Raw genomic sequence first — 92,579 nt, 5'->3', positions numbered from 1 at the left:
TCCTATTCGCCATGCTCCGCGACCGCAGCCCCTACCAAACACGACCGAGCGACCACGCTCTCGCCGCTTGACGAAACCCATAGGGACACCCCCCCCGGGCACGGATGCCATGTTCGGTGGGCCGAAGGTCCGTCTTGAGCAGCATCGCCATGTCGATCACCTGGAGACCGCATCTCAGCCGGCCTCGTTACAGGTGCCACTTCACCCGGACGGCGCCGGCCAGGTGCCACCTCACGGTGGGTGCCATCTCAGCGCGGGACCGGGACAGTCGCTCCGGGGCCCACACGGGTTGGGAATGTCGTACCCGTCTATTAGAATGTGTGTACTAAAAGGGTGCCTGAGCTGCGGGGAGATCACTATGACCACAACCTTGGTGACCACGCCTGTTTTGTCCAATTCGGTGCCGACGATCCCGCCCTACGCGACCATGCTCGGCTTCACGCGCTACGTGGCGCGGACGGGGCCGGCGAAGGCGACGTTCGTAGGCGGTCTACGCCGCCAGCGCGAGCGGCGCACCGGCTTCAACCCGCACGGCCAGCTCGTCAAGGCCCTGAAGGCGGACATCGCCTTCCGCACCGGCGGCAGTTACCTGACCGGCGTCGCCGCGCTGGTGAAGCCGCGCTGGAAGCCGCTCTACGAGGCGGTCAGCGCGGGAGCCCTGACCTACCTGCACTCCCTCGGCGACCCGGCCGGCCTCAGCCTCGCCCAGACCCGCGAGGCCATCGCCTCGGTCGGCCCGCTGGCAGTCAAGATCAACCCCCACTTCGGACTCCGGTACGCGGACAACCGCCGCGAAGCCGTCCGCCTGCACTTCGACGACCAGCCCCCGACCCCGGAGGTCATCACCGCGACCTTGCACCTGATGGCCCGGCACATGGACCAGATCCTGCCGGGCGCAGCACCGGTCCTGGTCGACCTGCGTCGTGCGGTGACCCACCGCATCGACCCAGCGGCAAAGTCCGGCGACGTGGAACGGTGGCTGGCGGGCGAGGCCGCGGCGTTCACCTCCATGTGGAGCGCTACGGCGGCTTGATGCTCTTGGTCGCTCCGGCCGCCGCGGCGCTGACCAACCTCAGCGGCGGCGCCGCCGGTCCGAGACCTGACCGGGTCCCGGACCGGCGGGACGGGCACCGTGCAGGCACCGTGCAGGCGCGGACCGGAGCTCAGCACGCCGTCCGTGCCGTACGACAGGTTGAGCACCCGGATCGGGTACCTGGCGTCGTCGTTGCGGTGTTCGACCACCCAGTCGATGGCGGCGATGACCTGGGTGGCGAGACAGGCACCGCGCAGGCACGGACTTCGACGGGCCTGCCGCTCGACGCCGGTCGGCGACAGCACGGACCGGGCGGTCATTGGAGATGACGGCGGCGCGGCAGGCGGCCGGGCGGCCAGATGGAATGGCGGCCGCGCCGCAGCGGGCAGCATGCTCGTGCCGGGCATCCGCCAGGCGAGCAGGGTGAGGACAATCAAGGCAGGAAACGTCACGGCAGGAAATCACGGCGGAACGCCAGACCGCTGGGCGCCAGGGCGGAGGGCGCCAGGGGCGGAGGGCGCCAGGGCGCCAGGGCGGGGAGCAGGCTGACGACGTCCGCCGCGGTCAACGGGCCGGGGTGGTGCGGGTCGTCTGCTGGCGGGAGGCGGCGTTCGGGGCAGTTGAGTGCTTTTCGTCCGGGGCGTCGCCTCGGATGGGCGGCGCCTGCCGCAAACAGGGCGCGCCGGGCCGGGGTGGTTCGCCGGGATGCGCCTTGCCGGGGGTCCAGGTCGCTGGACCGGCCGGGCTGTGGGCGGGAGTTCGCAGGGCCGGCATCGTCAGCTCAGCAGGCCGGGACGCCGAGCGGGAGGGCGGAGTGAGACTCGCGGAGCGGGGCGGATCGTCCGAACGGTTGTGATTTGTTTTGGTTTCGGAGTGGGAACTTCTTAGGTGCAGCGCGGTTGCGACGATGTCTTCCGGTGTAAGCGGGGGCAACGTCGGGGGGCGTAGGGCATGTCGGTCATCGGGCGGGTTACGGGAAGTCTTCTCACGGCGGCGGCAGGGGTGGCCGGGGCGGCGATCGTCGCGCCGGCGCCGGCTTCGGCCGCTTCGGTGCCGACCACGGCGACGCTGGTGGCGTATGTGCGGGGTGGTGATGTCTACGCGAGCAAGGGGGTCGCGGAGACTCGGTTGACGACCGGTGGGGGCTGGTCGCGGCCGCAGTGGGCGCCGGACGGGAAGTCGATCGCGCTGCTCAAGGCTGGTCAGTTGTGGACCATGAAGGCGGACGGGAGCGCGAAGCGGCGGGTGTCGACGCGGGTGGCGGCGGGTGCGTCGTGGTCGCCGGACGGGAAGTTCCTGGCGTTCGCGTCGCTGTCCTGCTCGGGCGGGCCGGGGGTCTACAAGATCTCCGCGACGGCCACCAACGCGGTGCCGGAGATCCTCTTCCCGAGCTACTGCCGGGGTGAGGACCTGCCGACGGAAGCGGAAGCCGCCGCGGCTCGTACGGCTCCCACCGGATCGCTCAGTGACCGGCTGAAGGGTGACGACGCCGTGGCGTGGTCACCGGACGGAGCCAAGATCGCTTTCCGGGGCGGGGACTGCGAATCGATCTACGACGCCTGCCTGACCGTGGGCACCATCGCCACCGGCGGGGAGAAGACCGTCGCCGCGTACGGCGGGGGCAGCCAGCAGAACTCCGGCTTCGCGGTGGTGCCGGCCTGGCGGCGCGACGGGGCCAAGCTGGCCTGGACCGCGTACCAGAAGGGTGAGACTGCGGCCACCGACCAGCCGGTGCACGTGGTCGAGTACGACATGGCGACCGGGGCGAAGCGCAATGTCGGTGCCAGCCAGGACCGGGAGTTGGCATACATCGACTCGGCCCGGGCCGCGGCGACCGGCACCTACAAGAACGGTTCCTGGGTGATGGTGATCGGCCTGGCCAACGGCTCCCGCGCCGCCTTCCACCAGGGCTCCCAGCCGAGCGTGCAGCCCAAGCGCTGACAAACGTCCAAGCGCCGGCAAAGGCCCGCTGCCAAAGCCCCAAGCCCAGACGAACGACCGGGCGCCGACAAGAATGAAGGCCCGAGCGCCGATGTACGAAGCTCCAGCGCTGACGCCGAGCGATAACTGAAGATCAGGAGAAACCCGCCGGTCCGGAGCTCGGGCCGGCGGTTGCGTACTCTGGGCCGCCTGATGAGCGACACGACGGGCCGCCCGATGAGCGACACGACCGAGCCGGCGATGAGCGACACGACCCAGCCGGCGATGAGCGACACGACCCAGCCGGCGATGAGCGACACGACCCAGCGGGCGATCCGTACCTTCCATCCCCGCCGGGGCCGGATGGGCAACCGGCATGCCGATGCTTTTGCCGAGCTGTGGCCCACGCTGGGCGTAACCATCGTCGACGGGGAGCGGGCGCCGCTGGATCTCGACGAGTTGTTCGGGCGGGCCGCTCCGCGCGTACTCGAGATCGGGTTCGGGATGGGTGAGACGACCGCGGCGATGGCGGCGGCCAATCCCGGCCGGGACTATCTGGCGATCGAGGTGCACACCCCCGGCATCGGCAATCTGCTTGCTCTGGTCCGGGATCAATCCCTTTCTAACGTACGGGTGGCGCACGGCGACGCGATGGAGTTGGTGCGGCGGCTGGCACCGGGGAGCTTGGCGGCCGTACATGTGTATTTTCCGGATCCGTGGCCGAAGGCGCGGCACCACAAGCGGCGGCTGATCCAGCCTGCGCATGTGGCCCTGCTGCGGGAGCGGTTGCGGGTGGGCGGGACGCTGCATTGCGCGACCGACTGGGCTGAGTATGCCGCGGCGATGGCGGAGACGCTCGACGGCGACCTTGGGCTGATGAACGCCCACGCGGGGTACGCGCCTCGACCTGACCACCGGCCGTTGACGAAGTTCGAGCAGCGGGGAGTGCGGGCGGGGCGGGAGATTTTCGACCTGGTGTACCGGCGACGCTGATCCGGTTCGCCGTTTTTACGGCTTTGGCCCCCGTACTCTGGGTAACGGAGGTCGGAAGCATGCCACGAAGCGAGCTGGGCCTCGACCGTCGAGCGAGCCGGACCAGCCCGGGGCGCACGGACAGCCCGGACGGTCGCGCGCCCAGCAGCACGGAAAGCGAGCCCCGGCAGGCCTCCGAGGCCACCGGCAGCCGCGCGCAGAAACGGGCAGACACCCCACACGCCGTTCATGGCGCAGAGCCGACACGTTCTTCGCATTACGGGCCGGCGGCAGCCGGGGATGATGCGGAACGTCGACGGGATGCGATGGTCAGCGGGGCCGCCGATCAGGTTGCCGCGCTCGTCGCCCGGGCGGTGCAGGCTCGCTGCGGGGTCGTGTACTTCGTCGACGGGGACCGGCTGATGCTCGCCGGTGAGTACGGGCTGCCGCTCCCCCGGGCCGACCACACCGACGTTGCCATCGACGACACGTTGGGCGGGGTGGTGCTGCGGTCCGGCGCGGAGCTGGTGATCGACAATCTCGGCGATGACGAACGGGTGCCGCCGAACTCGCCGGTGCGCAAGCTGGGCTTGAAGGGCGCCTATCTGGGCCGGCCGATCCACGACGAGTTCGGCGTCATCATCGGGGCGTGCTGCGTGTTCGATGCCGAGCCGCGGCAGTGGAGTGCCGAGGACCGGGCTGCGATCGCCGAAGCCGCGCAGGTCGGGACATTGCTGATCACCGAGCGGCTGGCCCGGTACGAGATCGACCGGCAGCGGCGGTTCCTGGACGCGGTGCTGGACAGCCTGCACGACGGGGTGACCGCGTGCGACGCGGACGGCCGGATCATGCTGGTCAACGCGCGGATGCAGGAGCTGTGGGGATCGGCGCGGATGCCCGGTGACCTCGACGGCGACGCCGTGCACGCCGAACTCACCGACGCTGACGGCAACCCGGTCGCCCCCGGTGACGTGTCGCTGTACCGGGCGCTGCGCGGCGAGCGGCTCCGCGGCCACGAGTTGACTTTCTCGGGGCTGGGCCGCCGGACCCGGCACTACGTGGTCGACGCCCAGCCGATCATCGGGCCGGACGGGCATACGCTCGGCGCCGTCCAGGCCGTGCAGGACGTCACCCGCCGCAAACGGGGTGAGCGGTTCCGCACCTGCGAGCTGAACGTGATCACCGCGCTGGCCGATGCGCCGAGCGTGGCCGCTGCGGGCGAGCAGGTGATGGAGGCGATCGTCCGGACGCTGGGCTGGACCCATGCTGAGTTGTGGCTGGTGGACGACGCCGCCGGGGTGGTGCGGTCGGTGGCGCACTGGCATGTGCCGGGCTGGGCCGGTGCGATCGATGTTCCGGCGGAGCTCCCGCACGGCACCGGACTCCCCGGGCGAGCCTGGCAGGCGGGTAAGCCGCTGTGGATCCGCGATGTGGCCCGGCCACAGAGCTTGATCTCCACCGAGACGGCCACCGACTCGCAGTTGCATGCTGCGCTGGCAATCCCCGTACGCAATGGGCGGGAGTCTCTGGGGGTTTTGACGGTCTTCGCCGACACCCCGGAGGAGCCGGACGATGAGCTGGTGGCGCTGCTGTCCGGGATTGCTGCGCACATCGGGCAGTTCGTGGAGCGGCGCATGGTGGAGGATCTGCAGCGGCAGCTCACCCGCACCAAGAACGAGTATCTGGCGTTGGTCGGGCACGAGTTGCGGACGCCGCTGACGTCGATCGCCGCGTACACCGAGCTGTTGCGGGAGGCGGACTCCGCGATGCTCGTGCAGGAGGGGCCGCGGATGCTGGAGGTGATCGAGCGCAACACCACGCAGCTGCGGCACATCATCGGCGATCTGTTGGAGTTGTCCGCGTTGGATGCCGGGCATGCGGACGTGCACTTCGCGCCGGTCGATCTGGCGGAGGTGGTGCGCGAGTCGGTCACGCGTACCCGGAAGGCGATCGAGGGTGAACCGCTCACCGTCGACGAGAGCGTGCCGGAACAGCTGGTCCTGCCCGGCGATCGGCGCAGGTTGGGGCAGGTCGTGGACAATCTGCTCGGCAACGCGGTCCGGTTCAGCCCGGACGGCGGCCGGATCACCGTACGGCTGCAGGCCGCCGGTCGGGCCGCCGAGCTGGCCGTCTCGGACACCGGGGTGGACGTCCCGACGGTCGAGCGGGAGAAGATGCTCACCGGCGCCTACCGGACCAGCCGGACCCGCGACCAGGCGCTCCCCGGCTCGGGGCTGGGCCTGACGCTGAGCCGCGCCGTCGTGCAGCGTCACTACGGCAGTATCCACCTGACCGAGCACGACGGTCCGGGCACGACGGTCCTGGTGCGGCTGCCGCTCGACGAACGTTGACCACCTGTTGACAGATGTGACTCTGGTCACCAGCTCCTGACGGGGCGAGGATGGCCGTATGACCAGGTGGACACCCGATCCGACCTTCTACGCCTCGCCGCGGGACGCGCAAGCCGCGCCCGCCGAGCGCCTCGCCTACGTCGCGGCCTTCGACCGCTCCGCCACCAAGCCCGACGCCATCGCCGTGCTGGATACCGAACCCTCCTCCGACACGTACGGAAAGGTGGTCGGCTGGACCGATCTTCCGCACGTCGGCGACGAGCTGCACCACTTCGGCTGGAACGCGTGCAGCAGCGCCCTCTGCCCCACCGCCCCGCACCCACACGTCGAGCGCCGCTACCTGATCGTGCCGGGGCTGCGGTCGTCGCGGCTCTACGTGTTCGACACCAAGGACGACCCGCGCAACCCGGTGCTGGTCAAGGAGATCCCCGCCGAGGAGTTGGCCGACAAAGCGGGCTACTCGCGGCCGCACACGATCCACTGCGGACCGGACGGCATCTACGTCTCCGCGCTGGGCGGCAGCTCGACCGAAGGCCCCGGCGGCATCGCGGTCCTCGACCACACCACCTTCGAGGTGCGCGGTCCGTGGGAACGTGACCGCGGCGATCAATTCTTTGCGTACGATTTCTGGTGGCACCTCACCCGCGACGTGCTGGTGTCCTCCGAATGGGGAACCCCGTCGATGATCGAGGACGGCATCAACCCCGACCTGCTCGTCAACCGCAAGTACGGCCACCGCATCCACTTCTGGGACCTGGCCAAACGCAGCCTCGTCCAGACCGTCGACCTCGGCGACCAGTACCAGATGCCCCTCGAACTGCGCCCCGCCCACGACCCCCGCAAGGAGTACGGCTTCGTCGGCGTCGTCACTTCTGTCGAAGACCTTTCCGCCTCCGTCTGGGTGTGGCACCGCGACGGTGGCGACTTCAAGGTCACCAAGGTCCTCGACATCCCCGCTGAACCCGCGGACGTGGCCGACCTGCCGCCGGCACTGCAACCGTTCGGCGCGGTGCCCCCGCTGATCACCGACATCGACCTGTCCGTCGACGACCGCTTCCTCTATGTCTCCGCGTGGGGCACCGGGGAGCTGAAGCAATTCGATGTCTCCGACCCCTTCCACCCCGTCGAAACCGGCTCGATCCGGCTCGGCGGCATCGTCGGCCGAGTGCCCCACCCCGCCTCCCCCACCGAACGTCTGGCGGGCGGACCACAGATGGTGGAGATCTCCCGCGACGGCAAGCGCGTCTACGTCACCAATTCCCTGTACGGATCGTGGGACGACCAGTTCTATCCGGACGGCGTCGGCGCCTGGATGGCGAAGATCGACGTGGACACGGTCAACGGCGGCATGACGCTGGACGAGCGGTTCTTCCCGCACGGCGACGAGTTCCGCGGGCTGCGCGTGCACCAGACCCGGCTCCAGGGCGGCGACGCCTCGTCCGACTCGTACTGCTTCCCGTGACCGTTACCCAACTAGCCACCCTGGCCGCCCTCGGCGCCTTCCACGGCCTCAACCCCGCGATGGGCTGGCTCTTCGCGGTCGCGCGCGGCATGCAGGAAGGCAGCCGTACGGTGCTGCTCACCTCCCTGCCCCCCATCGCCGCCGGGCACCTCGCCTCGGTGGCGATCGTGGCAGCGGTGGTCTCGGCCACCGAATCAGTCGTCACCGGCAAGGTGGTGGCGATCGTCGGCGGGGTGGTGCTGGTCGGCTTCGGCCTGTGGCGGCTGCTCTCGGCCCGGCACTTCCGATGGGCGGGCATGCGGCTGTCCGCAGGGCAGCTCGCCGGCTGGTCGTTCCTGATGTCGTCCGCGCACGGGGCTGGACTGATGCTCCTGCCAGTCCTCGCCACGACGCCCGTGCTGACTGCCGGACACGGTTCGCACGCTGCCGCATTGGCAGCCGCGCCTGCCGGGGCACTGACCGGGTTGCTGGCTGCCGGGATGCACACGGTCGCAATGTTCGCGGTGCTGGGAGTCTGCGCGGTCGTGGTGTACGAGTTCGCGGGGCTGAAAGTGCTGCGGACGGCCTGGTTCAACGTGGACAAGCTGTGGGCCGCGGTAATGGTGGCGGCGGGGGCGTTGACGATCGCCTTGACGGCGTAGCGGGCTAGTGCGCGCCGCCGCCACCGAGGTTGACCAGGACCACGCCGAGAACGATGACCGCGATGCCCGCGTACGCAAGGGGGGTGATCTTGTCACTGAAGGCATAGATCCCGACGATCGTGATCAGCGCGGTTCCCGCCCCCGACCAGATCGCATACGCGGGACCCATGCTCAGGCCCTGCTTGAGCGCCAGCGACAGACACAGGAACGACACCCCGTAGCTGCCGGCGACGATCACACTCGGCCACAGCTTCGAGAAACCCTCGGACGCCCGCAGCGCACTGGTGCCGATGACCTCGAAGATGATCGCCGTTGCCAGCAGGATTAGCCCGTACACAGGTGGACCGCCCATCGTCTCGGCGGGGAACGCGTTCGGCTGCACCACCCGCAATAGCTCGTCGCCGGACAGCGACCCGTCCGAGCATGAGTGATCCACGCAAGCGGTAGATAAGGCGGGCCTACCTCACCGCCGACAGCGACGACCCGCCGGTCACCCCCGGGCCTGGGTATGCAGCATCCTGAGCTGCCCGCCGCCAACTAGTTCTTCGTCGACCTCGCTGCATACGCCCGCACCCAGCACTGCACCGACCTGCGGACCTGATGGTCACAGCGAACTTGCACCACCGTCCCCGACCCTCCCGGCCGACACGGCGAATACTCCGCAGCGAACGCCGGATCGGATTCTGGCTCCACTTCGACTCCCGGCACCCTGCGACCTCGCCGACCACATCCAGCAGTACCGCCGGAGCCGAGACAGCCCGTAAGAATGCGCGTGCCCTCAACGCGGAGTTGCTGCACCGACCGGCGTCGAGCAACGCCCTTAAAGCAGTTGCCGCCGCAGGCCAGCACGAGCGGGTCGCCGTGCCGTGCTACGAGGCGGACGAAGGTGGCTGCCACCGGCAAGTAGTGACCGAGGAAGCTCACCGACGCCTGGGCCGAGGCACTAAACATCTTGGCGGCCAATAGACATCCAGCCCGCTGAAGACGTGAACTCGCTTGGCTTGATGAGGCGGGGTGGGCAGACAGTCACGACGATGCCACCCACGACATGGTCCCACGCCACAGAGTACTCATCCTGGATGAGGCGATTCCTCTGACACCGCTACACCGGAAGATCGGCTTATGGTGCGCCTGAGACTCAGGCCGCCACGACGAATCGCGACGACTCGGCGAGGATCTGCTCGGCGCCGGTGAGGTTGGCAAGGCGGGCGGCGAGTGTTGCCATCGCGAGACGTTCCGGAAGGGCGGCACTGAACTTGAGCCCGTCGAGTGCCTTCCTGCTGACCTCGGGTAGACAGAGACGCGTTGACGCGTCGACGGTTAGTTCACGCCACGCTGCCGGGGTGAGGTCTTCGCGCAGGCGGATGTATCGGTCGTCGTATCGCTGGCTGGGATCGACGACCTCGCTCAAGGTCGCCGCGAGGGTTGCATTGGCGCGGAATCCAGCCCAGGTCCACCAGCGCAGGTCGTGGTTGTCGGCGCGCAGGATGACGGCGCCGCCTGGGTGGACCACCGACGAGTGCTTGTCACGCTGTGCGCCGATCTGGTCGATGGCCCGGCGGGTCATTCTCACGGGCGGGTCAGCGCCGAGGAGGACCTCCCGCTCGGCTCGGGTGAGTGCGAAACTGGTGCCGGCGATGCCGCCACCGGTGGTCCAGCGTGCTTTGCCGCCGCTGTCGGCCGGTTCGACGAAGCAGCGGCGGCGTTTCCAGTCGATGTAGGTGACCTGCCAGCTGCGGCCGCAGAGCAGGAGCCGACGTGGGCCGGGGTTCTCCTCGGTGAGCAGGCACGGGTCGATCTTGCCGAGTTCGTCGCGGCCGAGCAGGACGGTGAATTCCGGCGAGCCGAGAAAGACGGCGGTCATGTCCATGAAGTGCCGGCGACCGAACCGCTTTTCGGCTTCCGGGCCGATGAAGAACATGCCGCCGTCGTCGTCGAGGTAACCATGGCCGGCGAGGTGCCGGGCGATCGGTTCAGCGCTGCGGTCGAACGGCGGCAACCCGTTCCACCACTGCGACCACAATCGGTCTCCGACGCGATGTTCCTGCAAGCACAGCGCCATCAACTGCTGGGCGACAATGTGCCGAGGTTCGGGAGTCGGCGTGACCGGTTCGACCCAGCCGCGGCCCCAGAGCAACAGCAGGGCTGCCGCCCGCACCAGCGCGTCTCCGGAGGTGGCGAGGAAGAGGCAGTTCCGTGTGGAGCCGGCACGCCGGCCGGTACGGCCGAGCCGTTGCAGGAAGCTGGCGACAGATCCCGGGGCGTCGATCTGGATGACCCGGTCGAGGTCCCCGACGTCGATGCCGAGTTCAAGGGTGCTGGTGGAGACGATCACGCAGTCGCGCGCCTCGGCGAACGCGGTTTCGGATCGTCGGCGTTCGTCGGCGGACAGGGAGGCGTGGGACAAGAAGGTCGTGATGCCGTGCCCGCGCAAAAGTTGGCCCAGTTCCTCGACGGTCTGCCGCGCCTCGCAGAAGACCAGACGCTTCTCCCCGGCATATAGCGCGGCGATGACCTTTGCCGCGTTGGGGAGGGATCCGACGTAGTCGAGTTCGACTTCACCAGGTGGTACTTGCGGAGCGTCGGCTGTTGCGATGACGGGCAAGTGAGGGGCGACGATGACGGCGGGCTTAGTGTCGCCAGCGGCACCTTGCAACCAGGCAAGGAGTTGGGCGGGGTTGCCGACGGTGGCGGACAAGCCGATGCGTTGCAGGGGACGGCCGATCAGATGGGCGAGTCTTTCGAGTACGGCCAGCAGATGCCAGCCACGGTCGTCGCCGGCGAACGCGTGCACCTCGTCGACGATCACCGCTTGCAGACCGGCGAAAAACGACCGGTGGTCGACGTTCACACTGACGAGCATCGACTCCAACGATTCCGGCGTGGTGAGCAGAATGTCGGGTCGGCTGGCGAGAATCGCCCGGCGTTTTCCAGCGGTGACGTCGCCATGCCAGAGCGCGACCCGGCGACCGATCCAGTCGGCATAGCGTGTTAGCCGGGGTTCGAGGTTGTTGAGCAGGGCCTTGAGCGGGCACAGGTAGAGCACCGAGGTACCGGTCCACTGCTCGGCGGTCATTCGGGTGAGGATCGGGAAGGTCGCCGCCTCGGTCTTTCCTCCGGCGGTCGGGGCGAGCAGCAGGGCGTCGTGCCCCGCGGTCAGTGGAGCGACGGCGTCGCGTTGCAGGGGCCGCAGATCGGGCCAGCCGAGCGTGTTGACGATGTGGTGTAGCAGCACGGGATCCAGCGCGACAGTCACCGGCAGTCCTACAGCTGCAGGCTGATGTCGTCAGCCGAGGCGGCGTTGCGTTCCACTTCGGTCAGCTCGTCGGCGCGTACGGTCAGCGCATAGTGCTCGCGCGGATTCCAGTCCCCGACGCCGTGAATATCGCCATCTCACTCGATGACGTGCACCACGACAACGGCCCCCTGCTGGTGGTGCCGGGCTCACACGTCCAGGGCATCGTCGACCTACCGGAGGCCGAGCAGCACCGCGGGAAGGACTGGCGCGAACACGTATCGACGACTCTCACGTACACCGTCGGCGACGAACAGGTGTCCAAGCTGGTTGCCGACGCCGGTAAGACCCCTATGGTCGGCCCGGCGGGAACGATCACCGCGTTTCACCCCAGCATTGTTCACTCGTCGTCGAACAACCTGTCCGACGATCGTCGCGCACTGCTGCTCATCACGTACAACAGGGTCGACAACGCACCCGTGCAGCCGAACCGGCCGGAATTCCTCGTGTCGCGGGACAGCACACCGGTCGTTCCGGCACCGGACGGCCGACTCGCCCTTGCCGTACACGGAAGGTGAGCGGGACACCGATTCGGTGGCGGATCCTTCACCGCGGATGATGCCGCAGCCCTTCGATGACCCTCAGGAAGGCCGCTCCCTGCCCGAGAAAGACCAGCAAGTTGACAACGGCCAGCGCTGCCCAGAGACCGATGACGCCCGCGGCGGCGGCCAGCGGAACCGCCACCAGAGCGAGCAGGCCGTACAGAGCGGCGAAGACCATGAAACTCGGCACGGTGCGTTTGAGACCGGTCAGACCGAAACCGACGACCGCCTGGAGGCCGTCACCGAGGATGGAGAGGGCGACGACAGGCAGCAGCCCCATCATGATCGAGATCACCGCGGGATCGTCGGTGAACGACGGCAGATAGACCGGGGACAGGACCCACAACAGGGCGCAGAGAACACTGAGGGCGATGCCGGAGACCAGAAGACCGGATCGCACGGCACTACGCACTCCAGCCGTATCGCCGGTCGCCGCCCGGCCGCTGATGAGTGGAATTCCTGCCTGGCCCACGGCGATCGCCACGATGAAGGTGAGCCCGCCAAGGGACGTCGCGATGCTGTGCGCGGCGGCGGCCGGGGCACTGATCCGGGCCGCCGCGAAGGCGAGGACTCCGAGCACGCCGAACTTGACGAGGACGGTACCCGCCATGGGAACCCCTACCTTGGCGAGCTCCACCACTCGACCGAGGTCCAGCCGTCCGGCGAAAGACCGCAAGGAGGTGGACAGACTTCTGCTCAGCCCGACGAGGCTGGACAAGCAGGTAATCGCATTGGCAGCCACCACCGCCAGGCCGGATCCGGTCAGGCCCATCGCCGGCACTGGGCCCAGACCGTTGACCAGCACCAGCGCGACACCGGCGGTCGCCGCGGCGGAGACGATGCCGACTCGCATCACGACCGCGTTCCGACCGAGACCCACCAGGCTGGACGACGCCATCGAACCGATCGACGCCAGCAGCACGGCGCCGGCCATCATCCACGGGTAGTATCCGAGCCGGTCAATAGTCACCGCGGGTACGCCGGCGAACCGGGCAAGGCGGCCGACACCGGCAACCGACGTGGCCCCCAGAAGACCCACCAGGATCGCCAACCAGGTGCCGTCACGAACCACCTGCATCACACGGGAAGGGTTACCGGCCGAGGCGGACACGAACGGCATCACTCCGCGAACAGCGCCCGAAACGGCGGCGTTGGCAGGGATGTAGACGGCACCGACGAGGGCGAAGGCCGCCAGATCGGCCGTCCCGAACCGCCCGAGCACCGCCGTGTTCACGAGCGCGCCGATCGACAGGGCGATCATCGACAGGTACAGCGGGGTGGCTACCGCGATGGTCCTGCGTGCGTCGCCCCGGATGGTTCCCCCGTGGTCTTGTGCCGCCGACTGCTCTTCCATTCGTTGCCCTTCCACAATTCCCGGCACCCCGCCGGTCTGACACGAGGAGTGACATGCTCGCGCACCGCGTCGCCGCCGTTTTTCCGGGGCAGGGTTCACAGATCGGGGCGATGGCCGCGGCCCTGACGCAGGACTCAGTTCACGCCCACTATCTCCACACGGCGGATGAGATCCTCGACATGCCGCTTAGCCGACTGTGCCTGGACGGAACGCCCAGCGAGCTACGCGACACCGCCATAGCTCAGCCCGCCATTCTGCTCACCAGCTTGATAGCGCTCGCCCAGCTGAGGGAGCGCGGACTGGAGCCGGCCATCGTGGCGGGGCACAGTCTGGGCGAGTACACGGCACTGGTCGCGGCCGGCGTACTGGAGTGGACCGCAGCATTGCGATTGGTGCGTCGCCGAGGGCAGCTGATGGCAAGAGTCGGCGACACCGTGGCAGGTGGTATGGCGGCGATCCTCGGCATCGACGGCGCGCGAGTGCAGGAACTGTGCATCAACTCGGCGAGTACAACCGGCCACACCATCGAGATCGCCAACTACAACTCCGAGCAACAGACCGTGGTCTCGGGTACCGAGGCCGGCCTCGCCGCGGCGACGGCCGCCGCGCGCGAGCTCGGTGCCGACGTGGTCCCGCTGAAGGTCTCGGCGCCCTTCCACTGCTCCCTGATGCGTGACATCGAACAAGAATTCGCTGCGGTGCTGGACGATGTGGTGTTCGGCACGCCGAAGGTTCCGGTTCTGTCGTCGGTCACCGCGCGTCCGCTGCTGGACGCGGAGGCTGCTGCGCGCGCCCTGCGAGGTCAGCTGTGTTCGCCGGTACGCTGGCTCGAGACCATCCATGAGTTGATGCTCCAGGAGGTCAGCGCTTTCGTCGAAGTCGGGCCCGGCCGGGTCCTCACCAACCTCGGCCGGACCATCGCACCGGACATCCCCTCGATGGCCGCCCCAACCGCCGGGCAACTGCACGACGCGGTCGCTCGGTTGACCGCCCAGTCGCCGCGTTGAGCTTGGCAAGCAGAATCTGGTGCATCTGGTCGAACACGCCAGCCTCGCTCCGCCGCTGCAGCCGGCGCCAGCAGGTCATCCCGGAGCCGAAACCGAGTTCTTGCGGCAGGTCTTCCCAGCCGATTCCGGTATGCAGCACGAACAAGATGCCCTGCAAACACAGGCGGTCCGGCACCGGCCGTGGCCCTGGAACCTTGTCCGGCCAGGGTGGCAGTAGCGGCTCGATCAACTCCCACAGGCCGTCGTCAACGATCCACGCCTTGCTCATGCCCGTCGAACGAGATTGATCTTCACTCGTGGCGCTGATCAGCATCGATTCAGCAGATCGTGTTAGGTGGTCAGCGCGATGCTCAGCGGATGATCACGTCGGATTAGGAAACTGTTGCTCATCATCTCTGAGCGTGAGTACTGCTTCGCTCTCGACACAGCATTGCGTGGAGTCGATGCACGAGCTGCAGTCGATCGGCTTGACGCTGCCCGCCAAGCCGTGATCGAAGTCGTCCGGGTGGTCTTCGCACCCAAACGCGGAATCCCAGCGGGACGCCTCGGGACCCTAGCCGCGGCAGGACTCCCGGGTCGCGGCTCGACGGTCCCAGGGTTTCATTGACGAGATGCGGCTTAGAGGCAACGGGCCAATTGCCCTACGCGCGCTCCTTGATCGAGTCGGCAGACGCAGCACAGCAGACACTGTCGACAGGCTTCCCCAGGTCGTTGGCGTCGCCCTTCACGACGTAGACCTCCCAGGGTTCATTGCCGGGGCCACGCACCCAGACCTTGTCCTGCAGGGCGTAGCAACACTCGGTGTCGTCTTCCGACAGGGTGACCAAACCGGACTCCTGGAGCCGACGGGTGGCCGCGGCGACCTCATCGGTGCTGAAGACTTCGACGCCGAGATGATCCAGGGCGGTGGGCTGGTCGGTGTCGCCTTCGATGAGGACCAGCTTGAGGGGCGGCTGGTCGATGGCGAAGTTGGCGTAGCCGGGGCGGCGCTTGGCCGGTTCGGCGTCGAACAGCTTCGAGTAGAACGCGACCGATCCTTCGAGGTCGGCGACGCGTAGGGCGAGCTGGACACGGGACATGACAACTCCTTGCCTAGATGACTCTCTAGACAGAAGCTTGCCCTCTACCTAGAGAGCTGTCAACATAAATGCGTGTCTAGGCAAGAGCTTCCCCTGACGACCGCCGACCAGTCGTGCTGTGCGCCGATGGTCGCTGAGGCACTGACCCCGGACGGCGCGGCCGAGCTGGCCCGCACGTTCAAGCTGCTCAGTGATCCCGTACGGCTGCGGGTGCTGTCGCTGATCGCCGCGCGCAAGGGTGGCGAGGTCTGCGTCTGTGAAATCACCGAGGCGTTCGAGCTGACCGGGCCGACGATCTCCTACCATCTGCGCCAGTTGCGAGAGGCTGGCCTGGTCGACTGCGAACGGCGCGGAACCTGGGTCTACTACTGGATCGTTGCGGCCCGGCTCGCCGCACTGTCGCAATTCCTGGACCCCGCTGACGTACGGGCGAAGGCATGAGCCTGGCCCGCCGGGCCTCGGCCGAGTTCACCGGCACCGCACTGCTCGTGACAGCCGTCGTCGGCTCGGGGATCGCCGCATCCCGGCTCTCCCCGCACGACCCGGGCCTGCAACTGCTGGAGAACGCGATCGCCACCGGCCTCGCGCTCGGTGCCCTCATCCTCATGTTCGGCCCGGTGTCGGGGGCGCACTTCAACCCGGTCGTGACCGCCGTCGAGTGGTGGTTCGTACGTCCGGCGCTGCGCGGGCCGGTCACGTACCTGATCGCGCAGACTGCCGGGGCGATCAGCGGCGCCGTCCTGGCCGACCTGATGTTCGGCGCGCCGGCGGTCTCGTGGTCGACGACCGTCCGCAGCGGCGGCAACCTGCGGCTGGCGGAAGTCGTTGCGACGTTTGGGCTGGTTCTGCTGGTCACTGCGCTGGACCGGTCGGGGCGGGCGAGTGCCGCTCCCGCCGCGGTCGGTGCGTACATCGGTGCCGCTTACTGGTTCACCTCGTCCACCAGTTTCGCCAATCCGGCCGTCACGGTCGGTCGGGCGTTCACCGACACCTTCGCGGGGATCGCACCCGCATCCGTTCCCGGCTTCGTCGCTGCACAGATTGCTGGCGGGATGATCGCGGTCGCCGCGATCGCGTGGTGGTATCCCGGCCGGCTGGAGGCCGACGACGTGAACCGGCTCGAACGCCGCAGCCCTGTCGTCAACTGAGTCAACCCGGAGCCATCGTCATGCCGCACACCCCTAGCGTTCTGTTCGTTTGTGTCCACAACGCCGGTCGCTCGCAGATGGCCGCCGGTTGGCTACGCCACCTTGCCGGAGATCGGGTCGACGTGCGCTCTGCCGGGTCGGCGCCCGGCGCCGCGATCAACCCGACCGCGGTGGATGCCATGCGCGAGGTCGGCATCGACATCACCGGGCAGCAGCCCAGGTTGCTCGACCCCGCGGCCGTCGAGTCCTCCGACGTCGTGATCACCATGGGCTGCGGCGATGCCTGCCCCTACTTCCCGAGTACGCGTTACGAGAACTGGGAACTCACCGACCCTGCCGGGCAACCGATCGAGGTGGTGCGCGCGGTCCGCGACGACGTCCGCGCCCGCGTGGAGAAGCTGCTCGCCGGTCTCCTGCCCTGAAGCAGCGGACGTCAGGGCTGTGCCGGAACAAGGAAGCCTGGTTCAAGCCATCGCGGGAGCAGATCGCGGTGGTGGGTGGCCGATACCATCGGCTCGTGACGGCATCTTTCTCGCTCTGCCTGCGGGGATACGACAAATCCCAGGTGGAGTCGGTGCTTCAGCTAGCGGACGAAGCGCTGGCCTCCGACGATGCAGCACGGAGGACGGCAATGCGCGAGATGCTGCAGAACGTGCGGTTCGAGATAGTTCTGCGCGGCTACTACCGGGAAGAAGTGGATCAGGCGGTGCAGGATCGCCTCCAGCGGCTGGCTTGATCTACGCGGAAGGGCGGCCCGGCAATCCGGGGCCGCCCTTCCGCGTCTCGGTCAGTAGCGGGTCCGGACGAGGCGTCTAGGTCAGTTGCAGGCCGGACGAGGCGTTCAGGTTAGTAGCGGGGCCGGACCACGGCTGCCGCGCCGCCGCCGCGGCGGGACGGTTCGGCGGAGGCGATCATGCCGCCGTGGCGGGTGAATTCGATCGCGGTGGCCGCGCCGAGCTCGGCGACGTCGGCGGAGAAGGTGTGGCCGAGGGCGGTGAGTCCCGGGCCGTACTTCTCACGGAAGGCGGGCTCGGCCTGGATGCCGGCGGTGTTCCGCTGGGAGGCGCGCGGCGCCGCCATCGCTTCGGGCAGGGTCATGCCGAGGTCGATGCGGTTGATCAGCACCTGCAGCACGGTGGTGATGATGGTCGCGCCGCCGGGGGTGCCGAGGGCGAGGAAGGGTTTGCCGTCCTTGAGGACGATGGTCGGCGACATCGAGCTGCGGGGGCGCTTGTTCGGGCCGGGCAGGTTGGGGTCGGGGGCGGTGCCCTGGGTGGGGGCGAAGTTGAAGTCGGTGAGCTCGTTGTTGAGCAGGAAGCCACGGCCGGGGACGACCATGGCGTTGCCGCCGGTCTGCTCGATGGTCAGGGTGTATTCGACGACGTTGCCCCAGCGGTCGGCGACCGTCAGGTTGGTGGTGCTCTGACCCTGCTCGACCGGGCCGCCCGCCTTGGCCGGGGTGCAGCCGGTGGCGGTGAGGTCGCCGGGCGGGACCGGCTTGGTGAGTGCCTTGGCCGGGTCGATGTGGCAGGCGCGCTGGGTCGCCCAGTCGTCGCTGATCAGCTTGTCGAGGACCGACTGCGAGGTGTACGCCCCCACGTAGCGGTTGCGGTCGGCGAAGGACAGCGCGCTGGCTTCGGCGTACCGATGCATGGCTTGGATCGGTGTTTCTTTCGAGAGGTCGGTCTTCTCGAGGATGTTGAGGGCTTCGCCGACAGCCGTGCCGCCGCTGGAGGGCAGGGACATGCCGTGGACGGTGAGGCCGCGGTAGTGCGAGGTGGTCGGGGCCGGGTGGCGGACCTGGTAGTTGGCGAGGTCGGCGAGCTGCAGGTCGCCGGGGCGGATCGGGTACGCCCAACCGGTGGGGTCGTCGGCGACGGGCGGGTGCTGGACGGTGTCGACGATGTCCGCGGCGATCGGGCCGCGGTAGAAAACGCCGGTGCCGCGCTTGGCGATCAGTCGGTAGGTGTCCGCGAGGTCGGGGTTGCGCAAGGTGGTGCCGACCGCGGGCGGGGCGCCGCCGGGGAGGTAGAGCTCGCGGGTGGAGTCGAACTGGCCGAAAGCGGCGGCGTTGTCGGCGACCTGCTGGCGGAAGGTGGGGTCGACCGCGAAGCCCTGGTCGGCGACGTCGGCGGCCGGGCGCAGCAGGCTGCCCAGCGACCTGGTCCCCCACTTGGCGGCGGCGGCTTCCCAGGTAGCGAGGGTGCCGGGGGTGCCGACCGAGAGGCCGCTGACCCGGGCCTCGGCGAAGTCGTACGGCTTACCGTCCGCCGGGTCGATGAAGATGTCCTCGGTCATGGTGGCCGGGCCGGACTCGCGGCCGTCGATCGTGCTGACCTTGCCGCTCTTCGCGTCGTAGTGGACGAAGAAGCCGCCGCCGCCGATGCCCGCGGAGAACGGCTCGGTGACGCCGAGGGTGGCGGCTGCGGCGATGGCGGCGTCGACCGCGTTGCCGCCGCGACGCAGCACGTTCAGGCCGACCGCGGTGGCCGTGGGGTCGACGGTGGACACCGCGCCGCCGAAGCCGGTGGCGGTGTGGGGTGCCGGGTCGTGGCCGCGGGTGTGGGCGGCTGCCCCGGCGGGAACGAACGGAACGCTGGTCAGAGCGAGTGTGGCGGTGGTGGCGAGCGCGAGACTGAACCGCATCGTGCCTCCGGCAGCAATGGTGAGAGTGGACGAACCCTCTCTGCCTACCGGCACCGGCGGGCGGGCACAACCCGGGACACGCCGATTACCAGACGCTACGGGGGCGCTTACCCACTCCGGCCGGTTTGGGCTCGACGCCGGGACAGGAGCTGTTCGCGGCGGGCGGCTTGACCGTCAGCAGGTAGCGGTCGACCAGGTTCGTCGCGCAGGGCGTACGGCCGTAGACGGTGTGCCCCCAGCCCTCGTACGTCACCAGCGTCGCTTTCGGGCCGAGCTGGCGGGCGACCGTCTGCGCCCACGCGTACGGGGTGGCCGGGTCGTGTCGGGCGTTGATGAGCAGCACCGGTCCGGTCTGGGCCGGGGGCAGCGGGCGCTGGGCGTTGTCGACGGACAGCTGCCAGCCCAGGCAGCCGCCCACCGAGAGCATGGCGAGCGGCGACACCGGCATCTGCGGGTTGGTGCGGGCCAGGGTGGCGAGCCGGCCGCGCAGGTCGGTCCAGCCGCGAACGCGCATCGACCAGTCGTCGCAGAAGACGGCGGGGAAGCTGTGCTCCGCCTCGGTGACGGGCTCGATCGCGCGGCGGCCGACCGGACCGGATGCTTCCTTGAGGTAGTGGGCGAGCGCGTGCCACTGCGGATCGTAGAAGGAGCCGAACGCCACGCCGAGCAGGTCGTAGACGCTCATCCGGTAGGACGGGTCGTACGGGTCGTGCAGGGTGCCTTTGCGGGCGCGGTCCATCAGTTTGGCCCAGACGGTGCGGACGTTGCTGCCGTGCAGGGCGCAGGCTTTGCTGCGGCCGCACCAGGCGACGAACTCGTTGAACGAGTCCTGCGCGGCCCTGGTTTCGGAGTCGAGGAAGCCGCCCAGGTCGTTGCTGTGGTCCATGACGCTGTCCAGGACCAGGGCGCGGACCCGGGCGGGATAGCGTTCGGCGTACTGGGCGCCCAGCAGCGTGCCGTACGAAGCGCCGTAGAAGCTGATCGTCCGCTCGCCGAGCGCGATCCGGAGGGCCTCCATGTCGCCGACGACGCTCAGGGTGTCGGCCTTGCCGAAGACGGCGCCGGAGCGGCGGGCACAGTCGGCGGCGAGCTTGCGGTTGTAGGCGACGGTCTGGTTGTAGCGGACGGCGCTGTCCACCATCGCCGGCGGTCCGGCAGCCAGCAGCGTCGTCGAGCATTTCACCGGGCTGCTGCGGGCCACGCCGCGCGGGTCGAAGCCGACGATGTCGAAGCGTTCGCGGACCTCGTCGCTGAAGAACCAGGGGCTGTCGAGGGCGAAGTCGACGCCGGAGCCGCCGGGGCCGCCGGGGTTGACCATCAGCGTGCCGATCCGGCGCTTCGGGTCGGTGGCGAGGCGGCGGGCGACGGCCACGGTCAGCGACGGGCCGTACGGGTCGGCGCGGTCGGCCGGCACCCGCAGGGTCGTGCACTGGGCGGTCTTGTCCTCGATGCAGGGTTTCCAGGTCAGCGCGCGGGCCCGGGCGTCGGCGTGCGCGGGGTTCGCCACGGTCAGCGCCGCGGTGAGGACAGCCAGGAACGCGGCCAGGATCGGCCGGGGGGTTGCACGCACCGCGATGTCTCTCCGCCCTACACGGCAGCGCGCCGCGCGCCTCCTGTCTAGAGGATGCGCGCGGCGCGAGCGACCGAAAGGGGAGATTAACCCCGGAAGGGCTGAACCTTGAGGTGTTTCATCGCCCGCTTGACCAGGTCGTCACGGTCGGCGGACGACAGGGTTTCCAGGCCGAAGCCGAGGAACACGCTGTCGGTGGTGGTCACCGCGGCGCCGGAGTCGAAGGCGAGCTGGCTGCGTGTCCAGTCCGCGCTGTTGACGCCGGAGCCGGGTGGCGGGCCGGCCACCGTCCAGCCGCCAAGGTCGGCCTCGAAGGACGTGCGGTCGGTGCTGCCCCCGGTCTCGACCCGGACGTCGTCCAGGAAGACGCCGAGACCCTGGGTGCTCCAGTCGGACATGTAGCTGATGGAGAGCTCCACCTTCTTGCCCGCGTACGCGGACAGGTCGGCGTCGAACTCCTTCCAGCCGCCGCTGGAACCGGTGGCGGCGTTCCAGGTGCCGGTGGTGCCGGTCGGCGCGCACTCGGGGGCCGGCCCCTGGTAGTGAGCGAGGAACGGGTGCAGACGGCTGGCGACGTTGGACTGGCAGCTTTCGCCGGTCGCGGTGGTGGTCAGCCCGCCGGTGTCCGGCAGCGTCGTCCAGGTGTCGGTGCCCACCTCGTGTGCCTCGACGAACATGAAGTCCCACTCGTTCTCGATGTCGAACGAGGTGCGGAACTTCAGCCGGGCGGCGGTCGCGGCGGTCAGGTCGACGGTCTTGGTGAGCCGCTTGTACGAGCTGTCCGACTGCCCACTCCACAGGTACCAGTCACCGTCGTACGGCTCGTACGGGGCGGCGCCGGGCAGCTTCCAGTCGAGCGGGGCGGCTGAGGACGCGAACTGCGGGAACTTCTTCGGGTCCAGGAAGCTGGACGTGGACAGGAACGCCGCGGTGTGACCGGTGCCGGGCGTGGCCGTGTAGCCCTGGAAGGCGCCCGTGGTGCCGGTGACCGGCAGGTTGACGTCGTCCGCGCCGGTGCCGCCGCCGTCGACGTAGGAGTACGCCCCCAGCCAGTACTGCTGGAAGTCGTTGAAGATCTGCAGGCAGGCCGGGTTGGCGGTGTCGGTGCACTCCCCCGGTCCGTCTGGCAGGTAGCGGTACGAGCCGTCGGTGCCTTGCGCGTAACCCGCGTTCTGGCCCGAGAACAGCAGCTTGCCGCCCTCGTTCAGGTAGTCACGGACGGCCAGTTCGGTCTCCAGCGCCGACCGGGCCACCGTGCCGGCCGGCTGCCCCGCCGCGCGCGGAATAACGTCGTCGCCGGTCTCCCAGACGACGGCCTTGTAGTGCGACAGCACACCGAGCGGATGCGGCGCGGCCCGACCGTTGGTGTCCATGTCGTAGACGTCGGCCGTGAAGCCGGCCTTCTGCAGCGCGGCGACGTGCTCGTCCGCGTATCGGGCGCTGGTGGCGCCGTCGGTGTTCGCGGGCGAGATGCCGGTGACGTCCTCGGCGGCGAGCACCAGCACCTGGCCGCCGATCTTGTCGGCGACGGTGTAGGTGAAGTCCGTGGACTTGACCGTGGCGCCACCCTTGCGGGCGGTGAACCACACCTTGACCTTGTCACCGGAGCGGGCGCGCGGCACGGTGCCCCGGCGCTCCGCGAAGTAGTCGTCGAGGGCGTCGCCGTAACGCTCGCCGCCCTTCCACTCGGCGGTGCTGGCGGTGCGTTCGCGGCCGCCGTTCACCGAGTAGTGCAGCGTCACGGCACGCAGGCCGCGGCGGGCCGTGACGGCGACCTGCTGGGAGGTGCCGTACGAGGTGCCGAATGCGTCGACGGCCAGGTCGGTGGTGCTGCGGCCGACGACCGACACCGGGTTGGCCGGGTCCTTGGCGGACTGGGCGACCGACAGCGCGAACGGCAGGTTCTTCAGGAACTCGTCCTGGATCAGCTTCTCGTCGTCCGGGAAGTTGAAACCGCTCTGGCAGTCTTCGGCCTTCCACTGGTCGTCCGGGTAGAGGTCGGAGATGGTCGCGCAGGTGCTCATCTCCGGGGTGAAGCCGATCGCGCCGCTGCGTACCTGGGCGTGATAGTCGGTGTCGCCGTTGGTGGTGTAGAGCTCGGCGGAGATGTCCGGGTCGTAACCGGGCACGGCCGGGTGGGCGTCGTCACCGACCATCGCGATGGCGATCTGGTCGTCGGGGCTGGGCGTGCTGACCTGCCAGCCGATGCCGTAGAGCAGCAGCTCGGCGGCCGAGTGGTAGTTGATCAGGAACTCCGGGCCGATCCGGTTGACCAGGCCGTCGAGCGCCTTGGTCTCGGGCTCGGAACCGGCGCTCGGGCCGCGGTAGGTCTCGCTGGCCGGGTCGGGCGACGAACCCTCGTTGTCGTAGCCCCACTTCTCGGCGAAGTTGCGGTTGAGGTCGACACCGTCGCCCGGGGTGATCTTGCCGTCGCCGTTGTTGTCGCGCAGGTTCTTGCGCCACAGCCGGTTGCCCTCGGTGAAGGTGAAGTCGTAGCCGTCCGGGTTGGCGACCGGCACGAACCACAGCTCGGTGGTGTCGAGCACCTTCTTGATCGTCGCGTCCTTGGTGTACTGGTCCAGGACGTGGTTCAGCAACCGTCGGTTCATCTCCGGCGTGATCCACTCGCGAGCGTGCTGGGCGCCCAGATAGAGCACGGCCGGGCGGCGTCCGTCGCGCTCGGTCCGCGCGTCGCGGGTCACCTTGACGGCCTGGATGGGTACGCCCTTGGTGGTCTTGCCGATCGTCACGAGCTTGGCGAGCCGCGGGTAGCGCGCGGCCGTGGCGGTCAGCTCGTCGCGCAGACCGCCCGGCCCGGAGTACGGCCGGAAGACGGTGGCCGCCTTCGCCCGGGCCTGCATCTTCGCAGTGAGTCGTTTGGCAGCGAGCGGTACGCCGGCGGCGACGAGCCGTTCGGCCTGCTCCTTGCCGAGGATGGTTTCGACGGCCACTTTGCCGTTGGCGGCGGCGGTGACTGCACTCTCGTCATGGTCTATGCCCACGGCGCGCAGCTGTTCGAGCTGCGTGCCGTCGAGCGTGCCGACGTACACCTGCAAGGGTTCGTCGGCGGGAGCCGCGGCGGCCGGCGTGGTCCCGGGCAGAGCCGCGGCGGTCGCGGTCACCAGGGAGAGCGCGCAGGCGGTCGCCCAGCGGGCTGATGTCATCTGTTGGCCTCCAGGTTGGGAAGGTCGTGAGTGGACCTTCTCCGCAGGCCAGGGCACTGTCAAGCATTGGCAAGGGTGAATTCTCAGTTTTCTCTCAGGCCGCACGGGCACCGTAAAGGGATGACTTCCGCCGCACGCTGGGGAATTGCCGTTGCAACGGCCAGTGTCGTCTTGCTTACAGCCTGCTCCGGAGACGAAGGTGAATCTCCCGGCGCGTCGCCCACCACAGGGCCGTCCGCGACGGCTCCCACCACCGCTGGAGGCACGTCGCCCGCGCCCTCCGCGAGCCGCGGCACGCCGGACCTGTCCCGGCCCGAGACGATGGCAACCGGCCTCGACACGCCGTGGGGACTCGCCTTCCTGCCGGGCGGCGATGCGCTGGTCGCCGAGCGCGACACCGCCCGAATCATGCGCATCCCGGCAGGCGGGGGCGAACCACGCGAGGTGTACAAAGTCCCCGGCGTCGCGGCCGGCGGCGAGGGCGGCCTGCTCGGCCTCGCGGTCGCGGAGGACTACGCCAAGACCAAGCTGGTGTACGCGTACTTCACCGCGGCCACCGACAACCGGATCGTCCGGTTCACGCTCGGCAGCTCCGCCGCCCCGACGGCGGTCTTCGACGGCATCGACAAGGCGGGCATCCACAACGGCGGCCGGATCGCGTTCGGCCCGGACAAGATGCTCTACGTCGGCACCGGGGACGCCAGCGACCGACCCACCTCGCAGAACCCGGACGATGCGAACGGCAAGATCCTGCGGTTGACCCCGGAGGGCAAGCCAGCACCGGGCAACCCGAAGGCGGGCTCGCCGGTCTGGAGCCTGGGCCACCGCAACGTGCAGGGGCTGGCCTGGACCGCAGACAAGACGATGTACGCCGCCGAGTTCGGTCAGAACCGCTTCGACGAGCTCAACAAGATCGAGCCCGGCCGTAACTACGGCTGGCCCGAGGTCGAGGGCACCGCGAACGACGACAGGTTCGTCAACCCGGTAGCGACCTGGACGACCGAGGAGGCGTCGCCATCGGGAGTGGCGATCGCCGGAAACACCGCGTACGTCGCGGGGCTGCGGGGGGAACGGCTGTGGACCGTACCGCTGGGCGGGGGCAAGCCGAAGGCCGAGCTGACCGAGAAGTACGGGCGGCTGCGCACGGTGGCGGTGGCACCGGACGGCGCGTTGTGGGTCACCACGTCGAACACCGATGGACGGGGCGACGTGCGCGACGGCGACGACCGGGTGTTGCGATTCCCCGCCCGCTGATCATTCAGGGGCGGGGAACCGGGCGGACCTTCAGGTGTGGTTGTTGGGCGGGAGTAGGGGCAACTGACTGATTGCCATTGCATACTGGGCGATCTGCCGGCCGTTCGGCACGACGCCGACCGTCCGGAGCTGATCGTTGATGGCCTGGGCAACGGCATCCTCGGACAGACCGCGATGCGTCTGCATGACCTTGTTGACGACGTAGTCAACACGAAGCTGCATCTGCCAGCCAACGGGGCGTTGCGACGCGCCGCTGGCGAGGCTAACTGAGGCGACGGGTTCCATGCCCTGAGTATCGGAAGGCGTGTGCCGGTCTTGGAAGGTATGGCTGGGGCGCAACCCACCTGCACCCGACCCGCACCGGCTTCTCCATCAATCGGGCGGGCCCGGTTGCCGTTCAGTCTCCGCCGGGGCTTCGGTTGGTGTTTCGGCCGGGCGCCACCACTGCCAGAGCAGGAAGAGTGCGCCCAGCGCCAGCATCGCCAGCCCCATCCAGAGGTTGATCCGCACCCCGGCCGCCTTGTCGAGGTCGGCGCCGGACTCGAAGAGGCCGAGCAGGGCGACGATGAGGCCGTACACGACAAAGAGGCCGCCGATCACCCGGCGGACGTCGAACAAGCGGGCCGCGGCGGAGCGCTTCTTGAGGTCGTCGCTCATCAGGGGGTCCTCCTTCACCAGACCGGGATGTAGAGCACGAAGGCCAGGACGACGGCGATACCACCGAGCAGCGCCGGGTTGCGCCACCACACCCGGTCGGCGGCGAGCACCGCCGTGCCGGAGGTGGCGTCGCCCGCCAGGCCGTAGACCAGACCCCGCAGGTCGTTCTCCGCCTTGGGCGGAGTGACCAGGGTCACGGCGACGGCCACGACGACGGCGGTGACGAAGGCCAAGCCGGCGCCCCAGAAGCTCTCCTCGAGGTCGGAGTTGAACGCGACCAGGTCGGTCAGGTGCAGTAGGTAGAGCGTCAGTGAGGCGAGGGTGCCGAGCAGCAGGGACCAGAAGCCGGCCCAGGCGGACATCCGCTTCCAGAACATGCCGACGATGAACGTGGCGAAGAGCGGGGCGTTGATCAGCGAGAACAGCGCCTGGATGTAGTTCATGATGTTGTCGTAGCCGGCGGCGATGAACGCCGTACCGATGCTGATGATGATGCCCGCGATCGTCGCGATCCGGCCGACCCGCAGGTAGTAGTCATCCGACCGGTCCTTGCGGACGTAGGCCTGCCACAGGTCGTAGGTGAAGACCGTGTTGAAGCCGCTGACGTTGGCCGCCATGCCCGCCATGAACGAGGCGACCAGGCCGGTCACCGCGACGCCGAGCACGCCGTTGGGCAGCAGGTCGCGCATCAGCAGCGGGATCGAATTGTTGTAGGTCAGGTCACCCGACGACGCGCCTAGGCCCTTGACGGTCACGATGGCGATCAGGCCGGGAATCACGGTGATGATCGGGATGAACAGCTTCGGGAAGGCCCCGATGATCGGCGTACGCCGGGCCGCGCTCATGTCCTTCGCCGAGAGCGCCCGCTGCACCTCGGCGAAGTTCGTCGTCCAGTAGCCGAAGGAGAGCACGAAGCCGAGGCCGAAGACGATGCCGATCCAGCCGGCGCCCAGCGGATTGTCCGACCCGCCCGTGCCCTGCCAGGTGTGCAGGGCGGCATCGCCGAGCTTGCTGTCCCGGACGGCGGCGAACAGGCCGTCGATCCCGCCGACCTTGACCAGGCCGACGATGGTGAGCGGCAGCAGGCCCGCGATGATCACGAAGAACTGCAGCACCTCGTTGTAGATGGCCGACGACAGCCCGCCGATGGTGATGTAGGTCAGCACGATCGCCGCGCCGACGACGATCGACGCCCAGAGCGGCCAGCCGAGGAGCGCGTCGAGGATCAGCGCGAGGGCGTACAGGTTGACGCCCGCGATGAGGACCTGGGCGATGGCGAAGATGACCGCGTTGAGCAGGTGGGTCGGGCGGTTGAAGCGCAGCCGCAGGAATTCCGGGACGCTGCGGACCTTCGAGCCGTAGTAGAACGGCATCATCACGATGCCGAGGAAGACCATCGCCGGGACGGCGCCGATCCAGTAGTAGTGCAGGGTCATCAGGCCGTACTGGGCGCCGTTGGCGGCCATGCCGATGATCTCCAGCGCCCCGAGGTTGGCCGAGACGAACGCCAGGCCGGTGACCCAGGCCGGCATCGACCGTCCAGAGAGGAAGAAATCGGCACTGGTACGGATCGCCCGGCGGGCCGCGAACCCGACGCCGAGCACCGTGGCGAAGTAGATGACGAGGATGAGGTAGTCGAAGACGTCGAGATCGAGCCTGAGTCCGGGGCCGTCCGCCGCGAACACGCCCATGGGCACCTCCCGTGCGAGTCGGACGCGACGTACCCGAGCCGAATCTTTTTCACACCTTCCCCGCGGGCGTCGCCATGCGATCGAATGCTATCTATGTTGAAAGCTCTCCTCGCCGCCGCTCTCGTGCTGCTGGCGACCCCGATGCCGGCGCGCGCCGCGCCCAGCACCCCGCCCCCGACCGCGCCCGTCTACGACTACGCCGATGCCATCCGGGAAAGCGTCTGGGTGCAGACGCCGAACGACGCCGACGAAGACGGCACCCGGGACCGGGTAGCAGTCGACCTCGTCCGGCCCCGCACCGCGCCCGGCGTGCGAGTGCCGATCATCATGGACGGCTCGCCCTACTACGCGTGCTGCGGTCGCGGCAACGAGAGCGAGCTCAAGGAATACGACGCCAACGGCGTGATCGCCAAGGCGCCGCTCTTCTACGACAACTACTTCGTTCCCCGCGGGTACGCGTGGGCAGGCGTCGACCTGACCGGCACGAACCGTTCCACCGGCTGTGCGGACGTCGGCGGGCCGTACGAGGTGGCAGGCGCGAAGGCGGTGGTGGACTGGCTCAACGGGCGGGTGCCCGCCTTCACCGCGGACGGGACGCCGGTGTCGGCGACGGCATGGAGCACCGGCCGGGTCGGCATGATCGGCAAGTCCTGGGACGGGTCGGTCGCCAACGGCGTAGCCGCCACCGGTGTCGAGGGGCTGGAGACCATCGTGCCGATCTCCGCCATCTCCAGCTGGTACGACTACATGCGCGTCAACGGCTCCCTGCGCGGCCGCAACTACCCGTCGTACCTGCAGAACGTCGTGAGTGACCGGCTCGCCGCGTGCGAGGCGGTGACCAAGTCGCTGTCCACCGACAGCGCCGAGAGCACCGGCGACTACAACGCGTTCTGGCAGGCCCGCGACTACCGGCCCGCGGCGGGACGCGTGCATGCCAGCGTCTTCGTCGTGCACGGCGTCAACGACCTGAACGTCGCCACCGGCCAGTTCGCACGGTGGTGGGACGACCTGGCCGCCGCCGGCGTGACCCGCAAGATCTGGCTGCACCAGACCGGCCACGTCGACCCGTTCGACCTGCGCCGCGGGCCGTGGGTGGAAACCCTGCACCGGTGGTTCGACCACTTCCTCTACGGTCTGGACAACGGCATCGAGCGTGAGCCACGCGCCTCGGTCGAGACCGCTCCCGGGGTCTACACCGACGCCAAGGACTGGCCGCTGCCCGGCTCCCGCGCGATCAGGACACCCCTGGGCACCGGCCTGGTTTCCTACACCGACGAGTCGTTGTCCGAGGAAGCGGCCGTGGCGAATCCGGGGACGGTGGTCGCCGGGCGGGTGGCCGTGCGCTACGGACCGCTGACCACACCGCTGCGCATCTCGGGTACGCCGTCGGTGCAGCTCCGGGTCCGCGTCGACCGGCCCACCACCCAACTCACCGCCAAGCTGGTGGACTACGGCCCCGCGTCGCGGGTGCAGTACGACGTCGGCGAAGGCGTCCGAACCTTGACCACCGAATCCTGCTGGGGTGAGTCGACCGCGGCGGACGACGCCTGTTACTTCGACGTGGCGGAGCGGGTGGTGACCACCGACCACGCCGTGCTCACCCGCGGCTGGCAGGACGCCGCCCACCACGTGACGCTGCGCCGTACGACCCCGCTGGTGCCGGGCCGGTGGTACACGATCACCGTGCCGATCGCGGCGTACGACGCGACGCTGGCGGCTGGGCACACCCTCGGCCTGGTGCTGACCCAGAGCGATCCGGAATTCACCGAAGCGCCGGACACCGGGGCGACCGTGACCGTCGACCTGGCGAAAAGCTCTCTGGTGTTGCCGATGGTCGGGTCGACGGTGCTGCGTCCGTCGACGGCCGCGCCACGGACCACGAACGGCTTGACCGGACAGGCGCCCCGCGGACTTCGGCTGCCCTGACGGGTCGGCGCAGTGTGCTCTAGCGGGTCAGCGCAGTTTGCGCACCTTGCTCTAGCGGGTCAGCGCAGTTTGCGCACCGCGTCGACGGTCAGCTCGCCCAGGTCGTGCACGACCAGCGCGGCCAGGGCGAGCGCGTCGGCGGCGGGTGGGTAGACGCCGTGCGGCACCGCCACGACGGCGAGGCCGGCGGCACCCGCGGCGCGCAGTCCGTTGCTGGAGTCCTCGACCGCGGCGCAGGCGCGCGGGTCGAGGCCGAGACGTTCGGCGGCGGCCAGATAGACGTCCGGCGCCGGCTTGCCGCGGGCGACCTCTTCGGTGGAGAGCGTGACCCGGAAAGCGTCCGTCAACCCCGCGGTGTCCAACACCTGGTCGATGAGGATGCGGGCCGACGAACTGGCTAACGCGAGCGGGAAATGCGCCGCGAGCCGCCGGACGGTGTCCACCGAGCCGGGGATCAGCGGCAGCGCGTCGCGGTAACGCGCGGCCATCCGGCCCAGCACGTCGGCGGCCACCTGCTCGGCGCTGCGGGGCACACCGACGTCGTCGCTCAGGTGCCGTGACCACTCACCGGTGCTCATGCCCATCATCCGGGTCTGACTGTCCGGGAGGAACTGGCGCCCGTGCTCGGCGACGTAGCCGCGGCGTACGTCCTCCCAGACCTCTTCGGTGTCGATGATGACGCCGTCCAGGTCGAAGACCACCGCCTCGATCGATGTCACGAACGCTTCCCTCCGCCGGCCGACATTGAGCACCATACCGAGATCCGCGACCGGTTGACGCACCGTAGTCAGTTGGTAAGTTGTGATCCGTCCCAGAGACCCCTGCCCACCGCCGCCGAGGAGCCCCCATGCCTCCCTCGTCGCGACGCCCGACGCCGCCCACCGGCGCACCGTCACCGCGTGTGACCGTCGTGATCCCCGCCCTCAACGAAGAGGACAACCTGCCGCTCGTGCTCGAGAACCTGCCGCCCGTCGACGAGGTCGTCGTCGTGGACGGCCGGTCCGACGACGACACCGTTGCCGTGGCCCGTGAAGTGCGCCCCGACGTGATCGTCGTGCGGCAGACCCGCTCGGGCAAAGGCAACGCTCTGGCCTGCGGTTTTGCCGCTGCCACCGGCGACATTGTGGTGACCGTCAACGCCGACGGCTCGGCCGACCCGGGCGAGATCCTGCGGTTCGTCGATGCCCTGCTCTCCGGAGCCGAGGCCGCACACGGCTCCCGTTTCCGCCATGGCGGCGAGCACCGGGATGCCCGCGCGGCTGAGCGCCTCGGGCACGCGATGGTGAGCCGGCTCGCCAACCTGATGTTCGGCACCCGGTTCACCGACCTCACCTGCAGCTACAACGCGTACTGGCGAGAGTTACTGCCCGTGCTCGACCTGCCGGGGCCGGAAGTGCCCGGGCTCAAGCGCGGCCGCCGGGCCTGGGGCGACGGTCCCGAGATCGAAACCCTGATCACCGTACGGATGGCGACCCGCGGGTTGAAGGTGGTCGAAGTCGCCACGGTCGGCTACCCGCGTATCCACGGCGACCGGCAGCGGCGCCTGTTCCCCGGTGCCCTGCTGGTGCTGCGCACGGTGGCGATCGAGTATGCCCGCCGCCGCCGGACTCGCCCGGCTGCCCGGCCGCCCGCCGTGGCCGTGCCGGAACAGGGCCGGCGGGCGGCGCGGCATTCCGTGCCGCCGCCGCCCCGCACCCGCCGCGATTCCCGGGTGATCCGCGGCGAGCGGCGCGACGAGGTCTAGCGGTTGCGCAGGCGCGGAAGCACCTGCTCGCCGTAGATCTTGAGGAAGCGGTCCTGGTCCGGGCCGGGCGCGTGGAACACCAGATGCTGGAAACCCATATCCAGGTACTCGGCGACCTTCGCGGCGTGCTCGGCCGGATCGGAAGACACGATCCAGCGCGTCACCGTACGGTCCACCGACAGCGCATCCGCCCGACGTTGCATCTCGATCGGGTCCTCGACGCCGGTCTTCTCCTCAGGCGACAGGGCGAGCGCACCCCAGTAGTGCGTGTCGTTGCGGGCCTTCTCCAGGTCCGGGTCGAATGAGACTTTGACCTCGATCATCAGGTCGAGGTCGGTGAGCGGGCGACCCGCCTTCTCCGCACCCTCGCGTACGGCTGGCAGCAACGTGTCGGTGTAGAGCGCGTGGCCCTTGCCGCTCGTGGTGATGAAGCCGTCGGCGACGCGGCCGGCCAGCCGGGTGGCGGCCGGGCCGGAGGCACCGATGTAGATCGGCACCGGCTGCTCCGGCTTGTCGTAGATGGTGGCCAGCTCGGTGCGGTAGTACGTTCCCTCGAACGTCACCCGGTCCTCGGTCCAGAGCTTGCGGATGAGCGCGACCGCCTCCTTGAGCCGGGCGAATCGCTCCTTGCCCTCGGGCCAGGTCAGGCCGAGCGGCACCTCGTTGAGCGACTCGCCGGACCCCACGCCGAGGATGACCCGCCCGGGGGCGAGGCAGCCGAGCGTGGCGAACGCCTGAGCGATGACGGCCGGGTGATAGCGAAACGTCGGGGTCAGGACGCTCGTGCCGAGCAGGACCCGCTCGGTGCTGGTTGCCAACGCGCCGAGCCAGGGCAACGCGGCCGGAGCGTGCCCGCCGTCGTGCCGCCACGGCTGCAGGTGATCACTGACGAACACCGAGTCGAAGCCCTGCCGCTCCGCCTCGATGCCGTAGCCCAGCAGTTCCCGCGGGGCGAACTGTTCCGCCGATGCCTTGTAGCCGAACCGAATCATGCACCGACCCTATCGCCGTCGCACACCAGGTGTGGTTAGCCCGGCAGCTGACCGGGAACACAGGGAGTCGGACGCGATGCACGCGGGAGGAGAAGGATCGTATGCGTATTTCGGTGCACCTCAACCTGCCCCGCGAGGTCGGCAGTGTCCCGGCGGTCCGAAAGCTGCTGCGCTGTGCGCTGTCGGTGCTCCAGGTGGACTCCGAAGCCGGCCAGGACCTGGAGATCGCGCTGACCGAGGCCTGCGCCAACGTGGTCAACCATGCCGCGGGAGCGGACAGCATCGAAGTCACCCTCGACGTCGCCGAGGATCGCTGTGCGATCGACGTCGCCGACAACGGCACCGGATTCGTCGCGGGCGGGGTCGACGCGCCCGAGCCGGACAGCGACCGGGGCCGCGGCCTGTTCCTCATCCAAGCGCTGAGCGAGAACGTCCGGATGCAGTCCACCCCCCGCAGCGGCAGCCTCATCCACTTCGAGAAGTCGTTCGCCACCGCGCGCTGAGACAACCGCTCCCACCTGTTCCACCCCAGCCGCGCGGCCCCGCGCGGGACGGCTGCACGCGTTCCCTATTATTCTTGCTCTACAGCAAATATTGCCGTCGTCCCGTACGGAAGTGGGGTCCCTTGTCCGACCGTCCGACGCCCCTGGGTGCGTTGCTGCGAGCGGCACCACCGGACCGGCTGCCCGAGGTCGCGGCCGAGCATCTCCGGCGGCAGTACTCCGCCGGCCGGGTGGAGGTCCTCCTCGGCGACCTGAACCTCACCGCTCTGAAGCCCGTGCTCGACCTGGACGGCCCCACTGGAGGCGTCCTCGCCCAGCGGTGCTTCGGCAGCCAGCGGCCGGTGATCGACATCGCAGCCGACACCAACCGGGCCTACCTGCCGCTGAGCGCCTGGGGCGAACGGCTCGGCGTCCTCGTCGTCGAGACGCCCCTGCCCGCGGGAACCAGCCTCACCGAGGAACTCTCGGGGGTCGCCGACGAACTGGCCGTCGCCCTGCGAGCTGCCGACGTGGCGACCGACCGCTACCGGCGCGCGCAGCGCCGCGAGCGCCTCACCATGGCCGCCGAACTGCAATGGGAACTGCTGCCCGGCCGTTCGCTCGGCGACGACCGGTTCCTGGTCGCCGGCCAGCTCCAGCCGGCGTACGCGGTCTTCGGCGACCACTACGACTGGTCGCTGGCCGGCGACCGGCTCACCGTGACGGTGCTCAACGGGCACGGCGACGGTCTCGAAGCGGCGCTGCTCACCACGGTCGCGGTCAACGCGATGCGCAACGCCCGCCGGGCCGGCGCCAACATCGTCGAGCAGGCCGAACTCGCCTCCGACGCCGTCTACGCACGCTTCGGTGGTGCCGGGCACGCTGCCACCCTGCTGTTGCAGATCGACCTGGTCGGCGGTCGAGTCGAAGCGGTCGACGCCGGTTCGCCGCGGGCCGTGATCGCCCGGGACCGGGAAATCCAGCCCGTCACCCTCGAGCAGCAACTCCCCCTCGGCATGTTCGGCGAGACCCGCTACGAAATCCAGCGCTTCACCCTCGAACCGGCCGACCGACTGCTGGTCGTCAGCGACGGAGTGCACGCCGCGACGCCCGCCGGACGGTCCCCGTACGGTGAATCCGCCCTGCTGACCGCGTTGCGCCGGACGCGGTTGCAGCCGGCCACCGAGGCAGTGGGTACCGTGATGCGCAACCTCCGCGAATACCACGGAGGGGTGGAGCCCGAAGACGACGCGGTCACCGTCTGCCTCGACTGGCGGCGATGACCCCGTACGGTGGGGCTGCACACACCAGTACCTGCGCACAGGGGACCGGTATGGAACGCCTGACGGACGTGGCTGCGGCGGTGGAGTCGACGGTCGAGTCGTTGCTGGGCGTTTTCGAAAGCGCCCGGCTGGCTCAATCGCCGGCAGTCCCACCCGCGCAGCTGCGCGTCCTGACGATCATCTCGCGCAACGCGCACACCAACATGAACCGCCTGGCCGAGGCGCTGGATGTGGTGCCGTCGTCGGCCAGCCGGCTCTGCGACCGGCTCGAGGCGACCGGCCTGCTGCGCCGGGTGCCGGACCCCAGAGACCGTCGCGAGGTCCGGCTGCTGCCCACGCCGGCCGCCCACCGGCTGCTCGAAGAGCTGCGGGAACGTCGCCGGCTGGCGCTCGCCGAGGTCCTCGAACGGATGAGTCCGGCCCGCCGCGCCGAACTCGTGCGGGCACTCGCCGCCTTCGACGACGCCGCGACGACGACCGCCTCGGACGGCGACAGCGACGGCTTGCGGACGGCTTGATCACCCGCTGCGGTACGGTCCCCCGATGCGCATCGGCATCGTGATCCTCCCGGAACAGCGGTGGGCCTCGGCACGGCACCGCTGGCGGCAGGCCGAGGAATTCGGCTTCGACCACGCCTGGACGTACGACCACCTCGGCTGGCGGGATCTCGTGGACGGTCCGTGGTTCGACGCGATCGCGACCCTCACCGCCGCGGCCACCGTCACCGAGCGGATCAAGCTGGGCACGTTCGTCGCGTCGCCGAACTTCCGCCACCCGGTGCACCTGGCCCGTGAAGCGCTCGCCGTCGACGATGTCTCGGACGGCCGACTGCTGCTGGGTGTGGGTGCGGGCGGCACCGGCTTCGACGCCGAGGTGCTGGGCCAGGCGCCGCTGACGCCCCGCGAACGGGTGGACCGCTTCACCGAGTTCGTCGAGTTGATCGGCCGCCTCACCGCCGAGGACCACGTCTCGTACGCGGGCGAGCACTACCGTGCGGTGGACGCCCGTACCCTGCCGGGACCGGTCCAGCAGCCCCGGCCGCCGCTGATCGTCGCCGCGAACGGCCCACGCGCCCTGAAGGTGGCGGCGAAGTACGGCGACGGCTGGGTCACGACGGGCGCGCAGGCGCAGGACAGCGAACAAGCGTGGTGGCAGTCCGTTCGCGAGGCGAGTGACCGATTCGGCGCCGCTCTGGAGCGCAGCGGTCGGGCGCCCGTGGCCCGCTATCTCAATCTGGACTCGTCGCCGGTTTACTCGCTGAGCAGCGTCGGAGCGTTCGAGGATGCGGTGGGCCGCGCGGCCGAGCTGGGATTCACCGACGTGATGACGCACTGGCCGCGGGCGATGAGCTGGTATGCCGGCGACGAGAAGGTGCTGGAAAAAGTGGCGGAGCTGCTGCCGCGCCTGCGGGAATGTTGAGCACCGAACCGGCAGCGAATCGCGCGGAAGTCCTGGCCTTTCTGCGCAGGACCCCGGCCGATCCGGCCTTTCCGGTCGTCAACTGTGCGCCGGGCCCGCGCGGGCGGGAGTCGTCCGGCATTCGCAGATAACACGAAGCCGGGGCACGAGCCCCGGCATTCACCATCTGCGATGCCTTGACAGCGGACCGCTATTTCCGGCGGACGGCCCCGCCGGCGGTCAGCGACCGTGCGCCGCCCGATAGGCGCTGCTGACACTCTGCGGGATACGACCGCGTTCCGAGATCTGGTGCCCGTGCTCGGCCGCCCACTCGCGGATCAGCCGATTTTCGTCGCGACTGCCGGCAGTGCGCACCGGCGTTGTCCGTGCCACCGCGCGACCCGCTCCGGACCGACCGATTCGCGTGCCGGCCGTGATGAACGGATCCAGTGCCTTGCGAAGCTTGCCGGCATTGGTCTCGGACAGATCGATGGTGTAGGCCGTGCCGTCGAGGCTGAACTCCACTGTCCGATCGGCTGGCTTTCCGTCGATGTCGTCGATGAGGGTGGTGATTACCTGCCGCGCCATAACGACTCCTGAAGAGAATTCGCGAGAACCGCGCTCAGTGTGGCGCGCGATCGACTCCGCGCGCAACAGTTCTGCCGTAGTTCACAGAATATCGCCGACGGCGGGCAATTATCGAGCCATGCCCCCGACGAATTGCTGCCGCGCAATTTGCGCGCAATCGCCGGCCCGGCCCCGGACGGACGGACCGGACTTCGCCCGAGCCGGGCCAGTCGTTCGTTAGGGTCGATCGCATGGACCGGGCCCGTCGCCTCGCCGCGGCCGTCGCGGCAGCGCTCACCCTAGGCAGCGGCGCTTCTTTCGCCCCGCCAATCTTTCCCGCTGCGGCGTCGGCAGCCGCATCCGCTCCAGCGGTCGTGCCGTGCCCCCGTCCGAAGGTGCAGCCACCCGCAGGCCGCCCCGCGCGGCCCACCCCGCCGAAAAACGACCCGGTGTTACGCGCGGTCGGCGGCGATGCCATGGCGACCGACGGGCTGGTGGTCCCGGCCGGCACTCGACGGCCGCCAGCGCTGACCGCAACCAGCTGGCTGGTCGCCGACCTCGACACGGGCGAGGTGTTAGGTGGCTGCGGACCCCACGTGTACGGCACCCCAGCCAGCGTGCAGAAGCTGCTGCTCGCCGCCACGATGATCGGCAAACTCGAGCCGCGTCGGACGGCCACCATCACGCAGGGCGACCTCGACATAGAGCCGGGCAGCTCCGCCGTGGGCCTCGTCAAGGGCGGCAAGTACCCGGTCTCCGCCCTCTGGCTCGGGCTGCTGCTCAACTCCGGCAACGAGGCGGCGAACGCGCTGGCCCGCCTCGGCGGTGGGGCGGGCGGGCTGAAGGCCGGCATCGCGGCCATGAACGCCGAGGCGAAACGGCTCGGCGCCTTCCAGACGCACGCGGTCACCGCCTCGGGACTGGACGGCCCCGGCCAATTCACCAGCGCGTACGACCTGGCGCTGATTGCTCGGGTGTGCTTCGCCGACCCGGCGTTCCGCCGGTACGCGCTGACCCGGTCGGCTCGGATCCCCGCGCAGAAGAAGCCGAAGCGCAGTGGCTTCCAGATTCAGAACGAGAACGACCTGATCTACGCGTACCCGGGGGTGCTCGGCGGCAAGACCGGCTTCACCCAACTCGCCCGGCACAGCTACGTGGGCGCGGCGGAGCGCGGCGGTCGGCGGCTGGTCGCGACATTGCTCGGTGCCGAATCCCGCCCCCTGCGCGGCTGGCAGCAAGGCGCCGCCTTGTTGGACTGGGGGTTCTCCCTGCCGCGAGACGCCTCAGTGGGCAAGCTCGTGGACCCGGACGGCAGTGACGCCACCGGTACGGCCACCGCCGCCGCCTCGGCGCCACCGGCCCCGGCAACTCCCCCGCCGTCTCCGGCCGTCGCCCGATCCGCCCCCGAGCCCACGCTGCCCGCCGGGATCGCCGCGGCCCTGGCGGTCACCCTGGCCGCCGCGCCGGTGGCAGTGCTGCTGACCCGGCGCCACCGGCGGCGGATCCGCCGCACCCGGCTGCTGCCGTAAACGCAGCCGCCAGCGGCCGGCTCGCTGCCGGAGGGTCAGGTCGCTACGAGGCCGAAGACCCAGATCACGGCGATGCCGAGTGCCGCGGCGAGTTCGATCGCCATCGACAGGCCCACGGCGCCGAGCGCCTGTCGGGTCGACGGCCAGGCCTGGCCCGGTCCCAGCCGGGCCCGCTCGGCGAGGAACAGGCCGAGGACGAAGCCGAGGATCAGACCCACCACCGGCACGACGAAGAAGCCCACGACGCCGAGCACGCCACCGGCCAGGAGCGAGCTGTTCGGCACGCCGGTGTTCTTGAGGCGCTTGCCCGGCCAAAGGTACTTCACGGCCGTACCGCCGATCGCCACCACCGTGGCGAGGATCAGCACGATCCAGCGGCCGCCCGACGCGTCGCCCAGCAGCGCCCACAGGAGCACCGCGGCCCAGCACAACACCAAGCCGGGCAGCACCGGGAGCAGTACGCCGAGGACGCCGGCCAGCATGAGCACGCCGGCGATGAGAGTGACGGTCGTACCGGTGTCGCTGAGGTCCATGTGACCAGCCTGCCGTAGCCGCGCCACAACCCTCAACCGCGGGGTGCGCCCGCCGATGGACACTCAGCGCCGCCGACCCCGGCCCGGCGCGTTCCGCTCGGCTCGGCCGAGCACAGGGCGAGGCGAGGAGGCTCCCGTGGCACGCAGCGTCCTGGCTGTCGGCGCCCATCCGGGCGACCTCGAGCTCGGTTGCGGCGGCACGCTCGCCGCGCACCGGGCCGCCGGGGACGCCGTCACCATGCTGGTCCTGTCCTGTGCCGGACCTGAGCATCCGCGGACTGCCCGGGCCGAGGCTGCCGCCCGCGCCCTCGACTGTCTGCTGGTGTGGGGCCCGGACGCGGCCGAGCGCCGCCGCAAGCCGGACCGTCGGACCCGGGTCCGCGGGACCGACCGGCGTGTCAGGAACCTGCCGCCGGGCACCTGGGACGGCGCCGCAGTGGCGGCTATCGAGAACGTGCTGACCGGCGTCGACGCCGACGTCATCTACGTGCCCGCCGCGGACGACACGGATGCCGACCGGCGGGCTGCCGCGGCGGCCACCAGTTGTGCAGCCCGGCACAGCGGGCGAATTCTGCACTATCCCGGCGAGACCACCGGGAAGTTCGACCCCACCGTGTACGTCGACATCACCGCACACCTCGAGCGCAAGCTTGCCGTCGTAGGCGATCCCGAGTTGCCCACCGCCACCGCCCGGCACTACGGCGCCCAGGCGCGGGTGCGCTACGCCGAGGCTTTCGCGCCCACACGCTTCCTCTGGGACGTCTGAAAGTGGCCGCAAGCGCGGCTTGAGAGAAAGTGACGAAGCAACCGGTCGGCAACTGTACGCGACCAGTTCCTCCACCCTGGGTCACGCAAAGTTTCTCCCTGTCAGCCGGTGCCGCCCACCAGCCACGGGCCACCGACAACAACCGGGGGAAACGACATGACCAGCACCATGATGACGACCGTTGCCGACATTGCTGCCGACACCGCGACCACCGTGCCGGCCCTGTCCGCCCGCGAGCAGGAAGAGCTCATCCGCACGCACATGCCGCTGGTCGGTCACCTGGTGCGCGACATGCTCACCCGCATCCCCAACCACATCCACCGCGACGACCTCACCAGCGCCGGCCTGCACGCGCTGGTCACCGCGGCCCGCGGCTGGGACCCGACGCGGGGCATCCCGTTCCACCGCTTCGCCACCACCCGCATCCGCGGCGCGATCCTCGACGAGCTGCGCTCGCTCGACTGGGCGACCCGCTCGGTGCGCACCAAGGCCCGCGCGACCGACGCCACCCGGCAGAACCTGACCACCACGCTGGGCCGTACCCCCACCGCGGAGGAGCTGGCGCAGGCGCTCGGCACCACCACGACCGAGCTGAACCAGACCGACAACGACGTGCAGCGCGCCACCGTCCTGTCGCTGCAGGGCTTCACCACGAGCAGCGCCGACGACCTGGTCACCGAGCCCACCCCCGGCCCGGAGGACATGCTGATCCGCCGCGAGCAGATCGGTTACCTGCACCACGCGATCGACTCGCTGCCGGAGCGCCTGCACTACGTCATCTCCGAGTACTTCCTCAAGGAGCGCCCGATGGCGGAGATCGCCGCCGACCTGGGCGTCACCGAGAGCCGCATCTCGCAGCTGCGCGCCGAGGCACTGTCGCTGCTCAAGGACGGCCTGAACACCCACCTCGACCCGCACCTGGCCCCGGTGCCGGAGAACCCGGAGGGCATCACCGCCCGTCGGCGCGCCGGCTACTACGCCGCCATCGCCGGCAACACCACGATGCAGTCGCGGCTGTCCCTGACCAACACCTACGGCCACACCCCGTACGCCCGCGGCGCCGCCTGAGTCGGCTTGAAGTACGTACGAAAGGGGCCAGCGCACCTGCGCTGGCCCCTTTCGGCTGTCTCACGTCAGGGCACCCAGCACCTTGGGCAGGTCCGCCGTGTGCAGGACGCCGAGCCGGCGGGTCGCCCGGGTCACCGCGACGTAGAGATCACTGAGACCGCGCGGGCTCTCGGCGAGGATGTCGGCGGGCTCCACCACCAGCACGCTGTCGAATTCCAAACCCTTCGCCTGCCGTACGGTCATCAGCACGACGTGGTCTCGCAGATCCGGCTGCTCCCCCACGGCCGCGCCCGGAATCGCGGCGATGAGCGCGGCGCCCAACGCGTCTTCGAGAGCGGCTGGCACCAGCACCCCCACGCGCCCCTCGGGCACCGCGTCCACCTCCCGGCGTACCGTCGTGATCAGTCTTTCCGCGAGCTTGGCCGCCGGAACCCGGCTCGCCCACGGCGCACACCCGGACTCGCGGACCGAGCGGGGCGGCGACAGCGCCGGGTCGACCGCGGCCAGCACGTCCGCAGCGACCGCCATGACCTCGGCGGGCGTCCGGTAATTGACGGTCAGCTCGGCCAGCCGCCAGCGCTGCTCCACGTACGGCTCGAAGACCTGGTCCCAGGTGGTGGTGCCGGCCAGCTCCCCGGTTTGCGCCACGTCGCCGACCACCGTCATCGACCGGCTCGGGCAGCGGCGCATCAGCAGCCGCCAGGCCATCGGGGACAACTCCTGCGCCTCGTCGACGATCACATGGCCGAAGACCCAGGTCCGGTCGGCGGCAGCGCGCTCGGCCGCGGTCCGGGTGTCGATCACCTCGTGCCGCTCCACGAACGCGCTCGCATCCACGACGTCCAGCGCGGACAGGATCTCGTCCTTCTCCTCGGACTCGTCCTCGAAGTCGAGCGACCGGGAACCTTCGACGATCTCGAGGACGCCTTCGGCGTACTCGATGGCCTGCCGGCGTTCGCGCGCCACGGCCCGAGCCCGCAGGGTTTCGTCCACGCCGAGCAACTCGGCAAGCTCGTCCAGGAGCGGCACGTCGGCGGGAGTCCACCGAGCCGACCGGTCCCGCAGCAACAGCGCCCGCTCATCCGGGGTCAACGCTTCGGCGGCGGATTCCAGCCGGTCGGCGTCGCTGAGCAGCTCCCGCAGCACCTGCCGGGGGGTGAGGACCGGCCACAGGTCGAACAGTGCCCGCTGCACGTCCTCGTCTTCGCGCAGTTCCCGCCGGGTCTCTGCCAGGTCGGCCTCTTCCAGCAGGTTGTCACCGCCGAGCGGGTCAGCGCCGATTCGCTCGGCGATCTGCAAGGACAGCGCGTGGATGGCCTCGGTGACGAACATCTGCCGGGCGACGTTGTGCGGGCGGCCGGACAGGCGGGCGGCGGACCGGGCGTCCTCGCAGACCGCCCGCTCGATGCGCAGCGGATAGCCCTCGTGGTCCACCTCGACGAAATCGTCCGGCACGGTCTGCCAGTCGGCGACGGCCCGGGTCAGCACGTCGAGCATCGCGACCCGGCCCTTCAACTCCGCGGTCCGGGCGGGCTCGGCTGCCCGGGCCGTCACGCCCGGGAACATGTCGCCGAGCGTGGCGAGGAACACGCCGGTCTCCGCGAGCGACGGCAACACCTGCGAGATGTACCGCAGGAACGTCGCGTTGGGACCGAGGATCAGCACGCCCTGCTTGGTGAGCTGGGCGCGGTGCGTGTAGAGCAGGTAAGCGGCCCGATGCAGCGCGACGGCGGTCTTACCGGTGCCCGGCCCGCCCTGCACCACCAGGACACCGGGCAGCCCGGACCGGATGACCTCGTCCTGCTCGGCCTGGATGGTCTCGACGATGTCGCGCATCCGCCCGGTCCGCCCGGCAGTGAGCGCGGACAACAAGGCGGCCTCGCCGGTCACGTCCTCGCGTCCGCCCGTTCCCCGGGCCGCAAGGTCGAGCACTTCGTCGTCGATGCCCACGAGCAACCGGCCCTTGGTACGCAGTTGCCGGCGGCGGGTCACCCCCTCGGGGGACACCGCGGTGGCGAGGTAGAACGGCCGCGCGGCCGGAGCCCGCCAGTCGATCAACAGGGGATCGAGGTCGCGGTCCTCGGCGAACATTCCGAGTCGCCCGATGTAGCGCGGGCTGTCGGCGGCAAAGTCGAGCCGGCCGAAACACAATCCGTTCTCCACGGCATTCATCTGCGCCAGCTGCTCGGCCCAATGACTGCGGGTCGCCTCCCGCTGCGAACGGCCCTGCGGGGTGCCGCCCGCCTCCAGCAATACCGCGCGCAAACGCTCATCGGCCTGCTCGCGGAGCTCGTCGAGGCGGGCGTAGAGGGCGGTCAGATAGGCCTGTTCGGACTCGATGTCATCGTTCCGCAAGGTGTCCGTACCGTCGGCGGAGCTTGACAAAACCACTCCCTCTTGTGCTAACATTCGCCAGGTCAGCAGCCATTCGTGGCTGCTTTTTTGTTCCCCGGCGGAAACGCTCAGAATAGCCGATGGACGTTTCCGCCGGCGACTGAGCGCCCGAGGGGTTACGGCCTCCAGGCCCACTGTCAGGAATCCGTCAGCAGCGACACTTGCCGTTACGTGTCCCGCGGTCTCGGGTTGAACCGGGTCATGAACCACAACCACCCGTTCCGCCGCACCGCCGCCCTGGCGCTCGCCGCCACCGCCGCACTCGCCTTCTCCGCCGCCTGCTCCGACGATGCCGAAACCCCCGCGGGCAACGCCGCAGCGGCCGCGGAGGGCGGCCCCGAGGCCAAGAACCTCGACGGCGCCAAGAAAGCCGCGCAGAACGTCTTCGACCGCTTCAGCGGCGGCGACTTCGCCGGCGCCTGGGAGATGTACACGGCCGCCGGCAAGGCCGCCATCACCAAGGACGACTACGTCAAGCTCAACGAAGCCTGCTCCCGCAAGGGCCTGTCGATCACGCTCAGCAGCGCCCGTATGGAGGGCACGGACAAGGCCGTCGTCATCGCCAAGCAGCTGGTAGCCGCCCAGTCGTACACGATGGTCTACGAGGAGACCGCCTGGAAGCTGGAGCCCGCCAAGGAAGGCCTGGCCCTCTACGCCAAGGGCGCCGACAAGGCCATCGCCGCCCAGAAGAAGGCCGGCACCTGCGCCAACGCCTGACCCCCGGCAATGCCACGAGGCTCGGTCACCGGTCGGTGGCCGAGCCTCGACGTCGCACCGGCGATCAAGCCGCGACGGGCAGACCGTCCGGGCCGGTGATCGCGAGCCGGTCCCGCAGCGTGCCCCGGGTCGCGATCTGGTCGTAGTACGCCGCACGGCGACGCGCCACGCACCCGTCCTTGGCCGACGTCGCGATCCCCGGCTCCAAGTGCGTGTTCAGGCCGTCCTTCAACAGCGACAGCGCCTCGGCCCGCAACTGCGACACCCGGGACTCCGTGACACCGAGATCAGCGGCGATCTGCGCCATCGGCCGCTCGTCGAAGAAGTAGCCGGTGATGACCGCCTTCAACCGGTCCGGCAGCACCTCCACCGCGTGCCGCAAGTACCCCATCCGCTCCCGGCGCAGCAGCATGTCCTCGGGACCGAGGCTCGGCTCCGTCACCATGTCGTCCGCGCCCGCCGTCGCGAAGCCCTGCAGGCTGAACACGACCGCGCGCTGCACATCATCGTCGGCCGACTCGATGTCCTCGACCGAACAGCCCAGCCGCTCGGCCACCTCGGCCAGCGTCGGCGTACGGCCCAACTCGGCGGTCAACTCCTGGCGGGCCGAGTCGGTCCGGCGAGCACGCTGGCGCACCGAACGGCTCGCCCAGTCCAGCCCGCGCAACTCATCCAGCAGCGCGCCACGGACCCGGGCGGCGGCAAACCGCGCAAACGGCACACCGCGCGAATCGTCGAACCCGCGGGCGGCCGCTACCAGCGCTGCGTACCCGGCTGAGAGCAGGTCGTCACGGTTCACGTGGGAAGGCACCCGGGCCAGCATCTCGCGGACCAGGTGACCGACGAGCGGCATGTGCGCCCGTACGGTGTCCTCGCGACGGCGGTCGACCTCAACAACACCGCTCATTGGGGGTCTCCTCCCAGTACCTGGCCGGGTCGGGGGGAGACACCGGCGCTGGGAAGAACAGTCCGGTCCGGGAGGTGCAGGCGGGGTCACACTCGGGTGCAGCGGGGTTGCTAACGGCGCATGGGTACACTTGATCTCGCGGTCACGACCAGTTCTGCCTCGGGCCGCGTACGGATCGACCACCACGCGCCGCGACCCGTGAGGTCTGCGCCGGGCAGGACGACCCCCTCAACCGTTCGGAGTTCACACCTACATGTCCTCGTTCATCGACCTCGGCCTGCCCGCAAAACTGGCCGAGGTGCTCGCCGGTCTCGGCATCACCGCCCCGTTCCCGATCCAGAGCGCCACGCTGCCCGACTCCCTCGCGGGCCGGGACGTGCTCGGCCGGGGACGCACCGGCTCCGGCAAGACGTACGCCTTCGTGCTGCCCGTCGTGGCCCGCCTCGCCCAGTCCGGCACCCCGCGCAAGCCGGGCCGGCCCCGGGCGCTCATCCTCGCGCCGACCCGCGAGCTGGCCACCCAGATCGACGCCACCCTGGCGCCGCTCGCCACCGCGATGGGCCTGCGCACCCTCACCGTCTTCGGCGGTGTCGGGCCGAACCCGCAGATCAAGGGCCTGAAGGCCGGCGTCGACATCGTCGTGGCCTGCCCGGGCCGGCTCGCCGACCACCTGCAGAGCGGGCACGCCAGCCTCGACTCGGTGGAGATCACCGTCCTCGACGAGGCCGACCACATGGCCGACCTCGGCTTCCTCCCGGTGGTCCGGCGACTGATGGACGCCACCCCGCGGACCGGCCAGCGGATGCTGTTCTCGGCCACTCTCGACGGCGGCGTCGACGTGCTCGTCAAGCGATTCATGCCGAAGCCGGTCACCCACCACGTGGACTCGGCCGCCGAGGCGCCGATCGAAATGGCCCACCACGTGCTGCACGTCCAGCACGACGACCGGTTCCCGGTCCTCGTCGACCTGGTCGCCGCACCGGGCCGCACGGTCGTGTTCACCCGCACCAAGCGCCGGGCCAAGACGCTGACCCGGCAGCTCGTCGCGGCCGGAGTGCCGGCCGTCGAGCTGCACGGCAACCTCGCGCAGAACGCCCGCAACCGCAACCTGTCCGCGTTCTCCGACGGCAGCGCGCAGACCCTCGTCGCGACGGACATCGCAGCCCGCGGCATCCACGTGGACGACGTGGCGTTGGTCATCCACGCCGACCCGCCGGTGGAACACAAGGCCTACCTGCACCGCTCCGGCCGCACCGCCCGGGCCGGCGCGCAGGGCACGGTCATCACGCTGATGACCGACGACCAGCAGGGCGACGTGCGCGACCTGACCCGTAAGGCCGGCATCAAGCCGACCACCACCCGTACCCGACCGGGCGACGCTTTGCTCGCCAAGCTGGCGCCGGGCGAGCGCAGCTTCTCCGCGCCGGTCTCGCCGGTCGCCGCCGCCGAGCCCACTGCAGGAACGGGCGAGGCCCGTTCCGGACGACCGCGCCGAGCCCGCGGCCGGGGTGCGAGTCGGCCGGCCGCTGTCGGCCACGACCAGGGCACCCCGAAGAGCGGCGGCCGAGGTCAGGGCGACGGATCGGCGCACGGTGGCCGGTCGCAGGCTCCCCGCGGCGGGCAGAGCGGCACCCGCGGCGGCCAGTCGACGCGGTCCGGCAGCCAGAGCAGCGGCCAGCCGCGCTCGCGGCGCAGCGGCGGCGGCACCGGCTCGACGCCGGTGCACTCCACGCAGACCGGCGGCGCAGCTGCCTTCTCAGCGGGTACCCGGGTGGGCGGGCGACGCGGCCGCTAAGTTCTGCCCGCGCCAGCGGCGTAGTGCTGGCCGGAGCGCGCCCGGTTATCGGTCTTGCACCGACCGGAGCGCGCCCGGCCGCAGGCATTGCCCCGACCGAGGAGCGTTCCGAAGTGGACTGTGGGCGCCCTAGGGTGCCGGGTGCCCGTCGGGGATGCTGACGGCGATCTCGGCACCGAGTCGGTAGCCGTCGCACAGCTCCAGCTCGTCGCCGCTCCAGGACCGACCGGGGTCGTACCAGTTGGGTCGACGGTCCCGGGCGAGCAGACCCATGTCCTCGTAGGTCACCGCAACCACCTCGGCGCAATAGGCGAACTCGAGGTCGCCGGGCGACTGCGTGCTCTCCTGCCACGGCAGACGCAGCTGGGGCACCCGGCCGCGCGCCCAGCGCCAGGCGAGCCGGGCGGTGGACGGAAACGGGGTGCCGTCGAGGCGGGCCACCGTCTTCAGTGCCCGGTCCTCCATGTCTTTCGTCACCGGCTGCTCGAGTTGACGAAGCCAGCCGCGCTGGCCGTACCGGTGGGCCCAGACGGTGACGGCGTCCTTCAAATCGTGCAGCTGCACACCGCGCTGGAAGGTGCCGGACCACAGGTCGGGCAGGGATTTGCCCAGCTCGGCGTGCCACATCAGCGGCGGCATGTCCTCGATGACGATAGCCATGCCGACGTGGTTGACCGGGCTGTTGGTCATGGCCTGGATGGCACGGTCCGGGCCGGATCGGCCCCGGAACAGCCAGATGTCACCCGTACGCGTCAGGTCGATGGCCTCTTCGAGACTCAGGTCGGCAACCACGTGTCTATCCTCAGCGAATGCGTTGGTGGAAAGTAGCGGGATTGGCCGGGCTGGCAGGAGTCGCCGCGACCGGGGTGGTGCTGGCGCGCCAGGAGCGGCGCAGGCGGGCGTACACGCCGGACGAGATCCGTGATCGGCTGCATGCCAGGGTCGCCGAGGCCGACAGCGACGGCGGCCCGGCGGCGGTCGACGAGGACGACCGCCCGGTCGACTGACGCCTCGGCGTCCGCGGCTCAGACAACGTCGGTGTCCCGGAGCAGCGACCACAGGCCAGCGCCGTCCGGCGCCGAGAACCAGGTTTTGCCGCCCGAGCCCACCGCTTCCGCGTCGCCCGTCGGGCCGGGGATGGCGCCGGCGAGCACCGCCTGGGTCGGGGACAACCGGCGGATGGCGACCGCGGCGACGTTGTCCGGATGCGCATGCGCGAACTCGGAGTAGATCTCCTGGTCGTGCTGGCCGTCGTCGCCGATGAGCAGCCACCGGATGTCCGGGAACTCCGCGGACAACCGCGCCAGGGTGTTGCGCTTGTGTTCCTGCCCGCTGCGGAACCAGCGGTCCGGCGTCGGCCCCCAGTCGGTGAGCAGCAGCGGGCCGGCGGGGTAGAGATGCCGCGACAGGAAGCGGGTCAGCGTGGGCGCCACGTTCCAGGCGCCGGTCGACAGGTAGAAGACCGGGGCTCCCGGGTTGGCGGTGACCAGCCGTTCGTAGAGCACGGCCATGCCGGGCACGGCCGCGCGGGCATGCTCGTCGAGGACGAAAGTGTTCCAGGCGGCGAGCAGCGGGCGGGGCAGCGCAGTGACCATCACCGTGTCGTCGATGTCGCTGATCAAACCGAACTTCATCGCCGGGTCGACCACCCGGATCGGGGCCTCCACCGGCTCGGCGCCTTCGGTACGCAACCGTACGCAGCCCCAGCCCGGTGCGAGGTCGCCCCGGACCCGGGCATCGACGTAGCCGCTGCGGTCGGTGCGTGTCTCGTGCACCTGACCGCCGATGTCGATCTGCACGGCCGCGTTGTTCACGGGTGTGGTGGTGAAGCTGCGCCACCCGCGGACCTTCTCGCGTCGTTTCGGGGCCGCGGACGGCCGGGTGAGCACGACCCGCGCCATGACGCGCGCCCAACCCGGTGCGCCGTACCCGGTGTACGCGGTGATCACCGGCTGCCAGCCGCGCTGCCGCAGCCGACGCTCGACGACCTCGTGGACGGCGTCCTCGATCCGCGCGGCACGGTGCAGCTGCGGGGCAGCCAGCCGCGGGGTCGGCGGACGGCCCGCCGGGCTTACTGACACTCTTTCAGGCCTCCTGCCCGTTTCACCCGTCAACGCCCCTGTGACGGTACTCGGCCCACCTGAGCCACGTGCCGCAACACCGGCGACACAGCAGGTGATCCACACTGGATGATCAGTGCGCGGGTAGTGCTGTCGCGGGCCGGGCCACCTCGGTCGGGCCGCGTTGCCCGGCGCGTTCCCGAGCCTCGGCAGGGCGGATATCGCGGCCGACGCGCAGCCGCGCATCCAGCGCTTCGGCCCGTAGCCGGCGCAGGGCTGCCGCGGCCTTCTCCATCTCATCCCACGCCGTACGCTCCCGCTCAGTCGCCGTCTGGTACGCCGCGAAGCGGTGTTCCCGGACCGCCGCCCGCACCGCAGCCTCCTGAGCCACGGGGTGCTTCCGGGGATTCCACCCGTTGCGATGCGCGAGCGCCTCGTTGAGCTGATCGATCGACAGCTCCTTGCGCCGGCACGCCTCGACCGCGGTGCGGTGCAGGAAGCGCTCCCGGTCGGCGATTTCGGCGCGGGTCCGGCGTTGCTTGAGGATCGGGAAAGCGGCTGCCGCGGTGCACCGCCGCGCCGTCCGGTCCGCGTCGTCGTACGCGTTCCAGGCCCGGTCGACCTCCTGCTGGGCGCGCTCCCAGGTGGCCCGGCGGCGCTGGACGGTGGCGGCGGTGACCTCGACGGCCCGGGCCAGTTCGTCGGCGTAGCGGTCGACCTCGGGCTCAGCATCGACGGCCCGGCGTGCCGCTCGGCGCGACCCGGCCAAGGCGGGTCTGCGACGCGACCGGGCATGGGCGGGCCTGCGGCGGAGCAGGGCGAAGGCCGGCCCGCGGCGGTCTCGGCGCGGGAGGGCCAGGAGGGCCGCCGCGGCAGCGACGGCGAGCAGCAGGGTCATCCACAGGACAGCAGCGGTTTCCACGGTGGGCACCGGTTTCTCTCGTGGGCGGGAGAGTGCGCTTTCGGTGGGGGGGGAGGGCGTGCAGTGCCGGTCGGGGCCGCCCGCGGGCAGGCGGGGCAGCCCGTGAGTGGCACGGGTTGCAGGACCGGGAGGGTGTTACAGCAGCGGCGGGGCGCGACCGGCGGGCGGGCGCTGGGCCACGCCGCCAGGCTCGGTGCTGTGGTCGCCGAGCCGGCCAGCGCCGGCGTCGGGCACGTCGGCCGAGAACTCGGTCGGTGCGGTTTCCGCGCAGAGCGCAGGGACGGTGGCGGTCCGGACCTGTGGGAGGTCTGCGCAGGCCAGGGCGTCGCCGGTGACGACGGTGAGGGCCGGGGCTGGCGGTGCGGGCGGGCCGGCGAGGGCGGGAGTGGCGAACGCCAGGGCGATCAGCGACAGGCCGGCCAACAATTGCAGCACGCGGCGCCCGTGGAGGAGACGGGTGAGCAGGCGCGCGCCGATCGACACCCGATCAACGTACCGCCAACCGCAGGTCCGTGCACAGATCACATCGACTGAGTGCTTCGTCCCACTCCGGCGGGTGACGGTGGCGAGGGACTATGGCGGGGTGAGACGAGTAGAGGAGCTGGCCGGCTGGGTCGGCGACGGCGGTGTGGTGGCGCTGAGCGGCGCGGGCCTGTCCACCGAGTCGGGCATCCCGGATTACCGCGGCCCGTCCGGTCTGGCGCGGCGGGCTACCCCGATGACCTTTCAGACGTTCACCGGTGATCCGGCGGCGCGGCGGCGCTATTGGGCGCGGAGCCATCTCGGCCTGCGCACGATCAGCGAGGCCCGCCCGAATGCCGGCCATGGCGCGGTGGCTCGGCTGCAGGAGTTGTGCCGGCTCGACGGAATCGTCACTCAGAACGTGGACGGGCTGCATCAGGCCGCGGGCGCGCACGGCGTCGTGGAACTGCACGGCAATCTCGCCGGGATCGTCTGCCTGGACTGTGGCGAGCACAGCGGGCGTGCGGCGCTCACCGAACGACTGGACGCTGCCAACCCAGGTTTCTCGGCCGCCGTGTCCGCGGTCAATCCGGACGGTGACGTGGAGATCGACGAGAGCGGCCTCGCGGACTTCACGGTGGTGGACTGCACGGTGTGCGGTGGCATGCTCAAGCCGGATGTCGTCTTCTTCGGGGAGACGGTGCCGCCCGAGCGGGTCAGTCGGGCTTTCGCGCTCGTCGCCGGCGCTCGGACGCTGCTCGTTCTCGGCTCGTCGCTGACGGTGATGTCTGGTCGGCGGTTTGTGCTGCGGGCGGCGAAGGACGGCATCCGAGTAGCGATCGTCAACCAGGGCGTGACCCGCGGGGAGCCGTACGCGGATCTGGTGGTGGACGGCGCGTTGGGGCAGGTGCTGCCGGAGATCGTTCGGCGCGTCGAAGGAGTGACCGTCCAATAACGACTGAGTGTCGGCGCGGTTACGGTTCGAGACCTGAATAAAGGCGACCCCGCGTTGACGTGACGACGGTCACCAATGTTTACTTCCGGAACCGCTCCCGAAACCGGTTCCGTACCGACGCTGCGTCGTGCCCGGAGCCTGCCACCGAAAGAGGATCCGTGCCGATCACCATCGCCGACGTCGCCGCCCGCGCCCAGGTCAGCAAGACCACGGTGTCCCGGGTGCTCAACGGCAAGGGTGAGCTGGACGCATCCACCGCGGCCCGGGTCCGCGCGGTCATCGACGAGCTCGGTTACGTGCCGAGCTCCCGGGCGGTCGGGCTGGCCCGGGGCCGGACCCGGGTGGTCGGTGTGCTGGTGCCCTCGCTCACCTGGCCGTGGATCGGCGAAGTGCTGCAGGGGGCGGTCGACGTGCTCGAGACCGAGCGGTACGGCCTGCTGCTCTTCACCTGCAACCGCGGCGAGGAGTCGATGCGGCAGTTCGCCGCGCAGGTCTCGGCCAAGAGCTTCGACGGCCTGTTGGTGATCGAGCCGGAGGGCACCCTCGACTTCATCGCCGGCCTGCACGCCCGCGGCCTGCCGGTCGTGCTGATCGACGACCGCGACGTCCAGCCCGGACAGATCCCGAGCGTGGGCACGACCCACTTCACCGGCGCCGGGTCAGCCGCCCGGCACCTGCTGGACCTCGGCCGGACCCGGCCGCTGGTCATCGCGGGCCCGGCGCACTTCGGCTGCACGGTCCAGCGGCTCGCCGGTTTCGCCACCGAATACGCCGAAGCCGGCCACCCCATCCCACCGGAACACGTGCTCCCGGGGGACTTCACCATCGCGTGCGGTGCCGATGCCGTCACCGCAGCTCTCGCGGCCGGCCTCGACTTCGACGCGATCTTCGCCCACAACGACCTCTCCGCCACCGGCGCGCTGCGGGCCGTCCTGGACAGCGGCCGGCGCATCCCGCAGGACGTGGCGGTCGTCGGCTTCGACGACATTCCGCTGGCGGCACACACCCAACCGCCGCTCAGCACCGTGCACCAGCCGTTGCGCGAGATGGGCGAGGCCGCGGCCCGCACGCTGCTCGCCCACTTCGAGGGCACACCCTTGCCCAACCGGCCGACCGTCATTCCCGCCACCTTCATGGCCCGCGCCTCCACCGGCGCGGGTGTGGTCACCGCCACCGCGTGACGCGGACACCCCCTCCCACCCCTGAACCGCAGTACCCCGAGGAGATCCCAATGCAGAGACGGACCTTGTTCGCTGCCGCCGTGGCGGGCGTACTCGCCACAGGCGGGCTCACCGCATGCGGTGACTCCCCGAATGCGGGTAACCGCAACGCCGGTGGCGGCAGCTTCCTCACCGTCGGCATGCCGAACGGCCCGCAGACGGAGAACCACAACCCGTTCCTCACCACGTCGGCGGCCTGGTCGCTCGGCTACCGGTGGATGATCTACGAGCCGCTGCTGATGTGGAACCCGGTGAAGCCGGCGGAGCCGTCCAAGCCGTGGCTCGCCACCGGTGCCGAGTGGACGTCGGACTACAAGAAGGTGACGATCACCGTCCGCGACAACGCCACCTGGTCGGACGGGCAGAAGGTCACCGGCGCCGACGTCGCGTTCACCTTCCAGTTAGCCAAGGACAACGAGGCGATCAACACGGCCGCCACGCCGTACGAGGCGATCTCGGCGAACGGCAACACCGTGACCGTGACGTTCACCCGGTCGATGTTCGTCTACAAGGACAAGTGGCTGGGCCAGTCGCCGATCGTGCCCAAGCACATCTGGGAGAAGGTCGCCGACCCCAGCAAGGACGCGAACAAGAACCCGGTGGGCTCCGGGCCGTACACGCTGAAGTCCTTCACCCCGCAGACCACGACGGTCTCGGTGCGGACCGAGGGCTACTGGCAGGCACTGCCGCAGGTGAAGGAGCTGCGCTACACGTCGTACACGGACAACAACGCGCAGACGACGGCGCTGGCGGACGGGTCCAACGAGTGGAGTTTCGTCTTCATCCCCAACTACAAGACGGTCTTCATCGGCAAGAACCCGGAGCACTACAAGGTATGGGCGCCGCCGGTGCTCGGCGTGCACGGCCTCTTCTTCAACACCGCGAACAAACCGTTCGACGACCCCAGGCTGCGCCAGGCGGTGAACCTGGTCGTCAACCGCGAGGACATCTTCCAGCAGGCCGAGGGCGGCTACTTCCACCCGCTGATCGACAGCGTGACCGGCCTGCCGTCGCCCGCCGGTGACGCGTTCATCGCCCCGGAGTTCCAGGGCAAGAAGCACGCCGTCGATGTGGCCGCGGCGAAGAAACTGCTGGCCGAAGCGGGCTACAAACTCGAAGGCGGCACGCTGAAGGACCCGGGCGGCAACCCGGTCACGCTGGACCTGACCGACCCGAGCGGCTGGTCCGACTACCAGACCTCGCTGGAGATTGTGAAGAGCAACCTCGCCGAGATCGGCATCGCGGCCACCGTCGACAAGGCCAACCAGGACGCCTGGTTCCGCAACGTCGAAGAGGGCAAATTCGGTGCCACCGTACGGTGGACGAACGGCGGCTCGACGCCCTACGACATCTACCAGACGGTGATGGACGGCAAGCTGCTCAAGCCGATCGGCACCGCGGCACCGGGCGGCAACTTCGGCCGGTTTTCCAACGCCCCGGCGACCGCAGCGCTGGAGGCGTACGCCAACGCCACCACCGAAGCCGCTCGCAGCGACGCTCTGCGTACGGTGCAGAAGATCTTCGTCGAGCAGGTGCCGATGATCCCGTTGGGCGCGGACAACGTCGGCATGGCATACAGCACGAAGAACTGGGTCGGCTGGCCCGACGACAGCAACCCGTACGGCGCCGGGCAGCCCAACCAGCCCAACGCGATCGACGTCGTCCTGCACCTCAAGCCCGCCGGTTCCTGACCCGCGACCGCCGCCCCCGGCCCCACCCGGGGGCGGCCCGCGGAACTCCCCTCTGCGAAGGAATCCCCCATGACGTCGGACCCCGACGAGGTGGTGCTGGAGGCTGTCGGCCTCACCAAGCACTTTCCCGTCCGTCGCAAGCTGCGTGACCTGTGGCGGCGGGAACAGGAGGCAGTGCACGCCGCCGACGACGTGAGCCTGACGTTACGGCGCGGCCGGGTGGTCGCCCTGGTCGGCGAGTCCGGCTCGGGCAAGTCCACCGTCGCGCGGCTGCTGGCCCAGCTCTATCCGCGCACCGGTGGGGACATTCGGCTGCACGGGAAATCGACAAAGGTCAAGGGCGGCAGGCAGTTCCGGGCGTACGTGCGCCGAGTCCAGCTGATCTTCCAGGATCCGTTCGCCTCACTGAATCCGGTGCACACCGTGCGCTACCACCTGACCCGGTCGCTGCGGATCCACGGCAACGCCGGGAAGACGGCGGCGGATCTCGATGCGGCGCTCGCCGGGTTGCTCACCCGAGTCAGCCTTACGCCACCGGAGCAGTACCTCGACAAATTTCCGCATGAGCTGTCCGGCGGCCAGCGCCAGCGCGTCGCCATCGCCCGCGCACTCGGGGCGAATCCGGAAGCACTGCTCGCGGACGAACCGGTGTCCATGTTGGACGTCTCGATCCGGCTGGGCGTGCTCAACCTGCTGCGCGATCTGAAGGAACGGCTCGACCTCGCGATCCTCTACATCACCCACGACATTGCGTCGGCACGTTACTTCGCCGACGAAACCCTGGTCATGTACGCGGGCCGCATGGTCGAGGGCGGCACCAGCGAAGACGTCACCCAGGCGCCGGCGCACCCGTACACCAAGCTGTTGATCGACTCGGCGCCCGACCCGGACCGCATCCACAGCTTGCGCCCGGACACCGCCGACCGCGGCAACGGCGAGGCGCCCAGCCTGATCCGACCCCCGGCCGGGTGTCGCTTCCACCCGCGCTGCCCGAAGGCCATGCCGCGGTGTGCCACCGACCTGCCGACGCGGTTCGAGATCGGCGATTCGCCCGGCCATTGGGCGGCCTGCTGGCTCTACGATCCCGCGGGGGCCGGGCAATGAGATATCTGCTGCAGCGGCTGCTGTTCTACGTCTTCACCGCGTGGGCCGCGATCACCCTCAATTTCTTCATCCCGCGGATGATCCCGGGCGACCCGGTGCAGGCCCTGATGGCCCGCCACCAGGGGCAGATGAACAGCGATGCGGTCCACTCCATCTACGTGCTGTTCGGGCTCGACAAGGACGCGGGCCTCTGGGACCAGTACGTCGACTACTGGCAACAGCTCTTCCGCGGCGATCTGGGCCTGTCGTTTACCGCGTTCCCCGCCCAGGTGTCCGAGGTGATCTCCGATGCGCTGCCCTGGACCGTGGCGCTGGTCGGCATCACCACGATCATCAGCTTCCTGCTCGGCACCGGGCTGGGCGTGCTGGCCGGGTGGCGGCGCGGGTCCTGGGTTGACGGGTTGCTGCCCACCACGACGTTCCTGTCGTCCATCCCGTACTTCTGGCTCGGCCTGCTGGCGATCTACCTGCTCGCCGGGCCGGGAAGTTTCTTCCCGTCGTCCGGCGGCTTCGAGCCCGGCCTCGTGCCGGCCTGGGACCAGTACTTCATTCCGAGCGCGATCCAGCACAGCCTGTTGCCCGCGCTGACGATCCTCATCTCGTCGGTCAGCGGCTGGATTCTGAGCATGCGCAACATGATGGTGACGGTCGCGGCCGAGGACTACATCACCGTCGCGCACGCCAAAGGTCTGCCCGAGCGGCGGGTCGCGCTGGGCTACGCAGCCCGCAACGCGTTGCTGCCCAACGTTTCCGGCTTCGCGCTGGCGCTCGGCTTCATCGTCGGTGGCACGCTGCTGGTGGAAATCGTCTTCTCGTATCCGGGGCTGGGCTTCCTGCTGTTCCGCGCGGTCGGGGCCAAGGACTACCCGCTGATGCAGGGCATCTTCCTGGTCATCACGCTCTCGGTGCTGGTGGCGAACCTCGTCGCCGACCTCGCCTACCTGGCGCTCGATCCCCGCACTCGGAAGGAGGGCTGATCCGTGGCATCCTCGCAGCGGTTCCGGTTCGCCGCCAACGCCAAGGCGGCCACCGGCCTCGTCCTGCTCGGCGGTTACGTCCTGCTCGCCGTCATCGGACCGTGGATCGCACCGTACGACCCGGACGCGCGCGGCCCCGAGCTGGTGGCGCCACCCTCGGCCGAGCACTGGTTCGGCACGACGCACCTCGGGCAGGACGTGTTCAGCCAGGTGCTCGTCGGCACCCGCGGCGTCATGCTCGTCGGGCTGACCGCCGGGGCGCTCGCCACCGTGCTCGCCGTCCTGGTCGGGGTGACCGCGGGCTATCTCGGCGGCGGCTGGGATGACAGCCTGTCCGCCCTTTCCAACGTCTTCCTGGTCATCCCGGCGCTGCCCCTGATCATCATCGTGACAGCGGCCGCACCCGGCGGCGGCGACACCCTGGTCGCATTGATCATCGGGCTCACGTCGTGGGCCTGGGGTGCCCGGGTGCTGCGGGCACAAACCCTGTCGCTGCGCCGCCGCGACTACATCGAGGCGTCCCGGGCCACCGGCGAAAGTACCTGGCGGATCATCGGCTTCGAAATCCTGCCGAACCTCACCGCGATCATCGCCTCCGGCTTCGTCGGCACGGTCATCTTCGCGGTCACCTCCGAGATCACCCTTGCCTTCATCGGCATCGGCACGGTGTCCGAATGGAACTGGGGCACGATCCTGTTCTGGGCGCAGAGCCAGCAAGCCCTCGCCCAGGGCGCGTGGTGGTGGTTCGTCCCCGCCGGCCTCGCCATCGCGCTGCTCGGCACCGCCCTCGCACTGATCAACTTCGGCATCGACGAGTTCGTCAGCCCGCGCCTGCGCAGCGCCGGCAAGACCACCGTCAAGACCGCCTCCGGCCGCACCGTACGCATGCGCGTCGGCTTCACCCCGGTCCTCAGCAACTCCCCCGCCCCGCACACCCATGCCAAGCCGATCCCCGCGATCACCACCGCGACCGCCACCCCGGTGCACCGCAGCAAGGAGGCGACGCAGTGACCGGCGCACCCGTCCTGGAAATCACCAACCTCAACGTCGGATACGGACTCGGCGAGCACGCCGTCCGGGCCGTCCGCGACGTCAACCTCACCGTGCACCGCGGCGAAGTGCTCGGCCTGGCCGGCGAATCCGGCTCCGGCAAGTCCACCCTCGCGTACGGCCTCACCCGGCTCCTCGCCCCACCCGGCGTCATCACCGGCGGCACTGTCGTCTATCACCCCGCCGACGGCGAGCCGTACGACGTCCTCGAACTGGACGACGTGGGCTTGCGCAAGTTTCGGTGGGCGCAGACGGCGATCGTGTTCCAGGGGGCGATGAACTCGCTCAACCCCGTACACAGAATCTCCGCGCAGTTGACCGATGTCCTGGCCGCCCACGAGCCGACGACGTCCGCCGCGCAGCGCACCGCACGGGCGCGGGAAATGCTGAAACTGGTGGGCATCTCGTCGGACCGGATGGACGCCTATCCGCACCAACTCTCCGGCGGCATGCGACAACGGGTGATGATCGGCATGGCGCTGATCCTGCAACCCCAGGTGGTCATCATGGACGAGCCGACCACCGCGCTCGATGTGGTGATGCAGCGGCAGATCCTCGGCCAACTCATCGACCTGCGCGAACGGCTCGGCTTCTCGGTCATCTTCATCACCCACGACCTGTCGCTGCTCGTGGAGTTCTCCGACCGCATCGCCATCATGTACGGCGGCCGCATCGTCGAAGAGGCACCGGCCGCCGTGCTGTATCAGGACTCCCTGCACCCGTACAGTGCGGGGCTGCTCGGCTCGTTTCCGGCCCTGCGCGGCCCACGGCGCGAACTCACCGGCATCCCCGGCTCCCCACCCGACCTGCGGGGCATGCCGTCCGGCTGCTCGTTCCACCCGCGCTGCCCGAAAGCGTTCGACCCCTGCGCCGCGAACATTCCCGTGCTGGGCAATCCGGGCGGGGGCGGGCGAACAGTCGCGTGCTGGCTCCATCCCGTCCTCTCGTGGGGAGAAGTATGAAACCCGTCGCGTTCCCCGCCTCATTCCGTTGGGGCGTCGCCACCTCGGCCTACCAGATCGAGGGCGCTGTCGCCGAAGATGGCCGCACACCGTCCATTTGGGACACTTTCTGCCGGGTGCCCGGCGCAGTCCGCGACGGCGACCACGGTGACGTCGCCTGCGACCATTACCACCGCATGCCGCAGGACGTGGCACTGATCAAAAGCCTCGGCGTGGACACCTACCGGTTCTCGGTCGCGTGGCCGCGAGTGCAGCCGGGCGGGCGCGGACCCGTCAATCCGGCCGGCATCGCCTTCTACGACCGGCTCACCGACGAGCTGCTCGACGCGGGCGTGGAGCCGTGGGTGACGCTCTATCACTGGGACCTCCCCCAGGAACTCGAAGACGCCGGGGGCTGGCCGCACCGGGACACCGCGCACCGGTTCGCCGACTACGCGATGCTGGTCTTCGACCGGCTCAGCGACCGGGTCGGCACCTGGACCACTCTCAACGAGCCGTGGTGCTCGGCCTGGCTGGGCTATCAAGCCGGGGTGCACGCTCCCGGCCGCCGCGACCTCGGCGCCGCCGTCGCCGCCGTCCACCATCTGCTGCTCGGCCACGGGCTCGCCACCCAGCGCATGCGCGCGGCAGCCATCCGCGAACACACCTTCGGTATCACCCTCAACCTCGGCACCGCCGACCCGGCCACGGACGCCCCCGCGGACCACGCTGCCGCCCGCCGCGCTGACGGGATGGGGCTACGCGTCTTCCTGGACCCGCTCCGCAAAGGCACGTATCCGCAGGACGTGCTGGACGACCTCGCTGAGCAGGGCGCCGAGCTGCCCAGCCGGGACGGCGACCTCGACACCATCGCCACTCCACTCGACGTGCTGGGCGTCAACTTCTACTTCGGCCAAGACTTCAGCGGCACCGACGAGCAAGGCAGCAGCACCGGCGTCGACGGCCACCCCGTCGTCCGCCAGGTGCCGCTCGACCGGCCGCGCACCGCGATGGACTGGCCGATCACGCCGGAGCGGCTCACCCGGCTGCTGGTGCGACTCCACGAGGACTACCCCGGTCTGCCGATCGTCATCACCGAGAACGGTGCGGCGTTCGACGACGCCGCCGACGACGCCGGCTTCGTGTCCGACGAGAACCGGACGGCGTACCTGGCTGATCACATCGCGGCGGTCGCGGCGGCGCGCGAGCAGGGCGCCGACATCCGCGGCTACTTCGCGTGGTCCCTCATGGACAACTTCGAGTGGGCGGAGGGCTACGCGAAACGTTTCGGCATTGTGCACGTCAACTACGCCACCCAGCAGCGTACGCCGAAACGCTCCGCCCTCTGGTTCCGTGACCTGATCGCCCACCACCGCGGCAGCGCCTCGGGATGAGGATCTCCCCTATCGCGGCGCGGTGAGGATCTCGGCGCCGGATTCGGTGATGGCGATGGTGTGCTCGCTGTGGGCGGTGCGGCAGCCGGTGGCGCTGCGCAAGGTCCAGCCGTCCTTGTCGGTGATGAGCTTGTCGGTGTCCGCCATGATCCAGGGTTCGAGGGCGAGCAGGAGGCCGGGACGCAGGGTGAAGCCGCGACCGGGGCGGCCGATGTTGGCGATGTGCGGATCCTGGTGCATGGTCGTCCCGACGCCGTGTCCGCCGAACTCGGTGTTCACGGAGTAGCCCGCCTCGGTGAGGACCGTGCCGATGGCGTGCGAAAGGTCGCCGACCCGGGCTCCCGGGCACGCCGCGGCAATGCCGGCGCGGAGGGCGCGTTCGGTCACGTCGATCAGGGCGAGACTCTCCGCGGGCTGTGCTTCGCCCACGATGAAGCTGATGGCCGAGTCGGCGACGAGGCCCTGCTGGGAAACGGCGAGGTCGAGGCTCAGCAAGTCGCCGTCGACGAGCGCATAGTCATGCGGCAGCCCGTGCAGCACGGCGTCGTTGACCGAGGTGCAGATGTAGTGGCCGAACGGCCCGCGACCAAACGCGGGCGCGTAGTCGACGTAACTGGACTTCCCGCCCGCCTCGAGGATCATCGCCTTGGCCCACTGATCGATCTCCAGCAGGTTGGTGCCGACCGCGGTGCGGCTCTTCAGGGTCTGCAAGATGTGGGCGACCAGGGCGCCGGCCGCCCGCGCGCGGGGCAGGTCGGCGGCTTCCAGGATCTCGATCATGCGGTCGTCACTCCTGCTTCCTGCTCCCAATAAGTATCCCGGCCATATTATCCCGGTACTAGAATCGGCACATGGTCAGGTTGCCCCTCACTGCCGAAGAGGTCGAACGCGGACAGCGGCTCGGCGCGCTCCTCCGCCGTGCCCGGGGGCAGCGATCGATGCTCGGCACCGCTCTCGACGCCGGAGTCTCGCCGGAGACCCTGCGCAAGATCGAATCCGGCCGGGTCGCCACCCCGGCCTTTTCCACCATCGCCGCCATCGCCGACGTGCTCGACCTGTCCCTCGACGACGTGTGGGCACAAATCAACCAATCCAGCGAGCAACTGGCCTCATAAGGTATCGAATCAGCGGCTGCGGCCGCGACGGTACGCTGGGCCGGGTGGCAGACCGCCGTCCGCGAGCAGTCGGGCGATGGGCAGGGTGGCTGCACCCATGGCGACCGCATCCGGGCCGAGCTGGCACAGGTCAACACCGGTCCGCGAATACGGGTGTCGTAACGCGTGCCGGGCCACTGCCGCACGGATCTCGGCGAGGAACCGCTCCCCCAGCGCCAGACCCGCCGGCCCGCCCAACACGATCCGTTCCGGCGAGAACAGGTTGACCAGACCCGCGATCCCGGCACCGAGGTAGTCGACGGTTTGCCGGACGACGGCCGCCGCCGGCTCGGGGATCGGGTCCTCGGCCAACACCCGCGCCAACAACTGCGGTGCCGCGTCCTGGCCGGTCGCCTCGGCCAGCCGACCGGCGATCCGGTCTGCGCCGATGTACGCCTCCAGACAGCCCCGGGCACCACATCGACACAGCTCCCCGCCGTACATGAGGGGGGTGTGGCCCCATTCGCCGGCGTTGCTGTAGGCGCCGCGGTGGCCGCGACCGTCCAGGACGACCGCGGCCCCGGCGCCCGTGCCGACCAGGACGATGACGGCGTGCCGGGCCCCGCGTCCGGCGCCGAACCACATCTCGGCCCGGCCGACAGCCTGGGCGCCGTTTTCCACCTGGACCGGCACGTCGGTGCCGGCACGCAGCAACGCTCCCAGTGGCACGGCATCCCAGCCGGTGGGTTGCGAATGCACAACACCGTCCGGGTCCACCACCCCGGAGACACCCACGCCCATGCCGAGCACCTCGCTCAGCGCTACTCCGGACTCGGCGACGGCCGCTGTCAGCCCGGCGAGCACCTGCTGCACAGCGATCGTCGGGTCGGGCACGCCTCGGGCCGCGGAACCGGCGGGCAGCGGGTACCGCACGACGGCCAACCGGGACATCGCCAGGTCATAAAGCTCGACGATCACCTCGGAAGCGCTGACGTCGGCGCCCGCGACGTACCCGTAGTGGGGGGCGACGCGCAGCAACACTCGCGGCCGGCCGCCGTCCGAGCCGACCAGACCGGCTTCCTCCACCAGCCCCTCGTCGATCATCTCGCCGATGAGGTTGCTGACGCTCGCCTGGCTCAGCGCCGTGGTGGCCCCGAGCTCCTGCCGGCTCTGCCGCCCACCGTGGAAGAGGTCGGTGAGCAGGCTGGCCCGGTTGGCGCGGCGCACGTCCCGCACGGTTGTCCGCTTGGCTTCCACGGGCGATATTCTGCGCGTGACCGACGGGTACTGCTATACGGTCGGGCCTCGTGACCGATTACCGCGCTGTCAATCGCGCCAATTGGGATGAACGCGCTCCCGTCCACGCCGCTTCGCCCGATTACCGGGTTGCCGATTTCATCCGAGATCCGGCGCACCTGAGCGACGTGGTGACGTTCGACCTGCCACTGCTCGGCGACATTCGCGGCATGCGTGGCCTGCACCTGCAATGCCACATCGGCACCGACACCGTGTCGCTGGCCCGGCTGGGCGCGACCATGACCGGGCTCGATTTCTCGGCGGCCAGCATCGCCGAGGCACGCAAGCTGGCGGAACGGTCCGGCACGCCGGTCGACTTCGTCGAATCCGATGTGTACGGCGCTGCGGACGTACTCAAAGCAGGCTCCTTCGATCTGGTCTTCACAGGGATCGGCGCGATCGGCTGGCTCCCGGACATCCGCCAGTGGGCACGGGTGGTGGCGACGCTGCTGCGGCCGGGCGGACGGTTGTTCATCCGCGAGGGCCATCCGGTGCTGTGGGCGCTGCAGGACGATCGCGAGGACGGCCTGCTGGTGCTCGACTTCGACTATTTCGAGCACGAGGCACCGCTGGTGTGGGACGAGGACGGCACCTACGTCGAGACGGACCACTCGTTCGAGCACACGACCACCCACTCGTGGAACCACGGCATGGGCGAGATCGTCACGGCTCTCCTGGAAGCGGGCATGACGGTCACCGGCCTGGTCGAGCACGACTCCGTGCCCTGGGAGGCCCTGCCGGGTGCGATGACGAAGCTGCCCGGCGGCGAGTGGCAGCTCACCGACCGGCCGCGGCGGCTGCCGCACACCTACACCCTGCAGGCGGTCCGCACGGCCGTTTAGAGATCAACGGGTCTGGGGTATCTGCCGGGCATCCCCCACCTATGAGGAGCCCCCGATGCGCGCAGGATCGATCGGCGGAATCATCGTCGTCCTTTGGCTCGTGCTCGGCGCCGTCGCCGCGTTCGAGCGTGGTTACTTCAAGGACACCGGCGACACCAGCTGTGCCGAGGCGGGCACAGTCATGGTGACGGTGGTGGCCGGACCGCTGAACTGGCTCGGGGTCAACCCGAAGCTGACCTGCGACATCCCGGAGCCGTCGAAGTAACAGTTGTGCCGCGGCGGGCCGCCCGCGGGCGGCCCGCCCACGAGATCAGGCAGCCCAGGGCGGGCTGATCTCGGTGCCGTCGGCAAGGGTGGCCTTCAGCCCCGCGCTGGTGGTGACCCACGCCTTCGCCGTGGCACCGCCGGTGTTGTCGATGGCGAACTGCGCCCCGGCCGGCACGAACGCGGCCTCACCGGCGCGCACAGTCGCCCGCTCGCCGTTGATGGTCGTGGTGACCTCTCCCGCCAGGATGAACAGCACCTCTTCCTTGCTGACCTGGTGCGGCGCGCCGATGGTGCCATCGGCGATCTCCAGCCGCCAGGCGCTGAGCTCCTGACTCCCCCGCGACGGTGCCACGTAGGAGTGGAAGGTTGCGCCGTGCATGCGGTGCTCGACGGCGTCCTGCTCGCGAATAACAGCCATGATCTGTCTCCCCTTTGGTCAACTTGCTTGACCATATAGTCCAGCAGCTTGACCAATCTGTCAAACTGGGTCGGTGGACAGAAGCCTTCTCGACCTGCCGGTGCTGCTGCTGAGTGCCACCCGCGCCCTGGTAGACGGCATTGACGCCGGCGTACGCGCCCGCGGCTTCACCGACCTACGCCCCGCCCACGGCTTCGCCTTCGCGCGGATCGCCGGCGGCGGCGCCACGGTCATGCAGCTCGCCGAGCACCTCGGTGTCACCAAACAGGCAGCCAGCCAGATGGTCGACGAACTGACCCGCAAGGGCTACGTCGACCGCCATCCCCACCCGGACGACGCCCGCGCCAAGCTCATCGTCCTCACTGAGAAGGGGTGGGCCTGCACCCGCGCCGCCGACGAGGCGTCCGCGGACATTCTGCGCCCCTGGGCAGATGCGCTCGGCCCGGAACGAGTGGCCGCCCTTCGCCACGATCTGGCGCGGCTCGCCGTGCCGGGCCGAATGCGCCCGGTCTGGTAGGTCGGCACCTCGCCCGCCGGACCGTTGCCGCACACGGCGGCCAGCCAGACCGTTGCCGCGCCCGGCGGCCGGCCAGATCGTTGCCGCGCACGGCGGCCACCCCGCACGGCCCGCTCGACGCCGCCCACCGCTTTCCTAACCACCGCCCAACCGATGCTGACGGCCGACGTCGTTCGCCGCCGCTTCGACATAGCCGGCGTGGTCCACACCCGACCATCGAGGTAGCACAAAGTGAATGACGTCACGCTCACGGTGACCGAGATGCACCCTCGAGGGCCCGCGAGCAGGCATTCGTTTGGCAACTCCGCGCGGCCGGTTGCCCGATCGGGCAGCGGCGACTTGACCGGCCGTACACACATGTTCTTGGATCTTGCACGCACCGTCAGATGGGCACAACCCACAGCAAGCGTCCTCTGTGTACCAGCGGAGATCGCCGCCAACGGTGATTCGCACCAATCCCACTCCGCCCGATCGGCGGAGCCACGTATATGCAAAGGAACGCCATGAAGTCTCTCGTCGCCCGCACTTCGGTCATCGTCGCGATGACCGGCATCGCCCTCGGTGTCGCCGCCGGCCCCGCCGCCGCCGCCGACAACGAGTTCCAGCTCGACATCAAGAACGCCAAGGACCGCATCGTCGTCAGCGCGTACGGCACCTACGACCGGATGATGAGCATCCCGGAGCGCCCGGTGCCCCCGGTCCGCGTCAGCGGCACCCTGGCCGTCAACGCCGACAAGTGCGGCGTCGTCCAGATCGCCTACAACGCCCCGACGGACGCTCTCGCCTGGAACACCGTCGGCAAGCTCTGCGGCAAGGGCAAGACCAACTACACCGCCACCGCCAACCTGCTGCGCGGCGGCTTCCAGCCCGGCCTGCGCCTGTGCGCCGGCACCAGCGTGAAGAAGGCCGAGAAGGGCGCCAACTGCGAGTACTTCACCCCCGCCGCCGGCTGATCACCGGTTCCCTGATTCCGGGGAAAACCAGGCCGCCGAGCCCCGCCCGACCACCCCGCGGGCGGACTCGGCGGCCTGTTCGCGCTGCGATCCCTCGCCCGCCTGATCCTCGGCGTCCAGTTCGACACCCTCGACCTCGCTGTATACGCGGCAGGCATCCTGTCACCGGTAGCCGTCCAACCTCGTCGTCCGCCGCCTCACCGGCACGCCAACCCGAGCGGGGCAGCTCGGGACGGCCGCGTGCGGCACTCCCTCGGACGCCTCCCCGGAATCCCGGGCGCGGGCCGCCTCGTTCGACCCGCACCCGGATAGGTCGCCGCGGGCTCTCCAGAGCGGAGACGGGGTGGGTCGTGCTCAGCCTCGTTCGATCAGGTGGCCGATGATCTGGGGTCCCATCAGGACCGCCTCGCCCGAACCGTCGCGCCGCGAATCCGGTTCCGGGAGGTCGACGGGGTCGCCGGTGGCGCTGGCGCCGACCGGGCGGGGGCCGACCCAGGCAACCGCCAGACGGGACTCGCCCTTGAGGAAGCGCTGGACCCGGACGCCACCCGTGGCGCGGCCCTTGGCCGGGTAGGAAGCGAACGGGGACACCTTGACCTGGGTTCCTGTGGAGGTGACCACCATGGGTTCGCCGTGCTGCTCGTCGCGGGTGTCGACTGCGGTGAAGGAGAGCACTTCGGCGTCAGCGGTGAGGTTGATGCCGGCCATGCCGCCGCCCTTGAGACCTTGGGGGCGGACGAGTTTGGCCGGGAAGCGCAGCAAGGACGCGTCGGAGGTGACGAAGGCGAGGGATTCCCCGCCGTCGGCGAGCCAGGTGGCCTGGACGACCTCGTCGCCGTCCTTGAGGGTGATGACCTCGAACTCGTCGGAGCGGACCGGCCACTCGGGGGCGCAGACCTTGACCACGCCCTGGCGGGTGCCGAGTGCCAGGCCTGGGGACTTGCCGGGCAGCAGCGGGGCCAGCCCGACGACCCGCTCGCCCTTCTCCAGGGGGATCAGCTCCGAGGCGGACATGCCGCCGCGCAGGGAAACCGTGCCGGACTGCTCCGGCAGCACGGGCAGCGGCAGGACGTCTGTCTTGAAGGCGCGGCCCTGGCTTGTGATCAGCAGGACCCGGCCGCGGGCGGTGGAGTGGACGACTGCGCGGACGGCATCGTGCTTGACCCGGCCGCTGCGCCGCCGGGCCTCGGTGGCCTCCTCGCTCTCCGCCGCCGTACGGGCGATCAGGCCGGTGGCCGAGAGGATGACCTGGCAGGGGTCGTCGGCGACTTCCAACGGTCCGGCGGGGACGGACGCCGCCAGCACCTCCTTGAGGTCACCGTCGATGAGCGTGGTGCGCCGGGCCGAGCCGAACTCGGCGACGACGGCGGCGAGCTCGTCGGAGACGACCTGCTTGAGGACGTCCTCGTTGTCGAGAATCCGGGACAGCTCGGCGATCTCAGCGGTGAGCCGCTCCTGCTCGGTTTCCAGCTCGATCCGGTCGAAGCGGGTCAGTCGACGCAGCGGAGTGTCCAGGATGTAGTTGGCCTGGATCTCGGAGAGCCCGAACTCGCTCATCAAGCTCGTCTTGGCGGCCGCGGCGTCGTCACTGCCGCGGATGATCGCGACCACCCGGTCGATGTCGATGAGCGCGGTGAGCAGACCCTCGACCAGGTGCAGCCGGTCCTGCCGCTTGGTACGCCGGAAGGTGGTCCGCCGGGTGACCACCTCGTAGCGGTGGGCCAGGAACACCTCCAGCAGCTCCTTGAGCCCAAGGGTGCGGGGTTGGCCGTCGACCAGGACGAGGTTGTTGATGCCGAACGAGGTCTCCAGCGGGGTGAGCCGGTAGAGGTCGGCGAGTAGCGCCTGCGGGTTGACGCCGACCTTGCACTCGATGACGAGGCGGGTGCCGTGCTCGCGGTCGGTGAGGTCCTTGACGTCGGCGATGCCTTGGAGGCGGGCGGCCTGGCGCTGGCCCTTGCGCGGGCCGGACGTGATGAGTTTGCCCTTCACCTCGTCCGTGATCGCCTCGATGATCTTTTCGGTGCCCACGCCGTACGGCAGCTCGACGACGGTGATGGCCTGGCGCCCGCGACCGCCCTCGAGGGGTCCGGTGGTGACGCGGGCCCGCATGCGCACCACGCCGCGGCCGGTCTCGTAGGCCCGGCGCACCTCGTCCAGCCCGAGCAGCTGCCCGCCGGTGGGCAGGTCGGGGCCGGGGACGATGCGCATGAGCGCGTCCAGGTCGGCGTCGGGTCGGGTGATCAGGTGCCGGGCGGCCGCGACGACCTCGGCGAGGTTGTGCGGGATCATGTTGGTCGCCATGCCGACCGCGATCCCGGACGTGCCGTTGACCAGCAGATTCGGGAAGGCTGCGGGCAGGACGGTGGGCTCGAGCTCGGAGCCGTCGTAGTTGGGCTTGAAGTCGACGGTGCCCTCGCCCAACTCCCCGACGAGCAGCATGGCCTCGCGGGACATCCGGGACTCGGTGTACCGCTCGGCGGCCGGGCCGTCGTCCGGTGAGCCGAAGTTGCCGTGCCCGTCGATCAGCGGGACGTTCAGCGAGAAGTCCTGGGCGAGGCGGACCATCGCGTCGTAGATGGCAAGGTTGCCATGCGGGTGGTAGCGACCCATGACGTCACCGACGACGCGGGCCGACTTCACGTACGCCCGGTCGGGCCGGTAGCCCTGCTCCTGCATCGACCACAGGATGCGCCGGTGTACGGGCTTGAGGCCGTCGCGGGCGTCGGGGAGGGCTCGGGAATGGATGACCGAGTACGCGTATTCGAGGTAGGAGTCCTCGACCTCGGTGGTGAGCGGGTTGTCGATGACCCGGGCGCCGGCCTGGTCGAAGGCGGACAGGTCCACCCGGGTCTGCTCGTTCTTGCGGCGTGCCATGTCTGTGACCCGTTCCTCAGGCGTCGATCGTTTCGCGGTCGATCCGGCCGGCGGCCTCGATCAGCCAGTTCTTGCGGGGCTCGACCCGCTCACCCATCAGCAACTCCAGCGTGGCCTCGGCGTGCTCGACGTCCTCGAGGGTGATGCGCCGGACCGTGCGGGTCGCGGGGTTCATCGTGGTGTCCCACAGCTCGTCGGCGTCCATCTCCCCGAGGCCCTTGAACCGGGGCACCGGCTTGATGACGGCCTTGCCGGACTTCTCCAGCCGGGCGACGGTGGTTTCCATCTCCTGCTGGGTGTAGGTGTAGATGGTCTCCGCGTTGCGGCCTTTGGTCGCCACCTTGTGCAGCGGGGGCATGGCGGCGAAGAGCCGGCCGCTCTCGATGACCGGCCGCATGTACTTGGCGAACAGAGTGATGAGCAGGGTGCGGATGTGCGAGCCGTCGACGTCCGCGTCGGCCATGATCATGACGCGGCCGTAGCGCATGGTGCTCAGCTCGAAGGTGCGGCCCGAGCCGGCGCCGAGCACCTGGACGATGGCCGAGCACTCGGCGTTGTCGAGCACCTGCTGCATGCTGGCCTTCTGCACATTCAGGATCTTGCCGCGGATGGGCAGCAGCGCCTGGTATTCCGAGCTGCGGGCCATCCGGGCCGTGCCGAGCGCGCTGTCGCCCTCCACGATGTAGATCTCACTGCGGTCGATGCCAGTGGAGCGGCAGTCGACCAGCTTGGGCGGCATCGACGCGCCTTCGAGGGCGGTCTTGCGGCGGGCCGCGTCCTTCTGCTGCTTCTGGGTGAGCCGGACGCGGGCCGCGTCGACGACCTTCTGCAGGACCGTCCGAGCCTCGGTCTTGGTGCGCCGATCGTCGATCCACTGCTTGAGGTGCTGCTCGACCAGGCCCTGCAACACCCGGGTGATGCCGGCGGTGGACAGCTCGTCCTTGGTCTGCGAGGTGAACTGCGGCTCGGGCACCCGCACGTGGATGACCGCGGTCAGGCCCTCCAGGTAGTCGTCCAGGACCGGCGCGTCCTCCTTGGGCTTGAGCAGCCCACGGGTGTTGCGGACCGCCTCGGTCAACGCCCGGACCATGGCGCGGTCGAAGCCCTTGCGATGGGTGCCACCATGCATGTTGCGGATCGTGTTGGTGAAGCATTCCACCGTCCGGTCGTAGCCGGTGCCCCAGCGGAACGCGACCTCGACCTGGGCGACGCGTTCGACGTTGGACTGCATGACTCCGTTGGCGTCGGCGGCGTTTTCCTTGTAGGTGCCCTCACCGGTCACCAGCAGGATGCCGGAGACCGGCTTGTCGCCCGACGGCGTCAGGAACTCGACCATGTCGCCGAGCCCCTGCGGGAAGTGGAAGGTCTCCTCGGTGGGCTCCTCGCCGGTGAGGTCCCGCAGCACGTACGCCACGCCGGGCACCAGGAACGCGGTGTTGCGCAGCTTGGCCCGGACGATGTCGACGTCGAGCTTCGCGCCGGTCTCGAAGTAGCGGGCGTCGTACCAGTAGCGGATGGAGGTGCCGGAGCTTTCGCCGCGCTTCATCTTGCGGGCGACCCGCAGGCCCGGCTCCTTCTGGAACTTCGCCGTGGGGCCGTCGCCCGCGAAGACGCCGGGGACGCCGCGCTGGAACGAGATCTCGTGGACTTTGCCGTCGCGGCGAACCGTCACGTCGAAGCGCAGCGACAGAGCGTTGACCGCGGATGCGCCGACGCCGTGCAGACCGCCGGAGGTCTTGTAGCCGGAGCCGCCGAACTTGCCGCCCGCGTGGAGCCGGGTGAGCACCAGCTCGACGCCGCTGAGCCCGGACTTCGCGTTGATGTCGGTGGGGATGCCGCGGCCGTCGTCGTCGACCTGCACCGAGCCGTCGGCGTGCAGGATGACCTCGACCTGCCCGGCGTGGCCGGCCACGCCCTCGTCGGTCGAGTTGTCGATGATCTCGTTGGCGAGGTGGTTGACCCCCCGGCTGTCGGTCGAGCCGATGTACATGCCGGGACGCTTGCGCACCGCGTCGAGACCCTCGAGGTGGGTGAGGTCGTCGGCCCCGTAGAGGATCTCCTGTTGCGCAGTCACGAGGTGGTACCCCTCCAGCGGTGGCGGCCGTCAACGAACGCGGCGAGCCTACCGGGGACCTACGACGAGTTTCGTGAGGCCGACCGGGAACGCCCCGGCCGAGGGTGGGAGAAACGGACGAATGTCACTCGCCGTGAGCCATCACACGGTTTCGACCGGCCTGCTTCGCCTCGTAGAGACCGGCGTCGGCGCGGCCCAGGAGGGCGTCCGGGGTGGTGTCGGCGCGGCGCAACAGGGCGCAGCCGACACTGATCGTCACCGGGATCGGCCCGGACCGGGTGTCCAGCGGCGTGCCGTCGATCGCGGCACGCAGCTTCTCGGCCAGCACCGGACCGTCCTCGCGGACACCGGGGAGCAGGACGGCGAACTCCTCGCCGCCGTACCGGGCGACGATGCCGTCCGGGGGCAGGCAGGTCAGCAGCCGGGCGACGACCTCCTTGATGACGTCGTCGCCGATCTGGTGGCCGTACGTGTCGTTGATCCGTTTGAAGTGGTCGATGTCGATCATCAGGGCGGTGAGCGGGCTGTCGGTCTCCCGGGCGGTGCGCAGCGACTTCTCGGCGAGCTCGAAGAACCGCCGCCGGTTGGCGACCCCGGTCAGGCTGTCGGTGGTCGCCAGCTCGTTGATCCGGCTGAAGAGCCGCGCGTTGTCGTACGCGACCATGCCCTGGCTGACCAGCGCCGCGGCCACGCCCAGGTCGGCGGCGGCGTAGGCACCGGACCGCTCGGCGGCCAGTACGAGCACACCCACCGCACCCTCCCGGTCGTCGAGGGTGACGGTCAGCCAACTGGTCCCCGCGTAGTCGCCGAGCGCTGCGGCCCAGGGCGGCGTACCCGAGATCATGTCGGCCTGGCGGTTGTCGAGCAGCGCGAGCAGCGCGGGGTGTTCGGCCGGCCGCACGGTGAACGGGTTGCCCCGGTCGCCCAGCACGGTGATCTCGGCGGACGCCGAGGTGCCGAGCAGCAGCCAGCCGCGGTCGCCGCCGGGCGTCTGCCGGGCGGTCAGCAGCAGCCGGCGCAGCACCAGCTCGGGGTCGAGGGTGCCGCTGAGCCGGGCCATCGCCCGACGCAGGGTCTCGGCCAGGTCCCGCTGGCGGTTCGCGGCGGCGACGGCCACCTCAAGCTGGGCGGCCCGGGCGGTTTCCAGGCCGACGGCGATGTGGTGGGTGACGGCGGTGAGCACGTCGACGTCGTCGACGGTGAAGACGCCCTTGGCGACCCGGCTGTCCAGGTAGACCACGCCGAGCAGTCGGTCGTCGAGCTCCAGCGGCGCGACGAGGATGCTGCGCAGGCCGAACTGGACGACGCTCTCGGCGCCGAGCGCAGCGCCCTCCTCGGTGCCGGTGACCACGAGCGGGTCCCGGCTGTGCCGGACCCGATCCACGACGGTGGTGCTGTAACCGGCGAGTTCCGCCAGGTCCTGACCGCCGGCATCCCGGCCCACGTACGGCGCCAGCACACCCGTGTCGGCGTCCACGAGGAACAGCAGGGCACGTTCGGCGCCGAGCAGACGAACGGTCTCGTCGAGGGCGACCCGGGTCAACCGCTCCGGGTCGATGACTCGGGATGCGGCGTTGCTGAGCTGCTCGAGGGCGGCCCAGCGCTGACCGGCACGACCGCGGGCAGCGACGACGGGCACCCGGTTGCGCCGGCCGGCGTCGAGGCGGAACTCGGCGGCGATCCGGCGGGCGCGGTGCGGCCACCCGCGGTCCTCGGCGATCCCGGCGGCCATTCGGGCCTGACGCTCGGCCTCGCCGGTGACGCCGAGCATGGTGAGTGCCCGGGCACGGACCAGGGCCGCCTCGTACGACGGCAGCGGGGCGTCGACCGTACGCAGCAGCTTCTCCGCTTTGGACAGGATGTCCAGAGCCTGACCGGCGCGGCCGGGCTTGAGGGCCGTGAGGGCCGCCTTCGTGACCCGGTGGTGGGCGGCGACGACCGGCCGCTTGGTGACCTGACCGAGGGTCGCGACGGCCGCTTCCGCCACGGCGTATGCGCGCTCCTGTTCGGCGGGGGCGGCCCGGCGAGCCTGCTCGAGGCGGCCGTAGGCGCGGTAGACGTAGTAGGAGTGCTGCGCGGGCAGCAGGTCCAGCGGGCGCAGGCCCAGCCCGTCGAACTCGGCGACGGCGTCGTCGAAGGCACTGCCCAGGTCGTCGCGCTCGATGGCGGCCAGCATCCGGGCCACGATCATGTCGACGATCTCGTGGATCTCCCGGGTGTCACCCGCCCGGTTCAGCCGGGCCAGTGCCTCGCCGGCCCGGCCGCGCATCGCCAGCAGGCCCGTGTCGACGGCCACGACGGCGCTGCGGTCGCCGTGCCCGCCGGCGTCCAGCCAGCGCTGCCGCCCGACGCAGGCGGCTTCGGCCTCGGCGATGTCGCCGCGCAGCAGCCAGTCCCAGCCGAGCACGGCGTAGCAGTCCAGGATCAGTCCGGCGTCGAGGAACCGGTCGCGCTCGATGAGCACACGGCGGACCCGCTCGCCCGAGTCGGCGCCGCTGCCGTGCAGGGCGATGGCGGTGATCCAGTCGATCCGGGCTACGAGGGTGGGATCGCCGAGGTCGGCGGCGATCCGCTGCGACGACGCCGTGATCCGATCGGCGATCCAGTGCATTCCGGACATCCGGAACGGCAGCGAGAGGGCCACCAGGTCTCGGGCCCGCTCCGGGGAGCGACCGAGCCGGTTGATCGGGTACGCCATCCGCAGGCCGTACAGCAGCGAGTGCGCCGGGCGCAACGACCGGACGCTGCCCGAGCCCCCGTAGTGGTACAGGGTGGACTCCATCTGCAACCGGTCACGCTGCTCGCCCTTGGCCGTGCCATAGCCGAGCCGGGTAGCGCGGACGACCCACGCCACCAGGAACATCCACACCCCGGTCAGGATCCGCAGCACCGGGTTGACCGGCAGCGGCTGGCCCAGCTCGGCGAGTCCCTGCTCGACCGCCTGCAGCTGGGCGGCGCCGCCCCAGCTGCTCTCGTGCACGCGGGCCAGCAGCAGGTGGATGCGCGCCCGCTCGATCCGGCCGGGTGCCTCGCTCAACGCCTCGGTCAGCATCGCGACCGCCTCGTCGAACCGGCCGTTCTGGTGGTAGGCGCTGCCCAGCAGCTGTTTGAAGGAGCTGCCCAATGCATCGCCGGTCCGGGCGGCGTCGCGGGCGTGCTCCAGATAGGTCAGTGCGGCGTCCGGGGCGTGCTCGGCGAGGGCGCGGGCGCCCGCAGCGGTGCACGCGCGCAACATCCGGCTGGGCGCCTGGTCGGGCCGGCCCAGTGCGCAATGCCGGGCGAGGGCGTACTCGTCCGGGTTCGGCCGCCGGTCGAGGGCGTCGGCGATCCGCTGGTGCAGGTCCCGAACCCCGTCCTCGTCCAGGTCGGCGAGCAGCGCCAGGCGGATGCTGTCGTGCAGGAAGCGGTGGGTGCCGTCGCCGTACGCGACCAGGCCCTGCCGGCCGGCGTCGGTGAGCACGCCGAGGACGCGGCGCAGGTCCGTCCCGGCGGCCTCGGCGACCACCTCGGGGTCGAAGGTGGTGCCGAACACGGCGGCGATGCCGAGCAGGCCGCGGCTTTCCGCATCCAGCGCGCCCATTCGACGCAGCAGCAGCTGGGCCGAGTCGGCCGGCAGGGCGAGGTCCCGGACTCCCTGGGCGTCGACTTCCCAGCTGCCCCAGTTCGGGGCGAGCAGCCCGGCGTCCATCACGGCCCGGGCGTAGACCAGCGTCGCGAACGGGTTGCCGCCGGTCAGCAGAGCGATCGCGGCAGCACCGTCCTCGTGCAGCCGAACGCCGCAGGACAGCGCGGCGATCAGGTCAGCGACCTGCGCGAGCTCCAGCGGGGGTAGCGCAAGGTCGGTGACGCCGCCGGCCCGCAGCGGTTCCATGGTCTCTCCGGCGTCGCCCGGGCGGCCGCTGGTCACGATCAGCATCGGCACGTCCGACACGGCGGCCGCGAGCTGTTCCAGGACGCGGACGGTGCCGTCGTCAAACCACTGCGCGTCGTCCAGGTGCAGCAATACCGGCCCGGCCGTCGTAGCCAGGCCGGTGAGCAGGTCGGCAACCGCTGCGGCGTGCCGGCCCTGACCGATCTCGCCCGCTACCTGAGGCACACCGAGCACGTCGGCGAGGGCGGGCGACAGGCTGGTGACCAGGCCGGCGCTCTCCCCCGCGGCCGCCCGCAGCAGCGCGCCGGCCTCGGCCCGCCCGCCGGACCGCTTGAGCAGATCCTTCACGTACGCGTCGACGGCCGCCCGCAGTGGCGCCATCGGGCGCCGGTCGCTGGATGCGGCGTCGCCCCGCAAGACGATGCCCCCGGCACCCCGGACCAGGTTGCCGAGCTCGTCGGCCAGCCGGGTCTTGCCGGAGCCGCTGGGACCGTGCAGCGTCACGACGCCGCCCTTGCCAGCCGCGGCCTGCTGCCAGTGGTCGCGCAGTGCCGCGAGTTCGGCGCCACGGCCGGTCAGCGGCGGTTCGAACGGAACGATCGGCGCGTCGTACTCGCCGAGCGGGAAGACCGCGGCCGGATCGGCGGCGAGCCGGCGCAGGTCGGCGCGGAGCCCGGCGGCGCTCTGGTAGCGGTCGTCGGGGTCCTTGGCCAGCAACCGGACGATGACCGCCGCGAAGGTCGCGCCCAGGCCCGGGGCCAGGGCCCGCGGGTCGGGTACGGGCGCCGTGGCGTGCAGGTGCAGCAGCTCACCCACGTCGTCGGCGGCGAACGGCGGCGCGCCGGTGACGCATTCGAACAGCACCGCACCGAGGGCGTACAGGTCGGAGCGGTTGTCGACGGGCCGGTTGAGCATGCCGGTCTGCTCGGGCGCGCTGTAGGTGAGCGTCCCGGCGATGGCGTCATCCGGCCCGAGCCCCTCGACGGCTGCGGCCGCGGCCAGCCCGAAGTCGATCAGATGGGCCGCGCCGGCGGCGGTGACGACGACGTTCTCCGGCTTGACGTCACGGTGCACCAGGTTGTGCTCGTGGGCGGCCTGCAGCGCGGTCGAGACGTCGGCGCCGATGGTGATGGCGTGCCGCTCGGGCACCGGCCCGCGCAGCAGGCGCCGGGAGAGCTGCTCACCCTCCACCAGATCCATGATCATGTACGGCCGCCCGGCCACCTCGCCGACCTTGTGCACCCGGGGCAGATTCGGGCAGTCGATCGTGGCGAGCACGGCGGCCTGGCGGCGGAACTCCCGGGACTCGACGGTCGGCTGGGTCGACTCGTCCTGGGTCCGGCCGTGCTGGTGGGTGGTCAGCCGGGCCGCCCCGGTCTCCCGGAGCAGCACCTTCAGGGCGTACTCGGTGCCTTCGTGTCGGACCCGGTAGGCAACGGCCTGCGCCCCGCGGCCGAGCTCGCCCAGCACCTGGAGCCCGGCGGCGTCGCCGAGCTCCGTCTGCACCGCTGCCGGTTCGACCGGCACGGATGGCGAGGCACCCACGATGCCTTTATCGGCGCCGCCCCGGCGGGCTGAAGGATTGTCAAGCGCAGGGCTGCAGGGTGCGGGTCTCCTGCAGTTCGAGCGCGCGCCACAGCTCGACCGGTGCCGGCTTGCCGGCCAGCGACACCGGCGGCAGCTCCTGGTAGGCGACCGCGGCACCGGACGCGCTCTGGGTCGCCGCGCAGACGACGACCGTGTCGTGTGGGGCACAGGACTGCAACCGGGACGCCGTGGCGACGACGCTGCCGCTCACCATGCCGTACCCGCCGTCGTGGGCCTCATCCAGGTCGACAATCACGTCGCCGGTCGCCAGCCCTACCCGGGTGCGTACCGGAAAGCGGCCGGCCAGGAGACGCCCCCGCAGCGCCTCCTGCACCCCGAGCCCGGCCCGGACCGCTGCGGCCGCCGCGGTGCGGACGCCCGCCGGTGTCCCGGCGCGGGCGCCGGTAGCGCCGAAGACCGCCATCACCGCGTCGCCGATGAACTTCTCCACCACGCCGCCCGCCGCGCGAACCACCGCCGATACCGTACGGAAGTAGTCGACCTGCAGCTCACGGACGTCTGCGCAGTCCAGCTCGTCAACCATGCTGGTGAATCCCACGATGTCGACGAAGAGCACTGTCACCGTCTGTCGTCGGCACCGGACACCGGCGGACATTGTCTTCATTTCCTCCGCCCCCTTCGCTGCGTTGGCGCAGTGAACGGTGCCAGGACGGGCGGGACAGCGGATCAGCAGAATGACGTATCTATGACAGCCACCGCGTCGTCGGTTCTTTGTGACGCAGAACAGTCCGAACCGACGAGAACGTCGTAGCGGCGTTCCCACTAGGCTGCCACGCATGGCCTGCGAAGGGGATGACGCGCCACTTGTCGGACGTTCCGACATCCTGACGTCGATCCAAGCCGACCTCCTCACCGCTGGTCCGGGCGGCACCGCCGCGGTGTTCGTGACCGGCGAGAGCGGCGTCGGTAAGAGTCGGCTGCTGCTGGAAACCGCGCACGCGATGCGGATGGGCGGCGCGGCTGTGCTGAGCGGTGCCTGCCTGGACATCGGTGACGCTTCCCCGCTGCATCCCGTCCTCCAGGCGTTGCGCCAGGCGGGCGTCCAGCCTGCCCCCGGGCCGGCCGACCCGTCCGACGGGGCGGGTGCCCTCCTCGAACGGGTGTCCGGCGAGCTGCGCACATTGGCCCGCGGACGTCGGCTGCTGCTCGTGCTCGACGACCTGCAATGGGCCGACCGCAGCACCCGTCAGCTGCTGCTTTACCTACTCGCCGGCCTCGGCGACGTCAACCTGTCCGTGCTGGCGGCGGTGCGTTCGGAGTCGCTGCACGGCGCCCATCCGCTGCGCCGGGTGCTGGCGGAGTTGCGGCGGCTACGGTCCGTACGTGTGCTGGACCTGGCCCCGCTCGACGTCGACGCCACCGTGGAGCTGGTCCGGGCGATCGCCGGGGCCGAGGTTCCCACCGAGGACGCCGGTTCGGTGTTCAAGCGCAGCGGCGGCAACCCGTTCGTCGCCGAGGAGCTGGCCCGCGACCTGCGCGACGGACGGGTGGAGCTGTCCGACACCCTGCGGGAGATCTTCCTGTCCCGCGTCGATGAGCTGCCCCAGCATGCGCACGACGTGGTGCATGCGGTCGCCGCCGGTGTCGCGCCGGTCGAGCATTCGCTGCTTGCCCGGGTGTTGCCGCTGCCGGAGGCGGAGCTGATCGAGGCGGTCCGGGCGGCGGTGGCGCACCGCTTCCTGACCAGCGCCGCCGACGGTTACCGGCTGCGGCATCAGGTCGTCGCCGAGGTGCTCGCCCACGAGGTCCTGCCGGCCGAGCACGCCGCCCGGCACCGGCGGTACGCCGAGGCACTCGAGGCGCTGCCGGGTGACCTAGACCACACTCGCCTGGCCCATCACTGGCAGCAGGCGGGCGAGCCGGAGCGGGCACTGCCCTCGGTCGTGGCCGCCGCCCGGGCCGCCGAACGGCTGTACGGCTACGCCGAAGCCCACCGGTACTGGGCGCTCGCCCTGGACCTGGCCCCCGACGACTCCGCGGAGCGCACCGACCTGCTGTCGCACGCGGCCGAGGCGGCTCACCGCTGCGGCGAACACCAGCGAGCCCTGACGACGCTCGAACAACTCGCCGCCCGCCCGGACAGCCCAGGAGTCTGCGAGATCCACCTGCGCCGAGCCCGCTACCTCGCCGCCGCCGGCCGCACCGCCACCGCCGAGGTCGAGTACGAGCGTGCCCTGGCCGCCCCGGAGTGCAGCCCCGCCGAGAAGGCCAGCGCGGCCGCCAACCTGGCCGAACTGCTCGTGCACCTCGGCCGGTACGCCGACGCGGGCGAGCGCGCCCGGGACGCGCTGGAGCTGGCTGAACGCCCCGACGGTTCCACCGCCGATCTGGTCCGGGCCAGCGCCGCACTGGGCTTCAGCCTGGCATTCCGGGAGGATCCGGACGCCGGGCTCGCCGTCATCCGGCAGGCCGTGGAGATCGCCGAGCGCAGCAAACACCCCGACGAGATCGGCTGCGCGTACCTGCACCTGGCCGAACTGCTCACCAACCCCTTGAACAACATCGAGGAAGGTGTGCTCGTCGCCCGCCGCGGCGCGGAAAGACTCGCCGCGATGGGCCAGGGCCGTACGTATCAAACCCGGCTGCTGGCGATCGCGGCGAACGGCCTGTTCCGGGTGGGCCAATGGGCGGAGGCCGGGCAGGTCCTCGACGATGCCATGCGGCACCGGCCGTCCGGCGCCGACGCGGTCGAGATCCTGCTCGCCCGGTGCCGGCTCTGGGTGGGATTCGGCGACGTCCGGGCCGACCGCGACCTGGACGCCGTGGCGACCATACTCGCCGGCGGCGGCGCCCGGCACGTGCTGCCGATGCTGACCCTGCGCGCCGGACTCGCCATGTGGCAGGGCCGGCACGCCGACGCCCGGGCCGCGGTGCAACGCGGGCTCACCGAGACCCGATCGGACGACCTTGTCCTGCTCGGCGTCCTCGCCTGGCATGGGCTGCGAGCCGAGGCTGAGGCGCAGGCCGGCGGTGAGGTGCCGGTCGACGAGGGCGCGGTGCGCCGGCTGCAGGCGGTCGTCGAGCGGATGGCCCGCGGCGTAGGCAACGCGGCCCCGCCGGTCCGCGCGGTGGTCGACGGGTACGTAGACCTCTGCGCGGCGGAACTGAGCCGGATCGAGCAGCGCAACGACCCGGCCCTCTGGGCTCGGGCGGTGCAGGCGTGGGACCGGCGCAAGCAGCCGTACCCCGCGGCGTACTCGCGGCTGCGTCAGGCCGAGGCGTCCTTCGCACGGCGGACCCGGCGGACCGCGGCGACGGTGGCGCTGCGCGAGGCGTACGAGACTGCGCGGGCGATGGGTGCCAAGCCGTTCGCCGCTGAGATCACCCAGGTGGCGACCCGGGCCCGGGTCGCGTTGACCGGGGACGTGGAGTTGACGGCCGTACCGGTCCGCGGCGATGACGGCCTGGGCATGCTCACCGAGCGGGAGCGGGAGGTGTTGGCGGCTGTTGCCGAAGGGCTGACCAACCGGGAGATCGGCCAGGCGCTGTTCATCAGCGAGCGAACGGTCGGTGTGCACGTGGGGCACATCTTCGACAAGCTCCAGGTCCGCACCCGGGTGCAGGCCAGCCGGGTCTACCTCCAGGCGGCGTGACCTTTTCGTTACCTACGTACGCGGAATACGTCGTTCTACCGATCCCTACGTAGGCGAACGGTGAAAGGCTCGTGGTCGTTCGGGGGAGCATCGCCCGGCGGCCGGCGTCGCCGGGCGGTGCTGAAGGTCCTCCGCCGAAGACCAGCGCCGCGTGGAGGAACCATGATCACCGAGTCGTCCGTCTGGGGGCCCGTGCGTCAGGAGATGGCCGACGTGTTGTCAGGCCACCCCGATGACGTGCCGGCCGTGGTCGCCCAGCTCACCAAGCTCCAGGACGTCCTCGAGCGAGTGCCGCCGTTGTTCGTCAGCAATCCCCTCGCCGACTTCAACAAGCTCTACCTGACCATCACGACGTGCGTGCTGGAGCGCCTCTACGCGGGCAAGTTCGCCGACCCGGCCTTCCTGTCCCGCCTCGACGTCGAGTTCGCCGCCCGCTACTTCGACGCACTGCGCCAATGGTCCGACCTGAGCGCCGGCTGCCCGAGAGCCTGGTCCGTGCTGTTCCACCGGATTCCCGGCCCGGACGCCCGCCCGCTGCCCTCGGCCGCCGCCGGGGTCAACGCGCACATCAACTACGACCTGCCGTTCGCCCTGGTCACCACGTTCGACCATCAGGGCTGCGACCCGGTCGACGACAGCGACCAGCACCGCGACTACCTGCAGATCAACGACATTTTCGCCGAGCAGATCCCGGACCTGCGCCGCGGCTTCCTGGAGAAGTGGCAGCTGTTCATCGATCTGATGAACGGCGACCTGGACGACCGGTGGCAGGGCGGGCTCGTGGAATACACCCGCAACGTCGCCTGGCGCAATGCGCAGCGGCTCTGGTCGGTCCGCCACGACCTGGAAGCCGTCGGCCGCGAGCGCAATCGGCTCGACCGCACCACCGAGGCGTTCGGCAAGCTGCTGCTCTCACCCATGGGCGCGATCCTCCAATAGCACTGCACCGAGGGGGCGGGGCAGGGCACGTGCTCGACGGCAAACGAGCGCGGGCCCTGACCTACTACCGGATCGCGATGAGGCGCGCCGCCGCCTTGTCGCCGTCCTTGGCGCCGGCCACACCGACCTCAGCACCGATCTTGAGGTCGCCGACCTTGACTGCCTTGCGGTTCTGCACCACCCGAACCTTGTCGCCAAAGACCCACGTCTGCGCAAAACCATCGGTGGACTTCACGGTCACCGACGTGGCGTCGACCGCGGTGACGGTGCCGCGCTGGACGACGATCGTGCGGTCACCGTCCTTCGCTCGTACGGTGATCTCGCCGTGGACCGTGTTTTTGCGCAGATGCTGACGCAGGCCGGCCCGCTTGCCGTCCTTCTTCTTCTCCGCCGAGGCCGCCGGGGTGGGAACGTCGCCCAGGCCGGTCTCCATGCCGACTTCGGTGAGGGCGTAGGCCTCACCGGCGACATCGACAGCGGCAACGCCCGGTGCGGCAGCCGGGGTCGAGCCGGCGGCGCCGCAGCCGGTCAGCGCGAGCAAGCCGGTCAGGCCCAGCGTGGTCATGGTCAACGCGATGCGGGTTCGAGTCATAGCGGCAAGGTTGCGCCGGGCATGCACGGACCCGATCAGCGTCATGTTCGAGCCGAGTAAGGAAGCGTCACCGTGAACATCGCCCCACCCTCGGGGGCGTGACCTGCCTCGATGCCGCCGCCGAGCCGGCCGACCAGCCGCGCAGCTAGCGCAAGACCGAGACCACTGCCGGTCTTGCGGACATGCCGGTAGCGCTGCTGTAAGGCACCCCGCTCGAAAGCAACGGCAAGATCCTCGTCGGTGAAACCCGGTCCGCCATCGCGAATCTCGACGATCCCACCGTGCTCCCCCTGCCGGACCGCCAGCACGAGCGGCGCCCCGGCCGGAATCACCCGTAGCGCGTTCTCGCACAAGCCGTCCAGCACCTGCCGGATTCGGCCCGGATCGGTGTCGACCTCCACCGCCGTCGCCGGCAGTTCGACCGACAGCCGCGGCCCGTCAGCACCGCAGCGCGGCGCCCATGCCTCCCCCGCCGAGCCGACCAGGTCAACCAGGTCCACCCGGACCACGTCCACCGGCAGGTCGGCGGCTTCCAGCCGGGACAGCACCAGCAGGTCCGAAATGAGCCGCTCCAGCCGGTCCGCCTCGGCAAGCATCGTCGCCCCGGCCCGCGGCGCGCCGTCCGCCTCGATGACCCCGTCGGCGAGCGCCTCGGCATAGCCGCGGATCGTCGCCAACGGCGTCCGCAGCTCATGCGAGACGGACAGCAGGAAATCCCGCTCCCGACCCTCACTGACCTGCAGCGCGGCACCGAGCTGATTCAGCGCCGCCGCCAACTCGGCGGCCTCGGCGGGCGGTCGCACGGCCAGCCGAACCGACCGGTCCCCGGCCGACAACCGCCCGGCGGCCAGCGCCGCCTGCCGCAACGGCCGGGCCGTGAAGTGGGCCAACAAGGCCCCGGCGCCCACACCGCCCAGCAAACCCGCAAGCAGGGCAACCCACACCCCACCGAGGACACGGCTGGCCGTGCCCGACACGGCGGGCCGGATCAACACCACGCCGCTGTCGACGCCCCGCAGCGGACGGCCGGCGATCAGGGCCGCCTCCCCCCGGACCACGCCCCGGGTGTCCACCACATTGCCGGCGGCCACCTGCGTCACGACCCGCTCGGGCAAGCCGGATTGATCGACGACCCCGCGCCGGATCAGGAACACGTCGATGTCATCCGCCCGCAGCCGGGCGACAATCCGTTCCCGCGCCGTGCGCTTGTCGTCGCTCAGCAACTCCACCGCCAGGGCAGACTTCTCCATCAGCTCGGAGCGGGCCGCGTTGTTCGCCGAGCGGACCGCGATCGGCAACGCCACCAGCGCCGTGATGATCACGGAAACCACCGCGGTGGCGGCGGTGACGAGGACAGTCCGCCCCGCGAGCGTGGCAAAGAACCTACGCATCGGCGGTATAACCGACCCCGCGCACCGTGCGGATCAATCCGGCGGCAGACCCCAGCTTGGCGCGGACCTGGGCAACATGCACGTCGACCGTACGGGTGCCGGCGTGCGCGGCGTACCCCCAGACACCGGCCAGCAGCTCCTCCCGGGTGAAGACCCGGCCCGGCCGATTCAGCAGGTGGCCCAGCAGGTCGAACTCGGTCGGCGTCAGCGCCAACTGGGCACCGTCCACGGTGACCTGGCGGCGGGCCGGGTCCAGTGACACCGGCCCGAGGCTGCGCACCCGGCCCCCGTCCGGCGGCCCCGCGGCCCGGCGCAGCAGCGCCCGCACCCGGGCCACCAACTCGCGCGGGCTGAACGGCTTGGTCAGATAGTCGTCGCCGCCCAGCTCCAGACCCAGAATCCGGTCAACTTCGTCATCGCGGGCAGTGAGGAAGACAATCGGCGTCCAGTCGCCTTCCTCGCGCAGCTTCCGGCAGATGGCTGTGCCTTCCATGCCCGGCAGCGAGATGTCGAGGATGCACGCCACCGGTCGCAGTCGGCGGGCCGCGGCGAGCCCGCCGACGCCGTCATGTTCCACGTGCACACCGAAACCGTCACGGCTGAGATAGAGCCGGACGAGGTCAGCGATCGGGCGCTCGTCCTCGACGACCAGGACCAGGCCCTTGCCGGAAACATCACTCACCCGGCCCATTCTGCCGCCGCGCGCCGGTGAGCAGTGTTCGGGTCAGGTACGGATCTGCAGGATCAGGCGTTCTGCCACAGCCCGATCAGGTTGCCCTCGGTGTCGCGGAAATACGCTGAGAAGCCCATATCGCCCACCGGCTCGCGGCCCACCTCGACCTTGCCGCCCAGCTTCTCGATCTGCGCCAGGCTGGCGTCCATGTCCTCGACCCCGATGGTGATCACCGGAACGTTGATGCGGTCCTCCCGCGCGAACATGCCACCGTTGATGCCGCCCGCCTCGCTGGGCCGGCCGTTCTCGTCGGTCGGCGTCGTCGTGGCGAGCGTGTAGGGCATCCCCGGCATCGGATTGAGCTGCCAGCCGAAGGCCTCGCGGTAGAAGCCGTGCGCCCGCTCGGCATCGTCGAACGGGACCTCGAAATGAACGACCTTGTCCATTACCCCTCCTCAAGGAATCAGGCTTGTCTGTGCACTCGACGCTAGACCCGACCACCGACAAAAACGCCCGCCGCCGACCCGAACGGGTGTCGAGGTCGGACGGCGAGCGCACGAGGGAGTAACGCTGACGCTACGGGCTGCCGGCGAGGCTACGGGCTGCCGGCGAGGAAGAGGAACACCGCCAGCAGGCTCAGGTGGATGCCGCCTTGCAGGACGTTCGCCCGTCCCGGCACCACCGTGAGCGTGCCCACCACGACGGTCAACCCGAGCAGGACCATCTGGGTGCCGCCCAGACCGAGCAGCAACGGACCGTCCAGCCAGATCATCGCCACGGCGATCGCCGGGATGGTCAGGCCGATGCTGGCCATCGCGGAGCCGAGGGCCAGGTTGAGGCTGGTCTGCATGCGGTCCCGGGCGGCAGCGCGGACCGCGGCGATGGTCTCCGGAAGCAACACCAGCAGGGCGATCACCACGCCGACGACGGCCTGCGGCATACCGGCACCGGCCACCGCGTTCTCGATCGCCGGGGAGATGCCCTTAGCCAGGCCAACCACGGCGATCAGTGCGACGAGCAGCAGGCCGAGGCTGCCCCAGGTGGCCCGATTGGTGGGCAGGTCGACGTGCTCCTCCTCGTCGATCACCTTGCCGGAGGTGGTGATCGGCAGGAAGTAGTCCCGGTGCCGGCGGGTCTGGACCAGGACGAAAAGCAGCCAGAGCGCAAGGGACGCGACCGCGGCGAAGGCGAGCTGGGCGGGCGAGAACTGCGGACCCGGGCGGCTCGTGGTGAAGGTCGGCAGGACCAGGCTGAGCGTGGCGATCGTGGCGACCGCGGCGAGCGCTCCGCCCGTACCTTCCGGGTTGAAGACGGCGATCCGGCGGCGGACCGCGCCGACCAGCAGGGACAGCCCGAGGATGCCGTTCAGGGTGATCATGACGGCGGCGAAGACGGTGTCGCGGGCCAGCGACTGGGCCTTCTCGCCACCGCTGATCATCAGGGTCACGATGAGCGCCACTTCGATGATCGTGACGGCGACCGCCAGCACCAGCGAGCCGAACGGCTCACCGACGCGGTGCGCCACCACCTCGGCGTGATGCACGGCCGCGAGCACGGCCCCGGCGAGCAGCAGACCGATGCCGATCACGAGGGGCGGTGGCAGGTCACGGCCCCACGTCAGGATGAGTGCGGCCACCGCGACGACCGGGACGTAGGTGGTCCAGTGAGCAAGGTAGGAACTGATTCTTGAAGCCACAAATACACCCTGCCAGATGTGGCTGACTACCGCCCGAGACCGGCGTCACGAGCCCGGACGATCGCCTCGGCCCGATCCGCAACCTGCAGCTTGGCGAAAACGGTCGACACATTGTTGCGGACCGTTTTCGGCGACAGGAACAGCGCCGCGGCGATCTGACCGTTGGAGCGGCCCGCCGCCAGCAGGTCCAGAATCTCCCGCTCCCGCGCAGTGAGCTGCGGGAATGCGGCGGCGGGCGGGGTGGGTCCGGCAGCGAAGAACTGGGCGATCCGGGCCGCCAGCGGGGCGCCGAAGACCGCACCGCCGGCCGCGACCGTGGTGATCGCCCGGACGATTTCCTCCTGTTCGGCGCCTTTGACGAGATAGCCGCGGGCACCTGCCCGGATGGCCGCGAACACCGTGCCGTCATCCTCGGACATGGTGAGCACCACAATGCCGACGTCCGGGGCCTGCGCCACCAGCTCCCGAGTGGCCTCGACGCCGTTCAGCTCCGGCATCTGCACGTCCATCACCACCACGGCCGGGCGCAGTCGCAACGCCTCGGCGACCGCCGCACGGCCGTTCGCCGCCGTGGCGACCACCTCGATGCCGTCGACCGAAGCGAGCAGCATCGACAGCCCGTCCCGGAAGATCGGATGGTCGTCGGCAACCAGCACCCGGATCGCCTCAGCCATGCGCCACCTCCGCGGTCACGCCGGCCGGTCCGGCTGCACCGTCGGCGCCCACCGGCAGCCGGGCCGTGACCACTGTGCCGCCGCCGTCCGGGCACTCTATCCGGCAATCGCCGCCCAGCTCGGCGGCACGCTCGCGCAGCGACACCAGACCCACCCCGGAGGGGGTGCCCGCGGGAATGCCCACGCCGTCGTCGGCGACCTCGACGACAAGATCAGCGCCGATCCGGGACAGCCGGACCCGGGCCGAGGCCGCATGCGCATGCCGCGTCACGTTCGCCAAAGCCTCCGAGGCGATCCGGTACGCCGCCACCTCCACCGCCGCCGGCAGACCCTCGCCCTGCGTTCCCTCCACCGTCACCGTCAAGCCGGGTGCGCGGAGTCGTTCGGCTTGCTGACGTACGGCGCCGAGCAGCCCCACATCGTCCAAAGCCGGTGGCCGCAGATCGTGCACGAGTCGCCGAACGTCCGCCAGCGCCGCGGTCACGTCCTCGCGTGCTTGGCGCAGCAACCGGTCCGCTTCCTCAGGCTTGCGGGAGGCCAGGTTCCGGGCAGTGTCGATGCGCAGGCCCACTCCCCCGAGCGTCGGCCCCAGCCCGTCGTGCAAGTCACGTCGCAACCGGCGCCGCTCCTCCTCCCGGGCCGCCACGATCCGCTCCCGCCCCCGCTGCAACTCGGCCGCCAGGTACGCCGTCCGCGCCGCAATGGCCGCCTGCCGCACGATGTCCCCCAGCAACCGCTCGTCTGGAGTCGACAACGACGGCAGCCGCGCCGGCAACACCAGCCGCCCCACCGTCTCGCCGCGATAGGTGATCGGCAGCGCCCGCGTCCCCGCCGGCGCCGCCCCGAACGCCGCGACCACGCTCGCGCCGCCGGGCCGGTCCACCTCGACGGCCACGTACGGCACTTTGAACGCGGCGGCGACGCCCCGGGCCACGGCGACGAGCTGGTCCTCGGGGCGGTCTCGGTGTTCCAACTGCTCGGCGAGCCCGGCGACCACCCCGTACGGGTCGTCGCGGCCGCCCCGCGCCAGCCGACGCACGAGCAGCCAGAGGCGTTGCCGCAGCGGGCCGTACACCGCGGTGACCAGCAGGAGGGCCAGCACAGCGGCGTCCCGTTCGGCGAGCCGTTCCCCCAGCACTGCGCTCGCCACGCCCAGCACGCAGGCGTCCACCACGAGCACGGACGCCGCCATGGCGGCATAGAGCAGCGTGCCGCCGAGCAGCCGGTCGATGTCCACCAGCTGCGGCGCGACGATGCCGATGGTCAGGGCCAGGCCGGTGAAGCCGACCGCCACCGTCAGCCCGAGCGACGTCCAGGCCTGCGGGAGCACCGTCGTAGCCAGCATGACCAGAACGTCCACCACCGCCGCCCAGAGCAGCCAGCGCATCCGGGCCCGGCGCCGCGGATCGCCCGCGGACCGCCGGTACCGACCCACCACCACCGCGAAGGGTACGACCAGACTGACCGGCACCAGCGCACCGGCGACAGCCACCAGCGCTGCCCACACCGGTGTGGGCAGGGCGATCGTGGTGGGATCGAGGTCCAGCCCCGCGAAAGCGGCCGGGAGCGGCAGCCCGGCATCATCTTGGGCCACCCCGGATGGCGTGAACAGGAGCACGAGCGGCAGCAACGCGGTGCTCGCCAGTCCGGCTAGAGCGGCTAACCGCCAGCGCCCACGCGGCAACCGCCCGTCCGGGTAGAGCAGCAGGATCAGCGGAAGCGACAGCAGCAGCGAGGCACCGAGCCGTTGATAGAGCCAGAACGACAGGGCCGCGCCGGGCAGCGCCGGGTCGCTCATCGTCGCGTACGCCAGCCACGCGCAAGCCGCGCCGTCGACTGCCCAGTGCACGCCGGTGATCAGCAGGACCCACGCCACCGGATGCCGCGGCAGACGGTGCAGCAGCAGCGCGCCGGGAGCGCAGAGAAACGCACCCGCCACGCCCGCCACCCAGCCCAACTCCAGCTGAGTGGCGACCCGGTGCGACGCAGGCACCGCGGCGTCCACGACCGCGGCGGTCACGACGGCGGCCAGCGCCACCACGAAGGCGGCGACGCCGATGATCCCCGGCAGCACGCGCCGGGAAGCGGACGTGGACCGGCCTTCGGCTGGCGGCGCGGGGGCCGGGTCGCGCTCTTCGGCCGGCGGCGCAGGGGCCTGCGCACTCTCGTCGGCCGGGGGCTGCGCGGCGGGGACGGGCGTGGTCACTGAAGCATCGTCGCAGCGAAGGTGTCCCGCGGGCCCGAGGACGCGTGTCCCGGATTTCCCGGGACATTTTCGGGGACCGGGCCGGGGGCGCTCGGCCCTGCCGGCCCGGGACGCCGTCCCGGCAAAGTCACCGGTGTCAACGAGGACATCGCTTCCGCAGGGAGAACGCCATGACGATCACCACCGCACCCGGCCAGGCTCGCACCGACGTCACCACCCCAGCCCTGGCCGCCGCCGGCAGCCGGCAGGTCCGCACTACCGGCATCGCTGTCGCCGCCGGCTCGCTGATCTGGGCCGCTTCCATGGCCGCGGTCAACCCGCAGTCGACCGCGAACGCCGACATCATGCTCACCGACCTGGGCGCCATTCCGTTCCAGCTTTCGCTCTTCGCCCTGGTCACGACGCAGCTCCGGACGGCCGCGACCGGCACCTCCCGCGTCGCCCGCGGCATGCTCCGCGTCGAATACGGCCTGCTCTCGCTGGCGACCTTGTGGACTGTCCTGCACGGGCTGGTGCCCAGCTTCCGCGACGACACGTGGCTCGCCGTCCTCGATGCCTTCTGGCCGCTGTCGATGCTCGGCATGTTCATCATCGGCGTGAAGATCGCCTTTGCGGGTCGCTGGCGGGGCCTCGCTCGCGGCTGGCCCCTGGTGGCCGAGAGCTGGGCCGTGGTCAGCGTCCCCGCATTCGGCATCCTGGGTGCCGAGGCGGGCCGCTTCGTCGGCGCCGGCCACCTCCTGATCGGCTACGTGGCCCTCGGCCTCATCCTGGCCCTGCGACCGCACCTCACCGCCCGCCCCTGACCAGCAGGAAGACCCGGCCGGTGTGTCGGGTCTGTCTGCTTTTCGAGCGCAACCACTCACGCAGGTCGCCGGGGTGGGTCGAGCGTTCAGGGCGCCCCGCGCCCTGCTCGGCCCGCCCCGGCCCTCGGCGTGAGCAGCGGTCTGCACCCACCACCCCGCTACGACAGCAGCAGTTGACCTTGCTTTCAATCGGCGAAACCAGGGAATGATGACCTCATGGCTTACGTGTCGCAGAGCGGTGAGTTCACCCGAGACCAGCGCTATATCGCCACCCGCATCACCGCCGACGGCCGCGACGGCTATCCGGTCGAGCCGGGCCGCTACCGCCTGGTGGTCAGCCGGGCCTGCCCCTGGGCCAACCGGGCGATCATCGTCCGCCGACTCCTCGGCCTCGAGGACGTCCTGTCCCTCGCGATCGCCGGGCCGACCCACGACGAGCGGAGCTGGACCTTCGACCTCGATCCGGGCGGCCGCGACCCGGTCCTGAAGATGGAACGGCTGCAGGAGGCGTTCTTCCGGCGCTTCCCCGACTACGACAAGGGCATCACCGTGCCGGCGATCGTGGACGTGCCCACCGGTCAGGTCGTGACAAACGACTTCGCGCAGATCACCCTCGACCTGTCGCTCGAATGGACGAAACACCACCGCGACGGCGCACCCCAGCTGTATCCGCCGGCGCTGCGGGCGGAGATCGACGAGGTCAACGGGTACGTGTTCAAGGACGTGAACAACGGCGTCTACCGGGCCGGCTTCGCGGGCTCGCAGGAGTCGTACGAGCAGGCCTACCACCGTCTCTTCGACCGGCTGGACCAGCTGTCGGACCGGCTGACCGCTCAGCGTTACCTGGTGGGCGACACGATCACCGAAGCCGACGTGCGGCTGTTCACCACGCTGGTCCGGTTCGACCCGGTCTACCACGGTCACTTCAAGTGCAACCGCAGCAAGCTGAGCGAGTTGCCGGTGCTGTGGGCGTACGCGCGGGATCTGTTCCAGACGCCCGGCTTCGGGGACACGATCGACTTCGTCCACATCAAGGCGCACTACTACGAGGTGCACCGCGACATCAATCCGACCGGCATCGTGCCCGCCGGCCCGGACCTGAGCGGGTGGCTGGCTCCACACGGGCGGGAGAGCCTCGGCGGGCGGCCCTTCGGCGATGGCACTCCGCCGCCGCCACCGAAGGCCGACGAACAGGTGCCGGCCGGACACGGGGTCTGAGAAAACGTCGTACCCCGCTTCTAGAGTCTCGGTGTGCCTGTCGAACGTTGGTCCCCCGCCCAGGTCACCGCCGTCGCCCCGGACGCCGGGTCCCTCAAGAGCGCCCGCGGTGTGGCCGCCCGCGCGAAGTGGCAGGAGCTCGGCCGCCACGACGACGTCCTGTGGGGACTGTGCAAGGGCAGCGGGAAGAACCCCTATCAGGTCTGTGTGGACCTGGCGAGCCCCGCCTATAAATGCTCCTGCCCGAGCCGCAAGTTTCCCTGCAAGCACGCGCTCGGCCTGCTGTTGATGTGGGCCGAGGGCACCGCCGCCGACCCGTCGACCACCCCGCCGGCATTCGTGACCCAATGGCAGGCGAGCCGCACGGCCCGCGCCACGGCCGCCGCCACCAAGGCGGACCGACCGGCTGATCCCGAGGCGGCCCGCAAACGCGCCCGGCAACGCCAGGAACGGGTCGCCGCGGGCATGGCCGAGCTGGGCCGCTGGCTCGACGACCAGATCCAGCAGGGCCTGGCGCACGCCGAGCGGTCCGGCCGGGCGCCCTACCAGACGATGGCGGCGCGCCTGGTCGACGCGCAGGCGCCGGGCGCCGCCGCCGCGGTCCGCCGGCTGGGTGACGTGGCCGGCATCGGGCCGCAGTGGGCCGACCGGCTGCTGGGCGAGCTGGCGATGCTGCGTCTGCTGGTGGCCGGGCACGAACGGCTTGACACCCTGCCCCCGGCGACCGCCGCCACCGTCCGCGCACGGATCGGATTCCCGATTGCCACCGAGGATGTGCTTGCCACACCGCCCGTGGCCGACCGCTGGCAGGTGCTCGGGCAGACGGACAGCGACGACGGCACCATCGTCACCCGCCGCACCTGGCTCCGCGGCGTCGAGAGTGGACGATTTGCGCTGCAGCTCTCCTTCGCGGCACCGGGCCAGGCATTGGCCGCCGACCTCGTGCCCGGCACCTCATTCGACGGCGACCTGTGCTTCTATCCCGGCGCGGCGCCGCTGCGAGCGCTGGTCAAAGAACGGCGGTCAGCCCCGCAGCCATTGGCCGCGCCGAGCGGCGCGGTCGAGGTGCGTGCCGCCCTGCCCGGTTGGGCAGACATTCTCGCTGCCGAGCCATGGCGATTCGACGCCCCGCTGCTGCTGGCCGACGTGACGCCCAGCGCCGACGGGTTCCTCACCGGCTCCGACGGTGCAGCGCTCCCCTTGGCCGCCGGGCATCGGGAGCCGTGGTGGCTGCTAGCCGCCGCCGGTGGGTCCCCCGCCACGGTCGCCGCGGAATGGACCCCGATGGGTCTGCGCCCGCTCGCCGCCTGGGTGGCCGGCCGGTTCCTGCCGGCTGCTCCCCCGGCTCCCGCCGGCACGCCTCGCCGCAGCCCTGAGCTGCCACCCGCTCTGCTGGCGGCAGCCCTGGTCGGCACCGCCCGCAAGCCGTTCACCGCCACGACCGTCGAGGTCGGGGACCGCACGATCACCCTGGGCACCGGCTGCTCGCTGCTCGAGGCCGCTGCCACAGCACTGGTCTACCGACGCGCAGGCACCACACCATCCACATTGCACCCGGCGGTGCCGGCCGCGCCCGCAGAGACCGAGCCGCCGCTGCCACCTGCCGCGGGCGCCCGACTGCTGCTCCTGCTCACCGACGGCGGCGCGCCCGGCGGCGCCCAGCAGGCACAGGAGCTGCTAGCTCAATGGCTCGACGCGGCCGCGCGGCACGGCGGTCACGTCCCGCCGGAAGCACTGCCCGCCCTCCTCGACGCGGGCCGCCGCAACAGCGTCGTCCGCGCCGACATCGGCCGGGTCGCCGGGGAACGCGGCCGCTGGCTCGCCGCCCAACGGCCGGAATGGCAATGGTTGCGCGCCGAAGCGCCCGGCACGGCCGTCGCGGAGGACCCCGAAATCTGGACCACGGGTACGGGTGGCGAACGCCTGGCCCACCTCACCCGCCTCCGCACCACCGACCCGGCCGCCGCCCTGTCCCTGCTCCGCAGCACCTGGGCCAGCGAGACATCCGAGAATCGCGCCCGGTTCATCAGTGCCCTGCACACCGGGCTGTCCCTCGCCGACGACGAGTTCCTGGAAGCTGCGCTCGACGACCGGCGCAAGGAGGTTCGCGAAGCTGCGGTGGAGCTCCTTCGCGAGCTGCCCGGCTCACGGCTCGCCCAGCGGATGACGGCCCGCGCCTTGGCCGCTGTCAGCCGGGAACGCCGCACCCTGGGCCGCGACCGATTGACCGTCAACCCACCCACCGAGCTGACCGCCGACCTGCGCCGCGACGGCGTCGCCGCCCAGCCCGCCCGCGGCACCGGCGTGCAGGCCTGGCTGCTGGAAGAAGTCGTCGCCGGCACCGACCTGTCCGCCTGGACGCCGGCGCTCGGCCGCGACCCGGCAGCCGTCATCAGCCTGAGCCACGGCACCGACTGGGAGGGCGCGCTGCTGCACGGCTGGGCCAAAGCCGCCATCACCCAAGCCAATCCGCACTGGGCCGCCGCGCTCGTGCACCACGACTCCCGAGAGAAGGCCCCGAGCCTGCGCGAGGCGGTCCGATGGGACCTGCACCTGCTGCTACCTCCCGCCGACCTCGCCCGCATCGCCGCCGACTTCCTGCGCCGCGAAGACCACCTCGCCCACCGGCTCCTCGCCGTCCATCCCGGCGCCTGGCCCGACGAGCTCGCCGTCGCGGTCATCGACACCATCGCCCACCGCGCCCGTACCGACCGGCACAGTTGGCAACTCGCCGAGCTGTGCCGGGCCGCCGCGACCGCCATGCCACCGGCCTACGCCACCCCCGTCGCCGCCCTCGCCACCCGGCTCGACCAAGACTCGGCCGACCCGTCCCGGATCCGGCCCGTCGCCGACCTGGCCCGGATCCTCACCTTCCGCCACGAGATGCTCCAGGAGTTCAAGTGACCGCGTTGCGCCCGCACGCCGAGCAGCAGTACGCCGACGAACTGGCCCTGCTCGCCACGACCGACGACCGGCCCCGCCCGCCCGGCTGGCGGCTCTCCCCGCAGGCCGTGGTCACCTACCTGCTGGGCGACGGCGCGAAGATCACCCCGAAATATGTCGGCCCGCGCCGACTCATGGAAGTGGCAGTGTCCACCCTGGTCACCGACCGGGCGCTCCTCCTGCTCGGCGTCCCCGGCACCGCCAAGACCTGGGTCGCCGAACACCTCGCCGCCGCCGTCAGCGGCGACTCCACCCTGCTCGTCCAGGGCACCGCAGGCACCGCCGAAGAAGCCATCCGGTACGGGTGGAACTACGCACGCTTGCTCGCCGAAGGCCCCACCGAGGCCGCGCTCACCCCCAGCCCCGTCATGCGCGCCATGCAAACCGGCGCCATCGCCCGCGTCGAAGAACTGACCCGGGTGCCGTCCGACGTCCAGGACGCCCTCATCACCATCCTGTCCGAGAAAACGCTGCCCGTTCCGGAGCTGAACACCGAGGTCCAGGCCCAGCGCGGTTTCAACCTCATCGCCACCGCCAACGACCGAGACCGCGGCGTCAACGAGCTCTCCAGCGCCCTCCGTCGCCGCTTCAACACGGTCGTGCTGCCGGTGCCCGCCTCCGCCGACGACGAGGTCGACATCGTCACGCGCCGGGTCGCCCAACTCGGCCGCTCCCTCGACCTGCCCGAGGTGCCCACCGCGCTGGAGGAAATCCGCCGCGTGGTGACCGTTTTCCGCGAGCTGCGCAACGGCATGACCGAGGACGGGCGTACCAAGCTCAAATCCCCCACCGGCACCCTGTCCACCGCCGAGGCCATCTCCGTCATCACCAGCGGCATGGCCCTGGCGGCCCACTTCGGCGACGGCCGTCTCCACCCCGCCGACGTCGCCGCCGGCATCCTCGGCGCCGTCGTCAAAGACCCCGTCTCCGACAGCGTCGTCTGGCGCGAATACCTCGAAACCGTGGTCCGCGAACGCACCGAGTGGCGCGACTTCTACCGCGCGGCGCGAGATGCCTGAGCGCCACTACGGCATCCGCCACCACGGTCCCGGCTCCGCCCGCGCCGTCGTCCAGGAACTCGACCGGCACCCGCCGTCCATCCTTCTGGTCGAAGGCCCACCGGAGGCTGACGACCTGGTGCACTGGGTCGCCCATGCGGGCCTCGAGCCCCCGGTCGCTCTGCTGGGCTATGCCGCCGACGATCCCCGGCGGTCCGCATTCTGGCCCTTCGCCGTCTTCTCGCCAGAGTGGCAGGCGATCAGCTGGGCGGTGCGCAACGGGGTGCCCGTGCGCTTCTTCGACCTGCCCTACGCCTACCGACTCGCCGACGACCCGGCTCCTGCCACCCCATCCGCACCTATCACGCCGTCC

80 protein-coding genes and 1 pseudogene are annotated in these 92,579 nt (G+C 70.4%); 46 read left to right on the top strand and 35 right to left on the bottom strand.

Features of this window, described 5'->3' with window-relative positions; translation table 11 throughout:
* Positions 1-358 precede the first annotated feature (358 nt).
* The 6 genes from ACIA1L_RS03885 to ACIA1L_RS03860 all read left to right on the top strand — a co-directional run bounded on the left by ACIA1L_RS03885 (position 359) and on the right by ACIA1L_RS03860 (position 8,379).
* The gene (locus ACIA1L_RS03885; RefSeq protein ID WP_396070954.1) at positions 359-1,033 is read left to right on the top strand and encodes a hypothetical protein; all 675 of its coding nucleotides are present in this window, start codon (positions 359-361) and stop codon (positions 1,031-1,033) included.
* Between the two features lie 951 nt (positions 1,034-1,984).
* Positions 1,985-2,974, top strand: a complete 990-nt coding sequence (locus ACIA1L_RS03880) for a hypothetical protein (protein ID WP_396070953.1) — start codon at positions 1,985-1,987, stop codon at positions 2,972-2,974.
* Between the two features lie 288 nt (positions 2,975-3,262).
* On the top strand, positions 3,263-3,946 hold the full coding sequence (gene trmB / locus ACIA1L_RS03875) for a tRNA (guanosine(46)-N7)-methyltransferase TrmB (RefSeq protein ID WP_396071004.1): 684 nt from the start codon (positions 3,263-3,265) through the stop codon (positions 3,944-3,946).
* Between the two features lie 305 nt (positions 3,947-4,251).
* A complete protein-coding gene (locus ACIA1L_RS03870) occupies positions 4,252-6,276 on the top strand; it encodes a GAF domain-containing protein (protein ID WP_396070952.1) in 2,025 nt (674 codons plus the stop codon).
* Between the two features lie 58 nt (positions 6,277-6,334).
* Positions 6,335-7,738 (top strand): selenium-binding family protein, encoded by a 1,404-nt coding sequence (locus tag ACIA1L_RS03865; RefSeq protein ID WP_396070951.1) that lies wholly within the window; start codon positions 6,335-6,337, stop codon positions 7,736-7,738.
* The gene (locus ACIA1L_RS03860; protein ID WP_396070950.1) at positions 7,735-8,379 is read left to right on the top strand and encodes a hypothetical protein; all 645 of its coding nucleotides are present in this window, start codon (positions 7,735-7,737) and stop codon (positions 8,377-8,379) included. Before ACIA1L_RS03865 ends, ACIA1L_RS03860 begins: the two co-directional genes overlap by 4 nt.
* A gap of 4 nt (positions 8,380-8,383) precedes the next feature.
* Here ACIA1L_RS03860 and ACIA1L_RS03855 read toward each other — a convergent pair whose 3' ends face one another.
* Positions 8,384-8,815, bottom strand: coding sequence for a DMT family transporter (locus ACIA1L_RS03855; protein ID WP_396070949.1), 432 nt, complete (start codon positions 8,813-8,815; stop codon positions 8,384-8,386).
* A gap of 164 nt (positions 8,816-8,979) precedes the next feature.
* On the opposite strand from ACIA1L_RS03855, the gene ACIA1L_RS03850 reads away from it, so the two are divergent.
* Entirely contained in the window at positions 8,980-9,345 is a 366-nt protein-coding gene (locus ACIA1L_RS03850; RefSeq protein WP_396070948.1) for a DUF488 family protein, read from the top strand.
* Positions 9,346-9,517: 172 nt separating this feature from the next.
* Here the strand turns inward: ACIA1L_RS03850 and ACIA1L_RS03845 are convergent, their stop codons facing one another.
* Entirely contained in the window at positions 9,518-11,635 is a 2,118-nt protein-coding gene (locus ACIA1L_RS03845; RefSeq protein WP_396070947.1) for a DEAD/DEAH box helicase, read from the bottom strand.
* Positions 11,636-11,757: 122 nt separating this feature from the next.
* Between ACIA1L_RS03845 and ACIA1L_RS03840 the strand changes: the two genes are divergently transcribed.
* Positions 11,758-12,192, top strand: a complete 435-nt coding sequence (locus ACIA1L_RS03840; protein ID WP_396070946.1) for a phytanoyl-CoA dioxygenase family protein — start codon at positions 11,758-11,760, stop codon at positions 12,190-12,192.
* Between the two features lie 28 nt (positions 12,193-12,220).
* Here ACIA1L_RS03840 and ACIA1L_RS03835 read toward each other — a convergent pair whose 3' ends face one another.
* Positions 12,221-13,570: an MATE family efflux transporter gene (locus tag ACIA1L_RS03835; protein WP_396070945.1), complete on the bottom strand. Its 1,350-nt coding sequence runs from the start codon at positions 13,568-13,570 to the stop codon at positions 12,221-12,223.
* Between the two features lie 53 nt (positions 13,571-13,623).
* On the opposite strand from ACIA1L_RS03835, the gene fabD reads away from it, so the two are divergent.
* Complete coding sequence (gene fabD / locus ACIA1L_RS03830) at positions 13,624-14,577, top strand: ACP S-malonyltransferase (RefSeq protein WP_396070944.1); 954 nt, start codon at positions 13,624-13,626, stop codon at positions 14,575-14,577.
* On the opposite strand, the pseudogene ACIA1L_RS03825 reads toward fabD, so the two are convergent.
* Positions 14,567-14,845 (bottom strand): annotated as a pseudogene (locus ACIA1L_RS03825) (transposase); the annotation flags it as partial. The gene fabD and the pseudogene ACIA1L_RS03825 overlap by 11 nt on opposite strands.
* Positions 14,846-15,218: 373 nt before the next feature.
* Complete coding sequence (locus tag ACIA1L_RS03820; protein ID WP_396070943.1) at positions 15,219-15,656, bottom strand: ArsI/CadI family heavy metal resistance metalloenzyme; 438 nt, start codon at positions 15,654-15,656, stop codon at positions 15,219-15,221.
* A 72-nt stretch (positions 15,657-15,728) separates the two neighbouring features.
* Here ACIA1L_RS03820 and ACIA1L_RS03815 point away from each other — a divergent pair, with 72 nt between their 5' ends.
* The 4 genes from ACIA1L_RS03815 (at position 15,729) to ACIA1L_RS03800 (ending at position 17,540) form a co-directional block, all read left to right on the top strand.
* A complete protein-coding gene (locus tag ACIA1L_RS03815) occupies positions 15,729-16,097 on the top strand; it encodes an ArsR/SmtB family transcription factor (protein WP_396070942.1) in 369 nt (122 codons plus the stop codon).
* On the top strand, positions 16,094-16,804 hold the full coding sequence (locus ACIA1L_RS03810; RefSeq protein ID WP_396070941.1) for an aquaporin: 711 nt from the start codon (positions 16,094-16,096) through the stop codon (positions 16,802-16,804). The genes ACIA1L_RS03815 and ACIA1L_RS03810 overlap by 4 nt, the downstream gene beginning before the upstream one ends.
* 20 nt (positions 16,805-16,824) lie before the next feature.
* Entirely contained in the window at positions 16,825-17,226 is a 402-nt protein-coding gene (locus ACIA1L_RS03805) for an arsenate reductase ArsC (protein WP_396070940.1), read from the top strand.
* Positions 17,227-17,321: 95 nt separating this feature from the next.
* The gene (locus ACIA1L_RS03800; protein WP_396070939.1) at positions 17,322-17,540 is read left to right on the top strand and encodes a hypothetical protein; all 219 of its coding nucleotides are present in this window, start codon (positions 17,322-17,324) and stop codon (positions 17,538-17,540) included.
* A gap of 110 nt (positions 17,541-17,650) precedes the next feature.
* On the opposite strand, the gene ggt is transcribed toward ACIA1L_RS03800, so the two are convergent.
* From ggt to ACIA1L_RS03785, 3 genes are all read right to left on the bottom strand, one after another.
* Positions 17,651-19,450 (bottom strand): gamma-glutamyltransferase, encoded by a 1,800-nt coding sequence (gene ggt / locus ACIA1L_RS03795; RefSeq protein ID WP_396070938.1) that lies wholly within the window; start codon positions 19,448-19,450, stop codon positions 17,651-17,653.
* 85 nt (positions 19,451-19,535) lie between these two features.
* On the bottom strand, positions 19,536-21,020 hold the full coding sequence (locus ACIA1L_RS03790) for an alpha/beta hydrolase (RefSeq protein WP_396070937.1): 1,485 nt from the start codon (positions 21,018-21,020) through the stop codon (positions 19,536-19,538).
* A gap of 86 nt (positions 21,021-21,106) precedes the next feature.
* Complete coding sequence (locus ACIA1L_RS03785) at positions 21,107-24,184, bottom strand: M14 family zinc carboxypeptidase (protein ID WP_396070936.1); 3,078 nt, start codon at positions 24,182-24,184, stop codon at positions 21,107-21,109.
* Positions 24,185-24,304: 120 nt separating this feature from the next.
* Between ACIA1L_RS03785 and ACIA1L_RS03780 the strand changes: the two genes are divergently transcribed.
* Positions 24,305-25,438: a PQQ-dependent sugar dehydrogenase gene (locus ACIA1L_RS03780; RefSeq protein ID WP_396070935.1), complete on the top strand. Its 1,134-nt coding sequence runs from the start codon at positions 24,305-24,307 to the stop codon at positions 25,436-25,438.
* 30 nt (positions 25,439-25,468) lie between these two features.
* On the opposite strand, the gene ACIA1L_RS03775 is transcribed toward ACIA1L_RS03780, so the two are convergent.
* From ACIA1L_RS03775 to ACIA1L_RS03765, 3 genes are all read right to left on the bottom strand, one after another.
* Positions 25,469-25,723, bottom strand: a complete 255-nt coding sequence (locus ACIA1L_RS03775; protein ID WP_396070934.1) for a hypothetical protein — start codon at positions 25,721-25,723, stop codon at positions 25,469-25,471.
* Between the two features lie 87 nt (positions 25,724-25,810).
* Positions 25,811-26,095, bottom strand: coding sequence for a hypothetical protein (locus ACIA1L_RS03770; protein WP_396070933.1), 285 nt, complete (start codon positions 26,093-26,095; stop codon positions 25,811-25,813).
* 14 nt (positions 26,096-26,109) lie between these two features.
* Entirely contained in the window at positions 26,110-27,786 is a 1,677-nt protein-coding gene (locus ACIA1L_RS03765) for a sodium:solute symporter family protein (RefSeq protein ID WP_396070932.1), read from the bottom strand.
* Positions 27,787-27,879: 93 nt separating this feature from the next.
* Between ACIA1L_RS03765 and ACIA1L_RS03760 the strand changes: the two genes are divergently transcribed.
* Positions 27,880-29,712 (top strand): Xaa-Pro dipeptidyl-peptidase, encoded by a 1,833-nt coding sequence (locus ACIA1L_RS03760; RefSeq protein ID WP_396070931.1) that lies wholly within the window; start codon positions 27,880-27,882, stop codon positions 29,710-29,712.
* Positions 29,713-29,771: 59 nt separating this feature from the next.
* Here ACIA1L_RS03760 and ACIA1L_RS03755 read toward each other — a convergent pair whose 3' ends face one another.
* Positions 29,772-30,467 (bottom strand): HAD family hydrolase, encoded by a 696-nt coding sequence (locus ACIA1L_RS03755; protein WP_396070930.1) that lies wholly within the window; start codon positions 30,465-30,467, stop codon positions 29,772-29,774.
* A 146-nt stretch (positions 30,468-30,613) separates the two neighbouring features.
* Here ACIA1L_RS03755 and ACIA1L_RS03750 point away from each other — a divergent pair, with 146 nt between their 5' ends.
* Positions 30,614-31,456, top strand: a complete 843-nt coding sequence (locus ACIA1L_RS03750) for a glycosyltransferase family 2 protein (RefSeq protein WP_396070929.1) — start codon at positions 30,614-30,616, stop codon at positions 31,454-31,456.
* Here ACIA1L_RS03750 and fgd read toward each other — a convergent pair.
* Entirely contained in the window at positions 31,453-32,448 is a 996-nt protein-coding gene (fgd, locus tag ACIA1L_RS03745; RefSeq protein ID WP_396070928.1) for a glucose-6-phosphate dehydrogenase (coenzyme-F420), read from the bottom strand. The two genes, ACIA1L_RS03750 and fgd, sit on opposite strands and share 4 nt — an antisense overlap.
* 101 nt (positions 32,449-32,549) lie before the next feature.
* Here fgd and ACIA1L_RS03740 point away from each other — a divergent pair, with 101 nt between their 5' ends.
* The 4 genes from ACIA1L_RS03740 (at position 32,550) to ACIA1L_RS03725 (ending at position 35,632) form a co-directional block, all read left to right on the top strand.
* Positions 32,550-32,951, top strand: coding sequence for an ATP-binding protein (locus tag ACIA1L_RS03740; RefSeq protein ID WP_396070927.1), 402 nt, complete (start codon positions 32,550-32,552; stop codon positions 32,949-32,951).
* Positions 32,952-33,073: 122 nt separating this feature from the next.
* The gene (locus ACIA1L_RS03735) at positions 33,074-34,213 is read left to right on the top strand and encodes a PP2C family protein-serine/threonine phosphatase (RefSeq protein ID WP_396070926.1); all 1,140 of its coding nucleotides are present in this window, start codon (positions 33,074-33,076) and stop codon (positions 34,211-34,213) included.
* Between the two features lie 50 nt (positions 34,214-34,263).
* A complete protein-coding gene (locus tag ACIA1L_RS03730) occupies positions 34,264-34,731 on the top strand; it encodes a MarR family winged helix-turn-helix transcriptional regulator (RefSeq protein WP_396070925.1) in 468 nt (155 codons plus the stop codon).
* 25 nt (positions 34,732-34,756) lie between these two features.
* A complete protein-coding gene (locus ACIA1L_RS03725) occupies positions 34,757-35,632 on the top strand; it encodes an LLM class flavin-dependent oxidoreductase (RefSeq protein WP_396070924.1) in 876 nt (291 codons plus the stop codon).
* 219 nt (positions 35,633-35,851) lie between these two features.
* Here the strand turns inward: ACIA1L_RS03725 and ACIA1L_RS03720 are convergent, their stop codons facing one another.
* Positions 35,852-36,199 carry an Lsr2 family protein gene (locus ACIA1L_RS03720; RefSeq protein WP_396071003.1) on the bottom strand — a complete coding sequence of 116 codons (348 nt, stop codon included), beginning with the start codon at positions 36,197-36,199 and terminating at the stop codon, positions 35,852-35,854.
* 230 nt (positions 36,200-36,429) lie between these two features.
* Between ACIA1L_RS03720 and ACIA1L_RS03715 the strand changes: the two genes are divergently transcribed.
* Positions 36,430-37,707: a D-alanyl-D-alanine carboxypeptidase family protein gene (locus ACIA1L_RS03715; RefSeq protein WP_396070923.1), complete on the top strand. Its 1,278-nt coding sequence runs from the start codon at positions 36,430-36,432 to the stop codon at positions 37,705-37,707.
* 35 nt (positions 37,708-37,742) lie between these two features.
* On the opposite strand, the gene ACIA1L_RS03710 is transcribed toward ACIA1L_RS03715, so the two are convergent.
* Positions 37,743-38,240: a DUF456 domain-containing protein gene (locus ACIA1L_RS03710; RefSeq protein WP_396070922.1), complete on the bottom strand. Its 498-nt coding sequence runs from the start codon at positions 38,238-38,240 to the stop codon at positions 37,743-37,745.
* Between the two features lie 136 nt (positions 38,241-38,376).
* On the opposite strand from ACIA1L_RS03710, the gene ACIA1L_RS03705 reads away from it, so the two are divergent.
* Positions 38,377-39,006: a PIG-L deacetylase family protein gene (locus ACIA1L_RS03705; protein ID WP_396070921.1), complete on the top strand. Its 630-nt coding sequence runs from the start codon at positions 38,377-38,379 to the stop codon at positions 39,004-39,006.
* 156 nt (positions 39,007-39,162) lie between these two features.
* Positions 39,163-40,074 carry a sigma-70 family RNA polymerase sigma factor gene (locus tag ACIA1L_RS03700; RefSeq protein ID WP_396070920.1) on the top strand — a complete coding sequence of 304 codons (912 nt, stop codon included), beginning with the start codon at positions 39,163-39,165 and terminating at the stop codon, positions 40,072-40,074.
* 60 nt (positions 40,075-40,134) lie between these two features.
* On the opposite strand, the gene ACIA1L_RS03695 is transcribed toward ACIA1L_RS03700, so the two are convergent.
* On the bottom strand, positions 40,135-42,429 hold the full coding sequence (locus tag ACIA1L_RS03695) for a HelD family protein (protein WP_396071002.1): 2,295 nt from the start codon (positions 42,427-42,429) through the stop codon (positions 40,135-40,137).
* Positions 42,430-42,669: 240 nt separating this feature from the next.
* On the opposite strand from ACIA1L_RS03695, the gene ACIA1L_RS03690 reads away from it, so the two are divergent.
* Positions 42,670-43,185 (top strand): hypothetical protein, encoded by a 516-nt coding sequence (locus ACIA1L_RS03690; RefSeq protein WP_396070919.1) that lies wholly within the window; start codon positions 42,670-42,672, stop codon positions 43,183-43,185.
* A gap of 64 nt (positions 43,186-43,249) precedes the next feature.
* On the opposite strand, the gene ACIA1L_RS03685 is transcribed toward ACIA1L_RS03690, so the two are convergent.
* The gene (locus ACIA1L_RS03685; protein WP_396070918.1) at positions 43,250-44,092 is read right to left on the bottom strand and encodes a sigma-70 family RNA polymerase sigma factor; all 843 of its coding nucleotides are present in this window, start codon (positions 44,090-44,092) and stop codon (positions 43,250-43,252) included.
* Positions 44,093-44,345: 253 nt separating this feature from the next.
* Here ACIA1L_RS03685 and ACIA1L_RS03680 point away from each other — a divergent pair, with 253 nt between their 5' ends.
* Positions 44,346-45,887, top strand: a complete 1,542-nt coding sequence (locus ACIA1L_RS03680; RefSeq protein WP_396070917.1) for a DEAD/DEAH box helicase — start codon at positions 44,346-44,348, stop codon at positions 45,885-45,887.
* Positions 45,888-46,016: 129 nt separating this feature from the next.
* Here ACIA1L_RS03680 and ACIA1L_RS03675 read toward each other — a convergent pair whose 3' ends face one another.
* The gene (locus ACIA1L_RS03675) at positions 46,017-46,679 is read right to left on the bottom strand and encodes a hypothetical protein (protein ID WP_396070916.1); all 663 of its coding nucleotides are present in this window, start codon (positions 46,677-46,679) and stop codon (positions 46,017-46,019) included.
* Positions 46,680-46,696: 17 nt separating this feature from the next.
* On the opposite strand from ACIA1L_RS03675, the gene ACIA1L_RS03670 reads away from it, so the two are divergent.
* Positions 46,697-46,894, top strand: a complete 198-nt coding sequence (locus tag ACIA1L_RS03670; RefSeq protein WP_396070915.1) for a hypothetical protein — start codon at positions 46,697-46,699, stop codon at positions 46,892-46,894.
* An 18-nt stretch (positions 46,895-46,912) separates the two neighbouring features.
* Here the strand turns inward: ACIA1L_RS03670 and ACIA1L_RS03665 are convergent, their stop codons facing one another.
* From ACIA1L_RS03665 to ACIA1L_RS03655, 3 genes are all read right to left on the bottom strand, one after another.
* Positions 46,913-47,968, bottom strand: coding sequence for an App1 family protein (locus ACIA1L_RS03665; RefSeq protein WP_396070914.1), 1,056 nt, complete (start codon positions 47,966-47,968; stop codon positions 46,913-46,915).
* A gap of 112 nt (positions 47,969-48,080) precedes the next feature.
* Positions 48,081-48,878, bottom strand: a complete 798-nt coding sequence (locus tag ACIA1L_RS03660) for a hypothetical protein (protein WP_396070913.1) — start codon at positions 48,876-48,878, stop codon at positions 48,081-48,083.
* Positions 48,879-49,004: 126 nt separating this feature from the next.
* Positions 49,005-49,352: a hypothetical protein gene (locus ACIA1L_RS03655; protein WP_396070912.1), complete on the bottom strand. Its 348-nt coding sequence runs from the start codon at positions 49,350-49,352 to the stop codon at positions 49,005-49,007.
* 100 nt (positions 49,353-49,452) lie between these two features.
* Between ACIA1L_RS03655 and ACIA1L_RS03650 the strand changes: the two genes are divergently transcribed.
* The 8 genes from ACIA1L_RS03650 (at position 49,453) to ACIA1L_RS03615 (ending at position 58,663) form a co-directional block, all read left to right on the top strand.
* The gene (locus tag ACIA1L_RS03650; protein WP_396070911.1) at positions 49,453-50,286 is read left to right on the top strand and encodes an NAD-dependent protein deacetylase; all 834 of its coding nucleotides are present in this window, start codon (positions 49,453-49,455) and stop codon (positions 50,284-50,286) included.
* Positions 50,287-50,444: 158 nt separating this feature from the next.
* On the top strand, positions 50,445-51,467 hold the full coding sequence (locus ACIA1L_RS03645; RefSeq protein WP_396070910.1) for a LacI family DNA-binding transcriptional regulator: 1,023 nt from the start codon (positions 50,445-50,447) through the stop codon (positions 51,465-51,467).
* A gap of 50 nt (positions 51,468-51,517) precedes the next feature.
* Positions 51,518-53,197 carry an ABC transporter substrate-binding protein gene (locus tag ACIA1L_RS03640; protein ID WP_396070909.1) on the top strand — a complete coding sequence of 560 codons (1,680 nt, stop codon included), beginning with the start codon at positions 51,518-51,520 and terminating at the stop codon, positions 53,195-53,197.
* A gap of 69 nt (positions 53,198-53,266) precedes the next feature.
* The gene (locus ACIA1L_RS03635) at positions 53,267-54,301 is read left to right on the top strand and encodes an ABC transporter ATP-binding protein (RefSeq protein WP_396070908.1); all 1,035 of its coding nucleotides are present in this window, start codon (positions 53,267-53,269) and stop codon (positions 54,299-54,301) included.
* On the top strand, positions 54,298-55,278 hold the full coding sequence (locus ACIA1L_RS03630) for an ABC transporter permease (RefSeq protein WP_396070907.1): 981 nt from the start codon (positions 54,298-54,300) through the stop codon (positions 55,276-55,278). The genes ACIA1L_RS03635 and ACIA1L_RS03630 overlap by 4 nt, the downstream gene beginning before the upstream one ends.
* Positions 55,279-55,281: 3 nt before the next feature.
* Complete coding sequence (locus ACIA1L_RS03625) at positions 55,282-56,289, top strand: ABC transporter permease (RefSeq protein WP_396070906.1); 1,008 nt, start codon at positions 55,282-55,284, stop codon at positions 56,287-56,289.
* Positions 56,286-57,290 carry an ABC transporter ATP-binding protein gene (locus ACIA1L_RS03620; RefSeq protein WP_396070905.1) on the top strand — a complete coding sequence of 335 codons (1,005 nt, stop codon included), beginning with the start codon at positions 56,286-56,288 and terminating at the stop codon, positions 57,288-57,290. Before ACIA1L_RS03625 ends, ACIA1L_RS03620 begins: the two co-directional genes overlap by 4 nt.
* The gene (locus ACIA1L_RS03615) at positions 57,287-58,663 is read left to right on the top strand and encodes a GH1 family beta-glucosidase (RefSeq protein WP_396070904.1); all 1,377 of its coding nucleotides are present in this window, start codon (positions 57,287-57,289) and stop codon (positions 58,661-58,663) included. The genes ACIA1L_RS03620 and ACIA1L_RS03615 overlap by 4 nt, the downstream gene beginning before the upstream one ends.
* A gap of 9 nt (positions 58,664-58,672) precedes the next feature.
* Here ACIA1L_RS03615 and map read toward each other — a convergent pair whose 3' ends face one another.
* Positions 58,673-59,443 carry a type I methionyl aminopeptidase gene (gene map, locus ACIA1L_RS03610; protein ID WP_396070903.1) on the bottom strand — a complete coding sequence of 257 codons (771 nt, stop codon included), beginning with the start codon at positions 59,441-59,443 and terminating at the stop codon, positions 58,673-58,675.
* Between the two features lie 71 nt (positions 59,444-59,514).
* Between map and ACIA1L_RS03605 the strand changes: the two genes are divergently transcribed.
* Positions 59,515-59,778 (top strand): helix-turn-helix transcriptional regulator, encoded by a 264-nt coding sequence (locus ACIA1L_RS03605; RefSeq protein ID WP_396070902.1) that lies wholly within the window; start codon positions 59,515-59,517, stop codon positions 59,776-59,778.
* Positions 59,779-59,787: 9 nt separating this feature from the next.
* On the opposite strand, the gene ACIA1L_RS03600 is transcribed toward ACIA1L_RS03605, so the two are convergent.
* Positions 59,788-61,014 carry an ROK family protein gene (locus ACIA1L_RS03600; protein WP_396070901.1) on the bottom strand — a complete coding sequence of 409 codons (1,227 nt, stop codon included), beginning with the start codon at positions 61,012-61,014 and terminating at the stop codon, positions 59,788-59,790.
* A gap of 50 nt (positions 61,015-61,064) precedes the next feature.
* Between ACIA1L_RS03600 and ACIA1L_RS03595 the strand changes: the two genes are divergently transcribed.
* Together ACIA1L_RS03595 and ACIA1L_RS03590 are read left to right on the top strand one after the other, a co-directional pair.
* A complete protein-coding gene (locus tag ACIA1L_RS03595) occupies positions 61,065-61,895 on the top strand; it encodes a class I SAM-dependent methyltransferase (RefSeq protein ID WP_396070900.1) in 831 nt (276 codons plus the stop codon).
* Between the two features lie 55 nt (positions 61,896-61,950).
* Positions 61,951-62,160 carry a hypothetical protein gene (locus tag ACIA1L_RS03590; protein WP_396070899.1) on the top strand — a complete coding sequence of 70 codons (210 nt, stop codon included), beginning with the start codon at positions 61,951-61,953 and terminating at the stop codon, positions 62,158-62,160.
* A gap of 45 nt (positions 62,161-62,205) precedes the next feature.
* Here the strand turns inward: ACIA1L_RS03590 and ACIA1L_RS03585 are convergent, their stop codons facing one another.
* The gene (locus tag ACIA1L_RS03585) at positions 62,206-62,580 is read right to left on the bottom strand and encodes a cupin domain-containing protein (RefSeq protein ID WP_396070898.1); all 375 of its coding nucleotides are present in this window, start codon (positions 62,578-62,580) and stop codon (positions 62,206-62,208) included.
* A gap of 73 nt (positions 62,581-62,653) precedes the next feature.
* Here ACIA1L_RS03585 and ACIA1L_RS03580 point away from each other — a divergent pair, with 73 nt between their 5' ends.
* Together ACIA1L_RS03580 and ACIA1L_RS03575 are read left to right on the top strand one after the other, a co-directional pair.
* On the top strand, positions 62,654-63,097 hold the full coding sequence (locus tag ACIA1L_RS03580) for a MarR family winged helix-turn-helix transcriptional regulator (RefSeq protein WP_396070897.1): 444 nt from the start codon (positions 62,654-62,656) through the stop codon (positions 63,095-63,097).
* 503 nt (positions 63,098-63,600) lie between these two features.
* Entirely contained in the window at positions 63,601-64,050 is a 450-nt protein-coding gene (locus ACIA1L_RS03575; protein WP_396070896.1) for a hypothetical protein, read from the top strand.
* Positions 64,051-64,404: 354 nt separating this feature from the next.
* Here the strand turns inward: ACIA1L_RS03575 and ACIA1L_RS03570 are convergent, their stop codons facing one another.
* The 4 genes from ACIA1L_RS03570 to ACIA1L_RS03555 all read right to left on the bottom strand — a co-directional run bounded on the left by ACIA1L_RS03570 (position 64,405) and on the right by ACIA1L_RS03555 (position 75,084).
* The gene (locus ACIA1L_RS03570; RefSeq protein WP_396070895.1) at positions 64,405-66,927 is read right to left on the bottom strand and encodes a DNA topoisomerase (ATP-hydrolyzing) subunit A; all 2,523 of its coding nucleotides are present in this window, start codon (positions 66,925-66,927) and stop codon (positions 64,405-64,407) included.
* A gap of 16 nt (positions 66,928-66,943) precedes the next feature.
* Complete coding sequence (locus ACIA1L_RS03565) at positions 66,944-69,001, bottom strand: type IIA DNA topoisomerase subunit B (protein ID WP_396070894.1); 2,058 nt, start codon at positions 68,999-69,001, stop codon at positions 66,944-66,946.
* A 124-nt stretch (positions 69,002-69,125) separates the two neighbouring features.
* Positions 69,126-74,399 (bottom strand): diguanylate cyclase, encoded by a 5,274-nt coding sequence (locus ACIA1L_RS03560; protein ID WP_396070893.1) that lies wholly within the window; start codon positions 74,397-74,399, stop codon positions 69,126-69,128.
* 58 nt (positions 74,400-74,457) lie between these two features.
* Entirely contained in the window at positions 74,458-75,084 is a 627-nt protein-coding gene (locus ACIA1L_RS03555) for an adenylate/guanylate cyclase domain-containing protein (RefSeq protein WP_396070892.1), read from the bottom strand.
* 172 nt (positions 75,085-75,256) lie between these two features.
* On the opposite strand from ACIA1L_RS03555, the gene ACIA1L_RS03550 reads away from it, so the two are divergent.
* On the top strand, positions 75,257-78,073 hold the full coding sequence (locus ACIA1L_RS03550) for an AAA family ATPase (RefSeq protein ID WP_396070891.1): 2,817 nt from the start codon (positions 75,257-75,259) through the stop codon (positions 78,071-78,073).
* 162 nt (positions 78,074-78,235) lie between these two features.
* Entirely contained in the window at positions 78,236-79,012 is a 777-nt protein-coding gene (locus ACIA1L_RS03545) for a DUF5995 family protein (protein WP_396070890.1), read from the top strand.
* Between the two features lie 64 nt (positions 79,013-79,076).
* On the opposite strand, the gene ACIA1L_RS03540 is transcribed toward ACIA1L_RS03545, so the two are convergent.
* The 7 genes from ACIA1L_RS03540 to ACIA1L_RS03510 all read right to left on the bottom strand — a co-directional run bounded on the left by ACIA1L_RS03540 (position 79,077) and on the right by ACIA1L_RS03510 (position 86,244).
* Complete coding sequence (locus ACIA1L_RS03540) at positions 79,077-79,604, bottom strand: hypothetical protein (RefSeq protein ID WP_396070889.1); 528 nt, start codon at positions 79,602-79,604, stop codon at positions 79,077-79,079.
* A 41-nt stretch (positions 79,605-79,645) separates the two neighbouring features.
* Positions 79,646-80,995 carry a sensor histidine kinase gene (locus ACIA1L_RS03535; RefSeq protein ID WP_396070888.1) on the bottom strand — a complete coding sequence of 450 codons (1,350 nt, stop codon included), beginning with the start codon at positions 80,993-80,995 and terminating at the stop codon, positions 79,646-79,648.
* Positions 80,988-81,686: a response regulator transcription factor gene (locus tag ACIA1L_RS03530; protein ID WP_396070887.1), complete on the bottom strand. Its 699-nt coding sequence runs from the start codon at positions 81,684-81,686 to the stop codon at positions 80,988-80,990. Before ACIA1L_RS03530 ends, ACIA1L_RS03535 begins: the two co-directional genes overlap by 8 nt.
* Positions 81,687-81,739: 53 nt before the next feature.
* On the bottom strand, positions 81,740-82,114 hold the full coding sequence (locus ACIA1L_RS03525; protein ID WP_396070886.1) for a VOC family protein: 375 nt from the start codon (positions 82,112-82,114) through the stop codon (positions 81,740-81,742).
* Between the two features lie 149 nt (positions 82,115-82,263).
* Positions 82,264-83,364: a calcium:proton antiporter gene (locus ACIA1L_RS03520; protein ID WP_396070885.1), complete on the bottom strand. Its 1,101-nt coding sequence runs from the start codon at positions 83,362-83,364 to the stop codon at positions 82,264-82,266.
* A gap of 26 nt (positions 83,365-83,390) precedes the next feature.
* Entirely contained in the window at positions 83,391-84,038 is a 648-nt protein-coding gene (locus tag ACIA1L_RS03515; RefSeq protein WP_396070884.1) for a response regulator, read from the bottom strand.
* Positions 84,031-86,244, bottom strand: coding sequence for a sensor histidine kinase (locus tag ACIA1L_RS03510; RefSeq protein ID WP_396070883.1), 2,214 nt, complete (start codon positions 86,242-86,244; stop codon positions 84,031-84,033). The genes ACIA1L_RS03515 and ACIA1L_RS03510 overlap by 8 nt, the downstream gene beginning before the upstream one ends.
* A gap of 170 nt (positions 86,245-86,414) precedes the next feature.
* Between ACIA1L_RS03510 and ACIA1L_RS03505 the strand changes: the two genes are divergently transcribed.
* The 5 genes from ACIA1L_RS03505 to ACIA1L_RS03485 form a co-directional block, all read left to right on the top strand.
* Positions 86,415-87,047, top strand: a complete 633-nt coding sequence (locus ACIA1L_RS03505) for a hypothetical protein (RefSeq protein ID WP_396070882.1) — start codon at positions 86,415-86,417, stop codon at positions 87,045-87,047.
* Between the two features lie 216 nt (positions 87,048-87,263).
* The gene (locus ACIA1L_RS03500; RefSeq protein ID WP_396070881.1) at positions 87,264-88,265 is read left to right on the top strand and encodes a glutathione S-transferase family protein; all 1,002 of its coding nucleotides are present in this window, start codon (positions 87,264-87,266) and stop codon (positions 88,263-88,265) included.
* A 33-nt stretch (positions 88,266-88,298) separates the two neighbouring features.
* Entirely contained in the window at positions 88,299-91,169 is a 2,871-nt protein-coding gene (locus ACIA1L_RS03495) for an SWIM zinc finger family protein (RefSeq protein WP_396070880.1), read from the top strand.
* Positions 91,166-92,227: an AAA family ATPase gene (locus tag ACIA1L_RS03490; RefSeq protein WP_396070879.1), complete on the top strand. Its 1,062-nt coding sequence runs from the start codon at positions 91,166-91,168 to the stop codon at positions 92,225-92,227. The genes ACIA1L_RS03495 and ACIA1L_RS03490 overlap by 4 nt, the downstream gene beginning before the upstream one ends.
* Positions 92,220-92,579: DUF5682 family protein (locus ACIA1L_RS03485; RefSeq protein ID WP_396070878.1), on the top strand; the 360-nt coding region annotated here is incomplete at its 3' end. The genes ACIA1L_RS03490 and ACIA1L_RS03485, both read left to right, overlap by 8 nt.

It is taken from the genome of Actinoplanes sp. NPDC051859, assembly GCF_044452725.1.
GTDB lineage: Bacteria > Actinomycetota > Actinomycetes > Mycobacteriales > Micromonosporaceae > Actinoplanes.
This window is presented reverse-complemented; position numbering and strand designations above follow the sequence as displayed.

Excerpts from the sequence above, each read along its gene's own strand:
- ACIA1L_RS03885 (WP_396070954.1), top strand. The coding sequence starts at position 359 with ATGACCACAACCTTGGTGACCACGCCTGTTTTGTCCAATTCGGTGCCG.
- ACIA1L_RS03880 (WP_396070953.1), top strand. The coding sequence starts at position 1,985 with ATGTCGGTCATCGGGCGGGTTACGGGAAGTCTTCTCACGGCGGCGGCA.
- trmB (WP_396071004.1), top strand. The coding sequence starts at position 3,263 with ATGAGCGACACGACCCAGCGGGCGATCCGTACCTTCCATCCCCGCCGG.
- ACIA1L_RS03870 (WP_396070952.1), top strand. The coding sequence starts at position 4,252 with ATGGTCAGCGGGGCCGCCGATCAGGTTGCCGCGCTCGTCGCCCGGGCG.
- ACIA1L_RS03865 (WP_396070951.1), top strand. The coding sequence starts at position 6,335 with ATGACCAGGTGGACACCCGATCCGACCTTCTACGCCTCGCCGCGGGAC.
- ACIA1L_RS03850 (WP_396070948.1), top strand. The coding sequence starts at position 8,980 with ATGGTCACAGCGAACTTGCACCACCGTCCCCGACCCTCCCGGCCGACA.
- ACIA1L_RS03835 (WP_396070945.1), bottom strand. The coding sequence starts at position 13,570 with ATGGAAGAGCAGTCGGCGGCACAAGACCACGGGGGAACCATCCGGGGC.
- fabD (WP_396070944.1), top strand. The coding sequence starts at position 13,624 with ATGCTCGCGCACCGCGTCGCCGCCGTTTTTCCGGGGCAGGGTTCACAG.
- ACIA1L_RS03820 (WP_396070943.1), bottom strand. The coding sequence starts at position 15,656 with ATGTCCCGTGTCCAGCTCGCCCTACGCGTCGCCGACCTCGAAGGATCG.
- ACIA1L_RS03810 (WP_396070941.1), top strand. The coding sequence starts at position 16,094 with ATGAGCCTGGCCCGCCGGGCCTCGGCCGAGTTCACCGGCACCGCACTG.
- ACIA1L_RS03805 (WP_396070940.1), top strand. The coding sequence starts at position 16,825 with ATGCCGCACACCCCTAGCGTTCTGTTCGTTTGTGTCCACAACGCCGGT.
- ggt (WP_396070938.1), bottom strand. The coding sequence starts at position 19,450 with ATGCGGTTCAGTCTCGCGCTCGCCACCACCGCCACACTCGCTCTGACC.
- ACIA1L_RS03785 (WP_396070936.1), bottom strand. The coding sequence starts at position 24,184 with ATGACATCAGCCCGCTGGGCGACCGCCTGCGCGCTCTCCCTGGTGACC.
- ACIA1L_RS03780 (WP_396070935.1), top strand. The coding sequence starts at position 24,305 with ATGACTTCCGCCGCACGCTGGGGAATTGCCGTTGCAACGGCCAGTGTC.
- ACIA1L_RS03775 (WP_396070934.1), bottom strand. The coding sequence starts at position 25,723 with ATGGAACCCGTCGCCTCAGTTAGCCTCGCCAGCGGCGCGTCGCAACGC.
- ACIA1L_RS03770 (WP_396070933.1), bottom strand. The coding sequence starts at position 26,095 with ATGAGCGACGACCTCAAGAAGCGCTCCGCCGCGGCCCGCTTGTTCGAC.
- ACIA1L_RS03765 (WP_396070932.1), bottom strand. The coding sequence starts at position 27,786 with ATGGGCGTGTTCGCGGCGGACGGCCCCGGACTCAGGCTCGATCTCGAC.
- ACIA1L_RS03760 (WP_396070931.1), top strand. The coding sequence starts at position 27,880 with ATGTTGAAAGCTCTCCTCGCCGCCGCTCTCGTGCTGCTGGCGACCCCG.
- ACIA1L_RS03755 (WP_396070930.1), bottom strand. The coding sequence starts at position 30,467 with ATGGTGCTCAATGTCGGCCGGCGGAGGGAAGCGTTCGTGACATCGATC.
- fgd (WP_396070928.1), bottom strand. The coding sequence starts at position 32,448 with ATGATTCGGTTCGGCTACAAGGCATCGGCGGAACAGTTCGCCCCGCGG.
- ACIA1L_RS03740 (WP_396070927.1), top strand. The coding sequence starts at position 32,550 with ATGCGTATTTCGGTGCACCTCAACCTGCCCCGCGAGGTCGGCAGTGTC.
- ACIA1L_RS03730 (WP_396070925.1), top strand. The coding sequence starts at position 34,264 with ATGGAACGCCTGACGGACGTGGCTGCGGCGGTGGAGTCGACGGTCGAG.
- ACIA1L_RS03725 (WP_396070924.1), top strand. The coding sequence starts at position 34,757 with ATGCGCATCGGCATCGTGATCCTCCCGGAACAGCGGTGGGCCTCGGCA.
- ACIA1L_RS03720 (WP_396071003.1), bottom strand. The coding sequence starts at position 36,199 with ATGGCGCGGCAGGTAATCACCACCCTCATCGACGACATCGACGGAAAG.
- ACIA1L_RS03715 (WP_396070923.1), top strand. The coding sequence starts at position 36,430 with ATGGACCGGGCCCGTCGCCTCGCCGCGGCCGTCGCGGCAGCGCTCACC.
- ACIA1L_RS03710 (WP_396070922.1), bottom strand. The coding sequence starts at position 38,240 with ATGGACCTCAGCGACACCGGTACGACCGTCACTCTCATCGCCGGCGTG.
- ACIA1L_RS03700 (WP_396070920.1), top strand. The coding sequence starts at position 39,163 with ATGACCAGCACCATGATGACGACCGTTGCCGACATTGCTGCCGACACC.
- ACIA1L_RS03690 (WP_396070919.1), top strand. The coding sequence starts at position 42,670 with ATGAACCACAACCACCCGTTCCGCCGCACCGCCGCCCTGGCGCTCGCC.
- ACIA1L_RS03685 (WP_396070918.1), bottom strand. The coding sequence starts at position 44,092 with ATGAGCGGTGTTGTTGAGGTCGACCGCCGTCGCGAGGACACCGTACGG.
- ACIA1L_RS03680 (WP_396070917.1), top strand. The coding sequence starts at position 44,346 with ATGTCCTCGTTCATCGACCTCGGCCTGCCCGCAAAACTGGCCGAGGTG.
- ACIA1L_RS03670 (WP_396070915.1), top strand. The coding sequence starts at position 46,697 with ATGCGTTGGTGGAAAGTAGCGGGATTGGCCGGGCTGGCAGGAGTCGCC.
- ACIA1L_RS03640 (WP_396070909.1), top strand. The coding sequence starts at position 51,518 with ATGCAGAGACGGACCTTGTTCGCTGCCGCCGTGGCGGGCGTACTCGCC.
- ACIA1L_RS03635 (WP_396070908.1), top strand. The coding sequence starts at position 53,267 with ATGACGTCGGACCCCGACGAGGTGGTGCTGGAGGCTGTCGGCCTCACC.
- ACIA1L_RS03630 (WP_396070907.1), top strand. The coding sequence starts at position 54,298 with ATGAGATATCTGCTGCAGCGGCTGCTGTTCTACGTCTTCACCGCGTGG.
- ACIA1L_RS03615 (WP_396070904.1), top strand. The coding sequence starts at position 57,287 with ATGAAACCCGTCGCGTTCCCCGCCTCATTCCGTTGGGGCGTCGCCACC.
- map (WP_396070903.1), bottom strand. The coding sequence starts at position 59,443 with ATGATCGAGATCCTGGAAGCCGCCGACCTGCCCCGCGCGCGGGCGGCC.
- ACIA1L_RS03605 (WP_396070902.1), top strand. The coding sequence starts at position 59,515 with ATGGTCAGGTTGCCCCTCACTGCCGAAGAGGTCGAACGCGGACAGCGG.
- ACIA1L_RS03590 (WP_396070899.1), top strand. The coding sequence starts at position 61,951 with ATGCGCGCAGGATCGATCGGCGGAATCATCGTCGTCCTTTGGCTCGTG.
- ACIA1L_RS03585 (WP_396070898.1), bottom strand. The coding sequence starts at position 62,580 with ATGGCTGTTATTCGCGAGCAGGACGCCGTCGAGCACCGCATGCACGGC.
- ACIA1L_RS03575 (WP_396070896.1), top strand. The coding sequence starts at position 63,601 with ATGAAGTCTCTCGTCGCCCGCACTTCGGTCATCGTCGCGATGACCGGC.
- ACIA1L_RS03570 (WP_396070895.1), bottom strand. The coding sequence starts at position 66,927 with ATGGCACGCCGCAAGAACGAGCAGACCCGGGTGGACCTGTCCGCCTTC.
- ACIA1L_RS03555 (WP_396070892.1), bottom strand. The coding sequence starts at position 75,084 with ATGAAGACAATGTCCGCCGGTGTCCGGTGCCGACGACAGACGGTGACA.
- ACIA1L_RS03550 (WP_396070891.1), top strand. The coding sequence starts at position 75,257 with ATGGCCTGCGAAGGGGATGACGCGCCACTTGTCGGACGTTCCGACATC.
- ACIA1L_RS03545 (WP_396070890.1), top strand. The coding sequence starts at position 78,236 with ATGATCACCGAGTCGTCCGTCTGGGGGCCCGTGCGTCAGGAGATGGCC.
- ACIA1L_RS03540 (WP_396070889.1), bottom strand. The coding sequence starts at position 79,604 with ATGACTCGAACCCGCATCGCGTTGACCATGACCACGCTGGGCCTGACC.
- ACIA1L_RS03535 (WP_396070888.1), bottom strand. The coding sequence starts at position 80,995 with ATGCGTAGGTTCTTTGCCACGCTCGCGGGGCGGACTGTCCTCGTCACC.
- ACIA1L_RS03530 (WP_396070887.1), bottom strand. The coding sequence starts at position 81,686 with ATGGGCCGGGTGAGTGATGTTTCCGGCAAGGGCCTGGTCCTGGTCGTC.
- ACIA1L_RS03525 (WP_396070886.1), bottom strand. The coding sequence starts at position 82,114 with ATGGACAAGGTCGTTCATTTCGAGGTCCCGTTCGACGATGCCGAGCGG.
- ACIA1L_RS03515 (WP_396070884.1), bottom strand. The coding sequence starts at position 84,038 with ATGGCTGAGGCGATCCGGGTGCTGGTTGCCGACGACCATCCGATCTTC.
- ACIA1L_RS03505 (WP_396070882.1), top strand. The coding sequence starts at position 86,415 with ATGACGATCACCACCGCACCCGGCCAGGCTCGCACCGACGTCACCACC.
- ACIA1L_RS03500 (WP_396070881.1), top strand. The coding sequence starts at position 87,264 with ATGGCTTACGTGTCGCAGAGCGGTGAGTTCACCCGAGACCAGCGCTAT.